A 115,343-nucleotide genomic window follows, 5' to 3' on the forward strand; every position below is an offset into this window, starting at 1 on the left:
AATACTTAGATGAACAGATTCGTATTTGAGTGGAGTATCATTTTTGATAGCGGCATCTCTAATTCCATCCGTTAAGTTTTTGTATAGCCATTCAGCATAAAAAGGAGCAATTGGACTCATCAATTGAGCTGTAACCATGAGACATTCATATAGTGTTTCATAGGCAGCTTTTTTATCCTCATTTAGTTCACTTCTCCAGAACCGTTTTCTTGATAATCTAACATACCAGTTAGACACCTGATCATTCACGAAATCTTGAATAGCCCTTGCAGCCTTGGTAGGCTCATAATCTTCATAATAGGAAGTCACATCTTTAATCAGAATTTGAAGTTCTGATATTATCCACCTGTCAAATCGAGGACGATCTGTAATTGGTGTAACGTTCATTTCATCCATCTGGAAATTGTCCAAATTCGCATAGAGTGCAAAAAATGAATACGTATTAGTTAGTGTTCCAAAGAACTTTCTTTGAACTTCAACAATACCATCCAGGTCAAACTTTAAGTTATCCCAAGGGTTGGCATTTGCAATCATGTACCAGCGTGTTGGATCTGCTCCATACTGATCTAATGTTTCAAATGGATTGATCGCATTGCCCAGTCGCTTTGACATCTTGTTGCCATTCTTATCTAGCACAAGTCCATTGGCAATTACATTCTTATAGGCAACACTATCATTTAGGAGTACCGCTATTGCATGAAGTGTAAAGAACCATCCTCTGGTTTGATCTACTCCTTCGGCAATAAAGTCAGCTGGGTAGTTTGATTGAAAAGTATCATCGTTTTCGAATGGATAGTGCCATTGAGCATAAGGCATGGCGCCTGAATCAAACCAAACATCTATCAAATCAGATTCGCGAGTCATTTTTTGGCCTGATTCACTTACCAAGTAAACATCATCTACATAAGGTCGATGAAGATCAAAATCTTCTGGAAGGTCGGCACTCATAAATCCTGCCTCATGTGCTTTATGAACTTCATTTTGAAGTTCTTCAATGCTACCTATACACTTCATCTCGGTTCGATCCTCTGTAACCCAGATAGGCAGTGGAGTTCCCCAGAAACGAGATCTACTCAGATTCCAATCGACTAGATTCCCTAGCCAGTTTCCAAAGCGTCCGGTACCTGTAGACTCTGGCTTCCAATTAATAGTTTTATTCAGTTCTACTAATCTGTCTTTCAAAGCGGTGGTTTTTACAAACCATGAATCCAATGGATAGTAAAGCACTGGCTTGTCTGTTCTCCAGCAATGCGGGTAGGAGTGCTCATACTTTTCAACTTTAAAAGCCTTGTTATCCTCTTTTAGTTTAATGGCTATAAGAACATCTGTTGGTTTGAAGTCAGGATCTTTCCTTTCCTCATCGCTATAATATTCCTCCTTTACAAAGCGTCCTGCAAAATCAGTAACCTCATCAACGAACCTACCTTGCTTGTCAACTAAAGGAACTTCTTGATCTTTCTCATCTTTTACCATTACAGATGGTACACCAGCCTGCTGTGTAACTCTAAAGTCATCTGCTCCAAACACAGATGCTGTATGAACAACCCCAGTTCCGTCCTCAGTAGAAACAAAATCGCCTGGGATGATTCTAAAAGCTTTGGCTTCTAACTCTTCATTAGTCACATAAGGCATCAATTGCTCGTAACGAACCTCTAGAATATCTGACCCTTTGAATTCATTAGTTATTTCAAAAGGGATAAGCTTGTCCCCTTCTTTATAATCAGTTAGCGATACCTCTTTTGCTTTATCTGAAAAATACTTACCGACTAAATCTTTCGCTAATACAACCGAAATAGGTTGATGCGAATACTGATTAAAGGTTTTGACTTTGACATACGTGATCTTTTCACCTACAGCCAAAGCACAGTTTGATGGTAGCGTCCATGGAGTTGTGGTCCATGCAACGATTCTTACATCTTCATTGTCAGAGTCGAAAAGAAAAGAAGATCGATCATCTTTTTTAACCTTAAATTGAGCAACAACGGAAGTGTCTTTGACGTCTCTATAAGTGCCTGGTTGGTTTAATTCATGAGAACTCAACCCTGTTCCAGCAGCAGGAGAGTAAGGTTGTACGGTATACCCCTTATAAAGAAGATCTTTGTCAAAAAGTCTTTTCAGAAGATTCCAAACAGATTCAATGTATTCTTTTTCAAAGGTTACGTATGGATTATCTAAATCTACCCAATATCCCATCTGTCGTGTTAGATCATCCCACTCACCTTTAAATTTCATCACAGCCTCACGGCATTTCGCATTGTATTCTTCCACGGAAATCTTCTTCCCAATATCGTCCTTGGTAATACCGAGTTGTTTTTCAACTTGAAGCTCTACAGGAAGACCGTGAGTATCCCAGCCGCCCTTTCGTTTTACTTGATATCCTTGAAGGGTCTTATATCTGCAAAAAATATCCTTTACTGTACGAGCCATCACATGGTGAATTCCTGGTGTCCCATTTGCGGATGGAGGTCCTTCGTAAAAAGTAAAGGTATCCTTGCCTTCACGAGTGCTTACAGATTGATCGAAAATGCTGCTATCCTCCCAAAACTGGAGGATATCCTTAGCAATTTCCGAATAGCTTACTTTCTTATATTCAGGATATTTCACAGTACCTAAAAGTTCTAATTAGTTTTTTTGCTTTTCTTCTTCTTGGGCTTTCCATCTTCATCTATACCTTCAGCAAGTTCTGGTATATTTTCAATTAATGGATGCTTCCCATCACGTTTTCCGCTATCAAATTGAAGTATGAGTGCAGGTAACACAACTACGTTTGTAATCATTGCAAAAAATAGCGTGATTGATGTAAGCTTTCCAAGTGCGATGGTTCCACCAAACTCCGATAACACGAAAATGATGAAACCGAAGAACAAGATGATAGATGTGTAAATCATACTAGACCCTGTTTCTCGAATACTCTTACTTATAGCTTTTGATACATCAAATTTCTTAGCGAAAAGCTCCTGCCTGTATTTTGCTAAAAAGTGAATGGAATCATCTACCGAAATACCAAAAACTATACTAAAGATTAATGCAGTACTTGGTTTTAGTGGTATTCCGAAGTAACCCATAATACCCGCCGTGATTAAAAGCGGAATAATGTTAGGAATGATAGAGACAATGATCATTTTCACATTCCTAAATAGCAGAGCCATGATCAAAGCAATAATGAAGAAAGCGATGAGCATGGAGGTTAGCAAATTCTCAATCAGGAATTTGTTACCCTTAATGAACATGAGCGTTGTTCCAGTCACGTTTACATCCATTTTTGAATCTACAAAAATGGAGTCTATTTGAGGGGCAATCACACCATTGACTAGGGAGTCTAATTTACTTGATCCTATATCTGCAATTTTTAGGGAAACTCGCACATACCGTCCAGTTGAATCGATAAATGATTGAGAAAGTTCCTCAGTCTCCCCTTCACTTAGGTATCGCATGATAAATGGCATATCTCTGTTTATTGGAAGAGAGTAGAATGCTTCACGCTGATTGTAATATGCTTGTCTAGCAGCTTTAGCGAAACTCACTACTGATATAGGTTGTGATATACCATCGATAGAAGAAATGAAATTTTCAAATTCATCAATCTTCCTTAGGTTTTTCAGGTTCTGAACACCTTTCTTAGTTCCTGTATCAACAATAATTTCCAGAGGCATGACTCCACTAAAGTTCTCTTCAAAGAATCGTAGATCTTTTTTTAGTGGGCTTTTCTCTGGAATGTCATCTACCATATAGGAGACGGCCTTAATTTTTGAAAGCCCTACTGCCGATACCGCTACTACGGCAATGGTTAAAATAAATATGGCAGGACGCATGGTATGAACAGCTATGTCAATCTTTTTGATGACCCAGTCTAGCATTTTAAACTTCAGATGCTTCAGATGTTTCTGAGATGGTGGCTTATAAAGTGAGAACACACCTGGGATCAAAATAATACTCACGATAAAGGTTGCCATGATATTGATACCTGCCACAATACCAAACTCAACAAGCACATTGATTTGTGTAGTAGCTAAAACAAAAAATCCAACAGCTGTTGTAAGATTTGTTATAAACGTAACTACACCGATTTTTCGGATGATCCTACTCAAAGCTTTCATTTGATCACCATGCTCATTGAATTCATGATGATACCTATTTAGCATGTATACACTGTTAGGTATACCTATTACGACAATGATTGGCGGGATTAGTCCTGTGAGTAGTGTGATTTTGTAACCAAGGAGTGCGATGGTTCCCATCACCCAAATTACGACTACTCCGATTATGATCAATGGAAAGAATACCGCTTTGAAAGATCTGAAAAACAAGAAAAGAATGATGCCTGTCACGATCAATGACAACACCAGGAACATATTGAGTTCGTCTTTAACCTTGCTTGTTGTTATTGATCTAGAATATGGAAGGCCAGCAAAGTGAACATCTATCCCGGATTCCTCTTCAAACTTTTTGCCTTGATTTATGATGAAATCGACAAGTTGATCTCTATTTTTCGAATTGAGTATTTCTTTTCGAATAGTTATCAGTAAAAGAGTTGCTCCGTTTTCAGCATTGATTAATTGACCACTATAAAACTTAAGACTTCTCGCTCCTGTGATTAAGCTATCTAGTGTTTTTTGATCTTGTGGGACTTCTTCGAAAATAGGCCTTAACTCGAAAGCTCTCTTTTGATTATTCTTCTCAAGTTTTTGAAGGTTTGGTAACCCTAAAACGTTTCTAATGCCCTCTTTGCCTTCTAGTCTATGAGTTAGCTCACTAAATTTTCTGAAGTTTTCTAATTGGTAAACACTACTATCTTGTATGCCAAGTGCCATAATGTTTCCATCTTCTCCAAATGTGCTTCTAAATTGTCTGAAATAGACCATATCTGGATCTTTTTCAGGAACAATATTAGCCAAGTCATAAGACCACTTGATGTTTTGAGACTGGTATCCCATGAACACTGTTATTGCGGCCAGGATGACCATAAGTGTTACACGAAATTTAAGGATGCTATAAGCTAGTTTGGACCACATAATAAAATAGTGCGCAAAGGTAATTAGATAAGGCTTAGGGGCAAGATTTTCAAGGGTTTATGAATGATTATTACTTCTAGTAGACAAAGCAGCACTAACATCGGTTTTTTTAGAATACAAGTATCTTGCCGTCATGCATAAAAACGTGTGGATACTTACACTAGCCCAGGCATTCATGATGTGTGTAAACTCAATGAATGTTTTTGTTGGTGGGCTTATAGGGAATCAGTTAGCACCTAGTGCAAAATTAGCCACCCTTCCAGTTGCGAGTATTGTGGTTGGAACCGCTGTTTTCACCGTTCCTATTACTTTTTTAATGAAGCGCATAGGCAGAAAGAAAGCATTCTTAATGATAGTACTTTACTCAATTGCTATAGCACTTCTTGCCTCTTATGCCATTTCAATCAAAGGATTTTATTTCTTTTCATTTTGTACTTTTCTTTTAGGAGCTACGAGTGCTTGCATTATGCAGTTTCGCTTTGCCTCCATGGAAAGTGTTTCAGCGGAGAAGATGCCTAAAGCTGCTTCATATGTATTGGTTGGTGGAATTGCCGCTGCATTTTTAGGTCCAGAAGTTGCCATATTTGGAAAGGATTTATTGGAAGTTGAATTTTCAGGATCTTTCTTGCTACTCTCTGGTTTGTTTGCGATTGGGTTATTCATTCTCGCTTTTTATGAAAACACAATTCCTAAGAAAACAATAGAGATTTCTAAACCTCGATCAATGAAGATAATTACCACTCAAAGAGTTTTTTGGGTGGCACTCTTGGGTGCTACAATTGGATATGCAGTAATGACCTTCATGATGACTGCTACACCTATTAGTATGCATGTGATGGATGGACACTCACTTGAAAATACCAAAGTTGTCATACAAAGCCATATCGTAGCTATGTTTTTACCTTCCTTGTTTACAGGCGGATTGATTAAAAAATTTGGTGTTTCCAGAATAATGATTGCAGGGTTAGTGGCATATTTAATTTGTATTGCAATAGCATTTTCCGGTCACTTTGTTTCAAACTACTGGGTTGCGCTTATTCTTCTTGGGCTTGGATGGAACTTCCTTTTTGTTAGCGGAACTGCTCTTTTGCCACAGTCATATCGAGAGAGTGAACGATTTAAAGTTCAGGCATTCAATGAATTTTTTCTATTTACATCTCAAGCGCTTGCATCACTTTCTGCGGGATGGGTAGTCTTCACTTTTGGGTGGGAATCACTATTGGCAATTACAATCCCTTTCATTTTACTACAGATGCTGATTATTGCTATTTGGAATAGAAGTAAAAAGAGAATCTAGTTTCGCTTTTGACAATGACCATTGCCGCTCAATTATGAAAAGGAAATAGCAGAAGACTGTTTAATTTTAAACTAATTCAAAAAATTACAGCTATGCCTAAAATCAGAATCAAATCCGTTCAATGCACTACTCCAGATGAAATAGATAAAGATGAGATGTACTTGAAAATGGATGGCCACAAAATTTGGCCCGAGGGTGAACGTTATCACCGAGTTGATACAGGAGATGTAGAGCACATAAACATGGACTTTGAAGTCTCGGAGGGTTGGAATGAAATTGAATTGTGGGATTACGATTTTGTCACCTTGAATGATAAACTTGGTGTATTCAAGTTTAAAGTGGATGATGAGTACGGAAAATATTCTACCTCAATGACTCTGCTTGAAAGAGATAGCACAGCCAGTTACATGCTTTTTTGGGAAATCTTAGATAAAGAAGGCAAGTCAGTTGACGATTAAACGGGAAGGCGATAGCCTTTAATCGTTTTGTATAACCTCACCGCATGCGAATCTGTAAGTCCGCTAATAAAATCTATAACGATCTGAAGTGCCTCATAAGCGGATTCAACTACATCTAATTGAACTTCATACTCCTCGGGGAGTAACCTTAATACTGATTTATGTTTTGGTAATGGGGAGTCAAAATAGTTGGAATATACAGCTGTAGCAAATGTTTCAATCAGGTTATCAATCACTTCATACCCACCAGCCTCTTTTTCCAACACAAGCTTAGAACGATAGATCTTGTCAATTGAAAGATTAATTATTTTCTTCATTGCGGACGCGGATGGGATCAAACTCGTTAAATCTTGATCAAAAGACCCGTCTAACATCGCTTCTTCATTTTGTATAAATGCTTCAGAACATTCCTGTATTAACTGGCCAATGGCCATTGCTCTTAAGGTACCTAAGCGTTCATTCTGTGAAGGAATCTTTTGTACTTTCTCCTCAGAGTAATTTTCCCCGATTATTTCCGCTAATAAATTTTTTACTGTTTCGAAAGACACTAAACCAAGTCTGCAACCATCCTCAAGGTCAATAATGTGATAGCAAATATCATCTGCAGCCTCCACCAGAAAAGCCAAAGGATGTCTGCACCACTTATTTTCTGCTAATTTGACCAAGCCCATCTCAATGGCCATTTCTTCAAATAGATCAGCATTGCATTGATAGTACCCGAATTTTTTCTGGCTTTTACGCCCCTTTTCTTTTTCGCAAGAAGAAGAAAGCGGGTATTTTGTAAAAGCACCTAAAGTGGCATAGGTAAGTTTTAAACCACCATTGCCTTTCCCATTCAGAATTCTCAATCCTTGAGCATTCCCTTCAAAGGTCGTGAGATCTCTCCATTCAGAATTTGTGACTTTGTTTTTAAAGAAGAGCCCTTTCTCATTGGTCAGAAAGAAAGAAGAAATACTGTCTTCTCCAGAGTGACCAAAAGGAGGATTACCTAAGTCATGGGCTAGGCATGCAGCCCCGACTATTCCCCCAAAATCATGGATACTATATCCTTCGCTTTTGAGCTCGGAATATTTTTCTAGCAAAAAAGTGCCAGCATTTTTAGCTAGCGAACGACCTACTACTGAAACTTCTAAACTGTGGGTGAGACGCGTGTGAACAAAATCATCTTCAGGTAAGGGGAAAACTTGCGTTTTGTCTTGTAGTTTCCTAAATGGATGCGAAAAGATTATTCTATCGAAATCTTGTTCGAATCGACTTCTGGTTTGATCGTGAGAAATATTTGTGGTTTCTCCTGGACGTTTATGAGAAAGTAATTGAAGCCAATTCATGGGTAAAAATTAAGTTTTTTCCAGTAATACCGGGTCTTGTTTAAGAAGTTGGCAAAGCGTTTGGTAGGTTAATGGGTGTCGATCTTTGAATTCTAAAGGCCGCTCGAAGAAGTTCTCGACGGCCACAGCAAAAAATTCTTCGTTGTTAGCGCTACCATATTTTCTAAAAAATTCTTCCGTTCCATTTTTGATTTCTTGCATTGTATGTTGTGCATGCACTTCCCATTTCTCTAATATTTTATGATCAAGAAAATCATATTCGTCGTTCATAATCCTGTTTTCCAATCTTAATGCATGAGCCATTTCATGAAGCCCAAGGTTTCGTCCATCAGATTTCAGATATCCTTCTACAAAATACTTCCATGAAAGCACAATGGTTTTTGCTTTAGGATTAACCTCACCCTTGTGATGTTGCTGATTTGCCTGACTGAAAAATGTGTTAGGGAATACCAAAATGTATCGAAACCAGCGAAGGCGAATCTTTGGAAATCCAAAAGTGAGCTGAATTGCGGAAGCTGAAATTAGCACTTTCATCTCCCATACAACTTGTTCCATTTCTCGCGGAATGAACTTTTTAGAGCTTATAAAAAGAGCCACTCGTCTTTCAAACATTTGTTTTGACTGAGGCGGGAGTTTTTGATAGAATTGAAAATTTTTAGCAAGAAATGCTTTGTGTTTGGCACTCAAGAAAAAGGCCGGAAATAGACTTCCAGTCTGATGAAAGCGTACAACCCATCTGGCAATAAATGGAATCAACAATATGAGTAAATACTGCAAATCAGACTTTTTTCAACAGATGTTTCATATCTACTTTATCGTGAATTTTTTGAATCAACTCTGCCAATGAAACTCTTTCCTGCTGCATACTATCTCTTTCACGAATGGTGACAGTATTATCTTCTAATGTTTGGTGATCGATAGTTACACAAAATGGTGTGCCTATTGCATCCTGTCTTCTGTATCTTCTGCCGATAGCATCTTTCACATCATACTGGAATGAAAAGTCATACTTGATCTCCTCAAGAATTTCTTCGGCTTTTTCAGGAAGCCCATCTTTATTTACTAAGGGAAGTATGGCCACTTTATTTGGAGCAAGCGCTGGTGGTATTCTTAGTACGGTTCGTTCACTTCCATCTTCCAGTTTTTCTTCCGTGTAAGCCGCGGACATAATAGCAAGAAACATTCTATCTAAGCCAATGGAAGTTTCAACCACATATGGTACGTAACTTTCATTTGTGTTTTGATCAAAGAACTGAAGCTTTTTTCCAGAATGCTCTTCATGTGCTTTCAGATCAAAGTCAGTTCTTGAGTGAATGCCTTCCAGCTCTTTAAAGCCCATCGGAAAGTTAAATTCTATGTCTGTTGCAGCATTTGCGTAGTGAGCAAGATTGAGGTGATCGTGAAAACGATAATTGTCTTCACCAAGTCCTAGAGCTTTGTGCCAGTTAATTCGTTTTTCTTTCCAGTGTTCATACCACTTCATATCATCACCGGGCTTCACAAAAAATTGCATTTCCATCTGCTCGAATTCACGCATTCTGAAAATGAATTGGCGTGCAATGATCTCATTTCTGAAAGCTTTTCCAATTTGAGCGATACCGAAAGGGGGTTTCACTCGAGCTGTTTTCTGAACATTGAGGTAGTTCACAAAAATGCCCTGCGCAGTTTCCGGACGTAAATAGATTTTATCTGCCCCGTCTGCTAACGACCCCATTTCGGTAGAGAACATCAAGTTGAATTGACGCACGTCAGTCCAGTTTTTAGATCCAGACACAGGATCAGCAATTTCTAGTTCCTCTATTAAAGCCTTCACATCTTGCAAATCATTAGAATTAAGAGCTTTCCCAATTCTGTCTTCAATTGACTTGATTTTTTCTTTGTAGCCAACTACACGAGGATTCGTAGAAACGAATTGCTCTTCTTCAAAAGAATCACCGAAACGCTTAGCGGCTTTTGTTACTTCTTTCGAGATTTTCCCTTCAACTTTAGCGATATACTCTTCGATCAATACATCCGCTCGATATCTTTTTTTAGAATCTTTGTTATCGATAAGAGGATCGTTAAAAGCATCAACATGGCCGGACGCTTTCCATGTGGTTGGGTGCATGAAGATAGCAGCATCGATACCTACAATGTTTTCATGCATACGTACCATTGCTTGCCACCAATATTGCTTGATATTGTTTTTTAATTCAGAACCGTTTGGGCCATAATCGTAAGTAGCACCAAGACCATCATAGATATCACTAGATGGATAGACAAAACCATACTCTTTGCAGTGTGAAACAATATTTTTTAGTGATCCTCCGTCAGGTGTATTGCTCATAGCTCGCAAAGATATGTTTACTGATTTTCTTTTGGCTTTCGAGAGATAATTTTTTGATTACTTGTCAAATTTGAGCTGCATTTGCTCCAGACTTTGAATAGATCCGACGACTGTTAATGTGTCTTTAAATCTCAATCGGGTATACCCATGAGTAATGATGGTCTGACCACCACGAACTACCGAAAGGATAATGACATCTGCAGGAAGTCTTAAATCGCGTAAGGTGATACCATGAAGATCATGATTGAGCAATTCGATATCTCTTGTATCTTTTCCTTTTGACATACCCAATAGAAGAGATGCTGCCTGTGGCGACCTCACAAAATGATCCAATAGACTTACAATGGCAGTTGATGGGTCAACGATTTTTGCGCCAATGGCTAAGAATTTTTGGGAATTATATCGCTGATTTAGTCGTACGATTAGATCTCTGGTTCCAAACTTATTATAAGCGATTTCACAAATTTGAAGATTTTCTTCGTCTGTAAGCATACAAACAATTGCTTCAGATTTGTGGGCTTGAATCTTTCTTAGTTCTGCCACAGAGAAATCCTTTAGGTATACCATGTTTATGCCATCTGGTTCCTGAAAAGTTCCAATGTCCTTCTTTGTGGCAAGCTGCACTTCCCATCCATTATCTAATAGTTGATGTGCTAAGGCCACAGATTGACTTTCAAAACCAATAATTGTAGCATCGCGAATGCCATCGAATTCAGGTGTTGGTGCTTTACTTCGGTCTTCGCCAACTTGATAAATAGCCCATTTAAAAAGCGGTGGACCAATAAATTGATTAATGACTATCAAAGCGATAATTACTGTTGCGAATTCTTGCCCCCATTCTGGAAATTCGTTTGAGACAACTGTTGCCAACCCAAGGGCAACTCCTGCTTGAGTCATGTATGGCATCCAACCAATGTGATTAAATTTCATGGGATCTTTTGCAAGAAAACCTCCTGTATAAGCTCCTATGATCATTGTCACAGTCCTGATTAAAAATAAAATAAGTGCAACTCCGATTACACCTATTATTTGATTTAAGGCAAATGTTGCTCCTGTGAGAGTGAAGAAACAGACATAAACTGGAATACTAAGATCTTCTAAGATTTTTAGAAACTCTGGTCGTGATTTAGAATAATTAGTAACGGCAAAACTTGCCAAGATGCAAATTAGAAGTGGCTCAAAAGAAATGGCATGATGAAGATATCTTTCAGTGTATATATCAACATAAAATGAAAGTAAATATGCTGAATACCCTATCAAGAGAACTAAGGCCGTTTTAGAGTATCTTCTAATGCGCCACGCTAAAGCTCGCTTTAATATGAATCCATAGACAAAGAACCCAAGTATGAAGGATAAACTGAGTTCTAAGAAAAGAATCAGTATTTCGATATAGTTAAATTCTTCTCCCGAAATCAAAACCTGAGATAAGGAAATGCAGATAGAAAAAAGGACAATGACTAAAAAGTCTTTCACAACTGTAACACCCATCACAGTCTGAACAAATGGCCCTTTGGCTCTTAACTCGTTGATTATCGCAATTGCGGAAGCAGGTGATCGTGCCACGAAAATGGCCGCAGTAATCATAGCGACTGAAATCCTTGCTGCGTTATTCATTTCAGCCATGTATGGGATGAAATCAGCAACGAAAAATACCACTATAGATCCCAGCACAAAAGTGACGACTAACTGTCCGAATGTATTCCATTTAATGGAATTAATTCTACTTCTTAATTCCCTGAGATACAATTCTGCTCCAGCAGCAAATGCGATGAAAGCTAAAGCAGTCTCATTTATAAAATTGAGATTTGTTTTTGCTGAAATAGGGATAAGCCCTATGATATAGGGACCTGCAATCAGTCCTGTGAAAATGAGTCCTGTAATTAACGGGAGTCGTATTCTCTGGAAGGCCTTTGCTATTTGATTCGCAGCAATAGCAATGACAAAAAAACCAGCAACTAGTGCAATTAACTCTTTATTATCCGTGATTAAATCCAAATAATTGTCTTTTGGCGTACATCTTGCAAGATTGTTTCAGGTAACTTCACTTTGTTAGCATCAAACAGTCTTCGATGTACGTAATTGTTAATGTTTAAAACGAAAGATAATTTATATGAACAAGACCATAATCTCTCTTACTCTTATTCTTTTTTCATTTGGAGTTTTTAGCCAAAATGGGGTTTCACATCAGTCGTTTGATGAGTTACTTCAAAAATATGTAGATGAAAAAGGTTTGGTAAACTACAAGGGCATAGATTCTGAGCGAGCTAAATTTAAGGCCTATTTGACAATGATTGAAGGCAATTCGCCACAAAAATCATGGACCAGAGATCAAAAATTGGCTTATTGGATTAACGCCTATAATGCTTTCACCATAGAACTCATTCTGAGAAATTACCCAGTTGAGAGTATTAAGGATATTGGAGCTAAAATTAAGATTCCATTTGTGAATACTCCTTGGGATGTGAAGTTTATTAAGATAGGGGGCGAAGAATATGACTTAAATAATCTTGAGCACGGGATCATTAGAAAAGATTTCAACGAACCAAGAATCCACTTTGCATTGGTTTGTGCAGCAGTCTCTTGTCCAAAGTTGCAAAACCGAGCTTATATGCCTGAAAAACTAGATGAGCAGTTGACCAAAGCGGCAAAAGATTTTTTAGCGGACCCCACTAAAAATGAATTTAAGAGTGATAAAAAAGCCAAGCTTTCGAAGCTGTTTAACTGGTATGGAGGAGACTTCAATAATGATGGAACCTTAATCGAATACATCAATCAATATGCTCCCACTAAACTTAATAAGGATGCTAATATTGATTGGAAGGATTATAATTGGAAACTGAACGAACAATAGATAAAAGAGGCCTGATTTGGTCAGGCCTCTTTAATTACTTAATTATTTTTCTTCCGACACTATGATATTCAAAACCTAGTTCTTCCATTTGTGGGAGATCATAGAGGTTTCTGCCGTCAAAGATTACTTTATTCTTAAGAGCATTCACCATTTTTTCAAACTCAGGGGTTCGGAAAATTGGCCATTCGGTCATGATCATCAATGCGTCTGCATCTTGAAGTGCATCATATTGGTCACCTGCAAAATGCACCTGATCTTTAAACAAACTCTTCACGTTCTCCATTGCTTCTGGATCATAGGCTCTCACTTTTGCTCCTTTATCAAGCAATGCTTGAATGTTCTCTAAGGCAGGAGCCTCTCTGATATCATCAGTATATGGCTTAAAAGCCAAACCCCAAACAGCAATTGTTTTACCTGATAAGTCTCCGTCGAAATAATTCAACAAGGGGTTTATCATTTTTTGCTTCTGATGTTGATTAACGTCCATTACAGAATTCAATATTTTGAAATCGTAATCGACTTCAGAAGAAGACTTAGCCAATGCTTGCACATCTTTCGGAAAGCAACTTCCACCATAACCTATCCCTGCGAATAAGAAACGATTGCCAATTCTTGTATCTGTTCCAATTCCTTTTCTTACTTTATCAACATCAGCCCCAAGAAGTTCGCAAAGATTTGCTATCTCGTTCATGAATGTGATTTTTGTTGCAAGGAATGAATTCGCTGCATACTTCGTGAGTTCAGCTGAACGTACGTCCATGAAAATAACAGGATTGCCTTGCCTCACAAACGGAGCATACAATTTCTCCATGAGTTTAATAGATTTCTCAGACTCAGCTCCAATGACTACACGATCTGGCTTCATGAAATCTTCAACCGCAACACCTTCTCTTAAGAATTCAGGATTTGAAACTACTTCGAAATCGACTTTCGCTCCATCTTTTACCTTGGCGGTTACTTTTTCTGCCGTTCCTACCGGGACTGTGCTTTTATCTACAATGACTGTAAAGTCTTCAAGTAAGGGCCCAAGATCCTCTGCAACTTTCAATACATATTGTAGATCAGCTGACCCATCTTCGCCAGGAGGCGTTGGTAGGGCCAAGAATATTATTTGAGCCCCTTTTATTCCCTCTTCTAGATTTGTTGTAAACTCTAATCGTCCTTGACGAATATTCCTTTCGAACAATGCCTCAAGTCCAGGTTCGTATATTGTGATTTGCTTATTGCTTAGTTTTCTGACTTTTTCTTCGTCTATATCAATGCATGTTACATGATTGCCTGTTTCTGCGAAACAAGTGCCTGTTACTAGGCCAACATAGCCAGTTCCAACAACTGCGATTTTCATGGTTGTATAACTTTTAATTCTAACGGTCGGCAAAGCTAAGCCTTGTTTATTTACCAAAAGAAGAACTCATCTATTTTTAGATGAACAAGATTAGTAATTTTGCGTTCCCATTAAAGCAAACGTTTTAAATATGTCAACAGCAACATTAGCCCCAGCCTCAGAAGTCACTGAGAATAAAGAGATGATCGCACAGATGGTAAGAGATTTCTGTGCTAAAGAGATTGAGCCACATAAGATGATATGGGATGAATCTCAGGAGTTTCCCAAAGAAGTCTTTCATAAAATGGGGGAACTCGGACTTATGGGAGTGCTTGTGCCTCAAGAGTATGGAGGAGCAGGGTTTGGGTATCATGAATACGTCACAGCAATCATAGAGCTATCAAAAGTTGATGGATCTATCGGTCTTTCAATGGCAGCTCATAATTCCCTTTGTACAGGCCATATTCTCCAGCATGGGAGTGAAGAACAAAAGCAAAAATATTTGCCGAAGTTGGCCACTGGGGAATGGATTGGTGCATGGGGTCTTACTGAACCGAATACGGGATCTGATGCAGGCAACATGAAGACTGTTGCAAAGAAAGACGGTGACGATTGGGTCTTGAATGGAGCAAAGAACTTTATCACCCATGGAAACTCAGGAAATGTAGCTGTGGTAATTGCTAGAACAGGTGAGCCGGGTCAATCAAGGAACGCGAGTGCTTTTATTGTGGAAAGGACGAACCCAGGATTCAAGCAAGGAAGAAAAGAGGATAAATTGGGAATGAGGTGCTCAGAAACTTCAGAAATGATTTTTGAAGAATGTAGAATCCCAGCAGAAAATTTAATAGGAGAAGTTGGTGAAGGATTTGTGCAAGCATTAAAAGTTCTAGACGGAGGACGTATTTCAATTGCTGCACTTGGTTGCGGTATCGCGGAGGGCGCGCTTAACGCAGCTATCGCATATTCTCAAGAAAGAGAACAATTTGGAAAGTCTATATCTAAGTTTCAAGGAATTGCATTTAAACTAGCTGATATGGCAGTAAAAGTTGAGGCAGCTAAACTTTTAACTTTTCAGTCTGCAGAGTTGAAAAATCAAGGTAAGAATATCAACCGAGAATCAGCGATGGCAAAACTATATTCATCAGAAATTGCCGTTGAGGTGGCCAATGATGGTGTGCAAGTTTTTGGAGGTTATGGCTATACAAAAGACTATCCTGCAGAAAAATACTATAGAGATGCTAAGCTATGCACCATAGGAGAAGGGACCTCTGAAATTCAAAAGATTGTTATATCAAGAACCTTATTTAATCAATAATTGTAATGCATTAAAATAGCTGCTATATTTGCGGCCCATAAAAAATTCTGAAATGTTAATAATCAACGTTAAAGAGAACGAATCAATAGACCGAGCACTTAAGAGATACAAGAAGAAGTTTGAAAAAACGGGTGTACTCAGAGAACTTAGATCAAGAACTCACTTCAAGAAGCCTTCAGTTGCTAGAAGAGAGGAGATCATAAAAGCGAGATACATTCAGCACATAAGAGACGAGGAAAATAAATAACCTTTTCTCCTTCTTCTTCACCTAAGATTTTAATAAGTTAGTATTCACCTCAATTTTAGAGGTGAGACTGCTTATGGTGGAGACTTTCCTCAAATATCTGTCCTTCGAAAAACGCTATAGCAAGCATACGCTTGAAGCATACGGGAAAGACCTTAATCAATTTTCTGGCTTTTTGGAAAAGGATTTTGAAATCCAAGATCTTTCAAAAGTAAAGCATGCTCAAATTAGAGGTTGGATCGTGCAATTAATGGATGAAGGACTTTCGCCAAAATCTGTTAATCGGAAAATAGCAACACTCAAATCCTTCTATAAATTTCTTTTGGGCCGAGAATTCGTGGAGTCAAACCCGACATCTCAGATAAAGCCTCTAAAAACTGAAAAAGACCTTCCAGCTTTTGTCAAAGAGGAAGAAATTACAAATCTTTTGGATAGGGTTGAATTCCCGAAAGACTTTTCAGGTCATAGAGATAGGCTACTCCTTGAGCTTTTATATTCTACAGGCATTCGGTTGTCGGAACTTCAGGGATTAAAAGATTCTGATGTAAACTTTTATGCTAATACTATTCTTGTGCTTGGAAAAAGAAATAAAGAACGTATCATCCCAATTGGAAATTCGTTAATACAATTGATAGTTGACTATCTAAAAGTGCGGGATCAAATAACCATTAAAGAGGAAAAACTTCTGGTTACAGACACTGGAAATGCTTTATATCCAATGTTTATTTATCGCAAGGTAAAGAAGTATTTAACCGCGGTAACTACATTGAGTAAAAAGAGTCCTCATGTGATGAGACACACTTTTGCGACTCATTTATTAAATAAAGGTGCAGACCTAAATGCAGTTAAAGATTTGCTAGGACATACCAGTTTGGCTGCTACGCAGGTTTACACCCACAATTCTATAGAAAAGCTGAAGGCAGCCTTTGATCAGGCACATCCTAAAGCATAATGTATAACCTTTTAAACGCGACAGACATGAAGTTACAGATGCATTCCATTCACTTTGACGCAGATAGTAAGCTGCTTGATTTTATCCAAAAGAAAGTTGATAAATTGGAAACATTCTACGATAGGATAATTGATGGGGAGGTCTTTCTACGGGTAGAAAATGACGAAACTAAGGAGAATAAAATTGTTGAAATAAAATTGAATGGACCTAAGAATCAGTTTTTCTCAAAAGAAAAAGCACGATCCTTTGAGGTCGGAGTTGATGCAGCTGTAGAAGCATTAAGAAGACAACTGAAGAAGCATAAAGAGAAGGCTTTAGCTCACTAGTAAATATTGGTCAACAACAAAAAGCCTCACTCTACAATTGAAGAGTGAGGCTTTTCATTTAAAAAGAATACAGCATTAACTTTTCCATTTGATAGTGCATCCTATAGCTCTTTTTTCTGTAACGGAAGGCTTACTTCCAGAAAGCACAGCATTTATTGCATTTTCCACATATGTTTCAGATACATCAGAAGGATCATTCGGACTATCATCAATAGCGCCAATGAATTCTACCTTATACTTCCCATTTGCTTCTTTGTTGAGCACATAAACATGTGGTGTTTTGGTTGCACCAAAGGCTTTAGTCACCTCTTGACTATCATCTCTTAAATAAGGAAAAGTATAGCTTTTATTTTTAGCTCTTTTCTTCATTTCATCCATTGAATCGCCAGGTTGCTGAACAATGTCATTAGGGTTGATTGCAACTAAAGGGAATCCTTTATCAGCGAATTTTTTATCTAAATCAATAATTCTGGATTCGTAAGCATTCGCATATGGGCAAGTGTTGCATGTAAATACCACGATAAATCCTTTTGCTGAACTAAAGTCAGACATGGATACCATTTTTCCATCGGTATTAGGTAGTTTGAAATCTGCGGCGTAATCACCCACACTGTATCCGGCCAATGGTCTTGAAGCATTCGTGAATAATAAAGCTACTACAGCCATCATTCCGATTATAAGTATAAATGTTCGTTTCATGGTTTTGGACATTTGTTAGTTCAAATATTTTTTAACGGTCTTCTCTAATTCTTCTTTAGTAAACGCTTTTTCATGGAAATACGTTTTACCCAAGTCTGTGACAAATAAGGTCGCAGGAATAGCGCCACTCCATTCTTGACTTACCTTAGACATATAAGTATCAGGATCTTTCTCATCAAGAAAAAGAACGTCTGAGTTAAGAGCTCTTTTTGTAACGAATTTCTTTACTCGTTCAACTTCATTTTGGAAATCAATACTAACGAGATAGACTTTTATATTAGTATTCTTTGATTCGAGTTCATCAAAATATGGGAGTTCTTTTATGCACGGAGCACACCATGTTGCCCAAAAATTAAAAACAGTAAGTTCTGATTCAGTATAAAGAATCTTGTCTTGCAATTCCGAAAATTTTATCACTTCTACCTTTTGAGCAGAGAGTTGTATCGACACAAGAATTGCAAAAGCCAAAACAATTTTTTTCATCATATGAAATACGAAATTAAAGAATTCAAGTTTTATACCGCAAGACAAAATTTTTGTACAAAAGCTAGATAGTTTCTTTTTCGACCTAATTCACAATCTATTCTGTTAATGATGCATTAACTAATGTCAATATGATCAAGTTTTTTTCCAAATCCTTCAAGGGGGAGCATATTGTATATATTCAACTTGTGACAGACATTCAAATTATTGGATCCAAACAAGTCAAAGCTTTTTTATCCACATTTCGTAAAAGTTATCCACATTTTTAACTGAATTGATGATAAGTACCTATAATTCAATAAGTTATACTTATTTATCGATAATTGAGATTTGTTGATAACTCTAAATGAAGGTATCTAAACAACTGATTTTCAGGTTTTTATCAATTGATAATCATTCAGATGTTTGCCGTATTAGCTTCTTTCTGTAGGCGTTGAATATTCTGGATTTAGAAATAAATCCAATGTATTTTCCATCGTCTATAACGGGTAAATTCCATGCTTGTGTCACCTCAAACTTATTCATCACGGATTGCATTTTTTCTTGAGTAGAAACACTGGCAGGAGGTTTTTGCATGATTGTTTTGATGATTACATTTTGTCTGTTTTCATCATCAAACATCATTTCTCGAACATCATCAAGCGTAACAATTCCCTGTAATTCTTTATCCTCATTCACAACAGGAAAAATATTCCTCTTACTTTTCATAACGAGTTTTACCAAATCTTCAAGAGTAGCTTCAGGCCGGATGACAAGTAGATCTTTTTCTATTATCTTATTAAGATCAATCAAGCTTAAGACTATTTGGTCTTTATCGTATTGAATTAGATCTCCAGTCTCGATTAGTCTTTTGGTATAAATGCTATGTTTTTCAAAATAGGAAATTGTGCTAAACGAAATCGCCGACACCAACATCAAGGGCACAAATAAGACATAGCCACTTGTTATCTCTGCAATTAAGAATATAGCAGTGAGGGGCGCATGCAGTACTCCGCTCATGACACCACACATTCCTACTAGAGTGAAATTGCTGGTACTTAACGAAGTATTGAGTAGGGAATTAGAACTTGAACTGAAAACAAATCCTGATAATCCTCCCATGAAAAGTGAAGGAGCAAAGATACCACCGCTTCCTCCAGCGCCAATGGTAAGTGCTGTGGCGATAGGCTTTACAAGTAGAATAAGAAATAGAAAAACGATAAGGGAAGCCTGATTTTCAGAGAGCTGGTAAAAAAAACTATGATTGAATATATCGGCAGAATTTCCTTGAAGTAGACTTTTGATAGTCTCATATCCTTCCCCATAAATTGGTGGGAATGTCAAGATTATAAGTGCTAATGAGATACCCCCAACGGCTGCTCTTCCAAAATCATTTTTGAGTTTTTTGATTACCCCTTCAAAGGCATACATAATCCTTGTAAAGTAAAGTGAGATTATTCCACAAACAGCTCCAAAAAGTAAATAGAACCCAGTCTCACTGGCAATAAAACTCTCTGTTAACTTAAACGAGAATAAGATATCTTCTCCTAATAGAACTAAGGCAACTAATTGCCCACAAACAGATGCAATTAGCAAGGGGATAAATCTGTTGATCTTTACCTCAGTGAGAATAACTTCCATGGCGAAAATGACACCTGTTACGGGGGAGTTGAAGATCGCAGAAATAGCGCCAGCAGCGCCACAACCCAATAATATCGTTCTGTTCTTATAGCTAAGATGGAATAATCTGGCAAGGTTAGATCCAATAGCTGATCCTGTGACTACAATCGGCGCTTCCAGACCTACCGAGCCACCAAAACCAACGGTAATAGCACTTGTCACCATTCGAGAATACATTCTAGTACGTCTTATAATACTTGAGTTCTTGGAAATAGAATAGAGAATCTGGGTGATGCCATGACCTAGATTTTCTTTAAAAACATATTTCGCGATGAAAACGGTGAGCAAAATTCCAACGAGTGGATAACCTAAGTACAAGTAGTTAAAGCTGGAAATGTCAAGATCGAGCTCAAGGTAATGGATAATAGCATGCACCGTACTTTTTAATATTACAGCAGCTAATCCTGAAAATATTCCAATTAATCCGGCAGTAATAAGTAAGAAATTATTATCGCTGATATGTTTGATTCTCCATACCAGAAACTTCATCATTACCGTCCCGAAAGTACTCTTGTTTCCGGTCGCCATCTTAAGAACTGTGAGGCAAAGCTTCCATTAAATTTGGTGTTGGATATTAAGCAATTATTGCATTCTTTTTTTCTAAAGCCTCTTCCACATATTTAAAAGTAGATAACACTTCGGGTTTACCATCTACTACGGCTACATCGTGTTCGAAATGAGCGGATGGTTTCTTATCAGCAGTGACTATTGTCCATCCATCGTTTAACTGAATTACCCTTCTGGTTCCCATGTTGATCATAGGTTCGATAGCAACGACCAATCCTTCTTGAATCTTACTTCCCTTCCCTCGTTTACCAAAGTTTGGAACCTCTGGAGATTCATGCATTTTTTTACCTAAGCCATGCCCTACAAGCTCTCGGACCACTCCATAGCCATGATTTTCAGCATGCTGCTGTATGGCGAAACTCAAGTCTCCAATTCTATTTCCTACAACTAGTTGTTCTATCCCCTTATCCAAACACTCTTTGGTTACTCTTAAAAGCTGTTTTACATCTTCTGCTATTTCGCCTACTGCGAATGTATAAGCATGATCTCCGTAGTATTCATTTTTCAATACCCCAATGTCTACACCTACAACATCACCTTCCTCCAAAGGTCTGTCTGTTGGAATTCCATGAACAACTTGTTCATTGACTGATGTAATAATTGATTTAGGATAATCATAAAGTCCAAGAAAGGCGGGAACACCTCCATGATCTCGGATAAATTCATCAGCAATTTTATCAAGTTGTAATGGAGTAATTCCAGGCTCAATTTTTTCAGCCATTACTCCTAATGTTTTGGATACAATGAGAGCGCTTTCTCTCATTATTTCTATTTCCTCTGGAGTTTTATATTTTATCATTCCTTGCAAAAATACAAACAAAAAAAACCTTTAATCTTATTACGAAACAGTCCCCAATTTAAGGTTTGAATTCATTAGAATGGGTTAAAATAAAAAAGGTCAACCTAGGCTGACCTTTTGATACTATTTAGATTGTTGAACTCCTTAGTTCACAATGCCCTCAAGGACATCTTTAAGAGGAACTCTACTTCCTTCTTTATAGGAAACTACCCAAGCATCTTTAACACCCATTTCTCTTAGGTATTTTTTAAATGTGGAAGCATCTCTGTATTCTTTGAAAACCCCGATAGTAAATTTTTGTAGACCATCTTTATTTTCAGCACTAAAATTTTGGGAGGTATCATATTTAGAAAGATCTTCTTTCTTTTTAAAGGCTCCAAGCTGAACTTTAAAGACAACTCCTTTATTTTCATCTATGTTACCTCCAGTGTTATTTGAAGCTACATTATCGGCTGGCTGCTTGCTTTGAAGTCTTGAAAGCTCTTCTCTCAAATCACCAACTTGCGATTGGTAAGTTAAGATTTGCTCATCTTTATCTGCAAGACGATCGTCGATGTTGCCGAGTTCAGTTTTCAAGCTGGTTACTTGTCCTTTCAAAGATTTATTCTCATCCAGTAACTGTTTGTACTGCTCTGGCTCAAGCTTTTTAATTCTTTTTTTCCACTCTTTCGCCTCTTTTTTATCCATTTGAGCAGTCGCATCAAATGCAAAAACGAAGCAAAGTGCCAGTGCGATAAGTGATATTGATTTTTTCATCTTCCTGTGAAATTGGGTTTTTACGCAATTATTAATGTTACTAAAGTACAAAAATCTCTTGATAATGGATAATGAATCAACTTTTTAGCGATCCAATCATATCTTCAGGTTTGACCCACTCGGTGAACTGCTCATCTGTAACAAGCCCTAATTCGACGGCTGCTTTTCTAAGTGTTGTTCCTTCTTTGTGTGCTTTTTTAGCAATTTTAGCAGCATTTTCATACCCAATATGAGTATTTAATGCTGTTACAAGCATGAGTGAATTTTCTAATTTTTCCTTAATAACAGCCTTATTTGGTTCAATTCCTACTGCGCAGTTATCATTAAAAGATTCACAGGCATCACCTATCAATCGAGCTGAATTTAGCAGATTGAATACCATCATTGGTTTAAAAACATTTAGCTCAAAGTGACCAGTCATCCCTCCTGCAGATATCGCCACATCGTTTCCGAGTACCTGAGCGCATACCATAGTCAGTGCCTCACACTGTGTAGGGTTGACTTTACCAGGCATAATAGAGGAGCCTGGTTCATTTTCAGGAATGGTGATTTCTCCTATACCACTGCGAGGACCAGAGCATAACATACGAACATCATTTGCAATTTTCATTAAGCTGACTGCTAGTTGTTTCAGAGCTCCATGCGTTTCTACTATGGCATCATGAGCTGCTAATGCTTCGAATTTGTTTTCGGCGGTTCGCATTGGCATGCCTGAGTATTTAGCGATTTTCTCAGCTACTAATTCCGCATATCCCGAAGGTGTATTTAAACCGGTACCCACTGCCGTTCCTCCAAGCGCAAGTTCAGATAGGTGATCGAGTGTATTCTTTAGTGCTTTTAATCCGTGATCTAACTGAGATACATATCCAGAGAACTCCTGACCCAGACTAAGTGGAGTTGCATCCATAAAATGCGTCCGTCCAATTTTGACCACATTCATAAAGGATTCCGCTTTCTTATGTAACGTGTCTCGAAGCTTTGTCACTTTAGGAATTGTATTTTCCATCACCATTTTGTAGCCGGCAATATGCATGGCAGTAGGGAATGTGTCATTAGAGCTTTGACTCTTATTTACATCATCGTTTGGGTGGATGATTTTACTCTCATCAGATAATTTGCCACCATTGAGTACATGTGCGCGATTGGCAATCACTTCATTGGAGTTCATATTAGACTGAGTCCCAGAACCAGTTTGCCAAACAACCAATGGAAATTGATCATCAAGTATGCCTTCGAGAATTTCGTCACACACTTTACCAATTAGATCAGATTTTTCCTTGGGAAGTACGCCTAGATCCATATTGGTTTCAGCAGCAGACTTCTTTAGAATTGCGAACGCTCGAATAATTTCAAGCGGCATCTGGTTTTTCTCTCCACCAATTTTGAAGTTGTCTCTGGATCGTTGGGTCTGTGCACCCCAATATTTTTCAGCGGGTACTTTTACCTCGCCCATGGTGTCGTGTTCTATTCGGTATTCCATTGGATCAAATTTTATGTGATGCAAATCTAACAATGGAAGGTGCTTTTGGATTTCAATTATCTCTTGTTTTTTGTGTAATCAATTTCTAGACCTACATTTGTTTAGAATCATTCTAAATAATAATCATTTGGCTACTTCAGTTCTATTAGCTGATTTTCAATATTTGACCCGTCAAGGTATCGCATCGTTAGTAAAAGCTATGCCTGGATTCGATTTAGTCAAAATGATTGATTCTCCAGAAAAATTGATAGAAGAGGCCACCAGTGTACATCCTGAACTTATCGTAATAGATATTTCAGACAAAGATCGGGAGCTGATTCCAAAATTAAGAGAATTAAAAGAGTCCTTGAGTTCCAGTTTCCTGGTTATTTCAAATAGTCAAACAAGGGATTCCATCCAACAGATGCTTTCAATGGGCATCAAGGGAATTCTCACCAAAAATTGTAGTGAAGAGGAGATTGTCAGTGGTTTGCGAGCGGTAGCTCAAGGCAACCGCTTTTTCTGCAACAATATCCTTGACCTGGTAGTGGAAAGCCCAAAGGATAAGGATGATTGCGAACCTACCAATCTTTCTCCACGAGAGTTTGAAGTACTTGTATTGATTACGAAGAGTATGACTACAGCGCAGATTGCAGAAGAATTGCATTTAAGTATTCATACCATTAATTCGCACCGGAAGAACATTCTCAAGAAACTAAACCTTAGCTCACCTGCAGAGCTAATTGTTTATGCATTGGAAACTGGACTGGTTAAGAATTAGCTATTTTGGGATGGCTGTTGGTCGTCTGTTTTCATCGATTGCAACAAAAGAGAACTCTCCCTCTATCGCCTGCTGTCTTTTTTCTGAATACATCTCTTCTATGTATATCTGCACAGAGACTTTAAGACTTGTATTACCTATATGGGTTACTCTCCCAATGAGTTCAATGATGGTACCTGCGGGTATTGGTTTCTGGAAATCGATCTTACTACTACTTACTGTTACCATCCTCTGACGACTAAAACGAGTTGCCGTTATAAAAGCTACTTCATCCATGGCATGCATGGCTGTGCCTCCAAAGAGTGTATCGTAATGGTTGGTGGTATTTGGAAATACAGCTTTGAATATGCGTGTTTCTGATTTTTCGATTCGCTGGTCCAGTGTCATAGTCTCAATTTAGAAGTTACACCAACTTTTCACGATGGATAAGTTGATGTAACTGGATATTTATTGTTCAGTTCTTTTTCCAAAAGCAAAGCTACGGATAACTCCGATAGAGAATCTATTTTTCCCCTCGATTGAAGCAAAATCATCCGTGTTAAATGACTGTGATATAGGAACTTGATATTGCATATTCATCGTTAGTTTATTTCTGAATAGCTGTAGCCCAACTGTTCCCAATAACGCACTTCCGCCTGTATTTGCTTCGATGATATTATTGCTTTTATGCAACTCGGCTCTTTCGTAGTATATGCCTGCAAATGGCAGAATTGAGAGCTTAGGCATCTCCATATAATAGAAAAAGTTTGCACTTATGTTGAATTGATCTCCAAACCGATAATTATCTTCATTTTCAGTATTGAATTTATAAGACGCTTCGGAATTAATGCCAATGGTCTTATATCGAGCAGTATAATTTATGGCCAGTAAATAATCTAAACTTCCGGAACCAAGCTGAAAGTTTCGGTTGACTAGCTGCCCATTGTCTTGCTTTTCAAATTGACCTACAGGGAACTTGAGCCCTCCACCCAGCATAAGTGAATGCATTACCTCCCTGGTAAAATCATTGCCAGTGTTAATAGGTGCATAGTAGATCATTGCGATAGGATCACCTACCCCTGATGAATTTACGCTTTGATGCGAACCATCCATGCGATTCATCATATATGGAACAATGTATCTAAACTGGAACTTCTTTGATAAACTAAGTCTTCCAATCAGTTCCACACGTTGGTACCTGTCTTCAGAGAACTCATCTTCAAAGTAGAAATCATCATTATCAATAAAAGCACTGAAGGAAGCCTGACTATATCGCAATCCTACAAAGTGAGTGTTGTACATTGGTAAAAAACCAAAATACAATCCTGACATATTGCAGCCACATATATCACAAGCAAAAGAAGCCCGTGCTAGCGTGATCGTAAGTATTGTTACTATTGTTTTCTTACTCATTGTTTCTAAAAATTGGATTTGAAGTAAACTCACGATCAGTGAGTGTTTTGATGAAAGCGATGATTTTAGTTTTCTCATCGTCTGTGAGTGAAATACCTTTAACATTTTCCTCATCTCTAAAAAGTGGATCTAACGTAGGTGAATCTTTGATCCCATTATCATAATGGTCGAGCACTTCTTCAAGTGTATTAAAGCGTGCATTATGCATATATGGTGCTGTTAATTCAGAATTACGCAGACTAGGCACACGAAATTTTCCATGATCATTTTCTGACTCTGTAATACAACCTCTGCCCAAATCTGTAAAGGAGTCATTGAGTCCGTTGTTTCTATAGGAAAAATCGGAGAACAACTCTCCGGAGTGGCATTCTGAACAATTTGCCTCAAAAAGCGCCAGTCCTTCCAGCTCTTGAGTAGACAAAACCGACCCCTCAGCTCTCACATATTTGTCATAGGGGGAGTTAGCTGAGATCATCATGTTTGTAAACTGCGATAAGGCATGAAGCATGAAAGGAGAAGTAATGCTATCAATCCCGAACGTCCTCTGGAATAGTGTGGGATACTCAGAATGTCCATTTAGTTTGCTAATAACATTGGCTAATTCATTATCCATTTCCACCTCAGATTCGATTGCGTTTATGGGAACAAAGTCAAGATGTGTGACACCTCCATCCCAAAAAAATTCTGGGAGGAATGCCATATTTGCTAGCGCAGGGGCATTTCTTGTCCCCATTCTATTTTCAATACCAATACTGGTAGGATGTAGAGGGGAATCTGCGAAGGCTCTTGATTGCTGATGACAATTGTTGCAAGAGATACTATTATCTCTTGAAAGCAACGGATCAAAGAAGAGTTTTCTTCCTAACTCAAATCCTTCTTTCGTAACCGGATTATTTTCAAAAGTGTAAGTGGGCTCAGGAAAATTTTCCGGTTTTTCAAAGGAGTAAATATCCTTAGGTAATTCAGTATCCTCAGAACTACAGGATATGGTAAATAAAATCGGCATCCAGCAACAGGCTAGATGCACGATTTTTAATATTTGCCTAGTCATGAGACTGTGTGCTCTGATGCACATGATGTACAGTAAATACATCCGATAGCTCATTGGCAAAAGGCCTACCCAATTTTGGAGCATGTACGGCATATGTAGTACTGAAGTCTATCTGCGCTCCATCAAGAATCTTCATAGCATCAACTACGATGTGAGCGAGCGGTGAAAGTTCTTCACTGACTGATATAGTTGTGCCAAAGTCAAGCGTGATCGTCTTTACATTATTGACAAAATTTTCATTGTCTTGGACGTCCTTCCATCCACCAACGTGCAATGCAAAAGTACCGGCTTGAGTTTCAAAGCCATTGCCCCAGTCTACATATTCTTGTCCTGAATTTTCTGCATTCCCTTCAATGGCAAAGCCAATGTATCCTGCATTCCAGTTCCAGAACCATGCGCCATTTGCTGGGTCTAGTACTCCACCTGCGGCACCTTCTTGCACACCATCTTCTTCCACGCCTATGGTGAAAGTTATTTTGTTGTATTTACCAGCGGACACATTTTCAAGTGAGATATTACCAGATCCAGTTTCAGATTCTAAAACATGATAATACCCTCGGGCCTCTGATGCACTAATAAGGATTTCATCTTCATAAAATTCTCCATCAGGACCAGACAATTGAATTTTACTTACGTAATAGCCAAGTGTAGAAACATTGAATCGTTCTCCGTTGGCTGTCTCATAGTCATAAGTAGCGTCTCCTGATTCCCGCATGGTCACCTCAGAGGCACCTATTTTATTGTCAAAGAATACCTGAAATGTCCCAGATTCCAATGCTGGAGTATCGTCTTCACTACACGAATACGAAATAGATATAAGCGAAAAAATCGCTAAAAATTTTAATGTTTTCATCTTAAAAAAATTGATTATATAAAATATTAGAAATGCCCCTTGCATCAATATTTCATGATGAAGGGTTAAAATAGTTGAGTAAATGAGGTTAGCTCAACTGAGGAGGATGAAAAACATCAGATAAATGAGAGGAATAATTCAAGAACTCATTGCCGAAGTTGAATACACAAGAATAGATCAAATAACTCTTGTTGGTAAGTTTGGTAGGAGTGAATTTTTGTGAAAAGAAAACGATCTCTTTTTCCAACATCTTACTTTCTTGATCTTGGTGCTGTGCTGCATAATCTATCCGCTTTTGGAGATAACAACTCCCCTTGCAGACGGTGATTGGTTTTTCTCTTTCAATACAAAGTACTTTCTCGATATAATCTCTTCGTACTTCAAAATCCACATAAATGAGGGGTACAAGTAAAGAACTAGATAGCGTAGAAACTATCAGCAGTGATATCACTATGTTCTTTATGCAATTCATTGTAGATGCAAATATTAATTACAAACATTGGATAAGCAATTTCTAAATGATACATTATCTAACCACACCTAGCTAGTAACTCACTACTACTAGTGATGGGGCTACCGAATACTAGTGATATAAAATTTCCCCATCGATAGCGATTGCAGAGAATCTACTCCAGATTCAATTTTGCATTGTTTAGAATCATTCTAAACAGAGAATCGAACTATACTTTTGTAAAACATAATTCATGATGAATAAAAACAAATTATTACTTGGACTTTTTCTAGGTACAACCATATCTCTAACCAGCTGTGGAGATGATGGAGATGATCCGGGTATTTCTATCTCCGAACCGGCAACATACGTTTTTACCAGAGATGGAGAATCCACAGTATCATTTAGTGGTCAAACCACTCGGATATTGATGGCCGAAGAAATCATTGATGCTTTGAAGGAAAGTGATCTGGTAGATGCGGAAACTGTCATAGATGCAATGTTTGCGCATGTAGAGGGGGCCAATGATTTTGAAGATGCAAGTTTGAATACTTCTGATAAAAGCGTAAGAAGCAAGACTGCTGCATCCTCTGACTTCTTTTCTGCTAATACGGCAGAAGCTGCGGCGGTAAAAGAAGATTTTGATGCATGGATTGCGGCACAGGTCATGGAAGTATTTCCAGTTTGGGATACAGAAGCAACAGCAGGTGTAGCTGGTCAAATTCAGGAAGCTGGAGGAGGTTCCATTCGGTACATCAATGCAAAAGGATTGGAATACAATCAGGCGTTCAATAAAGGATTGATTGGTGCATTGATGGCCGATCAAATTTTGAATAACTACGTGAGTACTTCAGTATTGGATGCAGGAACCAACAAGGAAGATAATGATGCAGGTACGGTGGCCGATGGCAAGTCCTACACCAACATGGAACATAAGTGGGATGAAGCTTATGGCTATGCCTACGGTACTGCAGCCAGTACAGCTAGTCCGAACGCAACCGTAGGAGCTGACGACAGCTTTTTGAATAAGTATATAGGTCGAGTAAAGGGAGATGAAGATTTTGCTGGAATAGCGGCAGATATATACAATGCATTTAAACTCGGAAGAGCAGCGATTGTAGCTGGAGACTATACAACCAGAGATACACAGGCTGACATTATTAGAGAAAAGATTTCTACCGTTATCGCAGTAAGAGCTGTTTATTACCTCCAACAGGGAAAGGCAACTATTGGATCAGATAATGGAGCGGCATTTCATGACCTTTCGGAAGGGTATGGGTTCATTTATAGTCTGCAGTTCACCAGACAACCGGGAACAAGTATGCCTTATTTCACACGAACTGAAGTAGAAGGAATGATTGAAGACTTAATGGCTGGAAATGGCTTTTGGGATGTGACAGCTACTAAGCTTGATGAAATCTCGAATGAGATTGCAGCGAAATTCTCCTTTACAGTAGAGCAAGCAGGTAGTTAAAGATTTTTTGAATTTAAAAAAGGGGGTAGAGATGCCCCTTTTATATGTTTTAAATAAAGGAAGAAGATGAGGAAGAAAAGTTTAATTTCAATGTTGATCGCATTTAGTTTGTGCGCATTACTAATTGGCTGTTCAGATGATGAGCTAGGTCAATCAGGTGACAACTTTGATAGAGAAGCAATGCTTCAAAATTGGGCTGATAATATCATCATCCCAGGATATCAGACATACGTTGACGATTTAAAAGAATTAAACTCAGCAGTTGAACTATTTACCACCTCACCTTCTAGTGATAACCTCAATTCGTTAAGAAGTGCATGGTTAGAAGCAAACCTTTCCTGGCAGGCAGTAGGAATGTTTGAAATTGGCAAAGCAGAAGAACTAACACTCATCAACTACACGAATATTTATCCAACTAACACAACAGATTTAATAGAGACAATAGCATCTGGAAACTACGACCTTACATCCGTCAATAGACAAGATGAACAAGGCTTTCCAGCTATCGAATTTCTCATTTACGGCATAAGAGATACAGATCAAGAGATCATAGATTTGTTCCTTCAAGAAACGGCGGAGCAGCCATACAAGACTTACTTAAATGATTTAGCCGACCGATTAGAAACGATGGCTCAATCAGTACTAGGTGATTGGCAAAATGGCTACAGAGATACATTTGTCAACAATAGTGGATCAGAGTCTACATCTTCAGTAAATAAATTGGTCAATGATTATATTTTCTACTACGAGAAGCACTTAAGAGCCGGAAAAATAGGCATTCCTGCAGGTGTTTTTTCCAGCGAAAAATCTACAGGAAAAGTAGAAGGACTTTATAGTGGAAATTCAAAAGAGCTCTTCATGGCTGGGCTACAAGCGATGCAGGATTTCTTTAATGGAAAATCACCCAACTCCAACTTGGCTGTAGAAGGCGAAGGTCTAAAATCCTATCTTGATTTTGTTAATACGGTAACCGAAGGAGAAGATTTGGGTGCACTGATCAATGTGCAATTTATAGCTGCGAGGGAAAAGGCAGAGATGCTCTCTGAAAACTTCAGGACTCAGGTGGGAAATAATAATAATCTAATGTTGGAAACCTATGACGAGCTTCAAAAAAACGTAGTTAATCTCAAAGTAGACATGCTACAATCATTAAACATCCGTGTGGATTTTGTGGATGCCGATGGTGATTAAGATATTGAGAAATACGTCATCAAAAATCATCCTGAATTTACTTCAGGCTCTGTTGATCCATTACATGAAAGATTCTGAAACGAGTGCGGATGGCTAATCTCAGAATGAAAGTAATAAGCAGATACATAGATAAGCAAACCAAGGCTGCCCCACTGGCAGTCTTTCGTATTTTCTTTGGGTTAATGATGCTCATAAGTGTTATCCGTTTTTGGGCGAATGGGTGGGTCAATAAACTCTACATCGAGCCGAAATTTTTCTTTTCCTACTATGGGTTTGAGTGGGTTCAACCTTTAGGTAATTATACCTACTTATTGTTCATTATTTGTGGACTCTCAGCACTTGCAGTAGCTATCGGGTTTCGCTATCGAATATCCATTATCGTGTTCTTTCTCAGCTTTACTTATATAGAGCTGATGGATAAAACCACGTATCTCAATCATTATTACTTCATCAGTATTCTGAGTTTTTTAATGATATTTCTTCCAGCGGAGAAGTGTTTCTCCTTAGATGCAAAGAAGAAATCATCCGATAGAGTGCCTCAATGGAGCATAGATAGTATAAAATTGATGCTAGGGATTGTCTATTTCTATGCAGGCTTAGCCAAACTCAATTCAGACTGGCTGGTAAAAGCCATGCCATTAAAAATTTGGTTGCCCGGAAGATATGATATTCCACTGTTAGGAGATTTTCTCCATCAGGAGTGGATTATTTATGCCTTTAGTTGGAGCGGTGCTTTATATGATTTGAGTATTCCGTTCCTATTACTCTGGAAACGAACTCGATGGATGGCTTTTGCCTTTGTAGTGGTTTTTCATGTGCTTACCAGAATCTTATTTCCAATCGGTATGTTTCCATACATTATGATTGTAAGTGCCCTGATTTTCTTTGATCTAGGGTTGCATGAAAGGATCATCTCAACATTCAATGTCATTTTGAGTGCAGCGAAAAATCTCTTAAGAATAGAAACCACATCTCGTAATGGGAAAAGATCTCTCCCTATGGTCGAGATGACAAATAGTAAAAGTCAGTTTCCTCATGTGGAGCATTTCGACGATTCGAGGGCTAGGGGAAGAATAAAAACACCTCAATGGAAACTCACTTTACTCACCATTTTCTTCACTATCCAATTACTCCTTCCATGGCGATACCTGATGTATCCTAATGAGTTGTTTTGGACGGAAGAAGGATTTCGATTTTCTTGGCGAGTGATGTTGATGGAAAAAGCTGGTTATGCCAATTTCAAAATTGTTGACTATACCAATGATGAAACCTTCTACATAAATAACAATGATTTCCTAACCCATTTTCAGGAAAAGCAAATGGCTACTCAGCCAGACTTTATTTTGGAGTATGCTCATTACCTTCGCGATCATTTTTTAGCTCAGGGGAAAGAAGTAGGAGTATATGTTGAAAGCTATGTGGCTTTGAATGGAAGAAAGAGTAAACCATATGTCAATCCGTCTGTTGATCTGACCAAAATCAACGAATCATTTAAACCTAAGAACTGGATTTTGCCATTCGAAGATGAAATCAAAGGGATATAACATAGCCGCAATTCTATTCCTGCTAACTGGATCATTGATGGCACAGTTTACTTTGTCAGGTACTGTAATAGATGCGGGAAGTAAAGAACCTATTGTGAATGCTGAAATTTACGATCGCAATACAAGTCAGCTCACTTCTACCAATAGCAAAGGCTACTTTGAATTGAACAGTCTGGGCGGAGGAAAACATCAGGTTGTAATCATGTCACTTGAATATCAAACCCTGGAACAAGAGCTTGAGATAACAGGAAATCGGAATATCACAATTCTCATGGAGGAGTTCCAACAAGAACTTTCTGAAGTAGTCATTAACCAAAGACGTGAAGAGATATTTGCGCTGACCAGACTTCAACCAGTAGAAGGGACAGCCATTTACGCTGGAAAGAAAACAGAAGTAGTGCTTTTGGATCAGCTAGTTGGAAATGCTGCAACAAATAATGCTCGACAGATTTATTCACAAGTTGTCGGTTTAAATATTTATGAAAGCATTGATGCTGGTTTACAACTCAACGTTGGGGGTCGTGGTTTGGATCCAAACAGAACGTCTAATTTCAACACACGCCAAAATGGTTATGATATCAGTGCAGATGTGCTTGGGTATCCGGAAAGCTACTATACGCCTCCTGCCGAAGCATTGAGTCAAATCCAGGTGGTAAGAGGAGCGGCATCATTACAGTATGGGACTCAGTTTGGAGGACTAATCAATTTCAAAATGAAACCTCCTTCTACCAAGCGGATTCAGTTCACCACACGTCAATCCATCGGATCGTTTGGATTGTTCAACACCTTCAATTCATTAAGTGGAACTGTTGGGAAATTCTCATACTACACGTATTTGAACTATAAGAAAGGAGATGGGTTCCGTCCGAATGCAGGCTTTGAGTCTGCAAACTACTTCGGGAGTTTTGGTTACAATTTTACAGAGAGAACATCCGCTACATTTGAGTTTACTTCCTTAAATTATCTTGCTCAGCAACCAGGAGGTTTGACTGATAATCAGTTTAATGCAGACCCAACCTTTAGCAATCGATCTCGGAATTGGTTTGAAGTTGATTGGAAGCTTTATGCATTGAAATTAGAGCATAAATTATCAACCAGAACAGATTTAAGTCTGAATTTATTTGGATTGAATGCTGAACGAAATGCAGTTGGATTCAGAGGAGATCCTAGAGATCCCTCTGTCAATCCAGTGACTCAAAGAGATGAACAAGATGTGAATGGGAGTTATATTTTTTCACGTGATCTACTAATTTCTGAATTCAATAATTGGGGTGCAGAGCTGCGGTATCTGACACGATATTCTCTAGGAGACAGAGATGCGGTCTTACTACTAGGCTCAAAGTACTATCATGCAAACAATACGGAACGTCAAGGACCAGGTAGCACGGAAACTGATGCTAATTTCAGTTTTAAGCTTGATGAAAATCCTGATTATATAAATCAAGCGGACTTTGAATTTCCCAATAGAAACCTTGCCATATTCGGGGAGAACATTCTATTCATCAATAACAAATTTTCCATTACTCCTGGTTTCCGGTACGAATACATAAAGACGCAAGCAAATGGAGTTTACAATGTAGAGACACTGGATTTAGCCAATAATATCACTCCTTTAGGAGACTCTACTGAAAATAGAAATTTTGATCGATCATTTCTTCTATTGGGTATAGGCGCTGGTTACGAGATTAGCGAAAATTTTGAGATCTATGCGAACATGTCACAAAACTATCGCTCCGTCACATTCAGCAATATCAGGGTGACTAACCCTACATTTATTGTAGATCCGGATATTACCGATGAGCGAGGGTATACTTTTGATTTAGGGACTAGAGGAAAATGGAAAAAGCTTATTTCATACGATGCAGGGGTCTATGGAATATTGTATAAAGATCGTATTTCTGAAATTACAAATGACCGAGCACAACGTGAGCGAAAAAATATCGGTGATGCATTGATTTTGGGTTTAGAATTCTTTGCTGACTGGAATCTTGCCAAATCAATGCGACTAGGAGCTGATTACAAATTGAACTGGTTCATAAATTCTGCTTTTACAGGATCTAGATATTTATCCTCAGAAGATAATAATGTAGAAGGTAGGGAGGTCGAATCTATACCTGAAGTCAATATGAAAACTGGTATTAGATTTGGGTATAAAAACTTGCTGGGTAGTTATCAATTAACCTATATATCGAGCCAGTTTACAGATGTGGAGAATGCACGTATGCCGGACGCAAGAGGTATCATTGGAGAGATTCCTGCTTACACGATTATGGATTTTTCTTTAACATATAGCTACAAGAAATTTAAAGTTGAAACGGGAGTAAACAATCTGTTGGATGAACAGTATTTTACCAGACGAGCTACTGGATATCCCGGCCCTGGAATTATTCCATCTGAGCCTAGAAACTATTATTTAACACTTCAATTCAAGATATAATGAGGTATCTAATCCCAATAATCATACTTATAGCTGCTTGTTCTACTAAAACAGAAAAGAAGGAAGTAGAAGAGTATCCAGTCCTTGAAACGATGGGTTACTATCAGCGCTTTTCACACAAACTTTGGTTGGCGGGGAAAAATAAAAATTGGGACCTTGCGGATTTTTATACACATGAATTGGAAGAAGTAACAGAGAGGCTAATTGATGGTGATGTCATTCATGACGATTATAATTTGAGCAATTTGTCTGAAGCTATTTTGCTGCCCAAAATTGAGAACTTGGAGAGAACAATTCGTCAGAAAGATGAAGTGCTTTTTCTTGAAAATTATGAGTTGATGATCAGCTCCTGCAATCTGTGTCACAATACCACAAAGCATAACTTCATCAAGATTACCATCCCTAATGATTCTATAGGTTGGAATCAGGAATTTTAGGTATAAGAAAGTTTCTCAAAAGCCTTAAAACTTGCCATTCTGAGGAACGAAGAATCCCTGGTGATTGATGGAGATATTTTGAATATAAAAATTCATCACTCCGCCCGCTTGTCCTAGGCAGGTTCAGAAAGACACTTTCAAGCAAATATCCAATGGGTAATTAATTGCCTGTCCCGTTTGACGACCTGATAAAAGTCATTTAGAATTAATCTAAATAAGCTTGCGCTTATCACCTTTCGGCACTACGTTTGCATTCTATTTAGAATCTATCTAAATAAGGAGAATTGATGAGTAGAGTTCCTGTACAACTTCCGGTTTCTAAGCTTTATGAAGAGCATCTTCAAAAGAAGAAAAAGAAAGGCAAAAAACTGAAAGATGAGTGTTGCTTCAAATACATGAAAAAGAAAGGAAAATACTGTAAATCATGTCCAACACTATATGCAATGCGCGAACATGCAGGAAGAGATTTATAAAACAAAAAGTGCTTCAATAGCCCAATGTGAGCTTACAGACAGCTTTCTGCTGACGTTTGATCAAGAAGAGTTTTCGTTCAAGCTATGTGATCTATTCACCTTCAGAAAGAAGATCATGTCATTTGATATTATGGAACTACTGGAAAGTACGGCACCTGACGTAGAAGTTGTGCACCTTCCACACTGTGACCGATTTTTGCTCCTGAGCCTACAAGAGATACTGGAATTTAGAGAGCTTCTAAACGGAACGTTCGATACCTTAGCACTTAATAGTGCCATTCAAAAGATTTTGCGAAAGAACGTATTCAATTTTTGATTGGTTGATTTAACAAGTCAATAAGAAAGAAAACGATTATGAAAGATATTTTAAGAAGACATCACGTACTCAAAGATGAGATCGTTGATATCATCAATCGTCAAATAAAGATGGAAGCTCACTCTTCAGCAGCATATCTTGCTTTGGCTGCTTGGTGTGACGTTAGAGGCTATGACAACAGTGCTGACTTTTTCTTTCAGCAGTCTGATGAAGAGCGGAAACACCAACTAAAACTTTTTCACTACCTGTGTGATATGGAGTGTGATGCAATATCTCCAATAGTTGGAGAAAGTCAGCATGACTTTGGGTCACTCCGAGAAGTATTCGAAAAAGCATTGGAGCACGAAATTGCAGTTTCAGATTCTATCCATGAAATCGTAGGTGAATGCAGAAAGTATAATGATATAGCTACTGAGGAATTCATGCGTTGGTTTGTTCAGGAACAAATTGAAGAAGAATATATAGCACGAAGAGCGTTGGAGCTTTTCGATGTGTTGGGTGAAGACAAAATTGCCCTTGGAATGTTCGAAGAGCGAATTCTTGGAATCACCTATGAACCTGGATAATACTTAAATACCAAGAAAATAAAACTTACGGCTCTCTTTTTTAGAGAGTTGTTTTTGTTTGGTACCAGGTAGTGAAAAAGACGTTTAGTTTAAAATTAGCTAATTCTGCTTTTGCCTCTGGAGCTAATGTCTGTAGATTCACACATGAGTCGTATTATCCTAATCATATCTTTCTTAATTACTTCACTTTTTCACACCCTAGCGCAGAATACTTCTTTTGAAGATTTGAAATTAATCTTGGCGAAGGAAGCCATTATTGTGGAGGAGAATGAGAATATGATTCAATATAAAGTTGATGAACTCCAACTTTACCTGATAGTCGATGAAAATGCTAACCGTATGCGCTTAATGTCTCCGATTGTGGAGGAGAATAAACTCGCAGAGGAAGATCTTAAAAAACTGCTTGACTCGAATTTTGACCGAGCGCTGGATGCTAAATATGCTACTTCTAATGGCGTACTCTGGTCAGTTTATGCTCACCCGTTGAAGGAGCTTTACAAGGATCAGGTGATTGATGCATTCAACCAGGTAAGGAATCTGGTGTATAACTACGGTACCAGCTATTCAAGCACCACGATAGTTTTTGGAGGAGGAAATTAAGTTGAAATCATTGTTCTGAGTTTGCTGACATAATCCCATAACACCACTCCAATACTTACAGAGATATTGAGTGAATGCTTCGTTCCATATTGAGGAATCTCCAACACTATATCAGCAGTCTCTACCACATGATCACTCACTCCAAAAACCTCATTGCCAAAAACAAACGCATACTTTGCTTCCTTATCAATCGAAAAATCTAGGAGAGAAGTGCTTTTATCTGCCTGCTCAACAGCTATTACAGCATAACCATTTTTCTTCAAGTCAGCAATGCAATCAACAATAGTTTCTTTATGTTCCCATTCTACAGAATCTTGAGCTCCCAAAGCGGTCTTATTGATTTCACGATGAGGAGGCTGAGCAGTTATGCCACACAAGTAAATTTTTTCTAAGCAAAAAGCATCTGAAGTGCGAAAAGCCGAACCCACGTTCATAGCACTGCGGACATCATCCAGTACCAAAACAGCAGGTATTTTTTCTGTGTCTTTAAATTCCTCCGGTGATAGCCGGTTTAGCTCTTCGTTTTTTAGTTTCTTCATATTAGGTCACCCTGAACTTGTTTCAGGATCTTTTCCGTCACTATTTATTATAGATTCTAAAATAAATTCAGAATGATGTAAGCAAAAGACTTTAATAAAGTAATTATTGTCACTTTGCGAACTATTAACATTGCAATCTAATTGCCAAAATTAAACTGAACCAACTGCATGGCAGGCACCAAGACCAAAGCAAAAGAAACACCTCTCATGAAGCAGTACAATGCAATCAAAAGCAGGTACCCTGGTGCATTGCTTTTGTTCAGAGTGGGGGACTTTTATGAGACATTTGGTGAGGATGCAGTCAAGGCTAGTAAAGCACTAGATATTGTATTGACCAAGCGAGCAAATGGTTCTGCATCAGAAATGGAGCTGGCAGGATTTCCACATCACGCGATGGATACTTATTTACCAAAATTGGTAAGAGCTGGTTATCGTGTTGCAATCTGCGATCAGTTGGAAGATCCCAAATCCGTAAAAGGAATAGTCAAGCGTGGAGTTACAGAGCTGGTTACTCCAGGGTTGTCCCTAAACGATAACGTGCTGGATCAGCGCAAAAATAATTTCCTTGCTTCCGTGTATTTCCATAAGGATACATGTGGAGTGGCGTTTCTCGACCTGTCAACCGGGGAGTTTATGGTTTCTTCAGGAACAGAAGATTATGTAGACAAGCTGATTCGTGGCTTTCAGCCCTCGGAGATCATTTATCCCAAGCCTAATCGTGAATGGTACAGCAATAGGTACGGAGAGCATTTCTCTTCTTTCCCTTTGGAAGAGTGGATCTTTAGTAAAGACTATAGTTACGAAAAGCTCACAGGTCATTTTAATGTGCCAAACTTAAAAGGATACGGTATTGAGGAACTGAATGAAGGCATTTTAGCAGCTGGAGCGATACTCTACTATCTAGATGAAACTGAACATAAGGAAACCAACCACATCAAGTCGATTTCAAGGATCGATGAGAATAAATATGTGTGGCTTGATCGCTTTACCATACGGAATTTGGAGCTAATCCAATCGGGACAACCAGATGGCATTTCGCTTATAGATACAATCAATCATACACTCACTCCAATGGGCGGGAGATTGCTAAGAAAATGGATGGTGCTTCCTTTGAAAAGTAAGCCTGAGATAGATCAACGTCTGAATATAGTTGAGGCACTGACAGAAGAAGACGAGTTGCAGTCAAGTATCCGAGAGCATTTAGAAAAAATTGGCGATTTGGAAAGATTAGTAGGGAAGGTAGCCACCAGTCGAGTCAATCCAAGGGAGCTGCTCCAACTTAAAAAAAGCTTGTTGCAGATACAGCCCATTCGTGAATTACTTGAAGGTCAAAAGTCTTTCAATGCATTTCATGATCTATTGAATCCATGTGAGAAGCTTATCGAAAAACTTACGAATGAGTTGAAAGAAGATGCACCACTTCAGCTTCATCAAGGGAATGTCATCGAAACAGGAGTGAATGAAGAGCTAGATGAATTGCGAGCTATTTCCACCTCAGGAAAGGATTTCCTTTCTGGCATTAGAGACCGTGAGGTAGAACGAACAGGGATTACTTCATTGAAGATTGCTTATAACAAAGTATTTGGCTACTATCTGGAAGTGTCAAATGCGCATAAAGATAAAGTGCCTGAAGAATGGATTCGAAAGCAGACATTGGTAAATGCAGAACGATATATCACAGAGGAATTAAAGAAATATGAAGAAAAAATCCTTGGTGCTGAGTCTAAAATCCAAGTCTTAGAGCAAAAGCTATATTCAGAATTGGTAGCCTTCGCTCACACCTATATAGATGCCATTCAGCAAAATGCCAAGGTAATTGCTCAGCTAGATTGCCTATCATGCTTTGCCCAACAAGCTCAAGCGTATCGCTACTGTAGACCAAATATTTCTGAAGAGAAAATCCTTGACATCAAAGAAGGACGTCATCCGGTGATTGAGCGGAACCTACCACAAGGAGAGGAATACATTTCCAACGACCTCTATCTGGATAATGAATCCCAACAGGTAATGATCATTACTGGTCCAAATATGGCGGGTAAATCAGCTTTGCTCCGCCAAACTGCACTAATTACCCTTATGGCCCAGATGGGATCATTTGTACCGGCCGGCTATGCGAAGATTGGATTGGTAGATAAGGTCTTCACGCGAGTAGGTGCTTCTGACAATCTCTCGAGAGGTGAATCCACGTTTATGGTGGAGATGACTGAAACAGCCAGTATTTTGAATAATCTGAGCGATCGTTCATTAGTATTGATGGATGAGATTGGACGAGGGACAAGCACCTACGATGGAATATCTATTGCCTGGTCCATTGTAGAGCATTTGCATAATCACCCTAAAGCAAAGGCGAAAACACTTTTCGCCACTCACTATCATGAGTTGAATGAGTTGGCAAAGGATTTACCACGTGTCAAGAATTTCAATGTTTCTGTGAAAGAGCTTGAGAATAAGATAATCTTTATGCGGAAGCTAGTAGAGGGAGGCAGTGAGCACAGTTTTGGTATTCATGTTGCACAGATGGCAGGAATGCCAAACGAAATAGTCATTCGATCGAATGAAATATTGAAGCATCTGGAGAAAGAAAAATTAACGGATTCAGATCGGCAGAAACTAGAAGAACTGCCTACCCAGCAGTTTCAGATGAATTTGTTTGAAGCGGACCCCCGAATGGAGCGTATGTTGGATATTCTTAGAAATATTGATGTGAATACAACATCACCAGTAGAGGCGCTACTGAAGTTGAATGAACTTAAAGAAGTATTAAAGGGGTCCTAAGCTACTGCTAGCGATTTATCTTGCATGGAGTCTGCTTCCATGATTAATCTGTTTACATATTGGAGTTGAGATTCCAATCCAACATCACTTCTACTCTCCAGAATTCTCACTAGGTGCTTTCTTACTTTTACTGCACATTCTAAAGTCATTTCAATCTCCGCGTTAAACATTTTCTTCTTTTGTATTGAGTTATAAAATCTTTCCTAATAGCTACAATACAAAACTGTAAAGAATAGATACGCATCGCTTTCTGTGAAAATCTGGATATTGAACTACGCAAAATAACTAGCCGATTTCAACCTAATTTGACACCTCGATGATATCGTATATTTCGTCGGTTTGTAAATGATGGTTAATCGAAAACTGTTCAGCATTTTCTTTTTTTCGGATTTCAATAATTTTTAGCCGAAAGGCATTGATTTTCGACATAAGGTAGATATTGACGACATCCAGCACTTCTTGTATTGAGCAAATCAAGTACTTATCATTTTTGTCATTCATATAGTTGTAATTATTGGAGCTTAATATAAATTTGCAGTCCTTTTCAAAGGAGAAGCAAGCATAGCTTGATTAAGCGAGAGTAGCTCAGCTGGTAGAGCACAACCTTGCCAAGGTTGGGGTCGCGGGTTCGAATCCCGTCTCCCGCTCAATGTCCCGACAGATCGTCGGGATTATTTTTTGGTATACACCATGCCTCGGTGGAGGAACCTGCCTGCGGTAGGTAGGTTGGTTAACACGCAGGACTTAAAACTATATGTTTTACGTTTATGCTATTAAAGTGAAGAGAGAAACTACATTTACGTAGGTCTTTCAAATAATCTCAAAAGGAGATTAGAGGGACATAATGGAGGAAAGAATAAAACAACAAGACCATACAGGCCTTTTGTTTTAATTCATTCAGAATCCTTTGAAACTAGAACTGAAGCTAGAGAAAGAGAAAAATATCTTAAATCTGGCATTGGTAAAGACTTTTTAAGAAGTCTATAATGCCTCGGTGGTGGAATTGGTAGACACGCAGGACTTAAAATCCTGTGACCATTGCGGTCGTGCGGGTTCAAGTCCCGCCCGAGGTACTCTTAAGGCCCTGATAACGTAAGTTTTCAGGGCTTTTTTGTGCCTTAAATAATACGAGGATAAATAGTTAAGTTTTAATAAGAGCCCCCACTTCTCATAAAATCTTAGTTCAATTGACTTATTGACGGAAATGTGAATTCAAACTTTATTAATATATTTGATATGTTGTATACAAGGTATACCAAAGTCAATGCATGCTAAGATGCATATTTATAGACTGATCAGTATACCACCACTTTCAAGTAAATTTTAGGAACCACTTCCATATCAGGTAGTGACGAAAGCTATCGCTCTTCGACTTAAGGCTTAGTGTTACTGACTATTAGATAATACGCTAGGAAAAAGGCAACTAGTTAGCTCTCAAAACAACCACCTGTAATAGCAATAATTACTTAGACTTATTTAGAAATCCACTCAATAAGCCTGTATAACTTCTAAAGAGCATATTCTAATTTTTTTAGCATATGCATGGATGAGTCTTTCGAGACTACAGGAAATATGAATTAAAATCAATCAACTGGAACAATATGAAAATTCAAGCTATGAAAACGAAGATTATGATACTCTTTTTAGGAGTATTGCTTATTTCTTGTAATCAAGCTGAGGACCAGCAAACCTCCGCGAAATTTGAAGTAAGAAAGGGGACAAACATTGCGCACTGGCTTTCTCAGAGTGACAGAAGAGGGAAAGATCGGGAAAATTTTTTCACTCAACTGGATGTACAAAAAATAGCTAATCTTGGATTTGATCACATAAGACTGCCAATTGATGAAGAGCAGATGTGGGATCTAGAAGGTAATAGGCAAGAAGAAGCTTTTAAGCTCATGCAGAACTGCGTGGATTGGTGTGAAGCTAATAACCTCAGAGTTATTGTAGACCTTCATATTCTCAGGTCTCATCATTTTAACGCCGAAGTAAAGCCTTTATGGACTGATGTTGCTGAGCAAGAAAAATTCTTCGATTTATGGCGTGACTTATCTAAAGCACTTAAAAAATATCCGAACGGTTTAGTAGCATATGAATTGATGAATGAGGCAGTAGCAGATGATCATGAATCTTGGAATCTGTTGGTAGATCGAGCGCATGACGCTATTAGGGAACTAGAGCCTGAGCGCACCATTGTAATTGGGTCTAACAGATGGCAGTCTACAGAGACTTTCGACGCGTTGCGGGTGCCAAATGATTCCAATATTCTTTTGAGTTTTCATTTCTACGAACCTTTTTTACTTACTCACTATAATGCAGAATGGACTTATTTGAAAAACTATGCGGGACCGGTTCATTATCCTGGAGTTATTCTAACAGAACCTGAATTCGAAAACATACCTGATACCATAAAGCCAAGTGTCGAGAAGTGGGTTAATGTGAAATTCAATAAACAGCTACTCTTGGAAAGGTGGGCTAAGCCCATTCAAAAGGCAAAAGAATTGGGGCTGCCTCTATACTGTGGAGAGTTTGGTATTATTTCCAATGCACCCGATGAAGATACATTTTTATGGTATAAAGATATGATTGAGCTTTTTGATGAAACCGGCATTGGTTTCGCTAATTGGAATTACAAGAGTGACAATTTCGGTCTCTTCAGTACTGATAATGTCGAAAAGGAGAACCTGGTATCCATTGTCACCGGTAAACAAGATTAAGAGCATGGTAATCAGATCAAAAGAATTTATAGACATCCTTCCAATTCATTTGATTGTATTGATATACCTTCTATTGTCTGGTTGTGCGTCAAAGGAAAATCAAAACTGGAAATGGGAGACTATTGAGGCGAATGGCGAGCCTACAGCTCGTCATGAAGCAGGACTTGTGGCGTACAAGGATCAAATTATATTGATAGGTGGAAGGAGAATTAATCCTACAGATATTTTTGATACGAAAACCAATACTTGGACTTCTAAATCCGCTCCTCCAATTGAAGTACATCATTTTCAACCCGTGTCGGTCAATGATGCCATTTATCTTATTGGAGCAATGACAGGCCAATGGCCAAATGAAAAACCGCTAGATCGTATACTTATTTATTATCCAGAACAAGACAAATATGAGTATGGTCATGAAATTCCAAAGGCCAGAAGAAGAGGAGGTGCCGGAGCGGTCTACTTTAATGATAAAATATATCTGGTTGGAGGCATCATAAACGGTCACATGAACGGCTACAAACCATGGTTTGACGAGTATGATCCCAAAACTGGCGATTGGCGAGTGTTGCCAGACGCACCAGATGCCAGAGATCATTTTCAAGCTGTAGTTAGCAACAATCAGCTTTTTGCCTTTGCCGGCAGAAGGAGCTCTCACAAAACGGGAGAAGATATGGACTTGACCAACAGTTATGGGAATGTTTATGACTTTACGACAAGAGAGTGGAAGAAAGTAACACAAAATTTAGCGATCCCAACAGAGAGAGCGGGTAATTCAGCGATAGCCTGGAAGGATGAAATTATCTTAGGCGGGGGTGAGAGTGCCGTCCAAAAGGAAGCGCACAGAGAGTTAGAGGCTTATAATAGCGAAACCAAAACTTGGCGTAGTTGGCCTTCTTTAAATAGGGGAAGACATGGGTCTGGATTTGCAGTTATAGATGATTATCTCTACACCGCCTCCGGAAGTGAAAATAGTGGAGGAGGGCCTGAGCTTACCTCTGTAGAGCGGCTAAAGCTGCGATCACCTGTAAAGACTGATCATACAGAAAATGTAGATCAAACGTCTGTTTATAAGCAATTCCACACCGTAACGCTAACTTTTGAAGGACCTGAAACATCAGAGTCAGATGAAGACAACCCTTTTTTGAACTATCGCTTGCGAGTCCAGTTTAAGAATGACGGAAATGTGTATAACATTCACGGCTTTTATTCAGCAGATGGAGATGCCGCTGAAACTGGAGCAGCTAATGGGAATGTTTGGGAAGTCCGGTTCACGCCGGAACTTCTGGGGCAATGGAGTTATACAGCTACTCTCCATCATGGTGATAGTATTGCATTGAGTGATGATACTGATTTAGGTACATCCATTGAAATTTCACCGGCGATTGGTGAGTTCATTGTTATCAAGTCAGACAAAGAGGGACCTGATTTTCGAGCTAACGGTCATTTAGATTCCTACCAAGGATATTATCGATTTCGGAGTACTGAAAAATACTGGCTAAAAGGAGGAACGAATAGCCCGGAGAACCTACTTGGATACGAAGACTTTGATGGAACCTATCGCATTCAAGCATCAGCAAGAGAGGGGGAAGCCAGCACGAATAATGAAATCCACTCATTTCCCAAACACCTTCAGGATTGGAATCAGGGCGATCCAACATGGAAAGGTGGGAAAGGTAAATCACTGATTGGAGCTATGAATTATCTGGCTTCCAAAGGGATGAATTCCTCGTACTTTTTGACCTTGAATATACTAGGTGATGGTAAGGATGTCTGGCCCTTCGTCACGCCTAATGATTTCACTAGGTTCGATGTGAGCAAATTGGAGCAGTGGGAGGTGTTATTTCAGCACATGCAGCGTCAGGGTATCATGCTACACATGGTGCTTCAGGAAACAGAAAATGAAACTATGCTGGACAATGGAGATACTGGCCCACTCAGACAATTATACTTTAGGGAGCTCATAGCACGTTTTGGACATCACCTGGCGCTTACATGGAACTTGGGCGAAGAGAACGGCCCGGCATCCTGGTCACCCATCGGTCAAAACGATGCACAACGAAAGAATATGGCCAAATTCCTAAAAGAGACTGACCCATATGACCATCCAGTATTATTACACACCCACTCACACGATCCACTTAGAAGCGACATATTGGATTCTATAGCCGGGTATCCATATTTAGATGGATTGTCCTTGCAGCAGGACAAAAGAAAAATGGCTCCCAATGTTGTGGAGACCTGGAGAAAAAAATCCAGAGTAGCTGGTCGAGACTGGTTGATAACCATGGACGAAATAGGAATGTGGCACACTGCGGCTCTACCGGATTCAATAGATCCAACCCATAATACATTAAGAAGATATGCACTATGGGGAACACTACTGTCAGGGGGTGCAGGAGTGGAATGGTACTTTGGAGCGAAGTATCCGCACAACGATCTTACCTCAGAGGACTGGCGCCAGCGAGATCGTTTGTGGGATCTGACTCATCATGCGATGAACTTCTTTGATCAGTACATTCCATATTGGGAGATGGAGCCCAAGCATCATCTGGTAAACTCATTAGAAGCATACTGTCTACAAAAAGCAGATGAGTTCTATGCTATTTATTTACCTGATTCGAAACCATACACATTGGATTTGCCTGATTCAGATAGCGAGTTTGATGTGCTTTGGTACAACCCATTGCTAGGTGGTGAACTACAAAAGGGTTCACTAGGAAATGTCAAAGGAGGGGAAATAAAAAGTCTAGGAAATCCACCATCAGGTGGTGACAATTCTACTACCCAAGATTGGGTCTGTCTTGTACGCAAGAAGCTATGAATCTTCGGAATTCATAGGTTTTGATAGTTGAATAGAGGGAGTTATTCAGTTGGAAAATTCCAATGTGATGATTTATTACATCGTTTTAAGTGTCAAAAAAGCCTGTTTTAAACGCCAAATAGACACGATTAAGCACAATGAATCATTCACCAGTCTAATACGAAACATATCTCGTTGTTGCATTTTTTAAAAAAAGTGATGTTTGAGGTTGTAAAATTTTAAATAATTACCCCAGTACACTTGATCTTTTTAGAATTCTCATTACTCAGCAAAAGATATCATCGAATTGATCAGGATAAAAAATATGCCTATGAAGAAAAAATAATACAACAAATGAAAGTGGAGATAAAAAACGAAAAGTGCTTTGGCACTTCCTTACTTAGATAATCAACTTAAGCTTAGCTAATGATCTAACTATTTAAAAATATGAAAAACTACAATGGTTTTGGGTTCATAGCCCATCGACTAAAAACAAAACTAAAAATGAGACTTACATTACTCTTGTTCGTCTCATATATTTCAGTACAGGCGAGTACTGAAATAAATAATTTGCCTACTGACATAGCATCTTTACAGCAAAGAGTTTCAGGTACAGTGACAGACTCAAATGGAGAATCCGTTCCTGGAACAACCATTCAGGAAAAAGGAACTAACAATGGAGCAGTTACTGATATTGATGGAAATTTCTCACTGAATGTATCTGGACCAGAATCTATCCTCTTGATAAGCTCTGTTGGTTTCATTACACAGGAGGTTACAGTAGGAAATCAAACTTCGTTCAATATTCAACTAGATGAGGATTTGACAGCTCTGGAAGAAGTGGTTGTAGTAGCTTACGGTACAGCAAGAAAGAAAGACTTAACAGGGGCCGTAGCTGTTATTGGAGCTGAAGAACTAAATGCGTTTCCAGCAACTACTGTAGACGAAGCTCTACAAGGCAAAACTGCCGGAGTGCAGGTTACGTCCAACTCTGGAGCACCAGGTGCTTCTGTTAGTGTAAACATTCGAGGAGTGGGAACCTTTGGAAATACAACACCACTATACATTGTGGACGGCTTTCCAACACAAGATATCTCATTCATCAACCCTACGACCATACAATCTCTAACTGTTTTGAAAGATGCTTCAGCCACAGCACTTTATGGTGTGCGTGCAAGTAATGGAGTGGTTATCATCCAAACAAAACAAGGATCTAAAGGTATGGTGGAAGTAGAATTAAATTCCTTTATTGGTTTCCGCACCTCACCAAGAGAGATCGATGTACTTGGAGTGGAAGATTTTACAAGCTTTGCAACAGAGTTAAGCAGTAGTGATAATGCACAAGTAAGAGGTAACGCAGTGCCATATACAGGATGGAGTGATCCTTCACAACTTCGAACTATCAATTGGCAAGATGAAATTTTTGATCAAGCGTTGAGAAAAAGTACCACATTGAACGTAAGAGGGGGCGGTGAAAAGTCCAGAGTGGCTTTTACTGCAGGGGTTTATGATGAAGAAGGTACACTGCTTGGCTCGGAATATACACGATACGATTTAGGTCTTAACACAAGCTTTGACATTAACGATAAGTTACGACTGAACGCAAATGCAAAATACATTAGCTCTCAAGGATTTCAGCCACTAGGTACTGGACGTGATGCGTTGCTAAATTTGTTTTCTACCATCCCTCATTTGGCTCCTGCTGGAGAAGCAAATAATAACCCAAATGATCCCAATGATGTGAATCCAACAAATCTTCCTGTTGACGAAAATGGTAATTTCGGAGCATTTCCAGATGTAGGAGGTGAGTCATTCAGAGATGGAAGAAACTGGGTAGCTCGCGCATTGGAAAATGATCAGGATAACTTGAGTACCACGATCCTTGCGAATGCAGATATCGAATGGGATATCATTGGAGGTCTATCCACACAGGTAAAAGTAGGTGCACGAGTAGACAACAATACAGGATCTTTCTTCCAGCCAGAATATTATCGAAGTAATGGAAACCTGGATGTGAGACCTAATGCATCATTTTCGAATGATCAAAGTACCTCCAATGAGTGGTTGGGGGAGTATATCTTGAAATATTCTGAAACATTTGCTGGTCGTCATAAATTTGGCGTTTTGGCTGGTACTTCTGCACAAAGAATCACTTTCAGATCTTCAGGAGGTACTGGTGTAGGATTTTTGAATAACAACGTTCGCAGTGTTGCGGCAGCAGATCAAATTACTCGAGCTCAGGGATTTCAAAGTACGCGAACACTAGCAAGTACCTTTGCAAGAGTCAATTACGACTATAGCAGCAAGTACTATGTAACTGCGACTGTTAGAAGAGATGGTGTAGGGGATGTATTCGGTGTTTCAAACCTATATGGCACATTTCCATCCGTGGCTGTGGGTTGGAATGTTGATGAAGAAAGCTTTTTTCAAAGCACACCATTTGACTTCTTAAAAGTTAGAGGAAGCTGGGGTGTGACTGGAAATTTCTCAGGTATTCCTTCCTTTGGATTTACGTCTTTCTACGTAAGTGATGCAGGGGTTCTGAACAGCAACTATAGCTTTGATGGATCTAATTCTACTTTAGGATTAGTACCACGTGGATCGGCAAACCCAGACTTACAATGGGAAGAACAAACCCAATTCAATGTAGGGATAGAAGGTGCAGTTCTGGATAATAGTCTGTATTTCACTATAGATTATTTTAACAAAGAGTCCGAAGGTCTTCTCTTTAATGCTACAGTGCCTTCGCAAAGTGGCTTTACCTCACAAGCCCAAAATGGCGCGACAGCTGTCAATAAAGGATTTGAGTTTTTAGTTGGTCACCGAAAGAACGTAGGAGATTTTAGCTGGGATATAAATGCTAACCTCACGACGATTTCTAACGAGATCACACAGATCAATTCGCAATCTGGACTAGCGGTATTTCCTAATGAATTTTTGGATGATTTTTTCACAGGTGGTTTCTGGTTCGATGTTACCCAATCACGACTTGGAGGAGAAGTTGGCACTTTCTATGGTTTTGTAGCAGATGGAATTTTCCAAAATCAAGGGGAAATAGATGCACTCAATGCAGATGCTCCTAGTGGAAACTACCAAGATAGTGATACAGCCCCAGGTGACCGTAGATTTAGAGACTTGAATGGTGATGGTGAAATTACAGGAGATGATAGGACCACAATAGGAAGTCCTATCCCAGATTTCTATGGAAGCGTCAATCTGAATTTTTCTTATAAAGGGTTTGATCTAGGGCTTAATTTTTACGGAACGTATGGGAACGAAATACTGAATCTGGTAAAACGTGAACTCGAGAGCGCCTCAGGTTATGGAAATAATGCCTCTTTCTCTAATGTGAGTACAGAATATTTTGAGAATCGTTGGAATGGAGAGGGATCTACTAACTCGTTTGCAAGGGCATTAATTGATGATAATGCGGTTCAAAATAATCGTGCCTCCAGCTATTTTGTGGAAGATGGTTCTTATCTTAGATTGAGGAATGTTACGTTAGGATATAACTTACCTTCCTCCTTAGTTGGTAAGGTTGGCTTAGGTTCTGTTCGCTTTTATGCCAGTCTTCAAAATTTATTTACGATCACGAATTACTCGGGCACAGACCCTGAAATTGGTCAAAACACGGATATTAATGGCAATAACAGTGTGACAACACGAGGAATTGATGCAGGGGCATATCCACTTTCCAAGTCATACACTTTTGGCCTCAATCTTAAATTTTAAATGAGAACTGTTATGAAATTTAAAGCAAAAAATACAAGTTTATCCTTAATTGGATGTGTACTCTTAGGTACAATGTGGGCGTGTTCGGATGATTTTCTAATCGATGCGAATGAAACAGATCTAACAACAGATGTGGTTTTTAGTGCCGATCGAACTGCTGTTGCCGCTGTGACGGGAGTGTATGATGGATTTCAAAATGACTCAGAAGGAGATCCGGGGGTACCCAATGAATACAATGTAAAAGGAGTTTTTGGTTGGGCTAATTATATGTCTTTGGATTGGCAGACGCCAACAGAGAGAGATGATAACAATTTTTTCAATTTTGAAGTGAATGCTGATGGTGAGGTAGCTACCAAGATTTGGCCAAATCACTACAGGCAGATCGGAAGAGCAAATGCGGCTATTGAAGGCCTGCGGGGTGGACTTGATGCGGGGAATCTTACCGGAGAGACAGGGCAAAGGCTGTTAGGAGAAACGTTAGTGCTTAGATCCATCTCTTACCAGTATTTAGCAGCTGCATATGGCGATGTACCACTCATGTTAAATTTGTCGGATGACCCATTGAAAGCAAGAGATCCTCAGGATATGGTTTTCGAGCAGATCGTCACAGATATGGAAGAGGCTATTCCTTATCTTCCATGGTCGTATGATTCTGAGAGAGGGCGAGTTAGCAAAGGAACGGCCTATGCTGTACTTGGGAATGCCCTTATGTGGTTAGGAAGATACCCGGAGGCAGTAACTGCTTTTGAGGAGATAGAGGCTGGAGGGGTAACTTCTTTGGAACCCAATTTCTTAGATGTGCATGCATTAGCAAATGCCAACGGAGTAGAATCATTGTTTGAATTACAGTGGGCAGCTGATGGTGACCTTTCGTGGGGAAGAAATGACGAGGTGTCCATTTTGCAACTTTTCACTATGCCGGCTGATATAAGAAATGGTGATGGTGCTTTTGCAGGAATACCTACCCAAGAGTTGTGGGCATCATTCGAAGCAGGAGATTTGAGACGACAAGCCACCGTCATCGGACCAGATGAGGAACATCCAGATCCATTGATTGACATCAATATGTATGATGGAATAGATATAAATACGGCTGGTACAGCAGCTGATCCATGGACAGGAAACCCACCAGCTGGTATGGCAGAAAATCCTCAAAGAACAGGGTATTGGGGCATCAAGGGTTGGAGAGATCCTGCAATTCTTGGTTGGGGATCTGCGGTTATGTTTGGTGGACAGAATCATATTTGGATTCGCTATGGAGAGGTGTTGCTAAGTCTTTCAGAGGCAGCATTAAAAGCCGGAGATATGGGCACAGCACAAGCAGCATTTGATCGAGTAAGGAACAGAGGTTGGGGTGGAACTGCTCCCGCATTAACTGTATCGATGGATAATATACTGCAAGAGTATAGACACGAGCTCGCTGGAGAGTTTTCTTTGTGGGCAGTCATCAGAAGGTCAGGTGAGGCAGCTGCGTATCTTTCTAACAACTATGGGGTATCTATGCCTGCTGGTTTTGACGTAATACCCATACCGAATTCTGTGATGACGATAAATCCTAACTTAGAACCAAATCCTTCGAATTAATTGAAAGTTTGCTGTTCTATATAAAGGGCTTTGGATAATTTTATTCAAAGCCCTTTTCATGACTAAATAGTTTTGCGAAGAATGAATAAGATATCTTTCACCCTCCTTCTTTTGTTATTTGTTTTCTCTTGCCAAGAGAAAAAAGGGAAGCAGTTTACATTACTGAATGCCAATGCAACTGGTATTTCATTTTCTAATGACATTGTTGAAACTGATACCCTAAACTACTTTACTTACCCTTATATGTATATGGGGGGAGGTGTGGCTACCGGAGACATCAACAATGATGGCCTGGCTGATTTGTTCTTTACAGCAAACATGAAGTCTAATTCACTTTATCTCAATAAAGGGGATTTCAAATTTGAAGACATAACCAATAAGGCAAAAGTAGCAGGTGATGATCGGTGGTTTACGGGTGCTACGATGGTAGACATCAATAACGATGGTTATTTAGATATCTATGTAAGTGTATCAGGTAAAGGAGACAACAGGAATAATTTACTGTATGTGAATAAAGGTAATTTGACCTTTACTGAACAGGGTGATCTTTATGGTATAGATCACAATGGTCATACAACTCAAAGTACCTTTTTTGATTATGACAATGATGGCGATTTGGATCTGTATCTGGCCAATTATCCCCCTACTCCTTTCAAAAGTCCGGTTGAACTTTATCGCTATAAAATGAATAACCCGAAACCAGAGGAATCTGATATTTTATTCGAAAATAAGGGTGATGGAACTTTTCAGGATGTTACTACCCAAGCGGGGATCTTAAATTTTGGACTTTCACTAAGTGCTACGGCCTCCGATTTTAACCACGATGGATGGGTAGACATCTATGTGTCTAATGATTTTGATTCTCCGGATTACTTATACATCAATAATCAAGATGGTACGTTCAGTGAGATTTCTAAGACTTCATTGAAGCATACTGCGCAGTACGGAATGGGTGCAGACATTGCTGATTACAACAATGATCAGTTACTCGATATCGCTCAAGTAGACATGACACCTGAAGATAACAGACGATCAAAAGCCAATATGGCAAGTATGAACCCATTGGGTTTTGATAAAATGGTCAAGGCTGGTCTGAATTATCAATACATGCAAAACTGTCTTCAATTAAACAGAGGGTTAGATGAAAACGGGAATCCTGTTTTTAGTGAAGTTTCAAGATTGTCAGGGATTTCAACTACGGATTGGAGTTGGTCTATACTATTTTCTGATCTGGATAATGATGGATGGAAAGACATCACGGTATCTAACGGAACCAGAAGAGATATCAATAATAGGGATTATTTCAACGCGTTAAAGTCAAGAAATCATTTTGGAGGTGTGAATTTATCTGCAGAAGAAATTGAACAAATCCCCTCCGAAAAAATTTCTAATTACGTTTTCCGAAACAACGGAGATTTTACTTTCGAAAACATGGTTGATCAATGGGGCTGGGGCGAAAAGACTTTCTCCAATGGTTCCACTTACGCAGATCTTGATAATGATGGGGACCTTGACTTTGTTATTAATAATATTGATCAGCAAGCTTCCGTCTACGAGAATAACAACCCGGATAAAAACAATTACTTAACCATTACCTTCAATGGTTCTGAGAATAATAGAAATGGATTGGGTACTAAAGCGTACATTCATACACGCACATTAACTCAATACAGTGAGCTTACACTTACTAGGGGTTTCCAGTCTTCGGTAGCTCCACAATTGCATTTTGGGTTAGGTAAGGCAGAAAAGATTGATTCAATCAAGATAGTATGGCCAGACGGATCTGTTTCAAAAAGGACGAACGTTAAAGTAAATCAGAATTTAGTAGTTGACTTTGCGAATGAGAGTAAATCAGCAGATATACGTGCAAAAGAAAATAGCGTGTTTGAAACGTTATCATCTAGCACGATGGGAGTTGATTTTAAGCACACTGAAAACAAATACGATGACTATTACTTTGAACCTCTTTTGCCGCACCAGACATCAAGACTAGGGTCTGGAGTGGCTGTTGCTGACGTGAATGGTGACGGCCTGGAAGACATTTATATGTGTGGGGCCTCCGGTCAGGCGGGGGCTCTTTATGTGCAGAATAGTGAAGCATCTTTTGAAAAAACGAATATAGAGTTGTGGAAAGGTGATGAAGCCTTTGAGGATATGAGTGCGCTTTTTTTCGACTATGATGGTGACGGAGATAAAGACTTATATGTAGTAAGTGGGGGTAACGAAAAAAACAAAAAAGAATCAGCATTTCAGGATCGTCTGTATGTAAACGATGGTGCCGGTGCATTTACAAGAGGCAATAATATTTTGCCTTCAATAACAGCAAGTGGCTCTCGCGTAAAAGCAGGAGATTATGACAATGATGGGGACTTAGACTTATTCGTGGGGGGGAGATTGATCGTTGGGAAGTATCCTTGGCCAGCAAAGAGTTACATACTCCGAAATGATGAAGGAACCTTCTCTGATGTAACAATGGAAATAGCGCCTGATTTCGAAGAGTTGGGAATGATTACTGATGCAAGCTGGACGGACTTTGATGGAAATGGTACACTTGATCTTATCATAGTAGGCGAGTGGACGCCTCTATTGTTTTACAGTAACGAAGAAGGAAGATTTAGCGATGTGACTAATACAACAGGTTTAACGCACACAAACGGGTGGTGGTCAAGTATTTCTCAAGACGATTTTGATGGTGATGGCGATATGGATTATGTGGTTGGCAACCTTGGACTCAACTATAAATATCAGGCTACACCGGAAGAACCTTTTGAGGTATATGCAGATGATTTTGATGAGAATAATAGAAAAGATATTGTCCTGAGCTATTATAATTTCGGGAAATTATTTCCTGTTCGTGGGAAATCATGTTCCGCACAGCAGATGCCTTCGCTGAAGGAAAAATTTAAAGATTACAATTCCTTTTCAGTTGCTGATGTTTCAGAGATATATGGGCAGGAAGCATTGGCTAATGCTGAAATACATCATATCTCAGAGACTTTTGCGAGTACTTACATTGAAAACATGGGAGGTGGAAAATTCAAAATGACTCAGTTGCCGAATGAAGCGCAGTTTTCTTCAATAAATAAATCAATAGTGGTAGATATCGATAAAGATGGCTTTAAAGATATTATAGCCGGAGGAAACTTATACTCAGCTGAAATTGAAACACCTCGAAATGACTCGGGTATAGGGACCTATCTGAGGGGAGATGGGAAAGGAAATTTTTCTGCGGTCCGAAACAACCAATGTGGCCTATTTATGGAGGGTGATGTAAAAGATTTTTCGCTAGTTATAATTGATGGAAAACAGTTTATTGTAGTAGCCAAAAATGATGATCGCCCTCAATTCATCAAAATAAATAATTGACTTTAAGAAGCTATTAAACTTTACTGTAAGCGGATCCTTGTGAGATACTTATGTGTTGTCATATATAAAACAGTCTCGTTTTCATTGAAAGCGCAATTTGCAGTTGCAAATTCTGTCAAAATTATTCCGATTTGTGTTCCGTCTGGCTTAAAAATGTAAACCCCTCCAGGGCCAGTCGCAAATACGATTCCCTCTTTATTGACTTTCAGGCCATCAGGAAGGCCATTCAGAGATGACACCTTTTCAGTGGCATCAAAAAAGAGCCTTCCATTGTCAATGCCTGATGGAGTCACACCATAAGCCACCCATATAGCTTTTTCAGGATCCGAATTAGCCACATAAAGAGTTCTTTCATCGGGTGAGAGTGCTATTCCATTTGGACGCGTAAGACTGTCAATCAACAGCGTCAAAGTACCATCGGAGGCTAGTTTGTACACACCATTGTAATCAAGTTCTTTTAATGAATCTGCATCCTGATCTTTGAGCCCATAAGGAGGGTCGGTGAAATAAATGTCACCACTAGATGAAATTATCAGATCATTTGGGCTGTTAAATCTTTTATCTTCAAACCTATTAACTACACTGGCAAATTCCGGACTATCATCATTTAATTGACTGGAAGATATCCTTGCTATTCTCCGATCCCCATGTTGACAAAGCAACAGGTCTCCATTATGATCTAAAATGAGGCCATTGGACCCTCCAGAGGAAGATGCAGGCTCGATACCAGTATGTCCAGATGGTTTGAGGTATACAGAGTTGCCTTCAGATTCATTCCATTTGTATATCGTGTTTTCTGGTACGTCAGAATAGAGTAAACTATTTATTGACGGAACCCATACTGGTCCCTCAGACCATGTAAATCCTTCAGCCAGTATTTCTATTTTGGCATCTTTTTTTAAAACCTCATCAAGTGATGAATCTATTCTTTCAATTGATCCTATGGTTTGATATTCTTCATTAGCGTTTTCTTCTGAGTCCTTTTTTCCTGGACTACACTGTGAAAAAACCAGAATGATCATGAAGTAATTACAAATGCTGGAATATCTCATCACTGATAGTTAAAAGTTACATTAAGGTCACCAACCATCGCTTTGAACTGGCCAGGCTCGGTGATCCAATTGTTGTCAATGCCTACGAAAGAAAGATCCTTTTCTGAAAGAGTAAAACTTACAGTTTCACTTTCTCCCGGTGAGAGTTGTACTTTTTGAAAACTCTTTAGTTTTTTGTTGCTTGGAGTAACCGAAGCATACAGGTCACTTAGATACAATTCTACGATATGTTTCCCTTCTCTCTTACCGGCATTAGTAACCTGTACTGTCAACTGAAGAGATTCATTTTCGGAGATTGTTTCTTTATTTACTCTAAGCTTTGAATATTCAAATTCTGAATAACCCAGTCCATGACCAAAAGGCCATTGAGGTCTGTAGGCGCCACCTGCGTAGGTGTTCGGTAGATCCTCCCTGATAGTTTCGGAAAATTTGTGATCGTAGAGTACGATATCGCCGGTTCGTTTTGGGTAGGTGAATGGAAGCCTTCCAGAAGGGTTATACTCTCCTGCAATTACATCCGAAATAGCAGATGCTCCTTCACTGCCAGGTCGATACGCGTTAATGATAGCGTCCATATCAGCTTCGATACTGGATATTACCCTAGGTCTTCCCTGAACAAGAACTAAAATCACAGGCTTACCAGTTTTTTTGGCTGCTCTAGCCAGTTCGATTTGGCGAGCATCAAGGGTAAGGTCATCAATTACACCAGGCCCTTCAGCATAAGAGTTTTCTCCCAAGCATAAGATAATTACGTCAGCTAATCGTGCATCAGCTATCAATTTTTTTGCATCATAATTATCAGTATGATCGAAATCCGCATTAGCCCTTGAAATAATTTGATCTCCAGCGATTTCACCATCACTGAATGACTCCTTAAAGGCCTCTAGAATAGTCTTAGTTGATTCAGGATAGTGTGCTGCATCATTTCCTTGCCAGGTAAATGACCAACTTCCGTGAAGTGCAGGAATATTATTGGCACAAGGTCCTGCTATGAGTAACTTTTTCTTTTTATCAAGCGGTAGAATATTTGATCTATTTTCCAACAAGGTGATCGATTCCAGTGCCGCCTGCTTAGCAATTTCTTTAAACTCTGGCTTTCCAAAGTTTTGAATAGCGGATTCTTCTGGGAAAGCATTATCAAACAAACCCAGATCAACTTTTAATTTTAAAATTCTGGAAACGGCCTCATCTATCCTTTCCATACTTACTTCCCCTTCATTTACTAGCTCAACGAGGTAATCATAAAAAGAGTAATCCATTGGAATCATACTCATATCTATGCCAGCATTTACAGCAATTTTCACAGCTTCTTTAGGGTTAGCAGCTATTTTGTGTCTTGAATGCAACCTTATTATATCCTCCCAGTCCGAAACCGCAAGACCTTCAAAGCCTAATTCTTCCCTCAAAACAGTCTTGAGAAAATAAGGGTTGGCGTGTACAGGTATCCCGTTTACTTCTCCTGAATTGATCATCACAGTAGAAGTTCCGGCATTTACTGCTTCCTGAAACGGAGGAAGAAAAATTTCTCTTAGCTGTCGCTCTGGTATATATGAGGGTGTTCGATCCTTACCGCTTGCTGGAACAGAATAACCTATGAAGTGCTTCATACAAGAAGCAACGGCATCTTTCTTACTTATGTCTCCTTTTTCATAAGCCTCTATAACGCCTTTTCCCATTGCGCTGGTTAAGAAAACGTCTTCTCCAAAAGTTTCTTCGAACCTAGACCATAGCGGCTGTCTTCCCATACCTACTACAGGGTCAAAGTTCCATCTGATACCGGCTGCTCGGGTCTCTAGAGCGGTTACATGCGCGGTTTTTCCGGCTAATTCAGGATTCCTGGTAGCAGCCATACCAATGTTATGCGGGAAAAGAGTTCCGCCTTGAATATAATTGGCTCCATGAATAGCATCTATTCCATACAGAACAGGTATTGCATTTGGAGTTTCTTTTACAGCCAACTCCTGAATCTGTCCAATGATTTCATGCCACTCATCAAGGGTATATGCATTGCCCTTTACATTCAGAATGGAACCCACTTTTTTCTCAATGATAGCTTTTCTCAGCTTGTCCGGATCCACTTCCGTGGAAGACTCATCTTTTAAAACTAGATCAATCGTTACTTGTGTCATTTGACCCACCTTCTCTTCCAACGACATGTTGGATAATAAGCTGGAGACTTTGCTATCCGCTACCTTCCTTTCAGGGCTTTTGAAGTTACAAGAATAGGTTAATGAAATAAGCACCAGACAGAGGTAAACTGTAGATAATTGAAATCTTGACATGTTGTTATTCTTTCTAAAAAATTCAGAATGGGTTATGATGTCAAAATTCAACAGGGAGGACTTTTAGTAACGGTGAACTCTAATCCAAAAGTAATGGGTATTTATTCCATTATACTTTGTTAGATTTGAAAAATGCGCTTTTTATTGTTTTTGGCTCTTTTTTCTAGTTTGAGTCTTGTTGCGAATGCTCAGGATAGTTACCAGTTTGAGCCTTTACCAAAAGGCATATCTCAAGGCTCTGTGACCAAAATAATTAAAGATAAGTATGGGTTCATGTGGTTTGGCACGCGCTATGGACTCAATAAATTTGATGGCATCAGCTATCAGCATTTTCCAAGAAAGAAAGACGGGGATGTTTTTAAGGAAGGAAGCTATGTGCGCGACATGGTATTGGATGATGCTGGTGATATTTGGATTGCAACTGAAGGTTCAGGAGTATTAAAATATGACTATTCGGCAGATACCTTTCTTATCTATAAAAATGATCCACTTAATGATCATACAATTTCGTCCAATGCTGCTGGCAGTTTACTACTTGATGACGATGATCTTTGGATTGGGATAAAATCCAGAGGAGTAAATAAAATAGACCTGAAAGAAAATTTGGTGAGCCGTTTCTGGTCAAATGCGGATAACGAGAAAAGTATATCTAGCAATCAAGTTACTTCCCTTCAGAAAGATGATCAAAATAACGTCTGGATAGGAACGTGGAATGGCTTAAGTCTCCATACTCCAGGAACTCCAGGCTTCACTAGATACAACCTGGATGAAAATAACGAGTTTCTTACGAATAAGGTCGTGTGTATGTACAAAGGAAGAAACTTTTGGTTGGGTCTTCAAAAAGGGGTGTGTCAAATCATATATAGGGATAATAAATATCATTTTGAACCAATACAATCAGATGAAAATACTTTGTCCATCCTGAACGAATTAACTGTTTTATCAATGACCGAAGACAAATCTGGTAATCTGTGGATTGGAACGGAGAATGGTGGCCTTTTCTTCTATGATATAATTTCAGGAAAGCTGAGCCAATATCTAATCAAGGATGCGTTTGGAATGATCATTAGTAATTCTGTTTGGTCATTATATGTAGATGATTTGGGAATTCTCTGGATAGGAACATTCAATGGCGGAGTTGTTAAGCTGGACCCTCGTCACCAGAGAATGAAGCATATCTATAACAAAGCAAATTTAGAAACTGAAATCAGTCAAAACATGGTTTCATCTTTTGCAACCATAGATGAGAAATTTGTTTGGGTGGGCACGGACGGAGGAGGCCTCAACAAGTTTGATCTCCAAAATGGAAGAGTCGTAAAAAAATATGATCTGGAAAGGTCGGGAGGGAGTAATGCTGTTCTTGATTTATTACTTGACAGGCAAGGTGATTTATGGTTGGCTACATGGAATGGGATGATGAAAAAAGAGGGTGAAGTATTTAGGACGTATAGGTATCAGCCAGGCCGATTAGAAGACGGACCATGTGGTAACCAGTTATTTGATCTCATGGAGGATAATCATGGAAATATTTGGATTGCCTCATTTAGAGGGGGGATAAGTGTCTATCTAAAAGACAAAAAGAAATTCCGTAAGCTATTTCAGAAAAATGCTGAGTCAAATCGTATTTCCAGTGAACGTCCCACCGTAATTTTTCAAGATTCTCAGGAAAATATTTGGATCGGAACGGAAGGAGATGGGCTGTATAGGGTACGAATGGATGAACAATACAACATTTTAGACAGGACATTTTTTGAATATGAGAAGAGCGATGAATCCAGCTTATCACATAATATCATAAATATCATTTTTGAAGATCAAAAAGGAAATATCTGGATAGGTACAGAAGGAGGTGGGTTGAATCGCTTTAACGAAGAAAAAGAATCTTTCAAGCGGTTTACAACAGAAGATGGCCTTTCCAGTAATCTGATATATGCTATTGCTGAAGATCACGAAAACAACCTTTGGTTAAGCACAAATAATGGGTTAAGCCAATTTAATCCAAACTCGGAAAGAATAAGAATTTTTGATGAAACAGATGGAGCACAATCATCAGAATTTATAAAGGGAGCTGCTTGTACCTTACCTAACGGAGATCTCCTTTTTGGGGGTATCAGAGGGTTCAACTATTTCACGCCTGGATCTTTCGTAACCAACGAACATACTCCGGAGGTATATATCACATCAATGACTTTCGAGATGCAGCCTGAGAAATCAATCCATTTCGGGTCGATACAGATGAATGAAGATTCCAGATTCATAGAATTGGATTATGAGGTAAATGATTTTGTCATAGACTATGCTGTACTTAACTACTCTAAATCGTCCAAAAATGAGTACGCATATATGCTGGAAGGATATGATGATCAGTGGATATACCCTTCTTCTTATCGTCCGGCCAGGTACACGAATGTAAGCCCGGGCAGTTATGTGTTCAAGGTAAGAGGCTCTAACAATGATGGAGTATGGAACCCTGAATCAGCAAATCTAAGTATCGTAATCAGCACGCCATGGTGGAATACAACGACTGCTTACATAGTTTACACATTTATTATTGGATCAGTTCTTTTTGGTTTAGGGTGGCTTTTTATCAAGCGTGAAAGGCTCAGGCGAAACCTAACTATCGAGCATCTGGAACTTGAGAAAATGAAAGAACTTGACACGATGAAGTCTCGTTTTTTTGCCAATATATCTCACGAATTTCGTACACCATTAACCTTGATTATCAGCCCACTAAAATCAATGATTGAGGGTTTTTATAAAGGAGATCCAAAGAATCAATATATAATGATGGCGAGAAACGCTGATCGTCTCTTGAGCCTGATCAATCAACTACTAGACCTCTCCAAACTTGAAACTGGTCATATGCAACTTCAGGCGTCAAGACAAGATCTTGTGAAATTCTTAAAGCCTGTGGTCCATTCTTTCACTACTTATGCTGAAAAGCAGTACATAGATTTTAAATGCACATTTCCAGATCAGGATATTCATCTCTTTTTTGAAAAAGACAAAATAGAAAAAATTGTTGGTAATCTTCTTTCAAATGCGTTCAAGTATACGCAGGAGTTTGGAAAAATAGACTTTACTGTCATCGATAAGAAAGAGAAGGTTCAAATAATAATTGAAGATACTGGTATAGGGATGTCTAAAGATCAATTGGACCTTATATTTAACAGATTCTATCAAATAGATAATAGCCATAAAAAAGGTACAGGAATAGGCTTGGCTCTCACCAAAGAGCTGGTTGAATTACATAAAGGTAATATTGAGGTATTTAGTACAGAAAGTAAAGGCACAAAGTTTATCGTTGAATTAAAGAAGGGAGAAGCCCATTTAACGGACGAAGAAAAAACCTATATAACTGATGACTTCCATTCAAAAGAACAAGAGTCTTTTGTAGGTAGCCAAACGATGGAAGCTTTGCCTATTGATGGTGTGACAGGAGAGCCTGAAGATGAAAATCTCCCCATCGTATTAATTGTAGATGACAATGAAGATATCCGACTTTTTATAAGCGAACATTTTATATCCGATTATAAGATTTTAGAGGCAGAAGATGGCGAAAAGGCATTAAAAATTGCAAAACAAGAAATACCGGATATCATTATCTCAGATGTGATGATGCCCAAAATGGATGGTTATGAGTTGTGTAAGGAATTAAAACTAGATGCAAAAACGTGCCATATACCATTTATAATTTTGACTGCCAAGGCTTCCGGCGATAGCGCACTTAAAGGGTTTGAGCTAGGAGCAGATAATTATGTAACCAAACCATTCAATCCGAAACTACTAGAACTTAGGGTAAGAAACATTTTGCAATCGAGGGAGAATTTAAAATCACAGCTTTTGGATGTGGATAATAAGATCCAGTTAGAACCTAGTGAAGTAAAAGTAGTCTCGAGAGACAAGGAATTTCTGAACCAATTGATTGTATTTATTGAAGCTAATATGTCTAACTCAGATCTGAATATAGATGATGTATGCAAAGAAATGGGACTTAGTAGGACCCAGTTGTATAGAAAGTTGAAAGCTTTGGTAGGGCAATCTGCTAATGAACTTATTCGATCGATCCGACTCAAACGTGCTGCCCAACTGATAAAATCAAATGAAATGACTATTTCTGAAATTACTTATGAAGTTGGATTCAACGACCTTCAATATTTCAGATTTTGCTTTAAAAAGCAGTTTGGTGTAAATCCTTCAGAATATAATACACAGGTGGAGGTATGATATTTTTGGAGTAATTTTTTAGTCTTTGAGACTATAATGAAAATCAATTCATAGTCGGATAAAAAAATATCAGGACTTTGAAACATACACCAGTCTATTCCGAAACGTATCTCTGTGTCACCATTTTTTTAAAAATGTGATGTTTGAGTTTGCAAGTTTTTAATAAATCAATAGTTCAATGCTCATCGTTGTAATGGGAGTCAGTGGAAGTGGTAAGTCTACCATTGGTAGAGGAATCGCAGAAAGGCTTAATCTGCCTTTTTTCGAAGGAGATGATTATCACCCTAGGAATAACGTAGAAAAAATGTCTAAAGGCATTCCACTCAATGATCGAGATAGAAAACCATGGTTAGAAACTCTAAGCGGTCTCTTATTGGATTGTCAAGAGGGATATGGAGCTGTTTTTACCTGTTCAGCGTTGAAAGAATCGTATCGTACTTTACTTTCTTCATCAGTAGAAAAGGTGCATTGGATTTTTTTACATGGCCCTAAAAAAATAATCATGAAGAGAATGCAGGAACGAAAAGGGCACTTCATGAAAGCTGAGTTACTTGATTCACAATTCAGTATCTTGGAAGAGCCCGAAGATGCGATACGTGTGGATTTGAAAAAGGATCCTAACAAAATGATTAATAATATAATAAGTCAGTTGCTTAATGAGTAAGTCATCATTTGGGTTAATAGGTTTGGGAGTAATGGGCAGAAGCCTAGCTCAGAACATCCTGAGAAATAAGTTTTCTCTTTCGGTGTATAATCGAGATACTCCAGAAGAAGCCCATGTGCTAACCAGTTTCTTAGAACATAATGCAAGTGAGATACTTCATGGCTTTACCAGTCTTAAAGAGTTTGTTGAATCACTGGATTCACCAAGAAAGATTCTCTTGATGGTGAGTGCTGGTGCGCCTGTAGATGATGTGATTGGAAAATTATTGCCTCTTCTGGAAGAGAAAGATATTGTTATTGATGGAGGAAATTCCCACTATCAGGATACTGAGAAAAGAAATGAGCGATTGGGAGAAAAACAGATTCAATACCTCGGATGCGGAATATCTGGTGGAGAAGAAGGTGCATTGAAAGGGCCTTCAATTATGCCAGGCGGAGTAGAGGAGGCTTACAAAGAAGTATCAGGAGTTCTTGAAGCTATTGCTGCAAAAGATAAAGACGGCAAGGCATGTTGTAGCTACGTTGGATCTGGAGGATCTGGTAATTTTGTGAAAACAATTCATAATGGAATTGAATATGCTGAGATGCAACTGATAGCAGAATGCTATCATTCTTTGAGTTTACATAAATCCAATGAAGAAATTGCTGAGATCTTTGAAAGGTGGAATAGAACAGACTTGTCTAGCTATTTGCTAGAGATCACGATTGAGATCTTAAGGAAGAAAGAAGGAGATAAATATCTGCTTGATCTTATTTTGGACAAAGCAGCCAACAAAGGGACAGGATCATGGTCTAGTCAAATTTCACTTGGCAATGGCATGCCCACTACCATGATGACGGATGCTGTATTTGCGAGGTATATATCTACACTTAAAGAAAAAAGAGTAGTCCTTTTCAAGATTGTTAATAGAAAAACGAGCAGTAAGGATATTGATGAGGTAATTGTGGAGGACGCTTACAGATTTGCTCGTTTGGTAAACCATCAGCAAGGGTTTTCACTGGTTAAGAAGATATCAGATACAAATGAATGGCATGTCGATTTATCTGAGATTGCAAGAGTCTGGACCAATGGGTGTATCATTCGATCTCAATTAATGGAAGAGCTTGTATCTCTTTTTAGAGATATTGAAAATATTTTCGATTCAAAAGACATGATCGCAAGGCTTTCAAAACTAGAGAACGGAGTTGCTTCTTATCTGGAAACCTCTGTGAGGGCCAAGATTTCAACACCAGTAATCTCATCAGCATACCAATACTGGTTGGGTATGATTACAGATCGCTTGCCCGCCAACTTGATCCAAGCGCAAAGAGACTTTTTTGGTGCTCATACCTATGAGCGGATTGATTCTGAGTCTGGAAAATTCTTTCATACTAATTGGTAGCGCATGATTGATTATTGGATGCTCACATCGGTATTTATCGGAGTAGCTGTGCTATTACTGCTAATTCTTGTTGTGCGATTGCAAGCATTTATTGCCATGCTTATCGCCAGTATTCTCGTTGGAATATTGGCGGGAATGCCACCTGAGGACATCATTAAAACGGTTCAAACAGGCATGGGTGGCACGCTCGGCTATGTAGCGATAGTCGTAGGTTTGGGTGCTATTTTCGGTGCTATTTTGGAACAATCTGGAGGAGCTCAAGCGGTTGCTCAATCGCTGATACGCAGATTTGGTGAAAAGAGAGCTTCCTGGGCGATGGTATTTACAGGATTCTTTGTTGCGATACCAGTATTCTTTGATGTTGCATTCATCATTTTGATACCATTAGTATATGCACTCCAAAGACGTACAGGAAAGTCGATTTTACTCTATGCGATTCCATTACTAGCCGGACTTGCAGTGACTCATTCTTTTATTCCACCTACTCCAGGACCGATAGCCATTGCGGAAATCTTGGATGTTGATCTGGGCTCAGTGATACTCTTCGGGTTCATTGTAGGTATACCAACAGCGATCATTAGCGGGCCAGTTTTTGGAAAATTCATCGCATCTAAAATATTTATTGAAGCACCGAATCAAATCGAATCATCGGATGAGGTGTTAGATACTTCACTGCTTAGAAGTACGATTGCCATTGTTGGACTGCCTATTTTATTGATTGTGGGAAATACAGTAGTAAATAGCTCTCTTTTTCCTAGTGGATCGGTCTCAGAAGTATTTAAGTCCACGATGCAAATGGTTGGCCATCCGTTTGTTGCACTGATCTTGGCCAACTTGATTGCATTGTACGTGCTTGGGACCCGGAGAGGGGTTTCTCGTGCTGAGTTGCAAAAGATGAGCACAAAGTCACTTGCTCCGGCTGGTACGATCATTCTTTTGACAGGAGCGGGAGGCGTATTTAAGCAAGTCTTGATAGATACTGGTACAGGTGCGATGTTGGCTTCATGGTTTGCTGATAAAGGACTATCCATCTTTCTTTTTGCATTTATAGTTGCTGCAATAGTTAGAGTATTGCAAGGGTCAAGTACCGTGGCTATGATTACAGCCGCAGGTCTGGTTTCGCCATTGATGGATCCAGAGAGCTCAACACTCCTCAAAGCGCTAACTGTTATTACTATCGCATCAGGAGCGTCCATCATGTCTCATGTAAATGATAGTGGCTTCTGGTTGGTAAAGCAGTATCTAGGGTTAACCGAAAAGGAATCATTTGCGAGTTGGACAGTTATGACAACTATCTTGGCCTTAACTAGCTTTATCTGCGTCCTTTTGTTGGCCTGGTTGTTATCTGTTTAGGGCAACCTTAATTAGGACGGGAAGCTAGAAGAGGAAAGAGCTTCCCGCCAATGTTTACCTGACATTAAATGAGGTCTTAATTCCTTCTTGTGCATTTGGAGCTACCCACAAATTAAACTCGCCAGCCTCAAGAACCGGTTCTCCATTTTTATTGTAAAAGCTTAGTTCTTCAATGGGAAGTAAGAAAGTTATCTCTTTCTCTTCTCCACTTTTAAGTGCGATTTTATCAAAACCGACCAGCTCTCTTATAGGTCTGGTGATACTTGCTGAAACATCCTGAAAATAATATTGAACTACTTCAGTAGCGTTTTTACTACCGGTATTAGTTAGGTTGAATTTCACCTCAACGGCATCCCCTATCTCAAAAGTCTTTTTATTTAGTCTTAGCTCAGAGTATTCAAAATCACTGTATGTAAGACCAAAACCAAAGGGGAACAACGGAGTAAAGCCATCGTCGAGGTAATGTGAATTATTCCCGAGCGAACTTTGCCAGGCCCCAATTGGGATATCATCAATACCCACAAATGATTCTTTGGATGCTGGTCTTCCCGTGTTTTTGTGATTGTAGAAAATGGGAATTTGCCCCACACTTTTTGGCCATGTTACAGGGAGTCTTCCGGATGGGGATATTTTCCCACTCAGGAGATCCACTAATGCTGGCCCACCCATCGTTCCAGGGTGCCAGGCCATGATTACCGCATCCACATCAGATAAAATATTTCCTAACGTAATCGGTCTCCCTGCCATAATTACAAGTACAATGGGTTTGTTTAGTTTGGATAGTTCTTTGATGAGCTCTTCCTGGGAACCTGGCAAGTCAATATTCGCACGGCTATGAGCTTCTCCTGAAAGGATTGCTTCTTCTCCACCAATAAACAGGATGACGTCTGAATTCTTTGCTGCTTCAATTGCTTTGGAGAATCCTTTCTTTGACTTATCTCGACTGTGGGTCAATCCAGAAACAAAGTTTACCTGACTTCCATACTGTTTTTTCAGTGTCATCAATGGGGTTATCGTGTGCTTTTGTTCGCCATCAAATGTCCAAGTGCCCAATTGTTCGTGCGGCGCATCAGCAAGGGGCCCAATCACTGCTACTTTAGTTTTAGAAAAATTGATTGGCAAGAAGTTTTTAGAATTCTTTAATAAGACCATGCTCTCCATAGCTGACTGCTTGGCAGCTTCCAAGTGGTCAGGATGATAGTCGATGTTCTCGCTTTCGAAATCAGCATTTTCAAAGAGGCCCATGTTGAATTTAATTCTCAAAATATTTTTTATCATCTCATCCAAAGTGCTTTCATCAAGTAGACCTTCCGTTATCAAATCCTTAAGGTGATCTGCATAGGCGTCACTTGTCATTTCCATGTCCATACCTGCTTTACCTGCCTTTAAAGCTGCCTCTCTTTCGTCCGCTGCATATCCATGTGGAATCATCTCTATCACGGAATTCCAGTCACTCACAACAAAACCATCAAACCCCCACTGATCCCGTAGCACATTCTGAAGGAGAAACTGATTACCTGTAGCTGGAACACCATTGAGCTCATTGAAACTGGTCATAAATGTGCCTACTCCTGCTTCCACTGCTGCTTTGAATGGTGGGAGATAGGTGTTGTAAAGTAGTTCTTCATGAATAATGGCAGTATTATAATCTCGCCCACCAATGGCGGCACCATAGCCCGCAAAATGCTTGACACAAGCAACCATAGATTCTGAGTTAGCAAGATCATCTCCCTGATACCCTCTCACAGATGCTAGTGATACTACTTCTGCTAAATAAGGATCTTCACCTGGAGATTCAGCGATACGTCCCCAGCGTGGGTCTCTGGCAATGTCAACCATCGGAGCGAAGGTCCATCGAATGCCTCGTGTTGTAGCCTCTTTTGCGGCAATCCGTGCTCCATCCTCTATCAGATCAGGGTTCCAAGAAGCTGCTTGTCCAAGTGGAATAGGAAAAATGGTCTTGAAACCATGGATAACATCTCGAGCAAAAATGAGAGGAACTCTTCGTGGGCTTTCTTCCATAGCTATTCGTTGAAGTTCTTTCACATGCTCCACATTCATCACATTGAGCATAGCACCTACTTCTCCGTTACGAACTTGTTCTTTAAGTTTTTCAGGGAGACCCTTTTCTCTGGATGATGTACCCCTTAGAGCAGTTTGACCAATCTTTTCTTCCAGCGTCATCAAACTCAAAAGACTATCTATTTTCTGTTCAGCGCCCGATTGACTTTTATTGCTAGTCAAATCATTGCATGAAAGGATAGATATGCTGACAAATGTTAGGGTGAAAAAGCACTTCATAGTTGTATACATGTATTGAAAGCAATAGTATGAAAAGCTCTTTCTACATGGCTGGACAATAGTTTCAAAATAGCGGGGTATTTGGTCTAAAGGATTACCTCAAAGGTCATCTTAGCTTTAAGATGATTATTCTTGACACCTAGTTTTCTAAAGCAGATACAGAATGATTGCCCCAACTAACCCAACTAAATGATGAAAAAAAATAATCTACTCCTCATAACTATTATAGCATCACTAGGAGGTCTTCTCTTTGGCTATGATACTGGTGTAATCAATGGCACACAATTCTATTTTAGCAAGTACTTTGAGCTAACGGATGGTATGAAGGGTGATATTGTCAGCAGTGCTTTATATGGATGTGTTCTTGGAGCTGTCTTTTCTGGTGTTCTAAGTGATTGGATAGGCAGAAAAAAGTCGCTTGTTATATCAGCAATTTTATTTACCATTTCCGCTTGGGGCTCTGGATTACCATCATTTCTACCCGAAAGTCTGAACCTACTCATATTCTTTCGACTGATTGGAGGAGTCGGAATTGGCATAGCATCTATGAATGCTCCTATGTATATAGCTGAAATTTCTCCTAGTCGGAAAAGAGGTCAAATGGTGACCTTTTATCAGATGGCTATTGTAACTGGATTCTTTGTTGTGTTCTTGGCGACCTATTTTATTGGTAATTCGGGAGATTTAGAATATCGTATTGCAAATGGATGGAGAGACATGTTTTGGTCTGAGTTAATTCCATGCGGCCTTTTTCTTATTCTCTTATTTTTTGTTCCGAAAAGCCCGAGATGGCTCTTAATCAAGGGGCGAAAGGATGAGGCAAGAGTTATTCTTGAGAAAATTCACGGTGCTGATGAAGCAAAGGTAGAGTTCAATCAAATCATTGAATCAATTGAGAAAAGTGACAAGACGTCAATAAAAAGCATTATAAAAAAACCTCTGTTGCAAATAGTTCTTATTGGTACTGCTCTTTCAGTATTGCAACAATTCACTGGGATAAATGCTGTGCTATATTATGGTGCAGATATCTTTGAGAAGGCATTAGGCTTTGGTGAAGAGGATGTATTATCTCAGCAAATTTTATTGGCAGGAGTAAATTTTGGATTCACGTTTTTAGCCATGTTTACGGTAGATAAATGGGGTCGGAAGCCTTTAATTATTACAGGATCACTTGGAATGATTTTGGGTTTTGGTTTACTGAGTCTAACACTAATGACTGAATCTGTGGGTCTACTGTCTTTATTAGGTATACTGATCTTTATTGCCTCTTTTGCAATGTCAATGGGTCCTGTCGTTTGGGTCCTTCTTTCAGAGATGTTTCCAAATAAAATTAGAGGTTTAGCTATGTCAATAGCAGTAGCAGCCCAGTGGCTATTTAATGGAGTGGTAGCGCAAACATTTCCAAGAGTGATGGGTAGTGAAATAAACTCCGCTTCTCCATGGAATGGATCTCTTCCCTATTTCATTTTCATTGTATTTATCGCGTTAACGATCATTCTAACTAAGAAATTCATACCTGAAACCAAAGGAAAATCATTGGAAGAATTAGAGAATGTGTGGGAAAATTGATATAGCAGAATGTATGATTGTTTGCAGTATGACAAACTTGCTAAAATTTTTGTAACATAATAAATTCGTTCGTTTTGGTCTAGGGCATCTTCAATTAGATTTTGAAATGCTCTTGAGAATTCCGTTTTACGGATAATAAAATCTCATTTTTGTTAAAAAGCATTTATTTTGAGGTTCTCATTTGGTATTTGAATAAATTCCGTTGAAAATTCAGGCTGATGAATATCGAAAAATAAATCCATTGTTTGACCCGCTATTAGCGGGGAGTTTGGATTTATAACAACTAACAACCTGAATTTTAGGAATTTATTCATAGCCTTGGGCTTTTTGCTTCGTTTTTGGGCTAAGCCAAAAATGAAGAACCCGTCCGGTTCAAGGACATACATTGAATAAACAAGGACTCCTTAATTTTGTATCTTATCAAGTATTAACGGAATCTTTATGCGATATCTACATCTTTTTTTCATCTCTTTTCTTACTATTTCATCATCTTTTTCACAGCTAAAGGCATTGGTTGGAGGAACACTCATTGATGGTTTTGGGTCAACGCCCATTAAAAATAGCATCATCATCATTGAAGGAGATCGAATCAAGGCTATTGGACAAGTTGGAACATTAGAAATACCAAAAGGATCTGAAATTATTTCAACGGAAGGGATGAGTGTGATGCCTGGACTGTGGGATATGCATGTCCATCTCATGATCAACGGGCATGCTGATTATGCTTATTGGGATAAAACCTATCCACCATTGTTTGAAGAGGTCATTATGCCCGCCTCCGCCCACCAACTTTTGATGGCTGGGGTAACAAGCGCCCGAGATTTAGGTGGGCCTTTGAAGGAAAGTCTGAGCGTAAGAGATCGAATCGCAAAAGGAGAAATTCCAGGGCCAACTTTATACGTGTCTGGGCCATTTATTCAAAAAAAGCCATATCCTGGAACCGAAGCATTTAGGTGGGGAGTAGCTAATGAAAAGGAAGCTAGAGAAAAAGTTAGTCGCTTAGCGAAAGCTGGTGTTGACTGCATTAAGCTAATCGACCAAGATCAAATGTCGCAAAATGTTGTAAATGCAATAGTAGATGAAGCACATAAAAATGATTTGACAGTCGTGGCTCATGGGCATAGGCCTGAAGAAATAAGGAAAGGTTTGTTGGCAGGTGTTGATTGTTTTGAGCACACCGGACTATCCAGTTCTCCAGAATACCCTGTAGATGTGATGGAAATGATCAAAGAACGTACTGCTCAAATGAACCTTGGTCCACTATACTGGACACCAACTGTAGAAGGGCTTTATAATTATGAATACGTAAGAGACAATCAAGAAAAATTGGATAACCCTGAGTGGCATTTGGGTTTGCCTGATACAGTTGTTTCAGATATCAAAAATTCATTTCAACACCCAGATCGACTTCCCTACTTTCAGCTAACACCCATTAGAAAACCTACTTTAGAGCGAAAGGTAAACCAACTAAAAGACGCGGGAGTTGTGCTGCTCATTGGCACAGATAGTGGAATACCAATGAAATTCCATATACAATCCACTTGGAATGAATTAGATGTCTGGGTAAACGAATTTGGTTTTGATCCAATGTATACGATAAGAGCTGCTACATATTGGCCAGCTAAAATTATGGGTGTAGAGAAAGAATATGGAACCATTTCTGAAGGCAAATACGCTGATATTATTGCCATAAAAGGTGATGTGCTCAGATATATATCACTACTTCAAGAAGTTGATATGGTAATAAAGCATGGAGAAAGGGTTAAGTAGCCAGTTGATAATCTTACTAATCATCTTTTAAATCTATGAAGTACAATGTAACTTGAAGTTTTATTATATAAACGGCATTTGGACACATTTAACCCAATTTTTAAGCAAAGATTTCGTTCTTTTATTAACCTTATTTCATGGGCCATTTTTGGGGGAGCGATTATTTATTCATGTAGTACTTCTCGAAATGAGGAAGCTTCTTTTGAAATAGAAGAGGCAATCCCACAGGTCATTGATTTCAACTTTCACATAAAGCCAATCATTTCTGATCGATGTTTCAAGTGCCATGGGCCTGATCCTAAAACCAGAGAAGCTGGACTTTCCTTGCATACCAAAAAGTTGGCTTTTGGGGCACTTGGAGAGAAAACTAAACATTTTGCGCTCGTTGCTGGAGATACGGGAAATAGTACGCTGATTCAGCGGATACTATCATCAGATCCAGGCGAGGTTATGCCACCACCAGAGTCTAATCTCACATTGTCAGAACGGGAAAAGCAATTACTTATTAAGTGGGTAGAACAAGGCGCAGAATGGAAACCTCACTGGGCATTCATCCCACCAAAGAACTCAGAAGTTCCAGAGGTAGGGAATAGTGACTGGGCGAAAAATGAAATTGATTATTTCATTCTCAAAAAATTGGAAGAGAAGTCGTTTAAACCTTCTAAAATAGCACCCAAAGAAAAACTCCTAAGAAGAGTTTCGTTTGACCTAACCGGGTTGCCTCCGACCATTTCAGAGTTAGAGTCATTTCTCAATAATGCCTCTTCGGATGCTTTTGAGAAACAAGTAGATCGCTTACTTGCATCACCCGCATATGGAGAAAGAATGGCAATCGATTGGATGGAGCTAGCACGATATGCTGATACGCATGGCTATCAAGATGACTTTGAACGAATAATGTGGCCATGGCGTGATTGGGTGATACACTCTTTCAATAAAAACCAAGCATACAATGAATTTGTAAAATGGCAATTGGCCGGAGACCTTATGCCTGCGGCTTCTTTAGAAATGATTGTTGCTACGGCCTTCAATAGAAATCATAAAATCACTGCAGAGGGAGGAGTGATACCAGAAGAATACCGAACAGAATATGTTGCGGACAGAGGCCAAACAGTGAGTACTGCTTTCATGGGATTGACCATGGAATGCTCCAGATGTCATGATCATAAATATGATCCAATCACACAGAAGGACTATTTTTCAATGTTTGCCTTCTTCAATAATATTCCGGAAGTAGGATTGATTGAAATGCAGGATGTTGCGGCAGATCCACATATAAAAATTTCCAAAAAGGACATTGATGGTATTCTGTCTTTTATCAACAATAGGAATGATGAAGAAGAGATTCCATTAATGGTGATGCGTGAGATGAAGAAACCTCGAAAAACATTCATTCTTAATCGCGGTATATATGACCAACCATTAGAACAAGTTGATCCAGCAACTCCGGAATTTATTTTTGACTTTGACGAAGGCTTTAGTAGAGACCGATTGGGATTAGCTAATTGGCTGTTTGATGAAAGAAACCCTCTTACTGCACGTGTAGCTGTAAACCGACTTTGGCAACAGCTATTTGGCCAGGGTATTGTCTCTACCCCTTATGATTTTGGAAATCAAGGAGCCCTGCCTTCCCACCCTGAGTTATTAGACTTTCTTGCAGTCAAATATGAGAAAGAAGGTTGGAATACAAAGAAAATGTTGAAGTATATGGTGATGTCCGCAACCTATCAGCAATCGAGTAATGCAACTCCGGAGATGGTCAGAAAGGACCCGGAAAATCAATACTTGGCGAGGGCTTCCAGACTAAGGTTAAGTGCCGAGATGTTGCGAGATCAAGCCCTGCAATTAAGCGGTCTTTTGAATGAAGAAATTGGAGGTCCTAGTGTAAAACCGTATCAACCAGAAGGGCTTTGGAAAGAGACCACAGGGGGAGGTGGTGGAAGCACTGCTCAATATGAGATAGACTCGGGAAATCTGGTTTATCGCAAAAGCCTGTATACCTTCTGGAAACGGACTGTGCCCCCACCAAATATGATCACATTTGATGCCGCATCCAGAGATTTATGTACTGTTAAGCGACAGCAAACAAGTACACCATTGCAAGCACTAGTTTTACTGAATGATCCACAGTTTATTGAGGCAAGTCGATCGCTTGCTGAAGAAGCATTATCCAATAAAAGCGACCCTGCTGAGATAATGAAGTTTATGTTTAGAAGAGCGACATCCAGAATGCCGTCGGAAGAAGAATTGTTAGTATTGAATGAATATTTCGAAGAGGAGAGAGTAGCATTTTCTAATGAACCAAGTCGTGCTAAAGCATACCTGGCAATTGGAAGAAGCGAAGTGAAATCTTCTCTAGATACTGTGGAGTTGGCTGCATATGCAATTGTAGCACACGCGATTCTCAATTTGGATGAAGCAATTACACGAGGTTAAATGACCCTGTTATGAAGAAAATTCTAGAGGAATATGCATTGAATGAAAATAGGCGAGCCTTCTTGGGGAAAATGGCTTTAGGTGCTGGTTCCGTAGCTTTGGGAGGACTCATGGGAATGAATTTTCTGAGAGAAGAAAAAGGCATAATCTCTACCGATACGGGAACCTCTGGTGTACGAGGGGCATTAAATGCATTACACCATCCCGCCAAAGCGAAAAGAGTAATCTACTTATTTCAAAGTGGGGGGCCTTCACAGCTGGAATTATTTGACCATAAGCCACTCTTAAATCAAAGAAGAGGAGAGGATCTGCCAGAATCTATCAGAGATGGTCAACGACTGACAGGGATGACTTCCGATCAAAATTCGTTCCCTCTTGTTGGTTCTCAGTTTGGTTTCAAAAAACATGGGCAAAACGGAACTGAGATTGGCAACATATTACCATACACCTCAAAAATTGTTGACGAGCTTTGCATTATTCGATCTATGCATACCGAAGCGATCAATCACGATCCAGCGATCACCTTTTTTCAGACAGGATCACAGCAGCCGGGTCGTCCGAGTATTGGCTCCTGGATGAGCTACGGGCTGGGAAGTGAAAATGAAAACCTACCTACTTTTTCGGTACTTCTTTCAAGAGGAACAGGTAGACCCAATGGACAGCCCTTGTACTCCAGACTATGGGGAAATGGATTCTTACATTCACTACATCAAGGGGTACAATTCAGAGCAGCGAAAGATCCAGTTCTTTATTTAAATGATCCCGATGGAATGACACGTCAAAGTCGAAGACAAATGTTGGATAAGCTATTTCAACTAAATAGCATGCAGTTTGAAGAGACTGGAGATCCAGAAATTAACAGTAGGATTTCGCAGTATGAAATGGCCTATCGAATGCAGACTTCAGTTCCTGAAGTCATGGATATCCAAAATGAGCCAGATCATATTTACAAAATGTATGGCCCTGATTCATTGAAGCCTGGAACGTTCGCCGCAAATTGTATTCTTGCCAGGCGGTTGGCTGAGAAGGGTGTACGCTTCATTCAACTGTATCATATGGGTTGGGATCAACACGATAATCTCCCAGGAGCTATTCAAAAGCAAGCGATGGATGTAGATCAAGCCTCGGCTGCCCTGGTAATGGATTTGAAGCAACGTGGAATGCTAGAAGATACGCTGGTGATATGGGGAGGAGAATTTGGACGCACTAACTACTCTCAAGGAACACTTACGGATGCCAATTATGGAAGAGATCATCACCCTCGCTGCTTTTCTATGTGGATGGCAGGAGGAGGTATCAAACCTGGAATTGTATATGGAGAGACCGATGAGTTTGGTTACAACATTGTGAAAGACCCAGTTCATGTACATGACTTTCAAGCTACGCTTTTACATCAGCTAGGAGTTGATCATGAACGTTTAGTTTACAAATATCAAGGCCGACGTTTCCGATTGACAGACGTAGAGGGCCATGTAGTAAAAGACATTTTGAGTTAGATGAAAAGAAGAAAATTCATCAAAAAAAGCTCATTGGGTGTCATAGGTGTTGGGATAGGGCTAACAAATTTTGCTAGCAAAGAGGCTAAAGATCAAATCATCGGACATGGAGACTTTCGCTACAAAATTGATCTCAATTGGGGCGTATTAAATTCCCAACATTATCCTGTCAGAGATTGCCATGAAATGGTACAGGATAGTCAAGGAAGAATCATCCTGCTGACTAACCATACAGATAATAATGTCATCATCTATGACAAGTCTGGAAAGCTTATTAAAACATGGGGGAATGAATTTCCTGGCGCACATGGCTTGACTATTTCAGATGAAGGAGGGGAAGATTTTTTGTACATCACAGATACAGAATTGCATCAAGTGATGAAAACGACGCTAGATGGGCAAATTGTTATGAAACTAGCATACCCTATCGAAGCAGAAGAGTATGGCAATGCCAACACTTACCTTCCCACTGAAACTGCTGTTGCTGCCAATGGAGATATTTACGTTGCTGATGGATATGGTGAACAGTACATCATGCAGTATGATTCGAATGGTACATTGAAGAATGTATTTGGAGGTAAAGGGACTGAGGAATTCAATTTTGGGAATGCTCACGGCATTTGCATAGATAGTCGGAAGGAAGAACCCACCCTTTTAGTTACTGATCGAATGGTGAATAAACTAAAACGATTCACTCTGGATGGAGAATATTTAGAGAGCATTCACCTCCCAGGAGCATTCATCTGCAGACCTGTAATAAAAAATAAAGAAGTATATCTAGCTACCATTTGGTCAGGGGATGGCTCTGGTGGAACTGGATTCGTGTCTATCCTCGACAAGAATAATAAATTAGTTTCCGCACCAGGAGGAACGAATCCAATCTATGAAAAGGGTGAGCTAAAGGAAATGAGACAGGCATTTCAAATCTTTCAACATCCTCATGATGTATGTATTGACGAAGATGATAGTTTATATATTCCACAGTGGAATGCCTCAGGTTCATATCCAATAAAACTAGTGCGAGTATGAGATACATATTGGTGAAATATGGGATTATGGCATCTTTGATTTTTCTGGCTTCTAAAGCAGAAGGCCAGAGGTATGCACAAACCAGCGAATTCCAGCTTTCCTCACCAAAAATTAGTTCAAGCACTATCTATTTCATTAATCAAACTGATATTGAAATAGACTTAGATATTGATGGCGTAGTAATTCACTATACTACAGACGGCTCAATACCCACCAAAGAAAGCGATATCTATAAATCGAAAATTAGTATAGATCAGAGTGTTCAAATTAAGGCCAAAGCTTGGCATGAGGATTTCCAACCAAGTATAGTTGTAGAATTATCCGTATTCAAATTAAACCCCAACAGTACGATCAAGCTTGAAGTGTCACCTGACCCTTCAGAGTCATATCCTGGAAAAGGGATTAGTGGACTGACGAACCAAATAAAAGGAAGTGCTGATTTCCGAGATGGACATTGGTTAGGTTTTTCGGCAGATACCATTGAGATGAAAGTTGAGCTAGAAAAGAGGATGGATATTCCGAAGGTGTACCTAAGTCTTCTTGAAGATCAGAGATCTTGGATTTTTGTGCCTGTTTCTGTTGAAGCTTGGTTAGGAAATGAACAAGTAACCTTGTGGGAAAAGGATCGGCTACAAAATGAACTGAAGTCTTTTCAATACATCCAATTGACGATTCCTAGAAAAAATGTGAAGGAAGTGACGATTAAAATCATGATGAATAGAATTCCTGATTGGCATCTGGGTACAGGGTCAATACCTTGGTTTTTCGTTGACGAAGTATTTATTCAGAAATAAGATGCAGGAAGAGGCTCAATTTTATCTTAACGTAGCTCGTTTTCACCCACTGATTGTGCATATGCCTATTGGCATTCTTTTTTTTGCATTGATATTGGAATTGTTAAAACACTGGAAAAAAAGAACCGATTTAGACTTTTCTATCAGTGCAGCCCTATTACTGGGTGCAGCCTCTTCAATTTTTGCGGCAATCACAGGGTGGTTATTATCTGAAGAAGGAGGTTATCAGCCTGAAGCACTCTTTTGGCATAAGTGGATGGGTATTTCCCTTACAATAGGATCATTAATAGCATTGCTTTTTCATCTCACTAAATCGGAAAAACTCCAGCGATTCTCATTCCCAACACTACTCATTACATCTATCCTTTTGATTATCACGGGGCACCTTGGTGGCAATATCACGCATGGTGAAGATTATCTGTTCACCAAACCTCCAGAGGAGGTGACACTTTCAGGAGATATTAATCAGGTTCAAGTTTATGAAGGACTAATAGCACCCATTTTGACCAGAAAATGCAACAGTTGCCATAATCAATCGAAGACAAAAGGAGACTTGATTATGACGACCTACGCAGGCCTCTTTGCAGGAGGAAAATCTGGAGGCATTTTTGATTTTGCAGATGTTGAGAATAGTGAGCTATTGAAACGAATTCATCTTCCGAATACGGATGATAAACATATGCCTCCCGAAGGGAAGCTACAACTAACAGAAGATGAGATGACATTACTAGCCTGGTGGATAAAAAATAAGGCTTGCGAACGCTGCATTGTATCAGAGATAACTGAAAAAGAAGAAGTACAAGCAATTTTGGATGCACTTGAGAATAGTGAGCCAAAGTATGATGTAGATCCCTTGAATGAAAAGGATTTTGAAGAATTAAGAGCTTTGAATATTTCCGTTTATCCTGTCGCGGAAGACCATCCAATGGTGTTGATCAATTTAGCTTACCGAACAGATCTAGATAAAGCTGATTTTAAGAAGTTGAGATCTATAGCAGAAAATGTATTAGAGTTCAATTTGGCTGGATCGAATTTGAACGATGAGCTGGCTGAAAACCTATCATATTTTAAGAACCTGAGGAAATTGCAACTTCAGAACACTTCAATTTCAAATGATGCATTGAAGTATGTGTCTGAGTTGGAAAATTTGGAGTCTTTGAATCTGTATCAGACAGAAATTTCAGACTATGGGATTGAGGAATTGATGAAGCTTTCAAAACTGGAGCAGCTATATTTATGGCAAACTAAGGCCTCTGCCGAGTTTGTAGAGAAGCTCCAGAAAAATACAGCCGAGCTAACGATTCAGTACGAAATCCCTGATGATATCTTTGGAAATAACGCGCTAATTTCTCCAGAAATTAAAGTGTCAAATCCTATTTTTTCAGACCGAACGACTGTTGAACTCTCTTCAGGGTTGAATGGTGTAAGCATTTATTACACAACTGATGGATCGAATCCTGATACCACCAGTCTTCGGTATACAGAGCCTTTCCAGATTAGTGAATCACTTGTTTTACAGTCCGTGAGTTATAAGCAGGGTTGGAGAATAAGTGAGCCATCGACAAAGAAGTTGATTAAGGTAGGAACTGTACCTAAAAAAGTAAGACTGCAGAGACCACCAAATGAAGCCTATGCTGGAAATGGAGCACAATCACTCATTGATCGGAAAAAAGGAACGCAGGATTTTAGGGATGGACTCTGGCTAGGTTATCAGGGAGAAAGTCTACTTGCAATACTTGAACTGGATGGCACAAAAAAGGTAACAGAAGTAGTCGTAAGTGCATTATCAGATCAGGGAAGCTGGATCTTTTACCCAAAAAGTATTGAAGTGTATGTTTCCCTTGATGGAGAAAACTATGAACTAGCCGGACAGTTGGATATTCCGCTACTAAAACCTGAGTTATTTGTATCCGGTATGGAATATTTTGAAGTGCCTGTCGACTTGGATAAGGCAGTCTCAGCTAAAATCACTGTAAAAAGTCATATCACGAATCCAGATTGGCATTCCAACCCTGGAGAGAAGTGCTGGCTTTTTGTTGACGAAATTCTATTGCTTTAGAGGAGGATTCGCTTCTCAATAATTTACGTGCCGATCAATCACTTCTTGGTGAATGTCAGCAATAGTTACAAGAATAGCAGTCTCTTCTACATCTCCGAAATCCGGATTTTGAGCTGTACCGAATGTCATCATGGTCGATGACAGACTCATGTAGATGTTAATGAGCGGAGGAATGAATTCACCTCGCTCTTTTAAAAGTTTATGAAGAAGTTTAAACCCCTCTTGATAGTCCATTTCTGAAGTGAAATGTTCCTTAAAAAGCGTGTCATCAAAGCCTGCCAACAATTCGGATTTTGGGTGACACAATTCAAGCGTATTAGGAAAATAATGAGCCATGAAAGAAAGCAAAATGTCACGAGCCTCAGTATTGTAGCTGGTATACATGGTCACCTTGCCAAAGAAGTACTTGATATCCGGATACTGCTTGGTCAAGCAGCCCAGTCCATCCCAAATATTCATGAGAGCAAATAGTCCTTTTCGCGGATTGATAGAAGGCTGATAGTTGGGTTGCACCCATGATCTCCCCAGCTCAATCGAATTAGGGAGAAATTCTTTTTTCATCTGATCAGAAAAATCAAAATAATGGGCAGTAGACAGATCAAATTCATTTGTCTCTGGATTTAATGCTTGTGTGCCAGTAATGAAGCGATAACCGCCAATGATCTCACGATCTTCAGGACTGTAAACAACCAGCTGCTCATAGCATCTTTCTTTGGTATCTGCATCATCTATATCGACCTCTCCTCCTGTACCACCACCAGCATATCTAAAAGAAACTTCTCGCAAGCGTCCTACTTCTTGCATGGTGTTTGGCGAGTTGTGATGATTGATGATGTAGATTTTATTATTTCCTTTGTTCGTATCACGCACATAGCGATCATCATTCAGCTCTTGCTCTAAAAGATCTCGATCTATTGGTGATATGATTTCTTGGTGGTTTTGCATGCTTTGCTTTAAGCTTCCTTTAATTTATAAACTTCTCCCTTCATCCACTGCGCCCACTCAAAATCAGACTTATCACGAGAGAAGGTATCAGGCAAAACAGGTTTCCCGATCACAATGTTTACTTCTTTGTTTTCCTGCTTAAAAAGCTCATCCACAAGAAAGAACATTTCAATATTCAATTTAATGCCTAAAAATTTTCTAATTCTGGCCAACCGATAGAACCGTTTGGTCAATCGCCCATCAATATGAACAGGAATTACGGGTTTGTTATACTTTTTAGCTTTCGTGACAAAGGTTTTCTTCCATTCCAAATCCATGATTTCCCCATTGATTTTTCGGCTTACCAATCCAGCAGGAAACAAAAAAGTGGCTGTTCCAGAAGCAAACTGTTCTTCTACACGTTGCAGTGATTGAGCGGCACTTCTCCCTACTTTATTCACGCCAACAAACTTTTCTTTCAAGTTAGTTAAGGCCATAAGCAGGTCGTTAACAATGAACTTGATATCGGGCCGCTTGTCTTTAAGCAAATGAATAATGGTGAGTGCGTCCATCCCACCAAAGGGATGGTTGGATACAAAAATGCAGTTGTCTGGTTGTGGAGGTATGTTTTCAATTCCCTTGATGCTAAGCTTCTGATTCAATAAGTTGACTGCCGCTTCACTAAATTCAAATGCATCGGCATCTTTATTAGCAGCCATAAATTTATTCACTTGCTTTTGGTGGATGATTCGCTCAACCCAACGAATCAGAAACCCAGGTAACCATTTAAGTAAGGTTGGGTTTTTGTTGGCAATGAGTTTTCTGACTTCTACAAATTTTTCCATCTACGGTTCTTGAGCAAAAGCAATGATAAAATGGTTTGGGTGTTTGGGCAAGTTTGAGTGTTATTCAACTTGAATAATTGTTGTTTCCAGATCAAAATTTAAAATAACAACTCGACCGGTAATAGTTTCTAGGATAGGTAGTAGAACGACTTGCGCATTTTCTCTTGTTTGCTCTAAAATTCCAGATTCAATTGAAGCGCTCTTGATTTGTTGCTCGGCTACCTGATATAATTCTTGCACAAAGCTTTTTCGGTCATCTTGACGCATATAATCAATTTGAAGATCGTAGAGCCTAGATTTTTCAAGGTCTATCTTGAAGTAACAGATTTCCGGAGATGGGAGCTTAATGAAAAGCGTATCCCCTGAAGATTGAATATTTTGAGAAGTTATTTTAGTGAAATCTATACACCCAGCAGCATTTCCCTGACTGATTAAGACTCCTTTGGAGTCGGGGACAGGTTTATATTTAAAAAACTTCAAATCAATTTCTGCAGCTATTTTTTTTACTTCAGTAACCTCCTGAAAGTTGTATTTTACCAGTTCCATTTTCCCCATTTGCTCAACTCGGGTAAGAATGGTGTTCGTTTCGATTTCAGTAATTCGTTCCTTTGAAAAACTTAGTTTTTCTTGAATAAGCATCCAACTAAGCAGTCCGACTACCATCAGCCATGGAAGAATCTTTAAAATCAGTTTCAGCAGATTGATCATGCGATGAAGATAAGAAATTTTCGTCCTTTCAATATTCAATCGTAATATTGCGATAATGAAGGCTTATATCTCAGAAATGATAGGAACGTTTGGGTTGGTGCTAGTTGGTGCCGGATCAATCGCATTGAATATGCCACATTTCTGGATTTCGGTATGCTTTGGAGTTATTGTTACATTAATGATCCTCAGCTTCGGTAAGATTTCTGGGGCACACATCAATCCCGCTGTGAGCATCGCTTTTTATTTCTACAGAAATGAAAAAAAGGCACTGTGGTATATTCCATTTCAATTAATTGGGGGCTTGTTGGCCGGCTTGTTTCTGCTATACTTTTTGCCAGAAAATCCAACATACGGCGAGACGCTACCATCTGGTAGTTTAGTACAAACATTCCTCATTGAGGTCTTCATCACTTTCCTATTGATGCTTTCTATATTGATTATTATTCAGACGGACCATCTTCCAAAAATTGCCATAGTCGTAGGATTCGTCGTTTTTCTCGCTGCTTTTTTTGCGGGACCATTCACCGGAGCTTCCATGAATCCAGCGAGATCTTTTGGTCCTGCTATCGTTTCAAATCAACTTGAGGTGCTTTGGCTTTATTTCCTAGCACCAATTATTGGAGCAGTTTTAGCAGTGCCAATTTTCAATTTTTTGAGAAAAATAAGAACTAAATAATTTATTCATCGTAATATTACGATATGGGAATTAGCAAAACCAACTTATTCACTTCGGAGCAAAACGAATTAGCATTGATTGCAAAGGCCTTTGCTCACCCTGCAAGGGTAGCAATTATTGAATACCTGATTAAGGCAAATCAGTGTATCAATAGTGATTTAGTGGAGGAATTAGGATTGGCCCAAGCCACAATCTCTCAACATTTAAAAGAATTGAAGTCCGTTGGATTGATAGCAGGCACTGTAGAAGGCACCTCCATGTGTTATTGCATCAATGCTGAGATATGGGATAAAGTAAAAGAGCGGTTAAAGGGCCTACTAGATCGTTACGATCCTGCTTCTGACTGTTGCTAAAAAAATTTAATTTATTTAATCGTAATAATACGATATAACGATGAAAAAATATCTTGTAAATAGTAAAAACCTAAACAATAGCCTGGTCTTTTACCGTGAGCTGTTTGAGAAAATGCCTCATTTACTAAGTCCTTCAAATATTCTTTTTGAAACTACTCAGTTTCAACTGCAGATTACTGAGTCACTAAAATCAAACGAAAACGAACCTTACTTTTTAAAGGCCAATCAAATACAGCTTCAAGACATCAATCATCGCATGAGTCGATTTCAATCCATCGAACGGCTAAAAAATGAGTGTGAAAAACTAGATAAAGCGATAGGATTGATTGATCCTGATGGGCAGAAGTGGATCGTAGGGGAGTTTGACTCTAACATCCATTTCGAAAAATGCTACACAAACGAAACAACAATTAAACACAATAATTATGGAACAATTTAAATTTCATGTAGGTCTCAATGTATCCAATGTTGAGCGTACCACAGAATTCTATCAGCGACTTTTTGGACAAGAACCCGTAAAGGTTGAGAAGGGATATAGCAAATTCGAACTTGAGAATCCTGGATTGGTTATTTCATTCATTGAGTCAAATAATGCCAGCCCAAGTTTTGGTCATATGGGCGTTCGGGTGAATAGCTCTGAAGAACTTTCTCAAAAGAAAAAGGAATTAGAATCTTTGATGAAAATAGAACTGGAAGAAAAGAATACTTCTTGTTGTTTTGCAGTTCAGGATAAGTTCTGGGTCAAAGATCCTGATGGGTATGAGTGGGAAGTATATCATTTCCTAAAAGACGATGACCAAATGGGTAGTCGTCAGGATGCTTCAGAAAAGAAGAACGAACTCGTTGGATGTTGCTAATTTCAGGGCCGAAAGGCCCTTTTTAAATATGTATCAAAATATAAAAAACTATATCTCATCACTGGATTTTTCTTTAGAAGGTTCACGCAAGCACATTCTCAATGAATTGGCTTCATACATCCTACAAAATGAAAACCCTAAGCTCAATTTCATTTGTACACACAACTCCAGAAGGAGTCATTTGAGTCAGGTTTGGGCTCAGGTATTTGCACATTATTTTGGGATTGAAGCTGCTACCTATTCAGGAGGAACAGAAGCAACCGCTTTTCATCCCAATGCGGTAGCGGCACTTCGCAGAGCAGGATTAGAAATCACAGATGGTGAGGGCATCAATCCAAAGTATACCGTTGAATTTGCAGAGGGTGTAAAGCCAATGATTTGTTTCTCCAAAACCTTTGATGATGCAATCAATCCGCAGAAAGACTTTGCAGCTGTAATGACCTGCTCGGAAGCTGATTCAGATTGTCCATTCGTTCACGGAGCAAGCAAGCGAATCAAGCTTTTTTATGAAGATCCGAAGGTTTCGGATGGTACATCTGACGAGTTGAAAACGTACGATAAACGATGCGCGCAAATCGCCAGTGAAATGAAGTATGTTTTTTCGTTAATTAAATAAAATGTGATACTGAAAATTTCTTCAAGGAGGGTGGGGGTGAAGATTTGGAGCGGTGGAGATGGCCAAGTGGGCAAAGGCTTTGAAATCTTCTTGACTTTTTTGACGGTTCGCCGTTGCGATTCGTTTTTGGACGGTCCGCCGCTGCGGTTAAGCCAAAAATGAAGGCTTAAAGATGAGGTGAAATATATATTATATAATTACCAGAGACTTTCTACTCGGAGTATTATAAACCTTTGATGATGCATCAATCCTCAGGCAGACTTTGCAGCTGTAATGACTTGCTCAGAAGCTGATGCCGATTGTCCATTCGTCTCAGGAGCAAGCAAGCGAATCAAGCTTTTTTATGAAGATCCGAAGGTTTCGGATGGTACATCTGACGAGTCGAAAACGTACGATAAACGATGCGCGCAAATCGCCAGTGAAATGAGGTATGTTTTTTCATTAATTAATAGCAAAGAATAGAATTATTTCAGGTCGAAGGTGTTATGTAGTAAAACAATACAATCATGCCAATTCCAGCTCACCTTTCCCTCGCTATTCCAGATGTTGACTTACCCCGAATTATTATTGTAGGAGGAGGTTTTGGCGGACTCAATTTGGCTAAGGAGTTGAGGAAGACTGAAGCTCAGGTAGTGCTTCTGGACAAAAACAACTTTCATACCTTTCAGCCACTACTTTATCAAGTAGCTACAGCCGGACTTGAACCTGATTCTATCGCAAGGCCTCTTAGAAAATCTTTGGAAGGAAGTCCAAATCACTTTTTTCGTATGGTGAAAGTGACTGGAATCTCTTCAGAGAGAAATGAAGTGGTGACAAGTATTGGTAATTTATCCTATGATTACCTGATTCTTGCAAATGGCTCAGTGACCAATTACTTCAATAAGAAAGACTTTCGTCCGAAAGTGTTACCACTAAAACGCATTGTTCACGCACTAGATGCCAGAAGTCATATTCTCCAAAATTTTGAGCAAGCTGTGATGACAAAAGATCAGAATGAGCTAGAAAAAATGATGAATATAGTAGTAGTAGGTGGAGGACCGACAGGGGTAGAAGTAAGTGGTGCGCTGGCTGAACTGAAGCGCTTTATACTTCCTAAAGACTATCCTGATCTGGATTTCTCACAAATGAACATCCACCTGATTGAGGGGTCTGCTCGTTTGCTCAATGGAATGAGTGATTTTGCAGGAAAAGAGGCACTGAACTACATGAAGAAGATGGGGATTGATGTTCAATTGAGCACCTTCGTGGAAGACTATGACGGAGATACAGTCACACTCAATAGTGGAAAAATTGAAACTGCAACAGTGGTTTGGTCAGCAGGGGTAAGAGGGAATGTAGTTGAAGGCTTAGAAGAGTCATCCGTTGAGCGAAGTAGAATATTGGTGGATGAATTTAGTCGGGTGAAAGGAACCGAAAATGTATTCGCTATTGGAGATGTAGCGATGATGCAAAGTGAAGAATTTCCAAATGGTCACCCGATGGTAGCGCCTGTGGCGATGCAGCAAGGGAGACATCTCGCGAAGAACTTGAAAAAAATTCTTAAAAAGGAAGAAACTGAGGGCTTCAAATATTTAGATAAAGGTTCAATGGCTACAATAGGTAAGAACAAAGCAGTAGTAGATATGCCCAATGGCATGCACTTCAAAGGATTCTTTGCTTGGCTGATCTGGATGTTTGTTCACATCATGTACTTGATAGGATTCAGAAATAAACTCATCACATTAAACAATTGGGTTTGGAGTTATATCACCTATGACAAAGGCTCTAGACTTATCATTCGAACGTTCAATAGGAAATTCATGCGGAGGTCTACGGCTATTAACAAGAATTAACCCGGTTTGCTTATTAGAGTTTTGTAATGAAAGGCAAAAGCACAAGAAAATCAGCACTTAGGTTGAGGATGCATAGCACCGCTATGGTGACGAGCCAATATCATGTTAAGTGCCTGATTTTGAAGTGAATTTGTCATGCAATAGAAAGTCTAATGAATAATCCGGGTTTAGCACCGAAAATCCTTCGTTTTTTCCTTACTTCAAATGGTTCTTTAATATTTGAATTCAAAACCTATTTTTGCAAGCGCAACTCAAATAAAAAACATGGAAGAGCAAGTACTAGATAAGGACCATCAAAAAGAGCATCAGGATAAAATCCAAAAGGTCATTTCTGAAGTAGGCAAAGTGGTGATTGGCCAAGAGTACATGGTCAATAGACTATTAGTTGGACTTTTCACTCAAGGACATATTCTGTTAGAAGGTGTGCCCGGTCTTGCAAAGACATTAACAGTGAACGCATTGGCAGATGTACTTCACTTGGATTTTCAGCGTATTCAATTTACGCCCGATTTGCTTCCGGCAGATTTAGTAGGTACCATGATCTACAATCAGCAAAAGGCGGAGTTTGAAGTGAAGAAAGGACCGATCTTCGCTAATCTAATCTTGGCGGATGAGATAAATAGATCCCCAGCCAAGGTACAGTCTGCTCTATTGGAAGCGATGCAAGAAAAAACGGTTTCCATTGGCGAAACAACGTACAAGCTCGATCGACCTTTCCTGGTAATGGCCACCCAAAACCCGATTGATCAGGAAGGGACCTACCCACTTCCAGAAGCACAAGTAGATCGATTCATGCTCAAAGTACATATTGATTACTTAAGCAAGGAAGATGAAATGGAAGTGATGCGTCGAATCTCTAACATGAGCTTTAACCCACAGCTAGAGACAGTATTGTCAAAAGAAGATATTTTCTCCATTAGAAATGAAATCAATCAAGTGACCATTTCTGAATCAATAGAGAAATATATTATCGAGTTGGTGTTTGCTACTAGGAATCCTCTGGACTACAAGTTGAATGATGAAGCACAGTACATTCAATTCGGCGCTTCTCCAAGAGCATCTATCAATCTGAACCTTGCCGCAAAGGCCATTGCCTTTTTCAATCAGCGCGATTACGTGCTTCCAGAAGATGTGAAAGAAATTGCTGATGATGTGCTCAACCACAGAATCTTACTCAACTATGAAGCAGAGGCAGATGAGGTAACTACACATGACATCATTAAATCTCTTCTATCAAAGGTGGACATCAATAAGTAGCACGCATTAAAATCATTTAAAGAGATTTTCTTAAAAAGCCTTTCTGTTGCTAGAATGTCATTCTGACCTGCCCGCCCGTTTAGGCGGGCGAAGGAAGAATCTCTCTCAACATTTAGTTAAACTCAAATTATCAAAGAGAGATCCTTCATAAATTCAGGATGACAGACTTTTGAGACAGTTTTTTACTGTGATGTTAACACTGACTTAATATTCCTAATACGTTTTTAACAAAAGAGATCGTTCTTTAACCCTTTCATAACAGCCAAACCGACCTCAGGTAACATCTAAAATTCATTTTTGCGATACAAATTGATCTATCTAATAAAATTTAAATCGCAAAAAGGAAATGAAAAAAATATTTGCAATCGCAACGTTGATCACAGGAACACTAATGATGGTTTCTTGTGGAGATGATGATGGCGGTACTGTAGCGAGTGAAGTTTCAATCGCTGGAATTCCAGCTAGTGCTTCATTGGCTATTGATGGTACTTTAAGTGTTACAGCTGAGATTACAGCAGAAGCAGGAATTGCATCTTTTGTGGTAACTGTTAATGGAGGCACTGCTGCTGATATTCTTCCTGCAGCGGCAGCTGGTGAAACTTCGGCAAGTGTAGTGGTTTCTGGAACTGTTGCGGACCTTGGTCTGGTGATAGGAGCTAATACGCTAGTTTTTACATTAACAGACGTAGACGGAAATTCTGATGATTTCACTCATGTATTAACTGTTGCTGATTTTCCTGAAGTAGAAGTTTTTGCTTCTGAAGATGGAATTGGTGCTGATAACGTAACATGGACTGCAGACAATGTATATGTACTTAGAGGCTTTGTTTTCGTAAATGAAGGCCAGACATTAACGATTGATCCGGGTACGGTAATCAAAGGGCAAGCAGGTCAAGGATCAGGAGCTTCTGCTCTTATCGTTGCTAGAGGAGGTACTATCAATGCAGTGGGTACCGCAGCTCTTCCAATTGTTTTTACAAGTACTTCAGATGATCTTTCCCCTGCTAATATTGTTGCAGGAAGCTACGCAAGTCCAAATCTTGATCCAGATGTACAAGGCCTTTGGGGTGGTTTGATTGTTTTAGGTAATGCAACCATCTCTGCTTCAGCTACAGAAGTTCAAATCGAAGGAATTCCTACTTCAGAAGAAAGAGGTCTTTACGGAGGGTCTACTGATGCTGATGATTCAGGAGATATCGCTTACGTATCTGTAAGACATGCAGGAACTAACATTGGATCGGGTAACGAAATTAACGGTATCACATTCGGAGCTGTTGGTTCTGGAACCACTGTTGCTCACATAGAAGTAGTTGCAAATGCTGATGACGGAATCGAATGGTTTGGTGGAGATGTTGACGTTTCCAATGTCCTTATTTGGAATGTTGGTGATGATGGGCTTGACACAGATCAAGACTGGATCGGAACATGCTCTGATTTCATAATTGTAACTCCAAATGGAAGTGCATTCGAGCTGGACGGTCCAGAAGGAGCAGGTAATAGAGGAGTGCATACATTCACTGATGGTACAGTATATGCCGGAACAGATATTGACCACTTGGTAGATTTTGATGGAAGCACGAATGCAGAACTACAAAACATGTACTTCTACGGTTGGGATGCTGACTATGGATTTATTCAGGATGAAGATCCAGATGAAGCAGGTGATCAAAACTTTAACCCAATCGAATCTTTCGGCGGTGATGGAAACGGCACGAACAGCGCTTGGGAATACACACTAGCAACTGGAACAGGAGCTGCAGATGCTGCTGAAATTTTCGCTGGTGTAGATACAGGAGTTATAACTTCAGTTAATACAAATGCTAATACTGTAGGAGGTCCTGCAGCTAGCAATTTTGCTTGGACTTTCGCTGGAAGTGCAGGTGCATTGACTGATATTGGTTTGTAAAGATTAATAACAAATATTCAATTTCAGCCCGTTGACTTTTAGTCAACGGGTTTTGCTTTTTAAATTTTTATTTTGATGAAACACATCTTTAGACATTATTTGGGCTATTTTCTTATCCTTATTAGTGCCTCTCTATACGCACAGAAGGGAATTATTAGAGGGACAGTAATAGAAGATACAACTGGCGAACCTCTCATAGGGGTTACTGTTGTAATTAAAGGCACCACTAATGGTGCTGTGACAGACTTTGATGGGAAATTCCAAATTAATGCTGCTCCTGGCACTTATGACATTCAAGCTTCTTTTGTCTCGTTTTCTACCATTACGATAAATGGCGTATCTGTTGAAGATGGAGATGCAACTGTAATTGATCAGATCAGGCTTAAAGAGGACGTTGAGTTATTGGATGAAGTCGTGGTGACAGCAGAAGTGATCAAAACCACAGAGGCAGCCCTTCTTACAGTAAAGAGAAAGTCAGCCAGTTTAGTGGATGGTATTTCATCTGCAAACTTCAAGAAAATTGGAGACTCAGATGCCGCTTCGGCTGTTAAGAGAGTAACAGGTGTTTCAATTGAAGGAGGCAAATATGTATATGTCAGAGGTATTGGGGATAGGTATACCAAGACTATGCTTAATAGCATGGACATACCAGGACTTGATCCAGATCGAAACAGTCTTCAGATTGATATATTTCCTACTAATTTGATAGACAACATGATTGTTTATAAGACAGCAACGGCTGATTTACCTGCTGATTTTACCGGTGGTGTTGTAAATATTGAAACAAAGGATTTTCCGGATGAGAAGATTTTGGAAGCATCTTTTGGAATGACCTTTAATCCAAGCATGCATTTACAAAGTGACTACTTGACGCACGAAGGAAGCAGTACTGATTGGCTTGGCTTTGACAATGGACTAAGAGATTTACCCGAGGGAGCTCGAAACGAAGAAATCCCTTCTCCTTTAAGTAGGCAATACACCGATGAGCAAATTTTAGATTTTAACAATTCATTTAACAAGCAATTGGGTGCTCAGCAAGAAAGAAGCTTTTTGGATTACAGCCTTGGTTTCAACCTTGGTGATCAAAAAGAACTTAACAATGGGCATAAATTGGGTTACATTTTATCCACAACCTATAAAAGCACTACAACCTTCTTCGACAATGTTGTCTATGGAGAATATCAAATACAAGAAGGTCGCGAAACAAGTACAGAATTGATACCAGCTACTATTCAGACAGGTACTGAATCTAGACTTAATACACTTATTGGAGGATTGGCAGGAATCGCCTACAAAACAAACAACTCTAAGTTTAGAGTGAATCTGATGCATCTCCAAAATGGAGAGCGACTTACAGCGAAGTTTGCCATTCTGGATGATCCAGAAGATCAAGCGATTGGTAAATCTGGTTTTTCAGGTAACGCAGATAACCTGGTATACGGTCAGCGTGGTTTGACGAATGTACTTGTAAATGGAGAGCATCATTTTAATGACAACAATTGGATACTTGATTGGAAGTTTTCTCCGACTTTTTCTAACATGACAGACCCTGATATTCGGAAAGCTGCTTTCACGAATGAAGGTGGGGACAAAACAATTAATGGTGGTGCTGCTGGTTTTCCTACTCGTATATGGAGGTATCTCGATGAAGTTAACTACAGCAGTCGTGTTGATTTAACACGTAACGCGACAGCTTTTGGAGGTGAGGCTACCTTCAAGTTTGGTATAAGCCACACATATAAAGAGAGAGATTATGAAATACTTCAATATCAATTTCAATTCTTTGGCGGACAGCCAGATTGGACTGGAGACCCAGATGAAATTTTATTGGAAGAGAATCTTTTCCCCAACGACGGGAATGGATATCTCCAATCTGGAAACAGAACTCCAAATCCAAATGCGTATAATTCCAATGTGAATTATTCAGCTGCTTATCTTTCAGCTGAAGTGACTCCTCTTTCTAACTTGAAAGCAATCGTAGGTTTGAGAGTAGAAAAATTTGAACAAAGACATACAGGACGTGATATTAGCTTTGCTCAATCCAACGGTAACGCAGGTAACAACTTGGATAATGATGTAGTGCTTGACAATACCGATTTGTTTCCTTCAGCAAATCTGATTTATAATCTTACGGATAGACAAAATCTAAGATTTTCAGTCTCACGGACGGTAGCAAGACCATCTTTTAAAGAACTTTCTTTTGCGCAAATATTAGATCCAGTAAGTAATAGGACTTTCAACGGTGGGTTATTTGCTTATGAGGGAGAGTGGGATGGAAATTTACAAGCCACGAACATCAGCAACTTCGATTTGAGATGGGAAAAGTTTATGGACAGAGGACAGCTACTATCTTTTAGTGCTTTCTATAAAACGTTTAGCAATCCTATCGAGCTTGTAAGAATTAGACAAGCACAAACCACAAATGAATTTCAACCACGAAATGTAGGTGATGGAACGTTGATTGGAGCTGAGCTTGAATTGAGAAAAACACTTGACTTCATCACTCCTGGCTTGACCAACTTCAGTTGGATCACCAATGTAACCTTGGTTAAAACGAAACTTGAAATGTCCAATGTAGAGTTTCAGGCACGTACTGATTTTGGAAAAGCGGGCCAGGAAATCACTAACGAAAGAGAAATGGCAGGTCAAGCTCCATATGTTATTAATGCTGGTATAGCCTATGAAAACTTTGAAACAAGAATTGATGCTGGACTGTATTACAATGTTCAGGGCAAAACCCTAACAGTAGTAGGTGGCGGACTCTTCCCAGATGTGTATTCTCAACCTTTCAATAGCCTTAATTTGAATATCAATAAGCGTTTTGGAGCTCAAGACAATGTAGGTGTGAATTTTAGTGTAAACAATATACTGAATGATGATCGCGAGGAATTCTATAATGGACACAACGCAGAACCTCAGTTTTTCTCTAGAAGATCTCCTGGTAGATCCTTTAGTGTAGGAGTGAATTATTCTTTTTAAAAAATAAGGATCGATTTTTTGAAAGGTCTTCTAATTTTAGGAGGCCTTTTTTATTGATTCCAGATAGCAGGGCAGTCACCCTTTTCTTCACTTTCCTCCAAATAGAAAGCAAGTTCTTTGATCCTAATCAATGTCATGCGATTATTCTCTTTGCATTTGCAATCATTGAAAACCTCCTTTGTATACTCCTTACGATAGTGCGTATTCCAATCTAGTGGATAGAGTGCTTTAACATGTCGGTCTCTGTATTGAATCCAATATACCTGAGACATTTCAAACCGTTTTTCAAATAACTCCTCGGAGCTGTATTTAGCTTTTATTTTTGCAATTAGTCGCTGCATTTCAGCATCTATGACATCAAGCTTTTTGCATTCATCTGTAATACCACTCACTTGTGCAGTGATTTTAGATACGATAGGACTTTCATCACCTATCGATTGGCTGCAGCTCGCGACTATTAAGAAAAGAAGTAGGCTTTTTATAATTCTCATATTTCGAATTTTGCGCAATTAATGCTTTTCGTAGAGTTTATGAGTGATAAATCCTATTATCAAATTGTGATTTTAACTTTTCTCAATCTCCCTTATCAGATCCTTCAACCCCCACTGGCGCAAGCGTCCGCTTGGGCCTTTCATTCAATTAAACAAATATCCAACAATCCTCACCTGGCTTAAGTCTGTGACTTAAGCTTTTAGAATAAGTTAAAGTTTGTAAGCTGTATTTATTCAATTCTTTCAGCCCTTGTTGGTATTTTCACCGATAAGCACTTACTCCCTGATATTTTAGTTTTCCAGTCTAAGAAAAGGAAAAACCTTGCCCCTCCTCATCTTATATTTTATTGAAAAAGAGGTTAGGGTACATTGATACCATTCAAATGGAGTATGATTGCACTGTTCTAAAAGAATGATTGTTACCTTTATTGAATCTAAATACAATATTATGGGGACAGCAAAATTGAGAGAGGAGTTACATAAATACATTGATCAGGCAGATGATCGTATTTTAAGATTAGTTAGAGGTATGTTTCAGGCCGACCTTGATGATTACACATTGCCAGGTGAACCAATGAGTGAACCCACATTGCGGCAGAGAGTAAAAGCAGCTAAATCAAGAATAAATTCAGGTCAGTTTACTAGTCAGGAAGATCTTGAACAAGAGATGAAGGAATGGTAAAGAAAAAGTTGAAAATAATTTGGGATAATGAAGCTAAATATTCATTACGCAGCATTTACAACTACATAAAAAAGCGGGAATCAATTGAAAGAGCAAGAAAGGTTAGAGATGAGATTGTTTCTGGAACTAAATCATTAAATAATTTCCCCGAAAAGTTTGAAGAAGAACCAGCCTTAAAAAGTGAACAAGAAAACTATCGATATAAAGTGATATGGAGTTACAAGATCATTTACGAAATATCAGAAGAGGCTATTTACATTGTAGATGTTTTTCACACTAGCAGAGATCCTTCTAACATAAAAGGTCATTGATGAGGAATACGTTAAAAGTTCATCAACCCTTCTCAATCATCCGAATTAAGTCTTTCAACCCTTCAACTTCTTGCTCCAAAGAGGTAATCCTATCAAGCAATTCTTGCTTCTTATCTTCCAGTATTTCATCTCGGTACTGCTGGCTTAAGCTGTAGGATTGATCCAACTTATGATCGATTTGTTTCACTAAGTCATTGATGTAGAATTTCTTTTTGAAATCCAGAACCATAGAAAGCCCCTGTTCTCTGTATTTTTCGTTTTCCAATCCTAGAAAAAAGTCAGTACCACCGTTACCATCAAGTGTTTGGGTAAAGATCACTAAGTCTACATTTCCATCCGTAGTTTCGGATGGAATCGTGACTTTGTAATAAGATTTCATATTAAGCGGACTCCCAAACTCTCGAGCATACTTCCACCAACCTTTTCGAACTTCTTCCCGGCCGAAATCAAAACTTGTTTTGTAGCCTTTTAATGACTTACCTTCCAGAGTCAAATCTGAATTTTCCGTCTTTTGATCATACTTTTTTTGGCAAAATGAAGAGCCAAATACGAACAAAAGGATATAGGTGAGAGTATGTTTATAAACGAATTTTTCCATGTCTTCAACAAATCTAAACGACCAAATCAAAACAGTACTAATAACAGGAGGTACAGGACTGGTAGGAACACAATTAAGTGAACTCCTAACATCTAAAGGATATACCGTAACACACCTGTCTAGGAACCCAACGCAAAAAGGCTACCAGACATTCTATTGGAATGTTAAAAAGATGGAAATAGATGATGAGGCCATTACTTCTGCTGACGCAATTATACATTTGGCAGGTGCTGGAGTCTCTGATAAGCGCTGGTCTGCGGAATGGAAAAAAGAAATATATGATAGCCGGATTGACTCTACACGACTATTGAAAGAAAAAGTAGCTGAACTTAACCCTAAACTGAAACACTTTACTTCAGCGTCAGCTATTGGCTATTATGGATGGGACTCTGGGGATAAACTAGTTGATGAAGAAAGTGAAAAAGGAGATGGATTTTTGGCAGATGTGGTTGAAGATTGGGAAAAAGAAGTAGATACATTCAAGGAGCTGGACATTAAGATCTCAAAGGTTCGAATAGGCATAGTCTTAAGTGAGCGCGGAGGAGCTTTAGTTGAGTTGATGAAACCAATAAAGTTTGGACTTGGAGCTCCATTGGCCCCAGGCGATCAGCACATGAGTTGGATTCATATTCAGGATTTGTGCGGAATCTTTGCCCATACACTGGAGAATTCGGTAGAAGGAATTTTTAATGGTGTAGCTCCATCACCACACACGAATAAAGAATTCACTAAATCTGTAGCAAATCAACTAAACAAATCACTTTGGCTGCCGAATGTTCCTAAATTTGCGCTTCGATTGATCGTGGGAGAAATGGCTGATATATTAGTGGGAGGAAATCGTGTTTCTAGCAGGAAAATTGAGGAAGCAGGATTTAATTTTCAATTTGTATCGTTAAACAGTGCGTTGCAAGATTTACTTGAATAAATAATGGAAGAAAATAAGGATATAAGCAAGGAAGAAGAAGCGAGGATTCTGGAAGCTTTTAAAGAAAAGGACTGGAATGAAATAAAGAGCACTGATTCTTGGGCCATTTTTAAAGTGATGGGGGAATTTGTGCAAGGGTTTGAGAAGATGTCTAAGATTGGCCCGTGTGTTTCCATTTTTGGATCAGCAAGAACAAAGCCTGACAATAAATATTACAAGATAGCAGAAGAGATAGCCGCTAAAGTTGTTCGTCATGGATATGGTGTAATTACAGGAGGAGGACCGGGGATTATGGAAGCGGGTAACAAAGGAGCCAATGCTCAGGGTGGAAAGTCGGTAGGGCTAAATATTGATCTCCCATTCGAACAGAACAACAATATCTACATAGATCGAGATAAGAGCATAGATTTTGACTATTTCTTTGTGCGAAAAGTGATGTTTGTAAAATACTCCCAAGGCTTCATTGTGCTTCCGGGTGGTTTTGGAACAATGGATGAATTATTTGAGGCTTTAACACTTATCCAGACAAAAAAAATCGGGCAATTCCCAATTGTGCTGGTAGGTAGAGAATACTGGATTGGATTGGTTGATTGGCTGAAAAGCACCATGCTAGACATGGAAGCTAACATTGGTCCGTCAGACTTGGACCTATTTAACGTTGTAGATACTGCCACTGAAGCAGTAGAGGTTATTGATGAATTCTACAACAAATACAACTTGAGCCCTAACTTCTAATAGGTTCTAAGAAAATTGAAAAAGCGAGAGGAAGTAATCGAGATAATTGGCGCCAGAGAGCACAATCTCAAAAATATTGATGTAACGCTACCGCGAAACAAACTGATCGTTATTACGGGTATCAGTGGAAGTGGTAAATCATCCCTTGCATTTGATACGATCTATGCTGAAGGTCAACGTCGATATATGGAAAGCTTTAGTGCTTATGCTAGAGCGTTCATTGGAGACATGGAACGTCCGGATGTTGATAAAATAGACGGGCTTAGCCCTGTGATCTCTATTGAACAGAAGACCACTTCCAGAAACCCTCGATCAACAGTAGGTACCGTTACGGAGATATATGACTTCTTTCGATTGCTATATGCAAGAGCGGGAGAAGCCTATTCTTACCTGTCGGGAAAAAAGATGACACGTCAGTCTGAAGATCAAATCATTGATATGATCCTAAAAAATCACGACGGCCAGAAACTAGTATTATTAGCTCCAGTAGTAAAGGGTAGAAAAGGACATTACAGAGAGCTATTTGTGCAGATAAGAAAACTCGGCTTCACGAAAGTTAGAGTGAATGGCGAGGTGCAGGACTTAGTTCCTAAAATGCAAGTGGATCGATATAAAACACATGATATCGAAATTGTAACCGATAGAATAAAAGTTTCTGAAAAAGACAGTAAAAGAATCCGCGAGTCAGTCAATACGTCCCTCCGCCATGGAGATGGAGTAATGATGATCCAAAAGGAAGATGGCGAGATAGCCCATTTTTCAAAAAATCTGATGGATCCTGAAACAGGACTTGCCTACGACGAGCCAGCTCCAAACACATTTTCATTCAATTCTCCTTACGGCGCTTGTCCTGAATGCAATGGGCTGGGAGTGATTGAAGAAATTTCTAAAGAGTCAGTCATTCCAGATGCATCATTGAGCATTAGCAGGGGAGGCATTGCACCACTCGGCGAGTATCGAGACATTTGGATTTTTAAGAAGATCGAAGCAATTCTTAAAAGGAATAAAGTGAATCTTTCTACACCCATTCAAAAGATTCCTAAAGAAATCATAGACATACTTTTGTATGGAGATAGTGTTCCTGTTGCCGTGAGTTCAGTAAAGTATCCTGGAACGGATTGGAATACGAAGTTTGAAGGAATAATCAACTTCCTCGAGAAGCAAAAAGATGGAGGTTCAGAAAAAATTCAGGCTTGGGTAAAAGAATTTACGGACATCAGAACGTGCCCAACGTGTAATGGATATCGACTGAAGAGAGAGGCACTTCATTACAGAATTTCAGATAAACACATAGGGGAATTAGCAGAGATGGATATTCATTCATTAGGCAAATGGATGATTAACCTGGAAGAAAGGCTAAATGAGCGTCAGCTAATTATTGCAACAGAAATCCTTAAGGAGCTTAGAAAACGAATTGGGTTTTTGCTAGATGTAGGTTTGGACTATTTGAGTTTGAATCGCTCATTAAGAACCTTATCAGGAGGAGAAGCACAGCGAATTAGGCTAGCCACACAGATAGGTACTCAACTTGTGAATGTATTGTACATTCTTGATGAACCGAGTATTGGGTTACATCAGCGAGATAATGTGAAATTGATCCAGGCGCTCAAAGACTTAAGAGATTTAGGCAACACTGTCATTGTGGTAGAGCACGATAAGGATATGATGCTTGAATCTGACGAAGTAGTAGATATTGGACCAGGAGCAGGAAGGCATGGAGGTCAGATAGTAGCAAAAGGCAGCCCGGATGAATTTCTGAAACAAGGAAGTTCCACAGCAGACTATCTCAATGGCAAGAGAAAAATTGAGGTTCCTGCCGAAAGAAGAAGTACAAATGGCAAATGGCTAGAACTCAAAGGAGCCTCAGGCCATAACCTAAAGAATGTAGATTTGAAATTACCTCTTGGAAATCTTATTCTGGTCACCGGAGTTTCAGGAAGCGGTAAATCCACACTTATCCATGAAACATTGTATCCTATTATTCGAAAGCATTTATACAAGAGCCGGCAAGAGCCATTACCCTTCAAAAAAATTGATGGTGTAGATGAATTTGATAAAATTATCGAAGTAGACCAATCACCAATTGGAAGAACACCAAGATCGAATCCTGCAACGTACACTGGCGTATTCTCCGAAATAAGGAGTCTTTTTGCACAGCTTTCTGAAGCAAAAATAAGAGGATATAAGCCAGGAAGGTTTTCCTTTAATGTAAAAGGAGGAAGATGCGAAACCTGTGGAGGTGGAGGAATGCGTTTGATTGAAATGGACTTTTTGCCAGATGTTCATGTTCCGTGCGAGACATGCAAAGGAAAGCGCTATAACAGAGAAACATTAGAAGTTAGGTTCAAAGGAAAATCGATTTCGGATGTACTTGATATGACAGTATCACAATCTGTGGACTTCTTTGAAAATCAACCTCGAATCGTAAGAAAATTAAAGACTTTAGACGAAGTTGGATTAGGATATATATCACTAGGCCAGCATGCCACAACATTATCAGGAGGAGAAGCACAGCGAGTAAAGCTAGCGACAGAGCTTTCCAAAAAAGATACAGGAAAAACATTCTATATATTAGACGAGCCTACTACAGGCCTTCATTTTCAAGACATAGAGCACTTATTAGATGTTCTCCAGAAGTTGGTGGACAAAGGAAATACCGTCTTAATAATTGAGCACAATATGGATGTGATCAAAGTAGCAGATCATATTATTGATCTCGGACCAGAGGGAGGTTCTGCCGGTGGAGAAATTATCGCTCAGGGCACTCCGGAAGAGATCATAAAAGTAAAAGACAGCTATACAGCTAAGTTCCTGAAAGAAGAGCTTAATTGACGATGGCTCGGATATTGTCCGAATCTCCAAAGTAGTAGTAGTCACCCTGAAAGTCAAATGCATAATCGCTTTCTTCCAGAATCATATGATCAACAAGGCTGATTTGATTATCGGTAACATCACTAAGAAGAAGCTCTCTTACAAGTCTGCCGTCATAGTCGTATACCTTCACCATTTTTTGAAAAATTAGATCTGCATCTAATTGCATATCTAAGTCTGGATTGTTTTGTAGTGGGGCTTCTGATGCTCCGATAGATAGAGCGCCAGTCAGTAGTAGAGATAAGAGTAATGATTTCATTTTAGTCTTTATTTAAAGTTTAGTCCTGCCTTTAGTACGACGGATAAACAGCTAGGTTTGTTAATTTTCATTAACGGAATAGGCAGTGTTGTTAATTATTAGGTAAAACCATCCATCAAATAAAACCGTCAATTGATTTTCTTCGACCCATTTTAAATAGGGCTTTTAGTAGCTTTAGTTTTCAATGACCAAGAATAAAATATACTGGATTTGTCAACTGTTCGGCTGGGGACTTTACGGATTTGTTCAGGTATTTTTCTATACGATAGCTGAAAGATTTGACTTCACCCAGGCCATTGGGCTTATCTATCAGGTATTTTATTTTATAGTTAGCACACACTTTTTCAGATATCTCATTATCCGTATTGGCTGGCTAAATCTCAGACTGAGTCACTTAATTCCGCGGCTACTCATTGTTACATTATTGTTGAGTGGGTTTAATTATACCTACCTCCTTGTTATAGATTTTTTTACGGATACGGTAGCAAAATCAGAGTTGATGCTTTTTACTGTATTGATAAATACGGTGGTTTATTGGGCTATTTATTTTATCTGGACGATTTTTTACTTTGCATTTCATTACGTTCAGAGATACAATAAGTCACTAAAAGCAGAAACTGCAGCAAGAGAAGTAGAGCTAAATAACCTGAAAGCCCAGCTAAATCCTCACTTCATTTTTAATGCCTTGAATAGTATAAGAGCGTTAGTTGATGAAAACCCCAGAAAATCTAAAGAATCAATAACACAGCTTTCTCACATCTTAAGGAACTCGCTCATTAGCGATAGAAAAAAGCTAATTCCTTTTATGGAAGAGCTAAAAACCGTGATGGACTATTTGGCACTGGAATCAATAAGATACGAAGAGCGGCTGACTACCAAGTTTGATATTGATCGAAATTCAGGAAAATACATGATCCCACCATTGATGCTTCAAACACTCGTGGAAAATGGGATAAAACATGGAATATCGAATTTGAAAAATGGTGGTGAAATAAGTATTTCAACGACAGTCCGAAGAAAACAACTTCACCTACAAATCCGTAATACCGGACAGTTATCGAGAGAAAAAGATGTTTCAAAAGGATTTGGTCTTGCAAATACAAAGAAGAGACTGGAATTGATTTTTGGAGAAGGTGCTACTTTTGAAATAAAGAATGAATCAAAAAACACAGTTTTAACTTCTATTTCGATACCTTCAAGCGACAGATTGATGTAGTTAAAAGGATATTTTCCACTAAGAAACCTGATCTATAAAGTATGAAAGCAATTATTGTTGATGACGAAAGGCTAGCTCGGAAGGAGTTAATGTCACTTTTGTCCAATCATCCTGAAATAGAAGTAATAGATGAAGCTGCGAATGCAGATGAGGCCATAGAAAAAATTGAAAAACAAGAACCGGATGTGGTTTTTCTTGATGTTCAAATGCCAGGTAAAACTGGGTTTGAAATGCTGGAAGGAATGGAAAGAGTTCCTCAAGTCATCTTTACGACAGCTTATGATGAATTTGCCTTAAAGGCGTTTGACTACAATGCCCTCGATTATTTGCTAAAACCTATTCAGCCAGAAAGATTGGCTGAGAGCCTAAATAAAGTTTCCACAAAGGCATCTAAAAAATCAGCCAAAGATCAAAAGTTGAGTAGTACCGATCAAGTGTTTGTAAAGGATGGAGATAAGTGTTGGTTCGTGAAATTAGAAGACGTAAGGCTATTTGAATCAGACGGAAATTATATCAAAGTCTACTTTGATAAATTCAAGCCAATGATTCACAAGTCATTAAATGCACTAGATGAAAGACTAGACGATCGTCACTTTTTTAGAGCAAGCCGAAAACACATCATTAATTTAGGTTGGGTAGAGTCCATTGATACATGGTTTAACGGAGGGCTTTTGGTGCAATTAAAAGGAGGAGAAAAAATAGAAGTAAGCCGAAGACAATCTGCAAGATTTAGAGAAATGATGAGCCTTTAGTCCTTTACTACTTCGAGAAACTGTTTTTCGACTTGCCAGTCTTTTGAGAGAGTAAGGATGGCGGTGGTCTCCATCTCGGTGACATATCCTTTTTTATGTGTTTCTTCCCACACCTCCATCAAATGCTTGAGCCGATCTTGCTCACTCATTTTAACAAAAATTTTGGAGAGAAATTCACGAGATCTTTCAAAGGCGGATAAGTAATCTTCAGAAATGAATCTATTAGCCCACTCCATTTCTTCCTTTGCTTGAAACTTCAAAGCAGTTTCTTCTAGCATAGCTTTTTCTTCCTCATCTAGTCCATGATAATGGAAAATGAGAGATTTCAGCAGAAGCGTGGCTTTTTTTGTCGTAGCGTCCATTGGAGCTGCAAAAGTAGGCGTTATTCGGGAAAAAACAGGCGCAAAGCTATTTCATCTGCAACAAGAAACCCATGAGGCTTTAAGCGGATGTGCTTGTTGTCTATTTCCACAAGATTCTGCGAAACCATTTCTCGAATTAGAGCATCATGATGAGCCATAAAATTGATCAGTAATCCTTGATCAATTTCTTCAATCAATAGGCCTTGATTAGTCCTTAGCTGCGTAAGTATTTTTTCATTGACAAGCTGAACTTTAGATAAGGTTTCAGTTTCTGAATATGGTTCATTTTTATGTAAAGCTCTGAGGTATTGCGCATTGTTGCGCATATTGAAGCGCCTTGATGTACTATTAAATGAGTGTGCCCCAGGACCAACACCTAAATAGGGGACCCCATTCCAATAAGCGTTATTGTGTCTTGAAGAGAATCCGGCCTTACCGAAATTGGATACTTCATACTGAATAAATCCATTAGATGTTAAAAAATCTATTGCGAACAAATACTGTTTTGCTGCCTCATCTTCTGGAACTTCTATAAGCTTTTGTTCACGTTCCCATTTTCCAAAGACAGTTTTATCCTCTATTGTCAATCCATATAATGAAATATGCTCTGGTTCTAAATCACTTAGAGTAGCTAAATCGGTCTCCCACTCTTTTCTGTTATGATCTGGGATCGCATAAATAAGATCTAGAGAAATGTTTTTGAATCCTACTTTTCTGGCATTTTCATACGCAGAGATTGATTGATTAGAATTGTGCGCACGATTCATCCAGTTGAGCTTTTCTGAGTTGAATGTTTGTATGCCTATACTCAAACGATTGATGCCATTATCAAAAATTGAATTTGCTTGATCTAAAGTAAGATCTTCTGGATTTGCCTCTAATGTTATTTCAGCTTCATTATCTATTTCATAATGATCTTGCAGAGAAGCCATTATTTTTTTTAATTGAACTTCTTTGAGCAAAGAAGGTGTTCCTCCGCCAAAATAGATAGTCTTTACAGGCTCTTCTAAGTAATCTTCTCTTTCTTTCAATTCCAGTATGATTGCATCGACCATTTCATCTTGCTTGGAGAGATTAGTGCTGAAATGAAAATCACAATAATGACATGCCTGTCTGCAAAAAGGAATATGAATGTAAATGCCTGCCATGATTTGGAGCTAAATTGCAAAGACCGATGCAAAGAATTCTGATTCTGTTGGTTTTTATGCTTGCTTTTTCTGCCAAGGCTCAAATTAATGCTGAAATATTTGAGGATGGAGACCCTTATGATGCGAGGGTTTTTTCGGATTCCCTTCAGTTATCTGAATTTGTGACTGACCTTCAGTTGAGCTGGATAAACAAAGGATATTTTTTCTCAGGAGTTGATTCAATAAATGTATCATCACAAACTATAAGAATTTATCTCCATAAAGGGGATATGATGAACGCTAGATTCGAAGGATTTAAGGGTAAGAACCTTGATAAACACCTACAAAGGGAGTTAAGCTCATATGCCAATAGAGGCTATCCATTTGCTAGTTTCGAATTGGATTCGCTAAAATTTTTAAATAAAAATACGCTTGCTGGGAAAATTCGGATAACCTCTGGACCTGAGATTATTTATGACTCAGCCTTTTTTTTCACAAAACCTAAAACGAGTACATCATATATATATCAGCTTTTGGATATGGTTCCTGGAGATTTATTTAGTGAGAAAAATCATAAAGAAATTTCACGTAAAATCGAGCGATCACCCTTTCTTTTGATAAATCGTCCACCCGATCTGTCATTTAAGAAAAATAGAGCAATTACTTTCTTAGATATAAAAGAAGAAGCGTCAAGTACATTTCAAGGGGTTGTAGGACTTCAACAAGGTAGTGAGGGGAGAACAACGGCTGTTGGAAGCGTGGAATTAGATATTCAGAACTTATTTAGATCAGGTAAACAATTTAAATTTTCTTGGGAGAGCTTTTCCGAATCTTCACAGGAGTTAAATGTTTATTATAAGCATCCATTTTTTCTTGATTCTAAGCTATCACCTTCTTTTAGATTCGAATTACTTAAACAAGATACAACATTCCTGACTCGCCTTGTTGGAATTGGTATTCACACCTTTATTTCACCAAGGACTCAACTCTTTCTTGAATATGAAAGAACAGGTGGGACTCTTTTATCAACAGATATAGAACTGTTGTCTATATCAGGTTTAGCGGACTTCACCCGAACTAATTATTTAATTCAATTTTCAAGAGGAGTATTTTCCAGTCTTGGGAAATTTAAAAAAGCGATGGCATGGAATATATCATCCGCTGTAGGAAGAAAATCAATAGATAGGAATTTGAATTTGCCAGACTCTTATTACGATACTATTCAGTTTCAAACAAATGCATACAGATTAGAAGGACATATTGCATATCAATTGCCGGTATTAAAACGTCAAGCTTTTTTTCATTCTGTCAGAGTTGGTGTCTTGGAAAATGATGAGCTCCTAAGAAATGAACTTTATCGCATCGGAGGATTGAGGTCGCTTAGAGGGTTTAACGAAAAATCAATTTTTGCTGAGCAATTTCTTCTAAGCAGATTTGAGTTCCGATCATTTTTTGAAAATAACAGCTATGCGTATGTTTTGTATGACCAATTAGTATATAGTGGATCATTATCTGACCAACCTTTTGGTGTAGGTTTAGGGTTTGCTCTTGCAACTTCGTCAGGTCAATTTAGTTTTGCACTTGCTGTGGGAAAATCAATTGATCAAGCAATATCTTTTTCTACTATGAAAGCTCATTTTGGATACGTCGCAAAATTCTAATGAAAATACTTTTTACGTGCCTTCTACTACCTGTATGCTTGTTGACCTTTAGTCAGCAAGACACAATTGTCATCACTGATTACACGAAAATACTGGTCGAGATTGACAATGATGGTGATATTTCACCTATAGCTTCGCTTGATATTGAAAAAGCAGGTTTTTTCATCAACGCAAAGCCACAAGGACAAATTAGAATTTGTCATCCAGATCTTTTCGTTTGGGTCAATGGAAGATTGTTTGATAAGATTTCTGGTTGTAAAATCTATGATCCAGATTCTTTACTAGGGGGATCTAAAATGGATACACTTTATCTCTCTTTAAGTTCGAAATCAAGTCTGGATCAACTCGTATGTGAGCTTATTATTTATGAAGAATTGTTGGTCGTTAAGGAGGAGGTTTCTGCCCCAAGAAATAGTAGAAGTATACTCTCTGAATTTGTGATTATTAGCCTTATCTTTTTATTGATACTACTTGGGGTTATTGTTAGCTCGCAATCTTCCCGTGTGTCTTATATGGCAAGTAAAACATTCACTTTTAAAATAAGTGCATATGAGTTTGTAAATACGAATTTTTATAGTGGTTCAAGCATGTATTTGCTTTCTTTCTTTTCAGTAGCATTAGCATTTCTGGGGATCTATCTAAGTAACCTATTAGGTCTTGGCTGGGTAGAGCAAAAATCTATCTTTGGACTACTCTGGATTTGGTTACAATTCTCTGTTGTAATTTTTCTGATCATCATTATGAAATGGATTGTGGTTTCTCTGATTGCAAAACTCTTCTATTTCAAAGGGCTTAAAAATTTTCAACTTTTTGATTTCTTGAATTTTAATTTAGTTCTGCTTATTCCTGTATTGGGGTTTATTGCACTGGATTTTGTTCTAAATAATGAATATTCTTCGTGGGTATCTTCAGGCTTTGTTATTGTCTTCCCGATCATATTAATCTTATTCGTTTTATGGTTCACTTTAAAATTTGTTAATAATTCTCCACGTAAAAAACTTGTTATTATTTCCTACCTTTGTGCCACAGAAATCATCCCTGCCACGATTTTGCTTGGATGGTTCTTTAAATAATCATAAAAGCAGAAATTTACATGAGTGCGATTGATGACCTTTTGGTAATGGATAAAGAGCGTTTGAAGAGTGTAAAAAACATTTTAGTATCACAGCCCGAGCCGTCCGAGCCGAATTCTCCATATCAAAAATTAGCGGAAAAATGCAAAGTGAAAATTGACTTTCGTCAATTCATTGAAATTGATCCAGTAGAGATAAAAGAGTTCCGAAAGCAAAAAGTCAACATACTTGATCATACAGCTGTAATTTTTACCAGTAGAAATGCAGTAGATCACTTTTTCAGACTTGCCACAGAAAGTAAGATTGAAATCCCTACGGATATGAAGTACTTCTGTATTTCAGAGACAACTGCTAATTATCTTCAGAAGTATATAGTCATACGGAAAAGAAAGATTTTCACAGGAGAGCGTACTGCTGCTGATTTGCTTAATGTTATTAAAAAGCATAAATCGGAGAAATTTATTTTCCCATGCTCAAATATCAGAACTGAACATATCCCTGATTTTTTAAATGAGAATGGATATGATTGGTCAGAGGCTACTATCTACCGAACTGTGGCATCAGATTTATCTGACCTTGACGATGTCACCTATGATGTGATCGCTTTCTTTAGTCCTTCAGGTATTGAGTCTCTACTTCAAAATTTCCCTGATTTTAAGCAAAACAATACAAGGATAGCAGCTTTTGGCCCCACTACATCAAAGGCAGTGAAAGACGCAGGGTTAATTCTGGATATTCAAGCACCTTTGCCAAATGCCCCATCGATGACTGGAGCTTTAGAGGTATATATCAAAGAAGCAAATAACCTTTAGTACTTTTTAAATAAGGGTATGTAAATTGTAGGGGTTATACTTACAATATGAAAAATAACCTTCGACAGTTATTTATTCTGATCTTAATTCTTGTAGGTCAAAATGTTTTTGGACAGAATGATTTTTTCTTCAATCATTACATGTTCAATCCATCGTACTACAACCCAGGTTGGATTGGGACAGAGAAGCAGGCTTTTGTAGCTGCGCATCACAGAACACAGTGGGCTGGTTATGACGCTTCCTTTGATCCAGAAGGAGCTCCAACGACTCAGCTTGTATCTCTAGTGGTTCCTGTAAAAAGTGCCATATCTGGATTTGGCGTATCAGTTTCCAATGATCGAACAGGACCATTAAGTTCCTTACAAGCAAGGTTTTCAGTTTCTTACAGTAAAAAAGTTGGTTTCGGAGAATTTTCACTAGGAATCATGCCTGCACTTAATTTTTTGTCTACAAATAGCAATTATCGATTTGAAGATGGAGGAGATAGGCTTATACCTGTAGAAGGAGAGTCTCAGTTAAAACCTAATCTTCATGCAGGCTTATACTTTCTATCAAATAGAAATTATTTCATTGGTGCATCAGTTGAAAATATTATAGAGCCTGGATTTGATTTTGGTACTGATGCTGCCAACATAATTCCAATCAACTACATTTTAATGGCTGGTACAACAATGGGGCTTACAAGAGATTTAATTCTCAATCCAACTATTCTTATTCGTTCAGATCTAAATTCGTATACCTATGATATAAGTGCGGTAGCCATTTATCAAGAAAGAATGTGGGGAGGGCTTGCTTTCAGAAGAGGAGAATCCTTAAGTCTATTACTTGGATATTCTTTTTTAGAAAACAATAAGCTTAAGGCAGGATACTCATTCGATTATGTAATAAAGAACAGAGATGCGAAGCAGCCGACATCTCATGAAGTGTTTTTGAGGTACGATTTGCCAGATTTAGTATTTGGCGGAAGAAAGGCTGTAAAAACCCCGAGATTCACTTTTTAGTCATAAGGATAAAAGCCTTCATCCAAAATTGAAAGCAAAACTTGTCCAGTCTCAGGATATGATTATATATTTAGGCAGAATATCGTGCAATAATTCTTGTTAAAGTTTGTTTATTTTACATACTTGCATGTTGAATAAAGGTGTTATGAATAAAATGCGTGTTTTTACAATATCAAATTGTACTGTCCTTTGCTGTGCCATAATTCTAACAGGTTGTGGTCTTTTTGGCGGAGATCAAGGTGACAGAGGTGAGCTTATAGGAGCTCCGGATAGATTAGGTTGGGAAATGACTAGGCCATTTGGTATGGTCTCAGTTCCTTCTGGAACATTCCATATGGGTCAAGCTGATGAAGATGTAGCTGCTACCCAGATAAATTTTAATAAACAGGTTACCATCGGAGGTTTCTTTATGGATGATACTGAAATCACCAATAACGAATACCGACAGTTCACTCAAAATCTTCAGGAAAGTTCAGAGATCGATTTACCAACAGGGTATTCAATTGCTGACCTGATACCTGATACAACTGTTTGGACAAGAGATTATACTCATCATATGGGTGATCCTTTAGTAGTATACTATTGGTCTCATCCTGCATTTGATGATTATCCTGTTGTTGGGGTTGATTGGAATGCTGCGAAATATTTCAGCGAATGGAGAACCAACTATCTTAATGATTACAGATCAAGTGTAGGTTTGCCTGTTATGCCAAACTTCCGATTGCCTTCTGAAGCAGAATGGGAATATGCCTCTCGAGGTGGAAGAGACATGGCTAAGTATCCTTGGGGTAATCCATATATAAGAAATGCAAAAGGTTGCCTTTTGGCAAACTTTAAACCTGGAAGAGGTAACTATTTTGATGATGGGTATGCTTACACCTCTCCTATTGGAACCTATTTTGCAAACGAGTATGGCCTCTACGATATGGCAGGAAATGTTGCTGAATGGTGTGAAGATGCATATAACCCTTCAGCAATGCCATTAACATGGGATTTGAACCCAACTTATTTTGATGATAATATTCCTTTCAAAGTGATCCGAGGAGGGTCATGGAAAGATATAGCATATTTCTTGGAGACTGGTACTCGTTCTTATGAGCATCAGGATACTACCAGAGCGTCAATCGGATTTAGATGCGCAATGACATATCTAGGAAGATCATCAGGATACGAATTTTAATAAAACCAAAAACGAATAAATTACTAACCTAAATATTATAACAATGAGTAAAAAAGGCGGATTTCAGGAGCTACTCTATTCCACTATAATGCCTAAAATTTATGGGATAGGAGCTGCGGTTGTAATCGTAGGAGCGATGTTTAAAATACTTCATATGCCTGGTGCAGCCCTTATGTTAGGGGTTGGTCTCTCTGTTGAAGCAGTTATTTTCTTTTTGAGTGCATTCGAACCGAAGCACGCTGAGCCAGATTGGGCTAAAGTTTATCCAGAGTTAGCGGATGATTATGATGGTCCTTCTGCTGCTCCAAGGAAAGCTGTGCCACAAGCAACTGGTGCTTCTGCTCAAATGGATAAAATGCTTGCAGACGCAAAAGTAGGTCCAGAACTTATCAAAAGTCTTGGTGACGGCATGAGAAGTATGGCTTCTTCAGCTAAAAACATGGCTAATCTTAGTGATGCGGCTTCTGCTACTAACGATTATGCTAAAAATGTAAAATCAGCATCTAATTCTCTAACTGAGATGAACAAGTCTTATGCTTCTGCAATGGAGGCAATGTCTGGAATGGCTGACGCAACTAAAGACACGAAGGAATATCATGGCCAAGTTCAAAATGTGACTAAGAGTCTAGGTGCTTTGAATGCCGTTTATGAAATGGAATTGAAAGATGCTCAAAGTCATACAAAAGCATTGAATAAATTCTATTCAAACATTAGTGGTGCGCTTGAAAGTATGGCTGATGCAGGAAAAGAAACTTCTGCATTCCAAGCTGAGCTTAACAAGCTTACTTCGAACATTTCTGCTCTTAATAAAGTATACGGTAATATGCTTACCGCAATGAGAGGTAATCAATAATTAACCCTTTAAAGAATTTAAATTATGGCAGGAGGAAAAGAAACGCCACGGCAGAAAATGATCGGCATGATGTATTTGGTGCTTACTGCATTGTTGGCACTAAATGTTAGCTCCACGGTCTTGGACAAATTCGCCTTTATCAATGAGAGCTTAGAACGAGCAAATGCTGAAACATCTGAACGAAATGCTCGAACGATTACTGGAATGAAATCTGCCGCAAAAGATAAGGGTAATCGTGATGACGATTTAAAAGTAGTTTCTGATGCTGAGACATTGCGTGCGGAAACAATGAAAATCTTTTCAGAACTCGAAGAGTACAAAGAAACTTTTGTTGAAATCACTGGTGATTACATGGAAGGCCACAAAGGTGATCGCAGATTCATTAATGGCAAGACTGATTATGATAAGGTTGGTAATTATATGATGCCTATTGAAGAAGGTGGGGACGGAAACGGTGCACGAATGAAAGAACTACTAAATGGTTATGCAAATTACATTCAAAAAGTTCTGAAAGAGAATGGTGCAGACGATTCTAAACTAAAGCAATACCACAAGATAGCGCTAGACGCTGAAGAAGATCCTATTTACAGTAAAGATGAAAATCAGAACGGTAAAAAATGGTCACAATTAGCGTTTGAAAGTTCTCCAACTCATGCGGGACTTGCGACAGTTAGTGAATTTCAGGCAAATGTTCTGGCTTTCGAAACGTCTGCATTGGACTTCTTAGTAAAAAGAGTTGGATTGAAGGATATTACATTCGATCAAATTAAGCCTGTAGTTATGCCTGAGTCACAGTATGTGGCTGCCGGTACTAAGTACAAAGCAGATATGTTCATTGCGGCATCCGCTTCTGGTCTAAATGATAAGTTAGTGATGACCTACAATGGAGAAGACGCTCCAGTGGTTGCTGGAGTTGGTAAAGTAGAATTTACTGCAACTCCAGGAAAATACGATAAGAATGGAAATGCGAAGAAACAAATTGTTGCTTCTATTAAAGTGCCTCAAGGAGGAGGAACTGATACCACATTCACAGATACTATAGATTATTATGTAGTACGACCGGTAATCCAAATCCAGTCACAATCAGTTAATGCACTATACTTCAATTGTGGAAACGCTTTAGACGTTCAAGTTCCTGCTTTGGGAACAGCATATAACCCGTCATTCTCTGCAAGTGGAGGAGATGCTATTAAGGGCTCTCAGACAGGTCAGGTGACTATTGTTCCAAAAACTCTAAGAAAGGTTATTTTAACTGTTTCTTCAAATGGAAATAAAATAGGGACAAGAGAATTTGGCGTAAGAGGGATTCCAGCTCCTGATATTAAGGTATTCACAAGTGCTGGAGAAGTGAACCAGAAAGATGGTATTCCTTCGGGAACTCCAGAGTTGTTTTTGAAGGCCATTCCTGATGAAAGTTTCGCGCAATTTTTGCCTAATGATTCAAAATTTAGAATAGCAGAAGCGGAAATTACGCTAGTTAGTGGAGGTCTTGGGCGTGGGTCAGTTAGAGCTAGTGAAACAGTAAACTTACGAGGGATGAGAGGAAGAAAAGGAGACCAACTTGTAATTGAGATAAAGAAAGTTCAAAGACAGAACTTTAGAAAACAAGTGGAGGATTTTAAAAAATTCCAACGCTTTATCAACTTGTCGTTGAAATAAAACTTGTCAGTTAAAACAGTGTTATGAGAAAATTAGGTTATGTAATTGTTTTTAGTCTTGCAATTTCTTTCGGATATGCGCAAGAGGAACTATCTCCTCTTATTAAGCCGGAGGTAGATCAGACTCAGGTGATGTTTAAAAAATCAGTCTGGAGGAGAATGGATATGAAAGAAAAGCAAAATAGGCCTTTCTTTTCGTTAAATGGAGAGGTTTCCCGCCTATTAATACAGGCGGTAGACGAAGGCCTTTTGACGCCATATCGTTCTGATTCATGTATCAATTTTATGCCGGATATCATTTTTATTTCTAATATATCGGTAGAAAGAGAGCAGAACCCATTTGTAGGTGGAGGTTTTAATTCCGGGGGATTTGATTCGTTTGGTGATGACTCAAGTGCTGATGAAGCGACTGAAGAACAGGCGGATGAGGCAAGGCAAGAAGCTATACCTGAGGAATATTTCTCTGTATTGTACATTAAAGAAGATGTAATCTTTGACAGAAATAGATCCAGAATGTACAATTACATTAGATCTTTAAGTATAGCATTACCAAGAGAAGCTGGTTCATTGTATAATCCTGCTGGTTTCGAGAGAAAGGTCGCTCACTTTAGATATGATGATGTAGTTGCATTATTTAGAGGTCCGTATGCTGACAAAGCAAAGTACTATAATAATAATAATTCAGGTCAGCATATGAATATGAGCGATGCTTTTGAGCTTAGACTTTTCAGTGCTCCAATAATCAAATTATCAAATGCACAAGACTTGGATATACGACAACTCTATGCTGATGAAATGGCTAATGATCCTATGAGTGTAATCGTTATTCAACAGAAATATGAATACGACCTGATGGAATATGAATCAGAACTATGGGAATATTAATATGATTTGAACCTAACCCTAATCCACTCAAATATGAATATTAGAATTTTACTCTCCTTATTTTTAACTGCTGGTTTTTTACTTGGGCATACCCAAGAGTTCGGAGAGTTAACGGATTCCAGAGATGAGAAGACGTATAAGACAGTGACTATTGACATTCAGCTTGAAGGAGGCGTTTCAGTGAAACGCACTTGGATGGCTGAAAACTTGGCTTACGAAGTGCCAGAGTCTTTTTGTTATAAAAATGAGCCTGCTTATTGCGAAGCATACGGTAGACTTTATACATTTCAGGCGGCTAAAGAGGCCTGTCCTGATGGTTGGCATGTTCCTACTATTGCAGAATGGAAACTATTATTCCGAACATATGGTGGAATCCACGATGCTGGAATTGCATTGCAAAAAGGAGGAGAGAGCGGGATCGATCTAGGATTGGCCGGATTTGGTGATCCTGGAAGAGTTTTTAAGAATATTGGTATCAGCGGTAATTACTGGGACGCAGAAAAAAAATCGGATAATACGTCTGGTCTGGTGTCTGTCCAAAAAGGCTCTAAAGAAATCTTCCATAGCGTAATAGGTGATTGGCACAGAAACAGTTGTAGATGTGTGAAAGATTATTAACGTAATCAGTTCAAAAAAGATAATTGAAAGGAGACTATAGGTCTCCTTTTTTTATGGCCATTAAAATTGTATTAGCTTTTGATTGTCCTATCAGATCTATGAGATCCTTTTCTGAACTTTCCTTTAGCCTTTTAATACTGCCAAATTCATTCATCAATTTATCTCGAGTTGTACTTCCTATACCATTAATAGAATCTAATGATGATGTGATTGATGATTTACTCCTTTTTTGACGATGGAATGTTATGGCAAACCTATGTGCTTCGTCACGCAGCTGTTGAATGATCTTTAAGGACGGTGACTTCTTACTGATGTAAATTGGGATAGAATCTTCTGGGAAATAGATTTCTTCAAGTCTCTTTGCTATTCCGATAATAGGAATTTGACCATAAATAGATAATTCTCTTAGTGCATCACAGGCAGCACTCAGTTGACCTTTACCGCCATCAATGACAATAAGGTTTGGGAAATCAAGATTTTCCTTTTTGAGATGCTTATATCTTCTCCCAACTACTTCTCTCATTGAAGCGAAATCATCAGGGCCGATTACGGTTTTTATATTAAATTTTCTATAATTGGATTTTGAAGGCTTACCATTTTTAAAGCATACCATTGAGGCTACAGGGTTAGTGCCTTGTATGTTTGAGTTATCAAAACATTCAATATGTATAGGTAGCTCGGTGAGTCTTAAATCTTCCTGTAACTTCAATAATACACTTTCGTTTGGCTGTGTAGAATTCTGGGAAAATTTCTCTTTCTTAAAATAAAGAGCATTTCGTAGAGATAATTCTACTAATTTTTTTTTGTCACCAATCTTAGGCAATAAGACTTCAATGCCTTCCCATGCCTCTACTTCTTTGTTAGTTAAGATGACTGAGCTTTCACTATTGTATTTCTTTCGAAGATCAAACATTGAAAAACGAAAAACTTCATTGTCATCTTCTTCTATTTTTTTCTTTACTTCTATAGTTTCAGAATTCACAATAGCGCCGTTTTCTATTCGCATGAAGTTGATGAAAAGTGATTTTTCTCCTTCAGGAGTCATCGTGAAAACATCTGTGTTTGTGATTTTTTGATTTACGATAAGTGACTTAGATTGAAATTTCTCAAGAAGATCAGTTTTCTCTTTATATGATTGTGCGATTTCAAATTTTAGTTGTGAAGATGCGTGTTGCATATTTTCCTTGTAGGATCTTCTAACGACACTTACCTTTCCTTTCAAAATTTTCCTCGCTTCTTCAATATCCTTCATATAATCATTCTCTGATTGTAACCCTTCGCATGGGCCAAGGCAGTTTCCGATATGATATTCCAGGCAAACCTTAAATTTCTTTTTGCTTATGTTTTCTTCTGAAAGATTGAATTTACAAGTACGGATTTTGTGTAATTTCCGAATAAGATCAAGTACCCCATTCATAGCCTTTACGCTAGTATAAGGGCCGAAGTATTCACCTTTCGTGTGGTCAATTCTCCTAGTGGAGTAAATCCTAGGGAACCTTTCTTTTGTGATACAGATACTGGGGAAGCTTTTATCATCCTTTAGAAGAATATTGTATCGGGGTTGATTCTCTTTGATTAAGTTATTCTCGAGTAATAAGGCATCAAATTCTGAAGAGACAATTACAAATTCGATATGCTTTATTTCAGCAACGAGCTTATAAGTTTTTCGATTGTCTAGGTTAGTTTTTGTGAAATAACTTGAAACTCTCTTTTTAAGATTTTTAGCTTTCCCAACGTATATGATATTATCTTCTGAATCAAAGAATTTGTAAATACCAGGTTTACCAGGGAGACTTAGATATTCCTCTCTTGAGTAGCGCTGAAATTGCATTACATAAAATCGTCTTCTTCTACTACATCATAGTCGATAGTATCTGACGGGTTTGTGTTCTCCTGATATAGCTCACAATCTATAACTGTTCGTAAAGGCTTAGTCGATTTTTCAAAATATCCTTTTTCGTAACCTAAAGTCTCATCCGCATAGACTTTAAGCATATATTTTTCCCAAATTGGGAGTGCAGTTCTAGCCCCTTGCCCCATAGCCCAGTTTCGAAAACGAATACTTCTGTCATCACCGCCTACCCAAGCGCCCGAAACTAAGTCTTTGCTAACACCAATGAACCAACCATCCGAAGCATTTTGAGTTGTTCCAGTCTTAGCTCCCAATTCGTTATCAAGTTTTAAGGAGTAGTCTAAAATTCTTCCAGTACCTAATTCTACAGTTCCTTTAAGCATGTGAAGCATTAGGTAAGCTGTCTCTTCATTGATTGCTTCTTTTTCATCAGGAACAAACTGTTGAATGACATTTCCATTTTTGTCTTCTATTCTTGAAATAAAAAATGGGCGAATAAAAGTGCCTTTGTTGACAAAAGTTGAATAAGCACCTATCATTTCATAAATAGAAACATCACCACCTGCTCCCAAACAGAGTGATGGAACAGGATCTAATCTGCTTTCTATTCCTAATTTTTTAGCGTAATCAACTACTGTATTCGGACCTATACGATTCATCATATAAGCTGTTATACTATTTACAGATTGAGCCATTGCTCGTCTTATGGTCATTACCTCACCTGTGAATCTTCCACTAGAATTTTGAGGCACCCAAGTAGGAGGATCTTGGCCAGGAAGACTAAAAGAAACTGGAGCATCGACTACTGGAAAGCATGGTGAATATCCATTATCTATCGCAGCGGTATAAACAATAGGCTTGAAAGTTGAACCAGGTTGCCTTTTACTTTGCTTAACATGATCATATTTGAAATATTTGTGATTAATTCCTCCAACCCACGCTTTAATATAGCCAGTTCTTGGATCCATGGACATAAAACCAGTTTGAAGAAACCTCTTATAATAGTTAAGTGAATCATATGAACTAAATGTGGTATCAATTTCTCCTTTCCAGGAGAAAATTGTCATTTTCTTTTTTCTATTGAGATAGTATTCAATTGAGTCAGCCTGATCTTCATAACG

The 115,343-nt window shown here is 38.8% G+C and carries 93 protein-coding genes and 2 tRNA genes (2 of these 95 only partly in view); 62 read left to right on the plus strand and 33 right to left on the minus strand.

Going from position 1 to position 115,343, the window contains the following annotated elements; translation table 11 throughout:
• Positions 1 to 2,604 carry the 5' portion of an isoleucine--tRNA ligase gene (gene ileS / locus ABJQ32_17020; protein MEP5291361.1) on the minus strand. It extends 777 nt beyond the left edge of the window, so the window shows 2,604 of its 3,381 coding nt (coding positions 1-2,604); it begins with the start codon at positions 2,602 to 2,604; the stop codon falls past the left edge of the window.
• 14 nt (positions 2,605 to 2,618) lie between these two features.
• On the minus strand, positions 2,619 to 4,934 hold the full coding sequence (locus tag ABJQ32_17025; protein ID MEP5291362.1) for an MMPL family transporter: 2,316 nt from the start codon (positions 4,932 to 4,934) through the stop codon (positions 2,619 to 2,621).
• A gap of 211 nt (positions 4,935 to 5,145) precedes the next feature.
• On the opposite strand from ABJQ32_17025, the gene ABJQ32_17030 reads away from it, so the two are divergent.
• A complete protein-coding gene (locus ABJQ32_17030) occupies positions 5,146 to 6,309 on the plus strand; it encodes an MFS transporter (protein MEP5291363.1) in 1,164 nt (387 codons plus the stop codon).
• Between the two features lie 92 nt (positions 6,310 to 6,401).
• Entirely contained in the window at positions 6,402 to 6,767 is a 366-nt protein-coding gene (locus ABJQ32_17035; GenBank protein ID MEP5291364.1) for a hypothetical protein, read from the plus strand.
• Here ABJQ32_17035 and ABJQ32_17040 read toward each other — a convergent pair.
• The 4 genes from ABJQ32_17040 to ABJQ32_17055 are packed head-to-tail and all read right to left on the minus strand — an operon-like array spanning position 6,764 to position 12,416.
• Positions 6,764 to 8,095 (minus strand): deoxyguanosinetriphosphate triphosphohydrolase, encoded by a 1,332-nt coding sequence (locus tag ABJQ32_17040; protein MEP5291365.1) that lies wholly within the window; start codon positions 8,093 to 8,095, stop codon positions 6,764 to 6,766. The genes ABJQ32_17035 and ABJQ32_17040 overlap by 4 nt on opposite strands.
• Before the next feature lie 9 nt (positions 8,096 to 8,104).
• A complete protein-coding gene (locus ABJQ32_17045; protein MEP5291366.1) occupies positions 8,105 to 8,872 on the minus strand; it encodes a zinc-dependent peptidase in 768 nt (255 codons plus the stop codon).
• A 1-nt stretch (position 8,873) separates the two neighbouring features.
• Positions 8,874 to 10,421 (minus strand): glycine--tRNA ligase, encoded by a 1,548-nt coding sequence (locus ABJQ32_17050; protein MEP5291367.1) that lies wholly within the window; start codon positions 10,419 to 10,421, stop codon positions 8,874 to 8,876.
• A 57-nt stretch (positions 10,422 to 10,478) separates the two neighbouring features.
• Positions 10,479 to 12,416: a cation:proton antiporter gene (locus ABJQ32_17055; protein MEP5291368.1), complete on the minus strand. Its 1,938-nt coding sequence runs from the start codon at positions 12,414 to 12,416 to the stop codon at positions 10,479 to 10,481.
• 115 nt (positions 12,417 to 12,531) lie between these two features.
• Here ABJQ32_17055 and ABJQ32_17060 point away from each other — a divergent pair, with 115 nt between their 5' ends.
• Positions 12,532 to 13,272 (plus strand): DUF547 domain-containing protein, encoded by a 741-nt coding sequence (locus ABJQ32_17060; protein MEP5291369.1) that lies wholly within the window; start codon positions 12,532 to 12,534, stop codon positions 13,270 to 13,272.
• A 34-nt stretch (positions 13,273 to 13,306) separates the two neighbouring features.
• Here the strand turns inward: ABJQ32_17060 and ABJQ32_17065 are convergent, their stop codons facing one another.
• Positions 13,307 to 14,617: a UDP-glucose/GDP-mannose dehydrogenase family protein gene (locus tag ABJQ32_17065; GenBank protein ID MEP5291370.1), complete on the minus strand. Its 1,311-nt coding sequence runs from the start codon at positions 14,615 to 14,617 to the stop codon at positions 13,307 to 13,309.
• A 130-nt stretch (positions 14,618 to 14,747) separates the two neighbouring features.
• Between ABJQ32_17065 and ABJQ32_17070 the strand changes: the two genes are divergently transcribed.
• The 4 genes from ABJQ32_17070 to raiA all read left to right on the plus strand — a co-directional run bounded on the left by ABJQ32_17070 (position 14,748) and on the right by raiA (position 17,433).
• Entirely contained in the window at positions 14,748 to 15,911 is a 1,164-nt protein-coding gene (locus ABJQ32_17070) for an acyl-CoA dehydrogenase family protein (GenBank protein MEP5291371.1), read from the plus strand.
• A 52-nt stretch (positions 15,912 to 15,963) separates the two neighbouring features.
• A complete protein-coding gene (rpsU, locus tag ABJQ32_17075) occupies positions 15,964 to 16,158 on the plus strand; it encodes a 30S ribosomal protein S21 (GenBank protein MEP5291372.1) in 195 nt (64 codons plus the stop codon).
• Between the two features lie 61 nt (positions 16,159 to 16,219).
• Positions 16,220 to 17,107 carry a tyrosine-type recombinase/integrase gene (locus ABJQ32_17080; protein ID MEP5291373.1) on the plus strand — a complete coding sequence of 296 codons (888 nt, stop codon included), beginning with the start codon at positions 16,220 to 16,222 and terminating at the stop codon, positions 17,105 to 17,107.
• A gap of 26 nt (positions 17,108 to 17,133) precedes the next feature.
• Entirely contained in the window at positions 17,134 to 17,433 is a 300-nt protein-coding gene (gene raiA / locus ABJQ32_17085) for a ribosome-associated translation inhibitor RaiA (GenBank protein ID MEP5291374.1), read from the plus strand.
• A gap of 75 nt (positions 17,434 to 17,508) precedes the next feature.
• On the opposite strand, the gene ABJQ32_17090 is transcribed toward raiA, so the two are convergent.
• The 6 genes from ABJQ32_17090 to fumC all read right to left on the minus strand — a co-directional run bounded on the left by ABJQ32_17090 (position 17,509) and on the right by fumC (position 23,876).
• Positions 17,509 to 18,132, minus strand: a complete 624-nt coding sequence (locus ABJQ32_17090) for a thioredoxin family protein (protein ID MEP5291375.1) — start codon at positions 18,130 to 18,132, stop codon at positions 17,509 to 17,511.
• A 15-nt stretch (positions 18,133 to 18,147) separates the two neighbouring features.
• Positions 18,148 to 18,615, minus strand: a complete 468-nt coding sequence (locus tag ABJQ32_17095) for a TlpA disulfide reductase family protein (protein MEP5291376.1) — start codon at positions 18,613 to 18,615, stop codon at positions 18,148 to 18,150.
• Between the two features lie 393 nt (positions 18,616 to 19,008).
• Positions 19,009 to 20,802 carry a chloride channel protein gene (locus tag ABJQ32_17100; protein MEP5291377.1) on the minus strand — a complete coding sequence of 598 codons (1,794 nt, stop codon included), beginning with the start codon at positions 20,800 to 20,802 and terminating at the stop codon, positions 19,009 to 19,011.
• 46 nt (positions 20,803 to 20,848) lie between these two features.
• Positions 20,849 to 21,640: a type I methionyl aminopeptidase gene (map, locus tag ABJQ32_17105; GenBank protein ID MEP5291378.1), complete on the minus strand. Its 792-nt coding sequence runs from the start codon at positions 21,638 to 21,640 to the stop codon at positions 20,849 to 20,851.
• Positions 21,641 to 21,784: 144 nt separating this feature from the next.
• Entirely contained in the window at positions 21,785 to 22,396 is a 612-nt protein-coding gene (locus tag ABJQ32_17110; GenBank protein ID MEP5291379.1) for a hypothetical protein, read from the minus strand.
• 76 nt (positions 22,397 to 22,472) lie between these two features.
• Positions 22,473 to 23,876, minus strand: coding sequence for a class II fumarate hydratase (gene fumC, locus ABJQ32_17115; protein MEP5291380.1), 1,404 nt, complete (start codon positions 23,874 to 23,876; stop codon positions 22,473 to 22,475).
• A gap of 127 nt (positions 23,877 to 24,003) precedes the next feature.
• On the opposite strand from fumC, the gene ABJQ32_17120 reads away from it, so the two are divergent.
• Positions 24,004 to 24,636, plus strand: a complete 633-nt coding sequence (locus tag ABJQ32_17120; GenBank protein ID MEP5291381.1) for a response regulator transcription factor — start codon at positions 24,004 to 24,006, stop codon at positions 24,634 to 24,636.
• Here the strand turns inward: ABJQ32_17120 and ABJQ32_17125 are convergent, their stop codons facing one another.
• From ABJQ32_17125 to ABJQ32_17145, 5 genes are all read right to left on the minus strand, one after another.
• Complete coding sequence (locus ABJQ32_17125) at positions 24,637 to 25,023, minus strand: acyl-CoA thioesterase (protein ID MEP5291382.1); 387 nt, start codon at positions 25,021 to 25,023, stop codon at positions 24,637 to 24,639.
• Between the two features lie 60 nt (positions 25,024 to 25,083).
• Complete coding sequence (locus ABJQ32_17130) at positions 25,084 to 26,028, minus strand: hypothetical protein (GenBank protein MEP5291383.1); 945 nt, start codon at positions 26,026 to 26,028, stop codon at positions 25,084 to 25,086.
• Positions 26,021 to 27,034: a cytochrome c peroxidase gene (locus tag ABJQ32_17135; protein ID MEP5291384.1), complete on the minus strand. Its 1,014-nt coding sequence runs from the start codon at positions 27,032 to 27,034 to the stop codon at positions 26,021 to 26,023. Before ABJQ32_17135 ends, ABJQ32_17130 begins: the two co-directional genes overlap by 8 nt.
• A 37-nt stretch (positions 27,035 to 27,071) precedes the next feature.
• Positions 27,072 to 27,932 carry an MbnP family protein gene (locus ABJQ32_17140; protein MEP5291385.1) on the minus strand — a complete coding sequence of 287 codons (861 nt, stop codon included), beginning with the start codon at positions 27,930 to 27,932 and terminating at the stop codon, positions 27,072 to 27,074.
• Between the two features lie 88 nt (positions 27,933 to 28,020).
• The gene (locus tag ABJQ32_17145) at positions 28,021 to 28,404 is read right to left on the minus strand and encodes a hypothetical protein (GenBank protein MEP5291386.1); all 384 of its coding nucleotides are present in this window, start codon (positions 28,402 to 28,404) and stop codon (positions 28,021 to 28,023) included.
• Positions 28,405 to 28,639: 235 nt separating this feature from the next.
• On the opposite strand from ABJQ32_17145, the gene ABJQ32_17150 reads away from it, so the two are divergent.
• The 9 genes from ABJQ32_17150 (at position 28,640) to ABJQ32_17190 (ending at position 37,421) form a co-directional block, all read left to right on the plus strand.
• A complete protein-coding gene (locus tag ABJQ32_17150) occupies positions 28,640 to 29,857 on the plus strand; it encodes a DUF4856 domain-containing protein (GenBank protein ID MEP5291387.1) in 1,218 nt (405 codons plus the stop codon).
• Positions 29,858 to 29,923: 66 nt separating this feature from the next.
• Entirely contained in the window at positions 29,924 to 31,048 is a 1,125-nt protein-coding gene (locus ABJQ32_17155; protein ID MEP5291388.1) for an imelysin family protein, read from the plus strand.
• 89 nt (positions 31,049 to 31,137) lie between these two features.
• Positions 31,138 to 32,592, plus strand: coding sequence for an HTTM domain-containing protein (locus tag ABJQ32_17160; GenBank protein ID MEP5291389.1), 1,455 nt, complete (start codon positions 31,138 to 31,140; stop codon positions 32,590 to 32,592).
• Entirely contained in the window at positions 32,573 to 35,029 is a 2,457-nt protein-coding gene (locus tag ABJQ32_17165) for a TonB-dependent receptor (GenBank protein MEP5291390.1), read from the plus strand. Before ABJQ32_17160 ends, ABJQ32_17165 begins: the two co-directional genes overlap by 20 nt.
• The gene (locus ABJQ32_17170) at positions 35,029 to 35,466 is read left to right on the plus strand and encodes a hypothetical protein (GenBank protein ID MEP5291391.1); all 438 of its coding nucleotides are present in this window, start codon (positions 35,029 to 35,031) and stop codon (positions 35,464 to 35,466) included. The genes ABJQ32_17165 and ABJQ32_17170 overlap by 1 nt, the downstream gene beginning before the upstream one ends.
• 287 nt (positions 35,467 to 35,753) lie before the next feature.
• A complete protein-coding gene (locus tag ABJQ32_17175; protein MEP5291392.1) occupies positions 35,754 to 35,939 on the plus strand; it encodes a hypothetical protein in 186 nt (61 codons plus the stop codon).
• Entirely contained in the window at positions 35,920 to 36,255 is a 336-nt protein-coding gene (locus tag ABJQ32_17180) for a hypothetical protein (protein MEP5291393.1), read from the plus strand. Before ABJQ32_17175 ends, ABJQ32_17180 begins: the two co-directional genes overlap by 20 nt.
• Before the next feature lie 38 nt (positions 36,256 to 36,293).
• Positions 36,294 to 36,821 (plus strand): ferritin, encoded by a 528-nt coding sequence (locus tag ABJQ32_17185; GenBank protein MEP5291394.1) that lies wholly within the window; start codon positions 36,294 to 36,296, stop codon positions 36,819 to 36,821.
• Positions 36,822 to 36,965: 144 nt separating this feature from the next.
• The gene (locus ABJQ32_17190) at positions 36,966 to 37,421 is read left to right on the plus strand and encodes a hypothetical protein (GenBank protein ID MEP5291395.1); all 456 of its coding nucleotides are present in this window, start codon (positions 36,966 to 36,968) and stop codon (positions 37,419 to 37,421) included.
• On the opposite strand, the gene ABJQ32_17195 is transcribed toward ABJQ32_17190, so the two are convergent.
• Positions 37,418 to 37,960, minus strand: a complete 543-nt coding sequence (locus tag ABJQ32_17195) for an RNA methyltransferase (protein MEP5291396.1) — start codon at positions 37,958 to 37,960, stop codon at positions 37,418 to 37,420. The two genes, ABJQ32_17190 and ABJQ32_17195, sit on opposite strands and share 4 nt — an antisense overlap.
• Positions 37,961 to 38,128: 168 nt before the next feature.
• On the opposite strand from ABJQ32_17195, the gene mutS reads away from it, so the two are divergent.
• Positions 38,129 to 40,735 (plus strand): DNA mismatch repair protein MutS, encoded by a 2,607-nt coding sequence (gene mutS / locus ABJQ32_17200; GenBank protein MEP5291397.1) that lies wholly within the window; start codon positions 38,129 to 38,131, stop codon positions 40,733 to 40,735.
• On the opposite strand, the gene ABJQ32_17205 is transcribed toward mutS, so the two are convergent.
• A complete protein-coding gene (locus ABJQ32_17205) occupies positions 40,732 to 40,905 on the minus strand; it encodes a hypothetical protein (GenBank protein MEP5291398.1) in 174 nt (57 codons plus the stop codon). The genes mutS and ABJQ32_17205 overlap by 4 nt on opposite strands.
• Positions 40,906 to 41,309: 404 nt before the next feature.
• On the opposite strand from ABJQ32_17205, the gene ABJQ32_17210 reads away from it, so the two are divergent.
• The 7 genes from ABJQ32_17210 (at position 41,310) to ABJQ32_17240 (ending at position 54,934) form a co-directional block, all read left to right on the plus strand.
• Positions 41,310 to 41,382: transfer RNA gene (locus ABJQ32_17210), tRNA-Gly, on the plus strand.
• 341 nt (positions 41,383 to 41,723) lie between these two features.
• Positions 41,724 to 41,808 (plus strand) — tRNA-Leu (locus tag ABJQ32_17215).
• Positions 41,809 to 42,351: 543 nt separating this feature from the next.
• The gene (locus tag ABJQ32_17220; protein ID MEP5291399.1) at positions 42,352 to 43,452 is read left to right on the plus strand and encodes a glycoside hydrolase family 5 protein; all 1,101 of its coding nucleotides are present in this window, start codon (positions 42,352 to 42,354) and stop codon (positions 43,450 to 43,452) included.
• Positions 43,403 to 46,273 (plus strand): DUF5060 domain-containing protein, encoded by a 2,871-nt coding sequence (locus ABJQ32_17225; GenBank protein ID MEP5291400.1) that lies wholly within the window; start codon positions 43,403 to 43,405, stop codon positions 46,271 to 46,273. The genes ABJQ32_17220 and ABJQ32_17225 overlap by 50 nt, the downstream gene beginning before the upstream one ends.
• A gap of 426 nt (positions 46,274 to 46,699) precedes the next feature.
• Positions 46,700 to 49,984, plus strand: coding sequence for a TonB-dependent receptor (locus ABJQ32_17230; GenBank protein MEP5291401.1), 3,285 nt, complete (start codon positions 46,700 to 46,702; stop codon positions 49,982 to 49,984).
• A 12-nt stretch (positions 49,985 to 49,996) separates the two neighbouring features.
• Positions 49,997 to 51,568, plus strand: a complete 1,572-nt coding sequence (locus tag ABJQ32_17235; protein ID MEP5291402.1) for a RagB/SusD family nutrient uptake outer membrane protein — start codon at positions 49,997 to 49,999, stop codon at positions 51,566 to 51,568.
• Positions 51,569 to 51,649: 81 nt separating this feature from the next.
• The gene (locus tag ABJQ32_17240; protein ID MEP5291403.1) at positions 51,650 to 54,934 is read left to right on the plus strand and encodes a VCBS repeat-containing protein; all 3,285 of its coding nucleotides are present in this window, start codon (positions 51,650 to 51,652) and stop codon (positions 54,932 to 54,934) included.
• A 20-nt stretch (positions 54,935 to 54,954) separates the two neighbouring features.
• Here ABJQ32_17240 and ABJQ32_17245 read toward each other — a convergent pair whose 3' ends face one another.
• Positions 54,955 to 55,986: an SMP-30/gluconolactonase/LRE family protein gene (locus ABJQ32_17245; GenBank protein ID MEP5291404.1), complete on the minus strand. Its 1,032-nt coding sequence runs from the start codon at positions 55,984 to 55,986 to the stop codon at positions 54,955 to 54,957.
• Positions 55,986 to 58,268, minus strand: coding sequence for a glycoside hydrolase family 3 N-terminal domain-containing protein (locus ABJQ32_17250; protein MEP5291405.1), 2,283 nt, complete (start codon positions 58,266 to 58,268; stop codon positions 55,986 to 55,988). Before ABJQ32_17250 ends, ABJQ32_17245 begins: the two co-directional genes overlap by 1 nt.
• A 132-nt stretch (positions 58,269 to 58,400) precedes the next feature.
• Here ABJQ32_17250 and ABJQ32_17255 point away from each other — a divergent pair, with 132 nt between their 5' ends.
• From ABJQ32_17255 to ABJQ32_17270, 4 genes are all read left to right on the plus strand, one after another.
• A complete protein-coding gene (locus tag ABJQ32_17255; GenBank protein ID MEP5291406.1) occupies positions 58,401 to 62,495 on the plus strand; it encodes a two-component regulator propeller domain-containing protein in 4,095 nt (1,364 codons plus the stop codon).
• Between the two features lie 178 nt (positions 62,496 to 62,673).
• The gene (locus tag ABJQ32_17260; GenBank protein ID MEP5291407.1) at positions 62,674 to 63,159 is read left to right on the plus strand and encodes a gluconokinase; all 486 of its coding nucleotides are present in this window, start codon (positions 62,674 to 62,676) and stop codon (positions 63,157 to 63,159) included.
• A complete protein-coding gene (gndA, locus tag ABJQ32_17265) occupies positions 63,152 to 64,540 on the plus strand; it encodes an NADP-dependent phosphogluconate dehydrogenase (protein ID MEP5291408.1) in 1,389 nt (462 codons plus the stop codon). Before ABJQ32_17260 ends, gndA begins: the two co-directional genes overlap by 8 nt.
• Before the next feature lie 3 nt (positions 64,541 to 64,543).
• On the plus strand, positions 64,544 to 65,893 hold the full coding sequence (locus ABJQ32_17270) for a gluconate:H+ symporter (GenBank protein MEP5291409.1): 1,350 nt from the start codon (positions 64,544 to 64,546) through the stop codon (positions 65,891 to 65,893).
• A 54-nt stretch (positions 65,894 to 65,947) separates the two neighbouring features.
• Here ABJQ32_17270 and ABJQ32_17275 read toward each other — a convergent pair whose 3' ends face one another.
• The gene (locus tag ABJQ32_17275; protein ID MEP5291410.1) at positions 65,948 to 68,194 is read right to left on the minus strand and encodes a glycoside hydrolase family 3 N-terminal domain-containing protein; all 2,247 of its coding nucleotides are present in this window, start codon (positions 68,192 to 68,194) and stop codon (positions 65,948 to 65,950) included.
• A gap of 192 nt (positions 68,195 to 68,386) precedes the next feature.
• Between ABJQ32_17275 and ABJQ32_17280 the strand changes: the two genes are divergently transcribed.
• From ABJQ32_17280 to ABJQ32_17310, 7 genes are all read left to right on the plus strand, one after another.
• Positions 68,387 to 69,763, plus strand: a complete 1,377-nt coding sequence (locus ABJQ32_17280) for a sugar porter family MFS transporter (GenBank protein ID MEP5291411.1) — start codon at positions 68,387 to 68,389, stop codon at positions 69,761 to 69,763.
• A gap of 441 nt (positions 69,764 to 70,204) precedes the next feature.
• Complete coding sequence (locus tag ABJQ32_17285; GenBank protein MEP5291412.1) at positions 70,205 to 71,533, plus strand: amidohydrolase family protein; 1,329 nt, start codon at positions 70,205 to 70,207, stop codon at positions 71,531 to 71,533.
• Between the two features lie 78 nt (positions 71,534 to 71,611).
• Positions 71,612 to 73,969 (plus strand): PSD1 and planctomycete cytochrome C domain-containing protein, encoded by a 2,358-nt coding sequence (locus ABJQ32_17290; protein ID MEP5291413.1) that lies wholly within the window; start codon positions 71,612 to 71,614, stop codon positions 73,967 to 73,969.
• A gap of 11 nt (positions 73,970 to 73,980) precedes the next feature.
• Positions 73,981 to 75,465, plus strand: a complete 1,485-nt coding sequence (locus ABJQ32_17295) for a DUF1501 domain-containing protein (GenBank protein MEP5291414.1) — start codon at positions 73,981 to 73,983, stop codon at positions 75,463 to 75,465.
• Complete coding sequence (locus ABJQ32_17300; GenBank protein ID MEP5291415.1) at positions 75,466 to 76,494, plus strand: hypothetical protein; 1,029 nt, start codon at positions 75,466 to 75,468, stop codon at positions 76,492 to 76,494.
• Positions 76,491 to 77,288 (plus strand): chitobiase/beta-hexosaminidase C-terminal domain-containing protein, encoded by a 798-nt coding sequence (locus ABJQ32_17305; protein ID MEP5291416.1) that lies wholly within the window; start codon positions 76,491 to 76,493, stop codon positions 77,286 to 77,288. Before ABJQ32_17300 ends, ABJQ32_17305 begins: the two co-directional genes overlap by 4 nt.
• Position 77,289: 1 nt before the next feature.
• On the plus strand, positions 77,290 to 79,347 hold the full coding sequence (locus ABJQ32_17310) for a chitobiase/beta-hexosaminidase C-terminal domain-containing protein (GenBank protein MEP5291417.1): 2,058 nt from the start codon (positions 77,290 to 77,292) through the stop codon (positions 79,345 to 79,347).
• 15 nt (positions 79,348 to 79,362) lie between these two features.
• Here the strand turns inward: ABJQ32_17310 and ABJQ32_17315 are convergent, their stop codons facing one another.
• From ABJQ32_17315 to ABJQ32_17325, 3 genes are read right to left on the minus strand one after another with little or no spacing between them, the layout of a single operon-like run.
• Positions 79,363 to 80,292 carry a GNAT family N-acetyltransferase gene (locus tag ABJQ32_17315; GenBank protein MEP5291418.1) on the minus strand — a complete coding sequence of 310 codons (930 nt, stop codon included), beginning with the start codon at positions 80,290 to 80,292 and terminating at the stop codon, positions 79,363 to 79,365.
• Positions 80,293 to 80,300: 8 nt separating this feature from the next.
• Positions 80,301 to 81,116, minus strand: a complete 816-nt coding sequence (locus ABJQ32_17320; protein ID MEP5291419.1) for a 1-acyl-sn-glycerol-3-phosphate acyltransferase — start codon at positions 81,114 to 81,116, stop codon at positions 80,301 to 80,303.
• A gap of 60 nt (positions 81,117 to 81,176) precedes the next feature.
• On the minus strand, positions 81,177 to 81,824 hold the full coding sequence (locus ABJQ32_17325; protein ID MEP5291420.1) for a DUF4230 domain-containing protein: 648 nt from the start codon (positions 81,822 to 81,824) through the stop codon (positions 81,177 to 81,179).
• A gap of 55 nt (positions 81,825 to 81,879) precedes the next feature.
• On the opposite strand from ABJQ32_17325, the gene ABJQ32_17330 reads away from it, so the two are divergent.
• The 10 genes from ABJQ32_17330 to ABJQ32_17375 all read left to right on the plus strand — a co-directional run bounded on the left by ABJQ32_17330 (position 81,880) and on the right by ABJQ32_17375 (position 92,300).
• Positions 81,880 to 82,500 (plus strand): aquaporin, encoded by a 621-nt coding sequence (locus tag ABJQ32_17330; GenBank protein ID MEP5291421.1) that lies wholly within the window; start codon positions 81,880 to 81,882, stop codon positions 82,498 to 82,500.
• A gap of 23 nt (positions 82,501 to 82,523) precedes the next feature.
• Positions 82,524 to 82,853 (plus strand): metalloregulator ArsR/SmtB family transcription factor, encoded by a 330-nt coding sequence (locus tag ABJQ32_17335; GenBank protein ID MEP5291422.1) that lies wholly within the window; start codon positions 82,524 to 82,526, stop codon positions 82,851 to 82,853.
• Positions 82,854 to 82,893: 40 nt separating this feature from the next.
• Positions 82,894 to 83,292, plus strand: coding sequence for a hypothetical protein (locus ABJQ32_17340; GenBank protein ID MEP5291423.1), 399 nt, complete (start codon positions 82,894 to 82,896; stop codon positions 83,290 to 83,292).
• Positions 83,279 to 83,710: an ArsI/CadI family heavy metal resistance metalloenzyme gene (locus ABJQ32_17345; protein MEP5291424.1), complete on the plus strand. Its 432-nt coding sequence runs from the start codon at positions 83,279 to 83,281 to the stop codon at positions 83,708 to 83,710. The genes ABJQ32_17340 and ABJQ32_17345 overlap by 14 nt, the downstream gene beginning before the upstream one ends.
• 28 nt (positions 83,711 to 83,738) lie before the next feature.
• Complete coding sequence (locus ABJQ32_17350) at positions 83,739 to 84,326, plus strand: protein-tyrosine-phosphatase (protein ID MEP5291425.1); 588 nt, start codon at positions 83,739 to 83,741, stop codon at positions 84,324 to 84,326.
• A 273-nt stretch (positions 84,327 to 84,599) separates the two neighbouring features.
• On the plus strand, positions 84,600 to 84,788 hold the full coding sequence (locus ABJQ32_17355; GenBank protein ID MEP5291426.1) for a hypothetical protein: 189 nt from the start codon (positions 84,600 to 84,602) through the stop codon (positions 84,786 to 84,788).
• Positions 84,789 to 84,832: 44 nt separating this feature from the next.
• The gene (locus ABJQ32_17360) at positions 84,833 to 86,158 is read left to right on the plus strand and encodes an NAD(P)/FAD-dependent oxidoreductase (GenBank protein MEP5291427.1); all 1,326 of its coding nucleotides are present in this window, start codon (positions 84,833 to 84,835) and stop codon (positions 86,156 to 86,158) included.
• Positions 86,159 to 86,422: 264 nt separating this feature from the next.
• The gene (locus ABJQ32_17365; protein MEP5291428.1) at positions 86,423 to 87,415 is read left to right on the plus strand and encodes a MoxR family ATPase; all 993 of its coding nucleotides are present in this window, start codon (positions 86,423 to 86,425) and stop codon (positions 87,413 to 87,415) included.
• A gap of 346 nt (positions 87,416 to 87,761) precedes the next feature.
• The gene (locus ABJQ32_17370; GenBank protein ID MEP5291429.1) at positions 87,762 to 89,321 is read left to right on the plus strand and encodes a hypothetical protein; all 1,560 of its coding nucleotides are present in this window, start codon (positions 87,762 to 87,764) and stop codon (positions 89,319 to 89,321) included.
• Positions 89,322 to 89,396: 75 nt separating this feature from the next.
• A complete protein-coding gene (locus ABJQ32_17375; GenBank protein MEP5291430.1) occupies positions 89,397 to 92,300 on the plus strand; it encodes a TonB-dependent receptor in 2,904 nt (967 codons plus the stop codon).
• 50 nt (positions 92,301 to 92,350) lie between these two features.
• Here the strand turns inward: ABJQ32_17375 and ABJQ32_17380 are convergent, their stop codons facing one another.
• On the minus strand, positions 92,351 to 92,791 hold the full coding sequence (locus tag ABJQ32_17380; GenBank protein ID MEP5291431.1) for a lysozyme inhibitor LprI family protein: 441 nt from the start codon (positions 92,789 to 92,791) through the stop codon (positions 92,351 to 92,353).
• Between the two features lie 448 nt (positions 92,792 to 93,239).
• Between ABJQ32_17380 and ABJQ32_17385 the strand changes: the two genes are divergently transcribed.
• The gene (locus tag ABJQ32_17385) at positions 93,240 to 93,473 is read left to right on the plus strand and encodes a hypothetical protein (protein ID MEP5291432.1); all 234 of its coding nucleotides are present in this window, start codon (positions 93,240 to 93,242) and stop codon (positions 93,471 to 93,473) included.
• Positions 93,467 to 93,784, plus strand: coding sequence for a type II toxin-antitoxin system RelE/ParE family toxin (locus ABJQ32_17390; protein ID MEP5291433.1), 318 nt, complete (start codon positions 93,467 to 93,469; stop codon positions 93,782 to 93,784). The genes ABJQ32_17385 and ABJQ32_17390 overlap by 7 nt, the downstream gene beginning before the upstream one ends.
• A gap of 22 nt (positions 93,785 to 93,806) precedes the next feature.
• Here ABJQ32_17390 and ABJQ32_17395 read toward each other — a convergent pair whose 3' ends face one another.
• Positions 93,807 to 94,382, minus strand: a complete 576-nt coding sequence (locus ABJQ32_17395) for a hypothetical protein (protein MEP5291434.1) — start codon at positions 94,380 to 94,382, stop codon at positions 93,807 to 93,809.
• Between ABJQ32_17395 and ABJQ32_17400 the strand changes: the two genes are divergently transcribed.
• From ABJQ32_17400 to uvrA, 3 genes are read left to right on the plus strand one after another with little or no spacing between them, the layout of a single operon-like run.
• Entirely contained in the window at positions 94,381 to 95,307 is a 927-nt protein-coding gene (locus ABJQ32_17400) for a TIGR01777 family oxidoreductase (GenBank protein ID MEP5291435.1), read from the plus strand. The two genes, ABJQ32_17395 and ABJQ32_17400, sit on opposite strands and share 2 nt — an antisense overlap.
• Positions 95,308 to 95,310: 3 nt before the next feature.
• Positions 95,311 to 96,042 (plus strand): TIGR00730 family Rossman fold protein, encoded by a 732-nt coding sequence (locus ABJQ32_17405; GenBank protein ID MEP5291436.1) that lies wholly within the window; start codon positions 95,311 to 95,313, stop codon positions 96,040 to 96,042.
• A gap of 15 nt (positions 96,043 to 96,057) precedes the next feature.
• Positions 96,058 to 98,874 carry an excinuclease ABC subunit UvrA gene (gene uvrA, locus ABJQ32_17410; GenBank protein MEP5291437.1) on the plus strand — a complete coding sequence of 939 codons (2,817 nt, stop codon included), beginning with the start codon at positions 96,058 to 96,060 and terminating at the stop codon, positions 98,872 to 98,874.
• Here uvrA and ABJQ32_17415 read toward each other — a convergent pair.
• The gene (locus tag ABJQ32_17415) at positions 98,867 to 99,172 is read right to left on the minus strand and encodes a hypothetical protein (GenBank protein ID MEP5291438.1); all 306 of its coding nucleotides are present in this window, start codon (positions 99,170 to 99,172) and stop codon (positions 98,867 to 98,869) included. The genes uvrA and ABJQ32_17415 overlap by 8 nt on opposite strands.
• Positions 99,173 to 99,356: 184 nt before the next feature.
• Between ABJQ32_17415 and ABJQ32_17420 the strand changes: the two genes are divergently transcribed.
• On the plus strand, positions 99,357 to 100,388 hold the full coding sequence (locus ABJQ32_17420) for a histidine kinase (protein MEP5291439.1): 1,032 nt from the start codon (positions 99,357 to 99,359) through the stop codon (positions 100,386 to 100,388).
• Between the two features lie 41 nt (positions 100,389 to 100,429).
• Entirely contained in the window at positions 100,430 to 101,140 is a 711-nt protein-coding gene (locus tag ABJQ32_17425; protein ID MEP5291440.1) for a response regulator, read from the plus strand.
• Here the strand turns inward: ABJQ32_17425 and ABJQ32_17430 are convergent.
• Together ABJQ32_17430 and hemW are read right to left on the minus strand one after the other, a co-directional pair.
• On the minus strand, positions 101,137 to 101,502 hold the full coding sequence (locus tag ABJQ32_17430) for a hypothetical protein (protein ID MEP5291441.1): 366 nt from the start codon (positions 101,500 to 101,502) through the stop codon (positions 101,137 to 101,139). The two genes, ABJQ32_17425 and ABJQ32_17430, sit on opposite strands and share 4 nt — an antisense overlap.
• Positions 101,503 to 101,522: 20 nt before the next feature.
• The gene (gene hemW, locus ABJQ32_17435; GenBank protein ID MEP5291442.1) at positions 101,523 to 102,650 is read right to left on the minus strand and encodes a radical SAM family heme chaperone HemW; all 1,128 of its coding nucleotides are present in this window, start codon (positions 102,648 to 102,650) and stop codon (positions 101,523 to 101,525) included.
• A 26-nt stretch (positions 102,651 to 102,676) separates the two neighbouring features.
• Between hemW and ABJQ32_17440 the strand changes: the two genes are divergently transcribed.
• From ABJQ32_17440 to ABJQ32_17480, 9 genes are all read left to right on the plus strand, one after another.
• Positions 102,677 to 104,290 (plus strand): hypothetical protein, encoded by a 1,614-nt coding sequence (locus ABJQ32_17440; GenBank protein ID MEP5291443.1) that lies wholly within the window; start codon positions 102,677 to 102,679, stop codon positions 104,288 to 104,290.
• Positions 104,290 to 105,363 carry a DUF4271 domain-containing protein gene (locus ABJQ32_17445; protein ID MEP5291444.1) on the plus strand — a complete coding sequence of 358 codons (1,074 nt, stop codon included), beginning with the start codon at positions 104,290 to 104,292 and terminating at the stop codon, positions 105,361 to 105,363. The genes ABJQ32_17440 and ABJQ32_17445 overlap by 1 nt, the downstream gene beginning before the upstream one ends.
• A 20-nt stretch (positions 105,364 to 105,383) precedes the next feature.
• Positions 105,384 to 106,175: a uroporphyrinogen-III synthase gene (locus ABJQ32_17450; GenBank protein MEP5291445.1), complete on the plus strand. Its 792-nt coding sequence runs from the start codon at positions 105,384 to 105,386 to the stop codon at positions 106,173 to 106,175.
• 47 nt (positions 106,176 to 106,222) lie between these two features.
• On the plus strand, positions 106,223 to 107,176 hold the full coding sequence (locus ABJQ32_17455) for a PorP/SprF family type IX secretion system membrane protein (GenBank protein MEP5291446.1): 954 nt from the start codon (positions 106,223 to 106,225) through the stop codon (positions 107,174 to 107,176).
• Between the two features lie 145 nt (positions 107,177 to 107,321).
• Complete coding sequence (locus ABJQ32_17460) at positions 107,322 to 108,356, plus strand: SUMF1/EgtB/PvdO family nonheme iron enzyme (protein ID MEP5291447.1); 1,035 nt, start codon at positions 107,322 to 107,324, stop codon at positions 108,354 to 108,356.
• A 43-nt stretch (positions 108,357 to 108,399) separates the two neighbouring features.
• Complete coding sequence (gene gldL / locus ABJQ32_17465; protein ID MEP5291448.1) at positions 108,400 to 109,209, plus strand: gliding motility protein GldL; 810 nt, start codon at positions 108,400 to 108,402, stop codon at positions 109,207 to 109,209.
• A 24-nt stretch (positions 109,210 to 109,233) separates the two neighbouring features.
• On the plus strand, positions 109,234 to 110,868 hold the full coding sequence (gldM, locus tag ABJQ32_17470) for a gliding motility protein GldM (GenBank protein ID MEP5291449.1): 1,635 nt from the start codon (positions 109,234 to 109,236) through the stop codon (positions 110,866 to 110,868).
• Between the two features lie 23 nt (positions 110,869 to 110,891).
• Positions 110,892 to 111,752 carry a gliding motility protein GldN gene (gene gldN, locus ABJQ32_17475; protein MEP5291450.1) on the plus strand — a complete coding sequence of 287 codons (861 nt, stop codon included), beginning with the start codon at positions 110,892 to 110,894 and terminating at the stop codon, positions 111,750 to 111,752.
• Positions 111,753 to 111,785: 33 nt separating this feature from the next.
• Entirely contained in the window at positions 111,786 to 112,370 is a 585-nt protein-coding gene (locus ABJQ32_17480) for an FISUMP domain-containing protein (GenBank protein MEP5291451.1), read from the plus strand.
• 34 nt (positions 112,371 to 112,404) lie between these two features.
• Here ABJQ32_17480 and uvrC read toward each other — a convergent pair whose 3' ends face one another.
• Complete coding sequence (gene uvrC / locus ABJQ32_17485) at positions 112,405 to 114,201, minus strand: excinuclease ABC subunit UvrC (GenBank protein MEP5291452.1); 1,797 nt, start codon at positions 114,199 to 114,201, stop codon at positions 112,405 to 112,407.
• On the minus strand, positions 114,201 to 115,343 hold the 3' portion of the coding sequence (locus ABJQ32_17490; protein MEP5291453.1) for a transglycosylase domain-containing protein. 1,125 nt of this gene lie beyond the right edge of the window; only the last 1,143 of its 2,268 coding nucleotides appear in the window; the start codon falls outside the window, past its right edge — the gene reads right to left on this strand; its stop codon occupies positions 114,201 to 114,203. Before ABJQ32_17490 ends, uvrC begins: the two co-directional genes overlap by 1 nt.

This window comes from Marinobacter alexandrii (assembly GCA_039984955.1).
Taxonomy (GTDB): domain Bacteria; phylum Bacteroidota; class Bacteroidia; order Cytophagales; family Cyclobacteriaceae; genus Ekhidna.

What these genes read in the sequence shown, in the direction of transcription:
- gldN (MEP5291450.1), top strand. Translation starts at nt 110,892, where the DNA reads ATGAGAAAATTAGGTTATGTAATTGTTTTTAGTCTTGCAATTTCTTTC.
- ABJQ32_17030 (MEP5291363.1), top strand. Translation starts at nt 5,146, where the DNA reads ATGCATAAAAACGTGTGGATACTTACACTAGCCCAGGCATTCATGATG.
- ABJQ32_17350 (MEP5291425.1), top strand. Translation starts at nt 83,739, where the DNA reads ATGTATCAAAATATAAAAAACTATATCTCATCACTGGATTTTTCTTTA.
- ABJQ32_17455 (MEP5291446.1), top strand. Translation starts at nt 106,223, where the DNA reads ATGAAAAATAACCTTCGACAGTTATTTATTCTGATCTTAATTCTTGTA.
- ABJQ32_17170 (MEP5291391.1), top strand. Translation starts at nt 35,029, where the DNA reads ATGAGGTATCTAATCCCAATAATCATACTTATAGCTGCTTGTTCTACT.
- ABJQ32_17280 (MEP5291411.1), top strand. Translation starts at nt 68,387, where the DNA reads ATGAAAAAAAATAATCTACTCCTCATAACTATTATAGCATCACTAGGA.
- ABJQ32_17285 (MEP5291412.1), top strand. Translation starts at nt 70,205, where the DNA reads ATGCGATATCTACATCTTTTTTTCATCTCTTTTCTTACTATTTCATCA.
- ABJQ32_17375 (MEP5291430.1), top strand. Translation starts at nt 89,397, where the DNA reads ATGAAACACATCTTTAGACATTATTTGGGCTATTTTCTTATCCTTATT.
- ABJQ32_17035 (MEP5291364.1), top strand. Translation starts at nt 6,402, where the DNA reads ATGCCTAAAATCAGAATCAAATCCGTTCAATGCACTACTCCAGATGAA.
- ABJQ32_17355 (MEP5291426.1), top strand. Translation starts at nt 84,600, where the DNA reads ATGACTTGCTCAGAAGCTGATGCCGATTGTCCATTCGTCTCAGGAGCA.
- ABJQ32_17140 (MEP5291385.1), bottom strand. Translation starts at nt 27,932, where the DNA reads ATGAAAACATTAAAATTTTTAGCGATTTTTTCGCTTATATCTATTTCG.
- ABJQ32_17330 (MEP5291421.1), top strand. Translation starts at nt 81,880, where the DNA reads ATGAAGGCTTATATCTCAGAAATGATAGGAACGTTTGGGTTGGTGCTA.
- ABJQ32_17145 (MEP5291386.1), bottom strand. Translation starts at nt 28,404, where the DNA reads ATGAATTGCATAAAGAACATAGTGATATCACTGCTGATAGTTTCTACG.
- ABJQ32_17190 (MEP5291395.1), top strand. Translation starts at nt 36,966, where the DNA reads ATGAGTCGTATTATCCTAATCATATCTTTCTTAATTACTTCACTTTTT.
- ABJQ32_17380 (MEP5291431.1), bottom strand. Translation starts at nt 92,791, where the DNA reads ATGAGAATTATAAAAAGCCTACTTCTTTTCTTAATAGTCGCGAGCTGC.
- ABJQ32_17040 (MEP5291365.1), bottom strand. Translation starts at nt 8,095, where the DNA reads ATGAATTGGCTTCAATTACTTTCTCATAAACGTCCAGGAGAAACCACA.
- ABJQ32_17180 (MEP5291393.1), top strand. Translation starts at nt 35,920, where the DNA reads ATGCAGGAAGAGATTTATAAAACAAAAAGTGCTTCAATAGCCCAATGT.
- mutS (MEP5291397.1), top strand. Translation starts at nt 38,129, where the DNA reads ATGGCAGGCACCAAGACCAAAGCAAAAGAAACACCTCTCATGAAGCAG.
- ABJQ32_17240 (MEP5291403.1), top strand. Translation starts at nt 51,650, where the DNA reads ATGAATAAGATATCTTTCACCCTCCTTCTTTTGTTATTTGTTTTCTCT.
- ABJQ32_17100 (MEP5291377.1), bottom strand. Translation starts at nt 20,802, where the DNA reads ATGGCGACCGGAAACAAGAGTACTTTCGGGACGGTAATGATGAAGTTT.
- ABJQ32_17460 (MEP5291447.1), top strand. Translation starts at nt 107,322, where the DNA reads ATGAATAAAATGCGTGTTTTTACAATATCAAATTGTACTGTCCTTTGC.
- ABJQ32_17305 (MEP5291416.1), top strand. Translation starts at nt 76,491, where the DNA reads ATGAGATACATATTGGTGAAATATGGGATTATGGCATCTTTGATTTTT.
- ABJQ32_17235 (MEP5291402.1), top strand. Translation starts at nt 49,997, where the DNA reads ATGAAATTTAAAGCAAAAAATACAAGTTTATCCTTAATTGGATGTGTA.
- ABJQ32_17050 (MEP5291367.1), bottom strand. Translation starts at nt 10,421, where the DNA reads ATGAGCAATACACCTGACGGAGGATCACTAAAAAATATTGTTTCACAC.
- ABJQ32_17480 (MEP5291451.1), top strand. Translation starts at nt 111,786, where the DNA reads ATGAATATTAGAATTTTACTCTCCTTATTTTTAACTGCTGGTTTTTTA.
- ABJQ32_17070 (MEP5291371.1), top strand. Translation starts at nt 14,748, where the DNA reads ATGTCAACAGCAACATTAGCCCCAGCCTCAGAAGTCACTGAGAATAAA.
- ABJQ32_17325 (MEP5291420.1), bottom strand. Translation starts at nt 81,824, where the DNA reads ATGATCAATCTGCTGAAACTGATTTTAAAGATTCTTCCATGGCTGATG.
- ABJQ32_17340 (MEP5291423.1), top strand. Translation starts at nt 82,894, where the DNA reads ATGAAAAAATATCTTGTAAATAGTAAAAACCTAAACAATAGCCTGGTC.
- ABJQ32_17420 (MEP5291439.1), top strand. Translation starts at nt 99,357, where the DNA reads ATGACCAAGAATAAAATATACTGGATTTGTCAACTGTTCGGCTGGGGA.
- ABJQ32_17360 (MEP5291427.1), top strand. Translation starts at nt 84,833, where the DNA reads ATGCCAATTCCAGCTCACCTTTCCCTCGCTATTCCAGATGTTGACTTA.
- ABJQ32_17425 (MEP5291440.1), top strand. Translation starts at nt 100,430, where the DNA reads ATGAAAGCAATTATTGTTGATGACGAAAGGCTAGCTCGGAAGGAGTTA.
- fumC (MEP5291380.1), bottom strand. Translation starts at nt 23,876, where the DNA reads ATGGAATACCGAATAGAACACGACACCATGGGCGAGGTAAAAGTACCC.
- rpsU (MEP5291372.1), top strand. Translation starts at nt 15,964, where the DNA reads ATGTTAATAATCAACGTTAAAGAGAACGAATCAATAGACCGAGCACTT.
- ABJQ32_17395 (MEP5291434.1), bottom strand. Translation starts at nt 94,382, where the DNA reads ATGGAAAAATTCGTTTATAAACATACTCTCACCTATATCCTTTTGTTC.
- uvrC (MEP5291452.1), bottom strand. Translation starts at nt 114,201, where the DNA reads ATGCAATTTCAGCGCTACTCAAGAGAGGAATATCTAAGTCTCCCTGGT.
- ABJQ32_17185 (MEP5291394.1), top strand. Translation starts at nt 36,294, where the DNA reads ATGAAAGATATTTTAAGAAGACATCACGTACTCAAAGATGAGATCGTT.
- ABJQ32_17385 (MEP5291432.1), top strand. Translation starts at nt 93,240, where the DNA reads ATGGGGACAGCAAAATTGAGAGAGGAGTTACATAAATACATTGATCAG.
- raiA (MEP5291374.1), top strand. Translation starts at nt 17,134, where the DNA reads ATGAAGTTACAGATGCATTCCATTCACTTTGACGCAGATAGTAAGCTG.
- ABJQ32_17440 (MEP5291443.1), top strand. Translation starts at nt 102,677, where the DNA reads ATGCAAAGAATTCTGATTCTGTTGGTTTTTATGCTTGCTTTTTCTGCC.
- hemW (MEP5291442.1), bottom strand. Translation starts at nt 102,650, where the DNA reads ATGGCAGGCATTTACATTCATATTCCTTTTTGCAGACAGGCATGTCAT.
- ABJQ32_17155 (MEP5291388.1), top strand. Translation starts at nt 29,924, where the DNA reads ATGAGGAAGAAAAGTTTAATTTCAATGTTGATCGCATTTAGTTTGTGC.
- ABJQ32_17110 (MEP5291379.1), bottom strand. Translation starts at nt 22,396, where the DNA reads ATGAAAAAATCAATATCACTTATCGCACTGGCACTTTGCTTCGTTTTT.
- ABJQ32_17090 (MEP5291375.1), bottom strand. Translation starts at nt 18,132, where the DNA reads ATGAAACGAACATTTATACTTATAATCGGAATGATGGCTGTAGTAGCT.
- map (MEP5291378.1), bottom strand. Translation starts at nt 21,640, where the DNA reads ATGATAAAATATAAAACTCCAGAGGAAATAGAAATAATGAGAGAAAGC.
- ABJQ32_17125 (MEP5291382.1), bottom strand. Translation starts at nt 25,023, where the DNA reads ATGACACTGGACCAGCGAATCGAAAAATCAGAAACACGCATATTCAAA.
- ABJQ32_17195 (MEP5291396.1), bottom strand. Translation starts at nt 37,960, where the DNA reads ATGAAGAAACTAAAAAACGAAGAGCTAAACCGGCTATCACCGGAGGAA.
- ABJQ32_17260 (MEP5291407.1), top strand. Translation starts at nt 62,674, where the DNA reads ATGCTCATCGTTGTAATGGGAGTCAGTGGAAGTGGTAAGTCTACCATT.
- ABJQ32_17345 (MEP5291424.1), top strand. Translation starts at nt 83,279, where the DNA reads ATGGAACAATTTAAATTTCATGTAGGTCTCAATGTATCCAATGTTGAG.
- ABJQ32_17405 (MEP5291436.1), top strand. Translation starts at nt 95,311, where the DNA reads ATGGAAGAAAATAAGGATATAAGCAAGGAAGAAGAAGCGAGGATTCTG.
- ABJQ32_17370 (MEP5291429.1), top strand. Translation starts at nt 87,762, where the DNA reads ATGAAAAAAATATTTGCAATCGCAACGTTGATCACAGGAACACTAATG.
- ABJQ32_17400 (MEP5291435.1), top strand. Translation starts at nt 94,381, where the DNA reads ATGTCTTCAACAAATCTAAACGACCAAATCAAAACAGTACTAATAACA.
- ABJQ32_17230 (MEP5291401.1), top strand. Translation starts at nt 46,700, where the DNA reads ATGAAAAACTACAATGGTTTTGGGTTCATAGCCCATCGACTAAAAACA.
- gldM (MEP5291449.1), top strand. Translation starts at nt 109,234, where the DNA reads ATGGCAGGAGGAAAAGAAACGCCACGGCAGAAAATGATCGGCATGATG.
- ABJQ32_17415 (MEP5291438.1), bottom strand. Translation starts at nt 99,172, where the DNA reads ATGAAATCATTACTCTTATCTCTACTACTGACTGGCGCTCTATCTATC.
- ABJQ32_17175 (MEP5291392.1), top strand. Translation starts at nt 35,754, where the DNA reads ATGAGTAGAGTTCCTGTACAACTTCCGGTTTCTAAGCTTTATGAAGAG.
- ABJQ32_17150 (MEP5291387.1), top strand. Translation starts at nt 28,640, where the DNA reads ATGAATAAAAACAAATTATTACTTGGACTTTTTCTAGGTACAACCATA.
- ABJQ32_17275 (MEP5291410.1), bottom strand. Translation starts at nt 68,194, where the DNA reads ATGAAGTGCTTTTTCACCCTAACATTTGTCAGCATATCTATCCTTTCA.
- ABJQ32_17205 (MEP5291398.1), bottom strand. Translation starts at nt 40,905, where the DNA reads ATGTTTAACGCGGAGATTGAAATGACTTTAGAATGTGCAGTAAAAGTA.
- ABJQ32_17255 (MEP5291406.1), top strand. Translation starts at nt 58,401, where the DNA reads ATGCGCTTTTTATTGTTTTTGGCTCTTTTTTCTAGTTTGAGTCTTGTT.
- ABJQ32_17060 (MEP5291369.1), top strand. Translation starts at nt 12,532, where the DNA reads ATGAACAAGACCATAATCTCTCTTACTCTTATTCTTTTTTCATTTGGA.
- ABJQ32_17135 (MEP5291384.1), bottom strand. Translation starts at nt 27,034, where the DNA reads ATGCCGATTTTATTTACCATATCCTGTAGTTCTGAGGATACTGAATTA.
- ABJQ32_17225 (MEP5291400.1), top strand. Translation starts at nt 43,403, where the DNA reads ATGTCGAAAAGGAGAACCTGGTATCCATTGTCACCGGTAAACAAGATT.
- ABJQ32_17220 (MEP5291399.1), top strand. Translation starts at nt 42,352, where the DNA reads ATGAAAACGAAGATTATGATACTCTTTTTAGGAGTATTGCTTATTTCT.
- gndA (MEP5291408.1), top strand. Translation starts at nt 63,152, where the DNA reads ATGAGTAAGTCATCATTTGGGTTAATAGGTTTGGGAGTAATGGGCAGA.
- ABJQ32_17450 (MEP5291445.1), top strand. Translation starts at nt 105,384, where the DNA reads ATGAGTGCGATTGATGACCTTTTGGTAATGGATAAAGAGCGTTTGAAG.
- ABJQ32_17130 (MEP5291383.1), bottom strand. Translation starts at nt 26,028, where the DNA reads ATGAGTAAGAAAACAATAGTAACAATACTTACGATCACGCTAGCACGG.
- ABJQ32_17315 (MEP5291418.1), bottom strand. Translation starts at nt 80,292, where the DNA reads ATGCAAAACCACCAAGAAATCATATCACCAATAGATCGAGATCTTTTA.
- ABJQ32_17390 (MEP5291433.1), top strand. Translation starts at nt 93,467, where the DNA reads ATGGTAAAGAAAAAGTTGAAAATAATTTGGGATAATGAAGCTAAATAT.
- ABJQ32_17025 (MEP5291362.1), bottom strand. Translation starts at nt 4,934, where the DNA reads ATGGGATACCAGTCTCAAAACATCAAGTGGTCTTATGACTTGGCTAAT.
- ABJQ32_17165 (MEP5291390.1), top strand. Translation starts at nt 32,573, where the DNA reads ATGAAATCAAAGGGATATAACATAGCCGCAATTCTATTCCTGCTAACT.
- ABJQ32_17365 (MEP5291428.1), top strand. Translation starts at nt 86,423, where the DNA reads ATGGAAGAGCAAGTACTAGATAAGGACCATCAAAAAGAGCATCAGGAT.
- ABJQ32_17160 (MEP5291389.1), top strand. Translation starts at nt 31,138, where the DNA reads ATGGCTAATCTCAGAATGAAAGTAATAAGCAGATACATAGATAAGCAA.
- ABJQ32_17320 (MEP5291419.1), bottom strand. Translation starts at nt 81,116, where the DNA reads ATGGAAAAATTTGTAGAAGTCAGAAAACTCATTGCCAACAAAAACCCA.
- gldL (MEP5291448.1), top strand. Translation starts at nt 108,400, where the DNA reads ATGAGTAAAAAAGGCGGATTTCAGGAGCTACTCTATTCCACTATAATG.
- ABJQ32_17295 (MEP5291414.1), top strand. Translation starts at nt 73,981, where the DNA reads ATGAAGAAAATTCTAGAGGAATATGCATTGAATGAAAATAGGCGAGCC.
- ABJQ32_17310 (MEP5291417.1), top strand. Translation starts at nt 77,290, where the DNA reads ATGCAGGAAGAGGCTCAATTTTATCTTAACGTAGCTCGTTTTCACCCA.
- ABJQ32_17430 (MEP5291441.1), bottom strand. Translation starts at nt 101,502, where the DNA reads ATGGACGCTACGACAAAAAAAGCCACGCTTCTGCTGAAATCTCTCATT.
- ABJQ32_17095 (MEP5291376.1), bottom strand. Translation starts at nt 18,615, where the DNA reads ATGAAAAAAATTGTTTTGGCTTTTGCAATTCTTGTGTCGATACAACTC.
- ABJQ32_17065 (MEP5291370.1), bottom strand. Translation starts at nt 14,617, where the DNA reads ATGAAAATCGCAGTTGTTGGAACTGGCTATGTTGGCCTAGTAACAGGC.
- ABJQ32_17445 (MEP5291444.1), top strand. Translation starts at nt 104,290, where the DNA reads ATGAAAATACTTTTTACGTGCCTTCTACTACCTGTATGCTTGTTGACC.
- ABJQ32_17335 (MEP5291422.1), top strand. Translation starts at nt 82,524, where the DNA reads ATGGGAATTAGCAAAACCAACTTATTCACTTCGGAGCAAAACGAATTA.
- ABJQ32_17270 (MEP5291409.1), top strand. Translation starts at nt 64,544, where the DNA reads ATGATTGATTATTGGATGCTCACATCGGTATTTATCGGAGTAGCTGTG.
- ABJQ32_17245 (MEP5291404.1), bottom strand. Translation starts at nt 55,986, where the DNA reads ATGAGATATTCCAGCATTTGTAATTACTTCATGATCATTCTGGTTTTT.
- ABJQ32_17300 (MEP5291415.1), top strand. Translation starts at nt 75,466, where the DNA reads ATGAAAAGAAGAAAATTCATCAAAAAAAGCTCATTGGGTGTCATAGGT.
- ABJQ32_17250 (MEP5291405.1), bottom strand. Translation starts at nt 58,268, where the DNA reads ATGTCAAGATTTCAATTATCTACAGTTTACCTCTGTCTGGTGCTTATT.